Origin of the sequence: Geodermatophilus sp. CPCC 206100, from assembly GCF_048569675.1 — a bacterium.
Taxonomy (GTDB): Bacteria; Actinomycetota; Actinomycetes; order Mycobacteriales; family Geodermatophilaceae; genus Geodermatophilus.
Genome location: NZ_JAQISV010000029.1, coordinates 1 through 93565, shown reverse-complemented (window position 1 = coordinate 93565; position 93565 = coordinate 1). Strand labels below are relative to the sequence as shown.

The window sequence follows — 93565 nt, the reverse complement described above, 5'->3', positions numbered from 1 at the left end:
CGCTCCGCCCGCGCCGACGACGCCCGCCGCGGTGGTCGAGGCCGCCCGGGCCGCCGCCGCGGCCGCCGCGCCGTCGCCCGACAGCCGGGCCGCGCAGGCGAACCCGCTGCTGGAGGCCTCGCCGACGCCGGACGACCCCCGGGAGCGCCGGCTCACCGCGGCGCGCCGCGGCGTGCTGGCCAGCCTGGAGTCCCTGGGCGTGTCCGACGAGCTGATCGGTGAGCGGTTCGGCCGGCCCGTCGAGCACGTGGCCACCAAGCGGCTGACCGCCCTGGTCCGCGAGGTGATCGCCACCCAGCGCGCGGGTCTGGCGGTGGGGCAGCAGGAGTTCTCCGCGTGACCGCGGTCCTGCCCGCCCGTCCCAGCGCCGCGGAGCGGCGGACGGCCCCGAGCCTGGCCGCCGCGGTGCGGGACCTCGACCGCCACCGGGCCCGCTCCCGGCAGCGGATGATCGGCGCCTCCGAGCTCGGCGAGTGCCGGCGCCGGGCGGCCTACCGGGTCGCCCGGCGCCGGCCCACCAACACCCGCACCGGGCTGCAGGCCTTCCTCGGCACCGAGTTGCACCGCGGGGTCCTGCGCACCCTGCGCCGCCAGTACGGCGGGCTGACCGAGGTCGGGCTCCAGGGCGACCAGGTCAAGGGCCGCTGCGACTGGTGGCACGACCCGGTCGTGGAGGACCTCAAGACCACGTCGCGGTTCGGTTTCGAGCGGGTCCTCACCCGCGGGGTGCCCGTCAAGCACTGGTTCCAGGTCGCCGTCTACGCCTGGCTCCTGCGCACCGGGCAGACCCACGACCGCCGGCTGCCGGTCGGTACCGCCCAGGACGTGGAGGGGCTGCGCATCCGCTACCTCTCCCGGGACTCGGGTGAGGACGTCGTCTTCGAGACCGACCACGACCCGGCGCTGGCCGCGGAGGCCGTCCTCTGGCTCACCGACGTCTACGCCACCGTGGAGGACGACGGCGTCGACGCCGTTCCCCGGGACGGGTTCGGGCCCGGCGTGGACACCATGTGCGATTGGTGCCCCTTCCTCGACCTCTGCTGGGGCCCGCCGGTGGACCCGGAGACCGAGGGCGACGTCTCGCGCCAGTCCCGCCTGACGGTCGACCACGAGGACTACGTCGAGGCCGTCCACGACTACGACGCCTGGCGGGCGGCGGAGAACGAGGCCAAGCGCAACAAGGAGTACGCGCGGGAACGGCTGCGGGGGAGGTCCGGGCCGGCGGACGACCTCTACTGCGAGTGGTCCGGCGGCGGCCTGCGCACGCAGGTCGACAAGGACGCCGCGGTCGAGCGGCTGGCCGAGCTGGGTGAGGTGGCGCCGACCCGGCGGATCCGCAGCCCGCAGACCATCCGGGTCACACGGACCAGCACCCGGCCGAACTGAGCGCCCCGTCCGGGCGCCCCGCCCGGACGACGGATCCCCAGGGCCGGTCGCCGGATCGGTCCCCCCACCGAGGAGGCACGCACGTGACCACCATGGCGACGAGCCACCTGGCCGCCGGCGAGTCGGTCCTCACCAGCGACGTCGTCGGCACGGACTTCGGGCTGCCCCTGGTCCGGCCGACCAGGTCGGGGCGCGGCAGCTGGGTCCGGGTGGTGCGCGCGCGCTGCCGGACCTCCGGGGGAGTGGTCGTGTGGTTCACCGACGGCACCAAGACCCCGCCGCTGCACGGCCGCACGAGCTGGATCCTGGCCGAGCCCGGCACGGGCGCGCCCGCGCCCGCCCACGGCGCGGCATGACGCTGATTCCCGGGGCGGCGCGGCAGGACCGGTCGGCGCGGCGGCTCTCGACGCCCGCAGGCACCTACTGCCGGTGCTCGGCGGCGGTCTGGAGTCCCTCCACCACCGCCTGGGCCTCCATGTCCAGCCCGTCGAGGGTCTCCTCGACCAGCTCCAGCCGCTCCGACCAGGCGCGCACCTGGTCCGGGTCGGCCAGGTCCGACGGCTCGAGGGCCAGCAGCCCCCGGATCGAGACGTCGGTCGCCTGCAGCACACCGGAGTCGTCGTCCGGGGACCGCGCCCGTGCCGCCCAGAAGACCTCCGCCCACAGGGTGGCGATGCCGTGGCTGCCGGCCGTCGGCACCTGCACCGGGAACGCCCGCCGCCGAGCCCGGGCGACCGCCGTGAGGCGCAGTGTCAGCAGCTGACGCACCCGCCGCAGGAACTCCGGTGCCAGGGCCACCCGCGCCCGCGCCGACGGGGCGGCGATCAGCTGTTCGCACGCGGCGGCGACCCGCTGACCGGACCGCTGCGTGTGTTCCCACAGCTCGTGGCCGGTCAGCTCTCCCAGAGCGCTGGGCGCATCCTCTGCGTCGAACCCGTCGCTCATGCTCCCGAACGCTAGAGCCATCTGCCGACAGGTCCGGGCCGCCTCGCGGGGGAGACCGGGATCGGGGTCGTGCCCGCCTCGAGAGCGGTCGCCCCTGCGCCTTGCCAAGGCGGAGGTGGGCGGTCGACAGTCGGCTGACGCGACACCACGTCGACGTCTCGCCCTGACGGCAGTTCGGAGGACCGATGACCGACTACACCGCCACCGCGGTCAGCGAGGGCGACCACTGGGTGATCGACGTGCCGGGTGTCGGTACCACTCAGGCTGACGGTGTCGAGGACATCGAGGAGATGACACTCGATCTCGTCATCGCCATGACCCACGCCGCCCGCGAGGACGTGCACATCGATCTGCGCATCGTCTGACCGCCGACGCCACGCGCTCGCTCGTCGGCTCAGCGGGACGGTACGGTGCGCCCTCGACCGGCTGGCCGCTGCACAGTCCACCTCGAACTGTCCGCGGCACACTCGACGGTGATCGGTTGGCGCGCGACATGTCTGTGGATCCCCCCGGTCGGAGACCTCCGCGGCTGCTGGGCATCTTCGCCCATCCGGACGACGAGACCATCTGTGCCGGCGGCACCTTCGCCAAGTACGCCGGCTCGGGCGCCGAGGTCAGTGTGGTCGCGCTCACCAGGGGCGGAGCCGGCCAGATCAGGGACGCCGCCGTCGCGACCCGGGCCACCTTGAGGGCAGTCCGGGAGCGGGAACTCGACGCGGCCGGCAAGGAGCTGGGGCTCACCCGGACGAGATGTCTCGACCACCCGGACGGCGGCCTCGCCGAGGTCGACGGTGAGACCCTGCTCGAGCAGGTGTCGGAGCTGATCGCCGAGTTCGATCCCGACGTGGTGATCACGTTCGGCCCGGACGGGTTCTCCGGTCACCCCGACCACGTGGCCGTGGGAGCAGCGGTCACCGCGGCCTGCTACCGGCTGCGATCGGTCACCTCGCCCCGGCTCTTCCACTGTCACCTACCGCGGAGCAGGATGCTGCTGCGCGACCGCCTGGCCGCGTGGGTCGTCGAGCTGACGACCCGCTTCAAGGGCACCAGGGACTTCGTCCGCGCCCTGTCGGTCTTCTCGCGCGAGACGACCGCGCTGGGTCTCGCCGCCGACTTCGTCAGCGTCGAGTGGTTCCCGTCCGGTACCTACCTCATCGAACAGGGTGAGGAGGCCACGACGATGCACTTCCTCCTGTCCGGTTCCGTGGAGATCCGGCGAGAGGGTGCGGACGGTCGCGTGCGCGTGGTCGACCGGTCGGGCCCGGGGGAGTTCATCGGGGAACAGGGCATCGCCACCGGCCGGCCGCGCAACGCGCACGTGGTGGCGTTGGACGACGTCACGAGCCTCACGTTCCTGGCTTCCGAGTCCTCCGTCGACCGACGTCGGGACCAGACCCTCCCGCTGCCGACGAGGTCGCTCCCGTCAGGGGACCAGATCGACGCCAGGGTGAGCACGTGCATCGACGTCTCGGACTTCGTCGGCCACAAGATCCGGGCGACGGCCGCACACCGCTCCCAGTACCCGATCGACCCGGCGATGTTCCCCGACTCGATCCTCCGGGAGATGTTCGGCGTCGAGTACTTCATCCAGGTCCTGCCGGAGCGGGAGCTGGACACGTCACTCCTCGACGACTAGAGCTCCGCCGCGACGTCGTCGAACAACGCAGTCGAGAAGTACCGCTCCATGCGGTCGGGCAGGACCGTGCCCACGTGGTGCCCGGGGCCGAGACGGGCGGCGAGCCGCCGCGCCGCGGCGATGTTGAGCCCGCTCGACGGGCCGATGCCCAGGCCACGGCGACCGAACTCGCGTGCCGTGGTCAGGGCCTCCGGCTCCGGGACCGGCACGGCCGCGTCGAGTCCGACGGCGGCAGGGTCGAGCAGGCGGCTCATGCCCTCGACGATGCCCGGTATCCCGCCGACGACCCCGGGGTGTCCATCCGCGGTCGACGTCGCCGTCGGCACGGCCTGAGCGACGACCGTGTCGTAGCCGTGGTCCCGCAGCGCGTGGGCCACGCCCATCAGCGTGCCTCCGGTGCCGACACCGGCGACGAAGCCGTGGAGCCGGACGCCGACCTGCTGGATGAGCTCGGGACCGGTCGAGTGCCGGTGCGCGAACACGTTCCGCGGGTTCTCGAACTGTCGGGCGGCGTACAGGTCCGCCTCCGTGCCGCAGTCGCGGAGCATGGCAGCGACCGCTCCGTCCATGCCCTGCTCGGCAGGGGTGAGGACGACGTCGCCACCGAGCCGGCGGATCATCAGGACCCGCTCACCACTGACCGTCTTGGGCATGTACGCCCGGAACGGCACACCGACGGTGGCGCAGACCATGCTCAACGCGATCGAGGTGGATCCACTCGACGCCTCGGCGACGACGGTGGAGGGGGACACCTCTCCCGTTGCGATCGCATGCGCGACGATGCTCGTCGCCATCCGGTCCTTGGTGCAGCCGCTCGGCAGCAGGTAGTCGAGCTTCAGCCAGAGCGTGCACCCGGTGGCGTCGTCCTGGAACGGGATGGTCGGGGTCTCGAGCGGGAGCCGCAGCAGCCACGACGCACGCTCGACGAACGTCGATCGGACCTGCCCCACCACCGCCCCCTCCGGCTTGCGGTCGACCCTGGTCCTCAGCGGGACGGGGACGGCTCGGGGCGAGCATCCGTGGCGGCTTCCCGCTCTGGCAAGGGACTCCGACGTCGCCACCACGTCGGTTCCTGAGCCAGGAGGGCACGGGTTCCGGGTCGCCGGCCGGGACGCGCACCGGCCAACCCCCGGGCGATCCGGGTTAGCGTGTCGTCCAGCGAGGCTGCCCGACGTCCGAGGACGCCCCGCCCGACGCCATCGACACCCACGGAGAACGCGCTTGGACGCGGAGCGACCAGTGGAGATCCGGGCCTACTGCCCGTTCCGACTCGTCGTCGACGAGGACCTGGACCAGCTCGACCGGGAGACCGGGATGAGCGTGGCTGCGGCCGGCGTGACGCTCTTCGAGGAGGGCGATCCGGCCGACGGCGTCGCGGCCATCCTGGAGGGGACCGTCGAGGTCAGCAAGGACGGCCGGGTTCTCGGCGAGCTGGGCCCGGGGTCGGTTCTCGGTGAGCTCTCGGTGTTCGTGCCATCCGCCTCTCGCACTGCCACGGCGAGAGCGAACACCCCGGTGCGGATGGTCAAGTGGCGTGCGGCGGACGTCCAGACCCGCCTCGCGCGCCACGAACGCCTCGCGACGGCGATCGTCGCCGACATGGCCTCCGTGCTCGCGGAACGGCTCGACCGGCGCACGCAGGACGTCGTCTCGCTGCTCAGAGCCGCCGGGACGCGGCTGCCGGTGTCAGAACTCGAGCGTTTCCGCAGCCGGGTCGTGCAGTAGCTGCCCACCGTCCTCGCACGGACCGCCGAGGCGTCAGCCGGCTGCAGCGAGCGAGCGTGAGCGTCGGCGGGGGAGGACGTGCGGGAGGCCCCGGCCGACCATGTCGAGGGTCGCGCCGATGCGCACGAGCCACGAGGGATCCGGCAGCGGCGCGAGCGGATCGGCCATGTCCTCGACGTCGACGTAGAAGGTCTGCACCCGTCCGATCCCCTCGAGGTCCTGCGTGATCTCCTGGATCGCCAGCTCGGCGGAGGTGGTGCCCCCGTTGCGGAAGAGCTCGTCGGAGACGAGGAGGTACTCCGGCACCTCGACGGGGTTCTTGAGCAGGCGGTGGACGTAGATCACGTCCAGGCCGACGAGCTTCTTCCGGCGCCTGATCGTCTGGGTGGCGACGTCCCCGACGTGCGCGACGAACTTCAACGTCAGGCCGCTGGTCTGCGTGCAGCTCCCGCAGGGACACATGTTGAGCTCGATGAGCCGGCGCTGGTCGTGGAACGCACGGTGCATGGCGACGGCTGCACGGGTGACGGCGGACAGTGTCGCGGCTCCGTCCAGCCCGTCGGCGTCGCGTGAGAGGAAGGCCGCGTCGCCCTCGATCTCGATGAGCTCGAAGTCCCGTGCCGCGTCGACGATCTTGTCGAGCAGGCGTTTCGTGGCGGCCTCCGCGTGGCCGAGCATGCTGCGGTGGAACTGCATGTACGTCGTGTAGCCGCCGATGTCGGCGATCAGGAGCAACGCACGCCGGGTCGCCATGCCGGACCCTAGCGCCGCGCGGCGCGCCATGGCAGCCGTTCGCCGCAGCGCCGGCAGCCCGGTGACTGCCAGGCGGTCGAGGGGCGTCCCGACGCTGCGACGACCTGCCGGGTGGCGGGCGCCGTCGACTGGTCGCTGGCAGGGTGGACGACATGGCCTCTTCCTCTCCCGTCGTCGTGCTGACCGGTGCGAACGGACTGGTGGGCACCGCGGTCTGCCGGGCACTCGTCGAGCGGTCGGCGCAGGTGCGCGCCGTCGTCCGCCGCGCCGGGAGCGCGCCGGCACTCGACGGGGTGACCGAGCACGTCGGCGACTTCGCCGACGAGTCCTTCGCCCGCGCGGTGACCCAGGGCGCCGACGCGGTCGTCACGACGGTCCACCCGATGGGCTCGTCCCGGGAGGTGCAGCACCGGGTGGGCGCCGAGGGCACGCCGGTCCTCGCCCGGGCGGCCCGGGACGCCGGCGTCGCCCGGCTGGTGCACGTGTCCACAGCCGGGGTCTACGACCGCTCGGCCGGCGTCGGCGACGTGGCCGAGGACGGCGCCCTCCTGCCCGAGGGGAGCGGCGACTACGAGGACACCAAGAACGCCACCGACACCGCGCTGGCGCAGGTCGGCGGGCTCACGACGGTGCTGGTCCGCCCGCCGGCGATCCTGGGCGCCGGGGACACATCGGTGTGGAACACCCTGCGACCGCGGGAGGTCCGCGACGGGAACCGGCCGGTGAACCCGGCGAAGACCTGGCCCTGGGTGCACGTCGACGACCTGGCGGCCCTGATCGCGGACGTCGCCACGGGCGCCGTCACGACCGCCGACGACCCGGAGCGGGGCCCGGTGGCCGGCCGCGCGACCCCGGTCATCGTCGCGGGCGAGCCGGCGACGTGGCGGGACTACCTCGGCACGGTGACCGACGCGCTGGGCGTCTCGCCCGAGTGGACCGACGAGCCGGTCTGGACCGGCCGGCTGCGCACCGACCGGGCGCGCCGGTGGGGCTGGGAGCCGCGGGTGAGCCTCGCGCGAGCCCTGGCCGAGCTGCGGCAGGGCCTGACGACGCGCGCGTGACCGCTCCGCGGTGTTCTGGAGGGAAGGGGAGGCTCGTGGCGGCCATCGTCGACGGTGCGGTGGAGGGGGAGGGCCGTCGGCCGGATCCCGCCCTGGCCGACTTCCCGGACACGGCGCCCGGGAGCCGGCGCTGGTGCTTCGCCGACCAGCTCGGTCCGCACTTCCTCGACGCGGCACAGCAGCGGGGGTTGCTGATCGAGTCGCGGGCGGTGTTCGCCCGCCGGCGGTTCCACCGCCAGAAGGCGCACCTGGTGCTCTCGGCGCTGCGGCACCGCGCCGCCGAGCTGGGGGACCGCGCCGAGTTCCACCAGGTGGGCACCTATGCCGAGGCGCTCGACCGGGTCCGGGAGCCGCTGAGCGTCTGCGCCCCGACGTCGTGGCGCAGTCGCGACTTCGTCCTCAGCCGCCCCGACGTGCAGGTGCTCGCCGCTCGCGGCTTCGTCAGCTCCCGGGCCGACTTCGTGGCCTGGGCCGCCGGACGGGGTCAGCAGCGGCTGCTCATGGAGGACTTCTACCGCGACGCCCGCCGGCGTCACGACGTCCTCATGGACGGCGCTCGACCGGTCGGTGGGCGGTGGAACCTCGACGAGGAGAACCGGCAGCCGCCGCCCGCCGACGGCCGCTCGCCGGCGCCCGCGCCGTGGTGGCCGGAGGAGGACGAGATCGACGAGGAGGTCCGCGCCGACCTCGACCGCTGGGAGGCCGCCGGCGACGTGTCCTTCGTCGGGGACGACGGCCCGCGGCTGTTCCCGGCCACCAGGGCCGAGGCGCTGCACCGGCTGCGCGACTTCCTGGACACCCGCCTCGGCGCGTTCGGACCGCACGAGGACGCGATGCTGCGCGACGAGCGGTGGCTGGCCCACTCGCTGCTCTCACCCGCGCTCAACCTCGGGCTGCTCGACCCTCTCGACGTCGTCGTGCGGGCCGAGCAGCGGTACCGCGACTCCGTCGCCGACGGCGACCCCCTGCCGCTCAACAGCGTCGAGGGGTTCGTCCGGCAGGTCATGGGTTGGCGTGACTACACCTGGCACCTGTACTGGCACCTCGGCCGGGACTTCCGGGACCGCAACTTCCTCGCAGCCCGCCGGGCGGTGCCGCACTGGCTGGCCGGACTCGACGACACCGCCGTCGACGCCGCCTGCCTCTCCGACGTGCTGGGCGACCTGCGCCGGGACGGCTGGGTGCACCACATCCCGCGCCTGATGGTGCTCGGCAACTACGCGCTGCAGCGCGGCATCCACCCCTCGGCGATGACCGACTGGTTCCACGAGAGCTTCGTCGACGGCTACGAGTGGGTGATGGTCGCCAACGTGGTCGGGATGAGCCAGCACGCCGACGGCGGTGTGCTCGCGACCAAGCCCTACGCGTCCGGCGGCGCCTACATCGACCGGATGAGCGACTACTGCCGCGGCTGCCGGTACGACCCGCGGAAGCGGCTCGGGGACGACGCCTGCCCCTACACCGCGGGCTACTGGGCCTTCCTCGACCGCACTCGCGACCGGCTCGCGGGCAACCACCGCATGCGCCGGCCGTTGCAGGGCCTCGACCGGCTCGCGGACCTCGAGGCCGTGGTCGAGCAGGAGCGACACCGCGGGACGACGCCACCGTAGTCGGGGGCCGACGGCGCTCGGCAGAGGTTCGATCGGCCGCCGGGGGCGGGGCGGTCCACGCCCACGTCGCAGCAGGGACCGCCGACGTCGACGTGGAGCATCCATCGCCGTGTGCAGTGGACGGCAGCGAGACGTCCTCGGCACCGGGCTACGGTCGGGGGTCGTGACCAGCCCCGAGCGCGAGTTCGTGACCGCGCACCTCGACGACCTGCGCGCCGATCTGGACGCCTGGCTGAGGATCCCGTCGATCTCCGCCGATCCCGCGCACGCCTCCGACGTCGCCCGCAGCGCCGAGTGGCTGGCCGAGGCGCTGCGCAGGGTCGGCTTCCCGACGGTCGAGGTCTGGCCGACGCCCGGCGCGCCCGCGGTCTACGCCGAGTGGCCGTCGGGCGACTCCGAGGCCCCGATCGCGCTCGTGTACGGGCACCACGACGTGCAGCCGGTGGACCCGCTGGAGCTGTGGGTGCACCCGCCGTTCGAGCCGACGGTCGTCGAGGGACCGGACGGCCCCGAGCTGCACGCCCGCGGCGCGATCGACGACAAGGGCAACGTCGCCATGCACCTGCTCGGCATGCGCGCCCACCTCGCCGCGACCGGTCGGGACACCCCGGCCGTGACCGTGAGACTGCTCGTCGAGGGCGAGGAGGAGTCCGGGTCGCCGCACCTCGCCGCACTGCTGACGGAGCGACGGGCCCGGCTGGAGTGCGACGTCGTCGTCGTCAGTGACACCGGCATGGCCGCTCCCGACCTCCCCAGCGCCGTCGTCTCGATGCGCGGGCTGGCCGGTGCGGAGATCACCCTGCGCGGGCCGGGGGTGGACCTGCACTCCGGGTCCTTCGGGGGCGCCGTCGCCAACCCCCTGCACGCCATGGCCGGCCTGCTGGCGAGCCTGCACGACGAGGAGGGCCGGGTCACGCTGCCCGGCTTCTACGACAAGGTGCGCCCCCTCGGCGACCGGGAACGGGAGCTGATGACCCGGCTGCCGTTCGACGAGCAGGCGTGGCTGGCCGGGCCGGCGGCGGGCGCGGCGGCGTACGGAGAGGCCGGGTTCAGCACCCTGGAACGGACCGGCGCCCGGCCCACCGCGGAGGTCAACGGAATGTGGGGCGGCTACCAGGGCCCGGGTCACAAGACGATCATCCCGGCCGAGGCGCACGCGAAGATCAGCTTCCGGCTGGTGGCCGACCAGGAGCCCGCGGACATCGCCGACCAGGTCCGCGCCTGGGTCGACCAGCGGCTGCCGGAGGGGGTCACTGCTGACGTGCGGGTCGGGAAGGCCGGCGTCGCTCCGTGCGCCAGCGACCTCGACTCGCCGGGCATGGCCGCCCTGCGGCGGGCGATCGCGCAGGCCTGGGACGGCGATCCCGACGAGGTGCTGCACCTGCGCGAGGGCGGTAGCGGGCCGGAGGCCGAGCTGGTCGAGCAACTCGGTGCTCCGCTGCTGTTCCTGGGGGCGGGGCTGCCCACCGACCGGATCCACTCGCCCAACGAGCGGGTGCTGCTGCCCATGCTGTACCGCGGGGCCGAGGCGGCTGCGCACCTCTGGCGCGAACTCGCCGGGATCCCCGGCCGGCCATAGGATCCGTCCGCGTCCGCCCAGGTCAGCGCAGCGACGCGGGAGGCCCCGCCACCGTTGGAGGAGCGTCGATGTCCGACCACAAGCACCTCATCGGGCTGCTGCTCGGGACCGAGGAGGACTGGCCCACCGCCCTCGAGGCGATCGTGCGCCGTCTCGGCACCGTGCACGACGGGACCGGCGCCGCACACCAGTACGACGTCGAGCGGATCACGGTCGAGCCGTTCGACCTGTGCGCCAAGCCGCGCTACGACCTGGTCATCGACCGCCTCGCCTACTGGTACTACCACCCTCGTGAGTGGCTGAAGAAGGCCGCGCTCATGGACGACGTCTACCTGCTCAACAGTCCCTTCACCTTCCAGAGCATGGAGAAGCACGCGGCGTACTGCGCCATGCTGCGGCTGGGGCTGCACGTGCCGGACACGGTCCTGGTGCCGTACAAGAACCCACCCGAGCACGCCAAGTACGCCTACACCGCGGAGAAGTACAACCAGCCGTTCGACCTGCAGGCGATCGCCGAGCGCATGGGCTATCCGCTGTTCATGAAGCCCTATGACGGGGGCGCGTGGGTCGGAGTCACCATGATCCGCAACCCCGAGGAGCTGCAGGCGGCCTACGACGCCTCCGGGCAGCGCCTGATGCACCTGCAGAAGGCCGTGGCGGGATACGAGGTCTTCGCGCGGAGCCTGTCCATCGGCGCCGAGACGATGGTCATGAACTTCGACCCCGACCAGCCGATGCACGGCCGGTACTCGGTCAGCCACGACTTCCTGGACGCGGCCACCGGCGACGAGACGGTCACCATCGGCAAGCTGGTCAACGCGTTCTTCCGCTGGGAGTTCAACTCCTGCGAGACGCTGATCAGGGACGGCGTCGTGTACCCGATCGACTACGCCAACGCCTGCCCGGACATCGCGCTGACCAGCCTGCACTACTACTTCCCGTGGGCCATCAAGGCGCTCGTCCGGTGGTCGGTGTTCTGCACGGCCACCGGCCGCCGGCCGCGGCTGGACCTCCAGACCCGGCGGTTCTTCGACATCGCCGACCGGGCCGACCTGAGCTACGGGGAGAAGCTGCAGGCCTACCGCGGGCTGGCCGACGAGTACTTCCAGACGGAGGCCTACTCCGACTTCTGCGCCAGCCGGCTCCCGCACCTCGACGAGGTCGTGCTCGACTGGGTCCGCGGTCCCGACTTCGACCGGCTCCTCGTCGACACGGTGCGGTCCACGTTCCCCCCGCACGAGCACGACCACTTCGTCGCGCACTACCGGGGGCTGCTCGAGATGTGGCAGCGCGACGAGGAGAACCGCCTCAACCGCGTCTAGGCCCCCTGCAGGGGCCCGCCGCGAGCTCGGACGGCCCCGTCCAGGGCACCGCCCTGAGCGTGCGAAGGGCGGGGAGGACGGGGTCCTTCTCGGGGGGCGGGGGGTCCTTCACCAGTCGGCGACGGGTTCGTTGGCGTGCATGTGCTCGCTGTAGCGGCGCAGCATCTCCCGCAGCGCGTCGCGGCGGTCCAGCGGCTGCCGCTGTTCGTCGATCCGGTGGAACGTCTCCGCCTGCCACTCCGCGCCGTTGCGGTAGGCGGTGCAGCGACGCTCGATGGCGCCGAGGAGCCGGTCGCTGACCGCGGTGTCCACGTCCCGCGCGGCCAGGCCCTGCTGGGCCATCGGCAGCAGCCGCCGCAGCACCAGCTCGGTGACCGGCACGGTGCCCAGACCCGGCCAGTACAGCTGGGCGTGGATGCCGTGCCGGGCGCCCTGCGTGAAGTTGTCCTCCGCGGCGGCGAACGACATCTGCGACCACACCGGCCGGTCCTGGGCGGCCAGGGTGTGCAGCAGCCCGTAGTAGAAGGCGCCGTTGGCGAACACGTCGACGATGCTCGGCCCGGCGGGCAGCACCCGGTTCTCGATCCGCAGGTGCGGCCTGCCGTCGTGGATGTCGTACACCGGGCGGTTCCAGCGGTAGATGGTCCCGTTGTGCATCCGCAGCTCGGCCAGCCGGGGGACCTCGCCGCGGTCGAGGGCGGCGGCGGGGTCCTCGTCGTCGCAGACCGGCAGCAGGGCGGGGAAGTAGCGGACGTTCTCCTCGAAGTGGTCGAACACCGAGGTGATGAAGCGCTCGCCGAACCAGACCCGGGGCCGCACGCCCTGTTCCTTGAGCTCCTGCGGCCGGGTGTCGGTGGCCTGCTCGAACAGCGGGATGCGGGTCTCCCGCCACAGCTCCCTGCCGAAGAGGAACGGCGAGTTGGCGCCGAGCGCCACCTGCACGCCGGCGATGCACTGCGCGGCGTTCCAGTGGGCCGCGTAGTCCTGCGGGCTGACCTGCAGGTGGAACTGGGTGCTGGTGCACGCCGCCTCCGGGGCGATCGTGTCGGCGTGCAGGTCCAGCCGTTCGGGGCCGTCGATGGCGATGTGCAGGTCCTCGCCGCGGGCGGCGAAGATCTGCTCGTTGATCAGCGCGTAGCGCGGGTGGGCGGTGATCGCCTCGGCGGTCACGTGCTCGGGGGCGAGGGTCGGCAGCGTGCCGATCATGATGATGTGCGCCCCGATCTCCCGGGCGCGCTCCTCGGCCTGGTTGAGGCTGCTCCGCAGCTCCTCCTCGAGCTCCGCGGCGGCGGTGCCGGCCAGCGACGTCGGCCGCACGTTCATCTCGATGTTGAACTGGCCCATCTCGGCCTGGAAGACCCCGTCGGCGATCGCGGCGAGGACCTCCTCGTTGCGCATCGCCGGGTCCTGGTCGGCGTCGACCAGGTTGAACTCGATCTCCGTGCCCGTCAGCGGGCGCTCGAAGTCGAACTTCGACTCGTTGAGCATGCGGCCGAACACGTCCAGGCAGCGCCGCAGCTTCTCCCGGTAGCGGAGCCGGTCCGTGCGCGAGAACGTCCGGGCCTCGACCTCTTCGCCCACGCCGGTCGCCTCCCGTCGTCCATCGTGTCCGGTCAGGTTGGCACGGAACCGGCTGGTCGGCAGCCCGATCGCGCTGCCACGTCGCGGTCGCCGTGTCAGGGTGGACGACGTGAAGGTGACCGACAGCTGGTACTCCGAGCGCCTGGAGCAGCCGATCGGTCTGGGCCGGTGGGGGCACTTCGGCACCCCGGTCCTGGTCTTCCCCACGGCGGGCGGGGACGCCGAGGAGATCGAGCGCAACGGGGTGATCGGCGCCCTGTGGCCGATGATCGAGGCCGGCCGGATCAAGGTCTACTCGTGCGACAGCGTCGCCGGCCGGGCGATGGTGGCCGAGACCGGCTCGCTCGACCACCGGATGTGGCTGTTCAACCAGTTCCACCACTGCGTCCGGCACGAGGTCGTCCCGGCGATCCGGAACGACCTCGGTGGCGCCGAGACGCCGATCGTGGCGGCAGGCGCCTCCATCGGGGCGTTCAACGCCCTCGCCGTGCTCTGCCGGTTCCCCGACGTGTTCCGCGCCGCCGTGGGCATGAGCGGCACCTACCGGATCCAGCGCTTCCTCGACCACCGGTTCTCGCAGGACCTGTTCTTCGCCTCGCCGCTGGACTTCCTCCCCGGGCTCGAGGGCCGGCAGCTCGACCTGCTGCGCAGCCGGTTCGCCATCATCGCCACCGGCCAGGGGGCATGGGAGGACGTGGACTCCTCCTGGGACGCCGGCAACGCGCTCGGCCGCAAGGGCGTGCCGAACCGGGTCGACGTCTGGAGCGAGGAGTGGCCGCACGACTGGGAGACGTGGCGGCGGATGCTGCCGCAGTACCTCGACGAGCTCTGCTGAAGGCCCCCTGCAGGGAGAAACACCCCGTCCTCCTCATCCCTCGCACGCTCCGGACGAGCCTCGGGACGGGGCCGGTGGGGGGCAGGGTGGTCCGCTCAGGACGCGAACAGCTGGAAGTCGGCGGCGAACGCCTCGGTCATCTCGATGACCTGCTGCAGCTCGGGATGCCGGACGACGACCATGCCGTCGCCGGTGACCGTCGAGCGCCAGTCGCGACGCGGCGCCCCGACCGGCAGCAGGTCGAGCAGCGCGACGTGCTCGCCGTATCGGCCCAGCAGCGCGTCGAGCCCCTCCGAGTGGGTGATCCGGCCCTCGCCGCGGGCGCGCTTGAAGACCGCCCCCGCGTTGTACCGGCGCTCCAGCGGCGGCATGGACCCGTGGACGACGGCCTGCGCCCAGCCGGCGTAGGTGTCGCCGTCCGTGGCGAGGTTCATCAGGTCCACGACGCGGGCCCCGGGCGGGCGGGCGCCGATCTCGCCGAACACGGCCTCGCCGTTCTCCTTGAGGTACCACTCCATGTGCGTGAACCCGGTGCGGAAGCCGAGCGCGGCCAGCACGGCCCGGCCCATCTGCCGCCCGCCCGCCAGCTGCGGCACCGACAGGTCGCGCAGTGAGATCGACACCGGGCTGACCCACTCGTGCATGCGCATCTGCAGCGGCCGGGGCCGGTACCAGAGCACGTGCTCGAAGAGGATCTGACCGTCGGCGCAGATGGTGTCGAAGGTGAACTCCTCCCCGTCGACGAACTCCTCGACGCTGACCTCGGGCACGTGCCGGAGCAGGGGCAGCGCGGCGGCGAGCTCCTCGGCGGTGTCGACCCGGTAGGTGTCCGCCGACCCCGCGCCGGCGATGGGCTTGACGATGAGGGGGTAGCCGACCTTCTCGGCGGCTGCCCACACCTCGGCGACCGACCGCGCGCTGACGTGCCACGGGGTGCGGATCCCGGCGGCGTCGAGCGCGCGCTTCATCGTCTCCTTGTCGCGGAACGGCACGGTCTGCTCGACGGAGAGCCCCGGCAGGCCGAAGGTCTCCCGGATCCGGGCGGCCAGGAGCATGTACGGCTCCCAGAGGCACTCCACCCGGTCGATCGACACGTGCTGCGACAGCCCGCGCAGCGCCCCGAGGACCGCGCCCTCGTCGGCGAGGTCCACCTGCTCGTAGTGGGCGAGCGACGAGCGGGCGGCCTCGGGCAGCGAGTGCGGCGGCTGGTCACCGACCCCGATGACCCGGGCACCCACCCCGGCCAGCGCCCGGGTGAAGTAGGCCATCTCGGCCGGGTAGCCGGGGGAGAGCAGAACGACGTCCATCGAGCCTCCGGTTGAGGGACGGTCAGGCCTCGGCGAGCTCGATGCGGACGCCGTCGACGATCTGGCGCAGCGCATCCTCGACCACCGCGGTGTCGGGGTCGCGGACCATCACGTACCCCTCGCCGAGGTAGTCGCTGCTCGCGGGCTGGCCCGGCTGCGGCAGGCGGGCCTCCACCACGAGGTGCCCGATCTGCTGCTGGACGGCGTCGATGCCGTGGACGGCGCGGACCCGGCCGTGGCCCATGCCGCGCAGGTAGGCCGTTCCGGAGGCGAACCGGCGCTCGGGCACGTCGAACCGGCCGAGGATCGCCAGCTCGGCCCAGGCCCGGTAGAGGTCGAAGTCGTGCGCGTGGCCGTGCATCGAGGTCAGCTGGGCACCCGGCGGCCGGGCGGCCACCTCGGAGACGGCGACCGAGCCGTCGGGCCGGGCGAACCACTCCATGTGGGTCAACGCGTCGGTCACGCCCAGGGCCTCGAGCGCCGCCGGCCCCCACCGGTGGATGCCCTCGTACCGCGGGCCGCGGACGTCGCGCGGCAGCACCACCGTCCACTGGATCCACGGGTTGCGCAGCACGTCCAGCGGCGGCGGACGGTAGTCCGCGATGGACGACCACACGGTCGTCCCGCCGATCGTCACGCTGTCGAAGGTGTGCTCGTCGCCGGTGAGGAACTCCTCGAGCAGGGCGGGGGAGTCCTCGCCCAGCGGCACGGCCGCCAACCAGCCCCGGAGCATGTCGCCGTCGTCCAGCCGGAACGTCGACTGCGCGCCCGCACCCGCCGGCGGCTTGGCGACCAGCGGGAACCCGACCTCGTCGGCGAAGGCCGTGGCCTCCCCGGCGCGGTGCACGAGGGCGTGCCGGGCGCACGGGATCCCGGCGGCCCGCAGCGCCTCCTTCATCTGCGACTTGTCGCGCACGTTGACCGCGGTCCGCACGTCCATGCCCTCGATGCCGAGCGACTCGCGGACCTGCGCGAGGGGTACCTGCAGCTGCTCCAGGGCGCCGACCAGCCGCTCCACCCGGCCCAGCTGCCCCGCCAGGCCGGACACCGCCCAGGCCAGCTGCCGCGGGTCGAGCGCGTCGTCGACGCGCCAGTGGCCGGCCAGCCGATCGCGCAGGTGCGGGGGGATCCGCTCCACGGGCTCGCAGGTGACCAGGCCGATGCGGACACCCGGCAGCTCCGCGGCGACGGAGACGAATCGTGCCGTGGCCGCCAGCAGGTACGGCGCGACGAAGGCGGCGACGACCATGCGCGGACGCTACCGGGAGGCCCCGTCCAGGGCACCGCCGCGAGCGGGTGACGTACGGGAACGGCCGCCCTCAGGGACCCGCACCGAGCCTGCGAGGAGCGGGGGGAAGGGCGGTCCTTCTAGGCTCCCGGCATGAACGTCGTCTTCGTCGACCCGGCGTTCCCCCCGACGCAGCGCCACTTCGTGCGCGCCCTGGCCGACGTGGGGGCATCGGTCTACGGCGTCGGCGACCGCCCGGGGGAGTGGCTGGACGACGAGCTGCGGTCGTGGATGGTGCACTACCACCACGTCCCGAGCGTCACCGACATCGGCGCGCTGACCGACGCCGTCCGGTGGATCCAGGACCAGGTCTGGGTGGACCGTCTCGAGGCCACGATCGAGTCCCACACGTTGGCCGCCGCACAGGTCCGGGAGAACTGCTCGATCCCCGGGACGTCGGTGCGGACGGCGTGGCTGTGCCGGGACAAGCCGTCGATGAAGGAGGTGCTCCGGGCCGCCGGCGTGCCGACGGCGGCGTCGACCGCGGCGTCCACCGCCGAGGAGGTCCGGTCCTTCGCGCGGGAGGTGGGCTACCCGCTCATCCTCAAGCCGCGGAGCGGCGCCGGCGCGCTGGACACCACGCGGGTCGACGGCGACACCGAGCTGGACGCGGCGCTGGGCCTGTTCGGCGCCCAGCAGGTCGACTCCATCGCCGTCGAGGAGTTCGTCGAGGGGCACGAGGGCTTCTACGACACCCTCTCCGTCGACGGCGTCCCGGCGGTGGACTTCGTGTCCCACTACTTCCCGAACGTGCTCGAGGCGATGCGCACCCGCTGGATCTCGCCGCAGTTCGTGGCGACCAACCGGATCGACTCGGTGGCCGACTACCAGGAGCTGCGCGACCTGGGGCGGCGAGTCAACGAGGCGCTCGGGATCGGCACCAGCGCCACGCACATGGAGTGGTTCTTCGGGCCCAAGGGGCTGAAGTTCAGCGAGATCGGCTGCCGGCCGCCCGGCGTCGGCGCCTGGGACCTCTACTCGGCCGCCAACGACCTCGACGTCTACCGCCAGTGGGCCGACTCCATCGTGCACGGGCAGGTCTGGGGGCAGCCGTCCCGGCAGTACTCGGCCGGCATCGTGGCCCTGCGCCCGGAGCGGGACGGCACCATCTCCGGCTACTCGGGCGTCGAGGAGATCCAGGGCCGCCACGGGCAGTGGGTGCTGGACGCGCACCTCCCGCCGCCCGGGACGCCGACCCAGCCGGAGACCGCCGGGTACATGGCCAACGCCTACGTCCGCATGCGGCACCCCGACTTCGACGCGCTGCGCGGGATGCTCGACGACGTCGGGCGCACCGTGCACGTCCACGCGAACTGAGGCCCCCCGCGGTGACCCCGTCGATCACGCTGCTCGGGCCCCAGCGGCGGCCGACCCTGGACCGGGTCCTCTCCTCCCTGGGCGTCGACGGGCCGGTGGCCGTCGTCAACGCCGGCTGGCAGGAGCGGGAGTCCGACGACGCCGAGATCCTCGCCCTGGCCGGCGGGCAGGCGGTGAACCTGCGGTTGTTCGCCCGCTGGATGGACGTGCTGCGGGCCGATCCCGAGTACGCCGCGGCCGAGCGCGAGCACCGGCTGGTGCTCGACGAGCTCCGGCAGCTCTACCTGATCCGGCTGGACCACGCGCTGCAGGCGGAGTCCGCGGTGACCGCGCGCACCGATGGGCATCCGCACACGCTGGCCATGGCCTCCGCCGATGCGCTCGAGGCGGTGCGACTGCTCGACGCGACGCACCTGGCCAGGGTCGCTGAGCTGCACGACGCCTTCTACGGGACCTGGCGCCTGGAGGAGCGGGGCGCGATCGCCCGGCATCGCGAGGAGGTCCGCGGGCTCCTCGCGACCGCGGAGTGCCTCGTCGTCGCGGGCGGGCACGTCGGCGACCTGATCAGGGTCCTGCACCTGTTCCACGTGTCGCCGCACGTGCCCCCGCGGGTGGTGGCGTGGTCGGGCGGGGCGATGGCGCTGACCCCGCGGGTGGTGCTCTTCCACGACCGGGCGGCGCAGGGCGCCTCGCTGACCGAGGTCTTCGACGCGGGGATCGGTGTGGTCCCCGGCCTGGTCCTGCTGCCGCATGCGCGGCGGCGGCTGCTGACCGATGACGTCCTCCGCATGTCGGGGCTGGCCCGCCGGTTCGCGCCCGATGCCTGCCTGGTCCTGGACGACGGTGTCCGGGTGGATCTCGGTCCCGACGGCGCCGTGCCACCCGAAGCGCGAGTGGTCGGTGCCAACGGGCTGATCACCGGGGGGACAGCGGCATGACCACGGCCCAGCCGCGCACCGGTACCGGGGAGCTCGCCATCAACCGGCTCACGTCGGCCACACCCCTCGACGCCGAGGCGGTCGACCGGTTCCTCGGGCGGCACGAGGTCCCGGTGGTCGAGGGCGACCGGTGCACCTTCCTGTGGCGCGGGGAGGCGGACGAGGCGTGGGTGTGCCAGCGGATCGTCGGGCTGCCCGACCGGATCCCGCTGCGCCGCCTGGACGGCACCGACCTGTGGCAGCTGGTGCTCGAGCTGCCGCGGGGCTCGCGGGTCGAGTACCAGATCGAGATCCGGCGCGGCGACTCCTACGAGCGCTTCAACGACCCGCTGAACGAGAAGCGGTCGCACAGCCCCATGGGCTCGTCGTCGGTCTGCTTCGCGGAGGGCTACGAGACGCCGGACTGGGTGCTCCCCGACCCGGAGGCACGGCCGGGCGAGCTGAAGGACCTCGTGCTGCGCAGCCGCGCGCTGGGCCGCGACGCGCACGTCACGCTCTACCTGCCGGCCCGGTTCCGGCCGACGGCCTCCTACCCGCTGCTGGTCGTGCACGACGGCGGGGACTTCCTGCAGTACGCCTCGATGAAGACCGTCCTGGACAACCTGATCCACCGTCTCGACGTCGAGGAGACCGTGGTCGCCTTCACCCACCCCGGCGACCGCCTGGACGAGTACGCCAACTCCGCGGCGCACTCCCGGTTCCTGACGCAGGAGCTCGTCCCGGAACTGGAGTCCTCGCTCCCACTCGTCGGCCAGCGGGCCGGGCGGTGCCTGCTGGGCTCGTCGTTCGGTGGGGTCGCGACGCTGGCGGCGGCGTACCGCTCGCCCGACACGTACGGGTCACTGGTGCTGATGTCCGGGTCGTTCGTGTTCACCGACATCGGCAGCGACCACGGTGGCGGGCCGGTCTTCGACCCGGTCGTGGAGTTCGTGAACAGGTTCCGGGCGAAGCCGCGGTCCGTCGCCGACCGGGTCTTCATGTCCTGCGGCGTGTACGAGGAACTGATCGTGCCGAACCGGTCGATGGTGCACGTGTTCGAGAACGCCGGCATGCAGGTCCGCTACACGGAGGCCCGGGACGGCCACTCGTGGGAGAACTGGCGGGACCGGCTGCGCGACGCGCTGTCCTGGGTGTACCCGGGGCCCCAGAAGCTCTACTACGAGTGAGCCCGTGCCGCGGCGGGACGTGGAGCGACACCACCGCAGGTCCTGCGACACCAGCGGGCGAAGCGTCGGATCCGGCTCGGAGGTGGGCCGTACCGCCGGCGCAGGGACCGGCTCAGGGCAGCAGGTCGCGTAGCGGTGGCTTGGCCCGCCAGGCCTCCACCAGCGGGGTCAGGCCGTCGAGCAGCCCGGGCAACTCGGCGTCCAGCGGCAGGACGGCGAGCAGTTGCAGGTCCCGTCCACGCTCGGCGACGGCGGTCAGCGCCTCGTCCAGCGGCGGCAGCCCCAGCCGCTCGGCCTCGGCGACGTATCCCGTCCGCACGGCCGGTGGGGCCCCGGCGAGGTCCCACTCGCGCAGCCCGAGGTGCACGTGCTCGAGGTCGGAGGCCACCGGTCCGGTGGCGGTGGGAAGGAGGTTGTAGAACGGCGCGTCCCCGTGCACCGGCTGGAGGTGCGCACCCGGGAAGGCGGCTGAGAACGCGGCCCGGTCCTCGGCCAGGGGGCGGAGCAGCGTCCACTCGGCGCGCGCCCGCTCGACGTCCTCGTGCGGCAGGAAGGCGGCCAGCTGGTCGATCCCGTCGGCGACAGACGCGTCCAGCGGAAACCACCAGGCCAGCTGCAACGGGCAGCCGGCCAGCTCCGCGTGCAGCCGCGCAGTCGCGGACCCCTGCTGCTCAGCGGGCACCGGCTCGGCCGCCACCTCGACGAGCACCCACGCGGTCATCGCCTGCTCCCCGTGCACCCACGGCCGGGCCGCTGCCGGGCGCACCACCGGGAAGCCCCGGTCGGTCAGCCAGCCGGCGACGGCGAGTTCGGTCTCCATCTGCGCCACCTGACCGGCGGGGTCGGCGCGGACGGTGCGGGGCAACACAGTGGGCACCCGCACCACCACTGGTGCCGGTGCGAGGTGCACGACGACGGAGAAGACGTCGTAGAGCACCCGCGGCTCGATGACGTCGAGGCCTGCCTCCCGCCCCGCAGCGACCGCGGCCGCGACGGCCCGCGCTCGGCGGGAGGCGATGTCTCCTGAGCTCACCTCTCGACCTTGGCAGATCGAGCCCGCCGGTGTCCCGGCTCGATGCCGCCTGGTCGACCTCGATGCCGCCTGGTCGACGGAGCGGGGAGAGGGGCGCAGCGCTGACGAGCGCGGAGCCGGGAAGTCATCAGTGGTGACCGGCTGGATGAGGTGGGAGCACTCCCGTCTCGACTGTGTCCCTCCATCCGGCGTGGACCAGGCACCTGCCCATCCCGCGACCCCGGACGGGCCCGGGACGTCGAGGCTCATCAGGTCGAGGTCCGGCAGCCGGACCGCGGCACGTCGGCGATCGCCGTCCGGGCGCGGCCGGAGCGAGCGCCCGGAGCACTCGGAGCACTCGGGCGGCGCGGTCACGGTGTCGCCGCCGAGCAGGACGCGGGGATCCACTGACGACTCCGTGGCCGAGCCGATGGCGTAGCCGGTGATCCACGCCCACCCGAGGCCGATCGGCGAGTTCCTCCGGGCCTCGCCGGCTGTGTGCCCGGGCCGCTCCTGTCGTTCACGTGCTGGGGCCAGCCTGGGACCTCCTGAAGGACCGAGCGCAGGAGGACTCCCATGACCGGCCCGACCAGCACCACCACGCCGAACGAGCGGACCCGCGCCGCGAAGGAGGACACCGACGACGCAGCCGTCACCCGACCGGTCGAGGACGGCGCGCCGCCGGCGGTGTCGCGGCGCGACACCGAGGACCTCGCCACCTCCCAGGAGGAGGTGACCCGGCGCGCCCGTGAGCTCGTCGCCTGGGACCTGGTCGCTTCCGCGACCACCGGTGGGGCAGACGACGAGCGCGGCCGCCGGCTGCTGACCGCGGCCCGTGCGGACCTGCTCGCCGAACTCCGCAGCCAGGAGCAGGAGCGGGCCCGCCGGCAGCTGGCGCAGGCCACGCGCAGCAGCGAGGACGCCGTCGCCGGCCTCGTCCAGGGCATCACCACGATCGTCCGCAGCGTCGTGCCCGCGGTGCTCGTCCGCCCCGAGGACGTCATCGAAGCCACGTTCGCGCTCGCCGACCAGGGCCTGCGGGTGGGCCGCCGGCTCGCTCTCACCGTGACCAGCGGGGTCCGGAGCCTGGCGGACGCGGCCTGAGAGGCGGCCCGGTGGCGGCCGGGGCTCGTCCCCGGTCGCCGCCGGGTGCACCCAGGCCCTCGGGTGACCGCCGGTGTCGGTCCGCCGGGGGCTCGTCGCGCAGGCAGTCCAGCCGGACGGTGCGTTCGAGGAAGCACGCCTGAAACCGGTCGCGGGCCGGCTCCTCGTCACGAGGCACGGGTGCCATCCGGTGGCCGGCCGCCGGTGGTGGCGCCGACGGGTCCGGCCGCCCCGTCGCTCCGGTTGGGGAGGTCGTCCAGGAGAGCGCGCACCCGGCGGTCCAGTTCGTCGCGCCGTACCCGGACCTCCTCGAGAGGCCGGCCTGCGGGATCGGGGAGGGCCCGGTCCACGTACCGGGCCCCGGTGGTGTCCGGGCGGTCCTCGGCGGCGCCCGTGTTCACCACGACGTCCGCCGTGCGGATGAGCGCGTCGGGCGGCGGCTCGGGGTGGGGCTCGACGAAGGTGCCGCCCAGCTCGGCGAGCGACTGGACCGCGACCGGGGGGCGCGCCCCGTCGACCGTCGCCATCGTCCTGCGCATCGCCATCTCTTCGCCTCAGGTTCAGCCGACCCACCCCGCCGCGCCCACGGGAGGCCCCCGGCCGGCGTGCAGGCTGCTGCCGTGCGTGTGGCGATCGTCAGCGAGTCCTTCCTCCCGCAGGTCAACGGCGTCACCAACTCCGTCCTGCGGATCTGCGAACAGCTCTCCTCCCACGGCCACGAGGCGCTGGTCATCGCGCCGGGACCCGGTCCGACTGCCTGGCGCGGAGTGCCCGTCGTCCGTTCACCGTCCTGCCCTGTGCCGGGGTACAAGGACTTCCGCGTCGCCCTCCCGTTCTCGGCCATGCTCCCGACGCTGCGGGCGTTCGAGCCCGACGTCGTGCACCTGGCGTCCCCGGCGGTGCTGGGCGCACAGGGCGCGTCGGCAGCGACGCAGCTGGGCGTCCCGTGCGTGGCCGTGTACCAGACCGATCTCGCGGCCTACGCCGGCCGCTACGGGGTGGGGATCGCCGAGGCGGCGGTCTGGCGGCGGCTGGGCAGGGTGCACGCGGCCGCCGCGCGGACCCTGGCCCCCAGCCGGGCGGCGGCCGAGCAGCTCCAGGCCCACGGCATCGAACGCGTCGTCCGCTGGGGCCGAGGGGTGGACCTCGAGCGCTTCGGTCCCCGCCGGCGCGACCGGTCCCTGCGGCAGGAGTGGTCGCCCGACGGGCAGACGGTGATCGGCTACGTGGGGCGGTTGGCGCACGAGAAGGAGCTGGGCCTGCTCGCCGCCGTCCAGGACCTGCCCGGGGTCCGGCTGGTCGTGGTGGGGGACGGTCCCCAGCGGCGCGCGCTGGAGCGCCGGCTCGACCGGGCCCTGTTCACGGGCCTCCTGACCGGCGACCGGTTGGCGGCCGCCTTCGCCTCTCTCGACGTGTTCGTGCACACCGGCTCGCACGAGACCTTCTGCCAGGCCGCTCAGGAGGCGCTGGCCAGCGGGGTGCCCGTCGTGGCGCCCGCGGCCGGCGGCCTGCTCGACCTGGTGCAGCCCGGGGTCAACGGCCTGCTCTTCGCACCGGGGTCCGCGGCCGGCCTCGCCGACTGCGTGCGCACCCTGCAGGACCGGCCGGACCTGCGCCGGCACATGGGGGAGCAGGCCAGGAAGTCGGTCATGGGCCGCACCTGGGCGGCCGTGGGGGAGGAGCTCGTGCAGCACTACCGCGATGTCGTCGCCGGCGCCCGGACGTCGCCCGACCGGGCCGTGGCGTGAGGATCGTCCAGGTCGCCAACTTCGTGACGCCCACGTCGGGCGGGCTGCGCACCACGCTGCGCCACCTGGCCGAGGGCTACACCGGCTCCGGCCACGAGGTCGTGCAGGTCCTGCCCGGGGCCGCGGACGACGACGTCGCGACCCGGTGGGGCCGGCAGGTGACGCTGCGCTCCCCAGCCCTGCGGGGCACCGGCTACCGCGTGCTGGTGGACCGCGGCGGTGTCCGGCGGATCCTGGAGCGGGTCGCCCCCGACGTCCTGGAGGTGCACGACCGGACGACGTTGCGCGGCCTGGGACGGTGGGCCCGCGCTCGGGGTGTGCCGTCGCTCGTCGTCAGTCACGAGCGGCTGGACCGCTGGCTCGCCCAGTGGCTGCCCGGGCTGCTGCCGCTGGACGCGCTGGCCGACCGGTCCAACGCCGCGCTCGCCCGCGACTTCGACGCCGTCGTGTGCACCACCGCGTGGGCCGCTGCGGAGTTCCGCCGGGTGGCCGCGCCCCGGGTGGAGATCGTCCCCCTGGCCGTCGACGCGGCAGCCTTCCCCTTCCGACCCGCGCTGCCCGCCGGACGGCAGGACGTCGTCCTCGTCATGGCCAGCCGGTTGTCCCGGGAGAAGCGCCCCCAGGTCGCGATCGGCACCGTACGAGAGCTACGCCGCCGCGGGGTGCCGGTCCGGCTGACCGTCGCCGGGGACGGACCGCTCCGAGCACGGCTGCGATCAGCCGCGAGCGACCTGCCGGTCGAGTGGCTGGGCTTCGTCCCCGACCGCGCCGGCCTCGCCGCCGTGCTCGCGGACGCCGATGTCGCGCTCGCTCCCGGCCCGATCGAGACCTTCGGCCTGGCCGCGCTCGAGGCCCTCGCGTGCGGAACGCCGGTCGTGGCGGACGCGCGCTCCGCGCTCCCCGGCGTGATCGGCCGCCACGCCGGACGGTCGGCCGTCGGGGGTCCCCGCTCGTTCGCCGACGCCGTGGAGGACCTGCTCGAAGTGCCGCAGGAGGTCCGCCGCGCGGCGGCCCGGGCACGCGCCGAGCAGTTCTCGTGGGCGGCCACCGTGGAGGGGTTCCTCGGTGTCCACACGCGGACCCTGGCCGGTGTGCCGTGACGGTCGTCGCAGCGCTCGGTGACAGCTTCACCTGCGGCGAGGGCGTCGGTGTCCGGGTGCACCCCGCGGACACCTGGGTCGCCCTGCTCGCCGCTGCCCTGCCCGGCGGCCGCCTGGTGCGACTGGCGGTCCCCGGGGCCCGGGTCGCCGACGTCCGGACCGCCCAGGTCCCGCGCCTCCCGGGCGGCACGGACGTCGCCACCCTCCTGATCGGCCTCAACGACGTCGCCCGGTCCGGCTTCGACGCGGCCACCGTCGGTGCCGACCTGCTCGCCACCGTGACCGAGCTGCGAGGCCGGGCCGAGGACGTGCTGCTGGCCCGCCTGCACGACGCCGCCACGCTCCTCCCGCTGCCGGCCCGGGTGGCGCAGGCGACCCGGTCGCGGATCGCCCAGGTCAACGCCGCTGTCGACGAGGCGGCCCGGTGGCCAGGAGTGCACGTGCTCGACCTCCGTCAGGTCCCGGCACTCGCCCGGCCAGGCGGGTGGGCCCTCGACCGCATCCACCCCAGCCCGGCCGGCCACCGCGGGATGGCCGCAGCCGCGATCGACGTCCTGCGCGGAGCGGGACGCACGCCCACGCGTCCCATCGGCCAGGTGGTCGTCCCGCGGGGCCCCTCGCGCCGAGCCCGCGCGCGCTGGGCGCTCCGGCACGGCCTGCCCTACGGGATCGGGCACCTCCGCGAGATCGGCTCTCCGGTCGCCTCAGCGGTGCTCGGTCGCCGATGACCCGGCCCAGGACTGTCCGGCGAGCCAGCGCTCCGTCACCGCCCGGCCGGCCCGCAGCAGGTCCGCCGTCCGGCTGACGTCGCGCGGCCCGGTCGGCAGGGTCTCCAGCAGGCCAGCGGCCCACGCATCGGCGACGTGCGGGACCACGTGCACCCGGGGATCGTCCAGTGCCTCCCGCACGGCACTGCGGTTCGCCGCGGCGCGCGCCACGGTGAAGGCCCGCAGCACGGCGTCGAGCGCACCGATGCTGCTCTCCTCCGGCGCCACGTAGGCGGGCAGGCCCGGCTCGATCGGGATGCCGCAGGCCTGGCCGGCGAGCACGTCGGAGGCGGCCGCGCAGACGTCCACCCGGCCGGTGACCGGCGCCAGCCCGCAGTCGATCACCAGGATCCGGTCCTCCGGCGCCGCCATCTCCAGCGCGGCGGAGATCGGGACACCGTCGAGGATGCCGCCGTCGACGTGCAGGTGACCGTCCGCCAGCTGCACCGGCCGGAAGAGCCCCGGCAGCGCGCAGCTGGCCAGCACCACGTCGGCCAGGTCACCCGTGTCGTGGCGCCGGGCGGTGCCGCAGTCCAGGCACGTCGTCGTCACCGTCACCGGCACGGCCAGGGCGGACAGGTCCCCGGTGGGCACGTGCCGCTCGATCAACCGTCGCAGCGGACGGGCATCGAGGAGGGCGCCGCCGGGGCGCACGGACCGCGTGAGGCCACGGAGGCGCGCCGGCCAGCCGGGCCGCAGGACACCCACCATCGACGGCTCGTCCCAGATGCGGGTCAACTCCTGGGCCCGCGCCAGGTCCGGCTGCACGGCCAGGAAGACGGCGTTCAGCGCCCCCACGGAGCTGCCGTGCACGACGTCCACCGGCAGGCCGGACTCGAGCAGCCCCAGGAGGGCCCCCACCTGGTAGGCACCCATCGCCGCACCACCGCCGAGGACCAGGTGAGTGCACGGGCGCATCCCGTCATGCTGCCCACAGGAGGGACACCGAGGCCAGCGGAGGTCTGGTCGCGGACACGGATGCGCCGCGGAAGGACCTCTGGCCGTGTCCGGTGCTCCCGCCCCGCCCCTAGCCTCGACGCCGCAGTCCGTGCGCTCCCGGACCGCGGGTGCGCGCCCACCCGAGTGGACGAGGGAGCAGCCATGACCGAGGCACTGTCGACGCTGGCCGGCCGGGTGGCCGGCACGGTCATCCGTCCGGGACATCCTGAGTACGAAGCGGCGCGTCGGGTCTACAACGGGATGGTCGACGCGCGGCCTGCGGCCATCGTCCGCTGCGCGACGGAGGACGACGTGGTCGCGGTGGTGCGGCTGGCTGGCGAGCAGCGGATGGACCTCGCCGTCCGTGGGGGCGGGCACAGCGTGCCGGGGTTCGGCACCGCGGACGGAGCGATCGTCGCGGACCTCTCGCCGATGCAGACCGTGGTCGTCGACGATGCCCAGCGCACCGCGACCGCCGGCGGCGGCACCACGTGGGGCCGCTTCAACGACGTCACCGCCGCCCACGGGTTGGCGACCACCGGGGGGATCCTCTCGACCACGGGCATCGCCGGGCTGACCCTCGGGGGCGGCATCGGTTACCTCGGCCGGGCGCACGGCCTCTCGTGCGACAACCTGCTGTCGGCGCGTGTGGTCACCGCCGACGGCACGCGGCTGACGGCCAGCGAGGACGAGCACCCCGACCTGTTCTGGGCGCTGCGCGGCGGCGGCGGCAACTTCGGCGTGGTCACCGACTTCACGTACCGCCTGCACCCGGTCGGCGAGGTGCTCGTCGGGCTCATGTTCTTCGAGCTGACCGACGGGCCGGCCATCTACCGGTTCTTCGACGACATGCTCGACGAGGCTCCACGGGAGTACGGCGGTTATCCGTCCGTGCACCTGGCTGCGCCGCTGCCGTTCATCCCCGAGGACCGTGTCGGGCAGCCGTTCGCTGTGGTCATCTCCTGCTGGACCGGGGACCTCGAGGAGGGCGAGCGGTTCTACGACCGGTTCCGCCAGGTGGCCACCCCGGCCGCCGAGATGGTGGCGCCGATGCCGTACCCGGCGCTGAACGCGCTCTTCGACCCGCTGCTGCCACCCGGCCTCCAGCACTACTGGAAGAACGCCTTCGTCTCCGAGCTCACCGATGACCTGATCGCGGCGCACATGGAGATGGGCGCCCGCATGCCGGCGATCACCTGCGCCATGCACATGTACACGATGGACGGCGCCGTGCACGATGTGCCCTCCGACGCGACGGCCTTCGGCCACCGAGACGCCCGTTACGTGATCAACATCGCCGGCATGTGGCCGGATCCCGCCGAGAACGAGGACAACATCGCCTGGGTGCGGGACTACTACGCGGCGATCGCGCCGCACTCGCAGACGGGCGGCTACGTCAACTTCGCCTCGCCCGACGACCAGCAGAAGGCGCCGGACAACTACGGCGCCAACCATCGGCGGCTGACCGAGGTCAAGCGCCGCTACGACCCGGGGAACCTGTTCCACCTGAACCAGAACATCGAGCCCTCGCCGGTGCCGCCGCCGCGAGCGGATCAGGGCTGACGGGTCGCTCCGTCTCGGCCGGAGGGCAGCCGGATGACGGCCAGGGTGTCGCCGTCCTCCGCAGGTCCGACCGTGTCCGTGTCCGCGCCGACCCCCGGAGCCCCGGTGTGGACACCGACACCGGCGGTTCTGTCCCTCACCGTCCGCAGTCACCCGGCCGGGCGGGTGCACCGGCTCGCCCGGAACGGCCGGCGGGCCACTCCGCCCGCGCACGGCGGGCGACGCCGGTGGGACTCTCGGGTTCCGACGCAGCCCTCCCCTCCTGTGCGTCGGGGGCCAGGTGATCGCCGATGTCCATGTCGCGGAGCGTCTCCGGGGCAGCCGCCTTCCGCCGCCGCACGCTCGTCGCCCTGGCCTGTCTCCTGCTGCCCGGGTGTGCTTCCGCGGCGCCGACCGGGGAAGCGCAGGTCCCGGCAGGCGCGGCGGCCGACTGGCTGAACAGGGCGTACACGGTGACCTGCGACGGCATCGTCCCCGACGGCTTCCGGGCGACCGTGGTCGACGGGGGAGCGCGGGTCCCTGCGGACAGCAGCCGCCCTCCGCACTACGAGTACTACGACATCCGGGTCACGGCCACGGCCGGCGGCGACGTGGACGGCGACGGTGCACCCGACGCCGCCGTCCTGCTGGACTGCTCGCCGCAGCCGTCCAACGGCGTCGTCCAGGAGGTCCAGATCTTCTCGTCGACCGGTCGACCGCTGGGCGCCCTCCCCAGCCCGTTCACCCTGCAGACGGGCGTGCAACCGCCGCCGGTGTACGACGCAGCGGGGTTGTCGGTCCAGGACGGGGAGATCGTGGCGGCGATGACGGCCTACGGGCCGGACGACTCCCACGCCACCGGGCCCTCCGTGCCCCTCACCGTGCGCTGGCGCTTCGACGGACGGGAGTTCGTGCGGGCCTCGCCGTGACGCGCCCCGCCGAGGTGGTCCTCGCGTCGCGGCGGGCCCGTCGGACGACGCCGGGTTCCGTTGTCTGGCGAGGCGACAGGGGCGATCGTGGTGCATGGCGTCGCATCCGTCGTTCGAGCAGTCGGAGCGCGTTGCCGACGGGAGCGTCCCCGCCGACATCGTGCGGCGTCCGTGCGCGGCGCGCGGCCCTGCGCCCGCCCGGGGTGGTGCGCGGTCGGAGCAGGAGCCGACTGCCGGGGACACGAAGCGGTGGAGCGCGAGGTCTCCAGGCATCCACCTCCGGGAGATCACCGACGACAACCGCGAGGCAGTCCGCGCGCTGCGCGTCCGAGGCCGCCAGAAGCGGTTCGTCGCCTCGGTGTCCCGCTCTCTCCGCGACGCCACCCACGCGCCGAGGGCCAATCCGTGGTCCCGGGCCGTGTACAGCGGCGACGAGCCGGTCGGCTTCGTGATGCTGTCCTGGAAGCCGCGGAAGGGACCGTACCGGGGGCGCCACTTCCTGTGGCGGCTGCTCGTCGACAAGCGGCACCAGGGGCGCGGGGTCGGCCGAGCGGTGCTGGCGCAGATCGTCGACCTGGTGCGAGCCGATGGCGGCACGGAGCTGCTGACGAGCTACGAGCTCGGCGAGGGAGGACCGTGGCCCTTCTACCAGCGGCTGGGCTTCCAGCCCACCGGTGAGATCGACGACGGCGAGATCGTCCTGCGGCTCGCCCTGCCCGCCCCGTGAGCCGGGGACCGCACCGCTCCGCGGCGCACCCCGCCGCCCGTCGATGACCTGAGCCCCGCAGTCTGGGGGAGGCGACGTCGGAAGACGTCCGCGGTGCGGCCGCAACGCCAGAGGCACGTCACAGGATGCCGCGCTGTCTCGTCTCCATCCCGACCACGGCACACGAAGGGAGCTGACGATGCGAGTGTTGGTGGCGGGTGGAAGCGGGGTCATCGGTCGCGGTGTGGTGTCCGCACTCGTCGCGCGGGGCCACCAGGTGAGCGCAACGACCACGGACCCCGTCAAGCTGGGGCTCCTGCAGCGGCTCGGCGCCGAGGGGCGCGTCATGAACGGACTGGACCCGCTGTCGGTCGGGGAGGTGGTCGCGGAGGTCAAGCCGGACGTCATCGTCAACCAGATGACCGGTCTCTCCGCACGACATGCGGGCAAGGCCAACCCGCGAAGGCCCGACGAGTTCTTCGCGGCTACGAACCGGCTCCGTGCCGAGGGGATCGAACACCTGCTGGACGCCGCCGACGCAGCCGGCGTGCGACGGGTCGTGACCCAGAGCCACGGCAGCTTCAACGGGGCGCGGGAAGGCGGGTGGGTCAAGACGGAGGACGATCCCCTCGAGATGACCGAGGGGACCACGGCGGTCGCCCACCTGGAGCAGGTCGTCACCGAAGCCGGCGGGGTCGCCCTGCGTTACGGCGCCTTCTACGGGGCGGGCGCCAACGACGAACAGATCGCTCTGTTGCGCAAGCGCCTGCTCCCGATCGTGGGAGGGGGCACCGGGTACACCTCACTGGTCCACGTGGACGACGCGGCCAGTGCGACCGTCCTGGCGGTGGAGCAGGACGTCACGGGCGTCTACAACATCGTGGACGACGAGCCGGCGCCGTTCTCGGAGTGGCTCCCCTTCCTCGCCGAGTGCGCCGGAGCCAAGCCGCCCCTGCGGATCCCGGCGTGGCTCGCACGCGTGCTGGCCGGCGACATGGCGGTCGGCATGATGACGGAGGGCCGCGGCTTCTCCAACGCCAAGGCGAAGCGCGAGCTGGGCTGGGTGTTGCGCTACCCGTCGTGGCGTCAGGGCTTCAGGGCAGACCTGGCGTGACAGCGGAGGGGGGTGTCGTGAGCCGGACCGAGGAGTTCGAGGAGCTCCGGCCCCTGCTCTTCTCCATCTCCTACCGCCTGCTCGGCAGCGTGGCCGAGGCGGAGGACGCGGTGCAGGAAGCCTGGTTGCGCTATGAGACGACCCCGACGCGGCCCAGGTCACCCAAGGCCTTCCTCTCCGCGGTGGTCACCAGGATCTCGATCGACGTGCTCCGGTCGGCGCGCGTGCGGCGCGAGCAGTACGTGGGGGAGTGGTTGCCCGAGCCCCTGCTCACCGATCCGTTCCAGGACCCGGCGCGGTCCGCGGAGCTGGCGGACTCTCTGTCCATGGCGGCACTGTTGCTGCTCGAACGGCTGTCGCCCCTCGAGCGCGCGGTGTTCGTGCTGCGGGAGGTCTTCGCCTACGACTTCGCCGACGTCGCCGCTGCGGTGGGTCGGTCGGAGGCCGCCTGTCGCCAGCTGCTGGTGAGGGCCCGGGACCACATGCACAGCGGAGGACCGCGGTTCGAGGTGGACCGCCAGGCACGGGACGTACTCGCGGCCCGGTTCTTCGACGCGATCCGCGACGGCGACGTCGACGGCCTGCGGGCAGTGCTTGCCGCGGACGTCCAGCTGGTGGGTGACGCCGGCGGCAAGGCCCCCGCCCTGAGTCGCGCCGTGGTGGGCGCGGACAAGGTCGCCCGCCTGCTCGCGGCGATCTTCGCCGACCTCGCGCGGGTCGGCGCGACGCTCGAACGCTGCGAGGTGAACGGTCAGCCCGGCGCGATCCTCCGGGACCGGAAGGGCAGGGTGGCCTTCACGTTCGTACTGGACCTGCTGGGCGGTCAGGTCCAGACCGTCCGATCGGTCGGCAACCCCGACAAACTCCGACACCTGGGCCCGGTAGCTGACGCCTGGGCCCTCCACCGGGAGGTGAAGGAGGCTCGTAGCCGCTGAGCGCTCACACGGATGCGGGAGTCCCGAGATGCGCGTGTTGTTGTCCACGTACGGGTCACGCGGGGACGTCGAGCCGATGGTCGCGCTCGCGGTGCAGTTGCAGGCGCTCGGCGCGGAGGTGCGGATGTGCGCACCTCCCGACGAGGAGTTCACGGAGCTGCTGGCCCGCGAGTGCGTGTCGCCGGTGCCGTTCGACCGGCCCTGGCGCTCGTGGCACCGGCCGCCGACCGCCGCCGAACGCCAGCAGCGCGTGGCTGACTTCATCGCCGCGCAGTACGGCACCGTGACCGAGGCGGCCTCGGGTTGCGACGTGATCGTGGCGACCGCCATGTCGCAGTTCGTCGCGCCGAGCGTCGCCGAGAGGTCGGGTGTCGCGTACCGCTGCGTGCTCTTCTGCCCGGACGTCCTGGATGGCCTGGACGGCCAAAGTCTCGACGACGTGTTCAGTGCGCCGATCAACACCCACCGCGCCTCGATGGGTCTGCCCCCGGTGCGGAACGTCGGCGAGCTCGTGTTCACCGCTCAGCCGTTCCTGGCGGCCGACCCGACCCTGGGCCCCTGGCGCGGGCCGGGAGGCTTCGATGTCCGGCAGACGGGTGCGTGGATCCTGCCCGACGAACGCCCACTGCCGACCGACCTGCTCACGTTCCTGGCCGCCGGCGAACCGCCCGTCTACCTGGGGTTCGGCAGCATGCGGACCCTGCGGCCGGACGGCGCGCGCGCGGCCGTCGAGGCGATCCGTGCGCAGGACCGACGGGTGCTGGTGAACCGTGGTTGGGCGGGCCTGACCCCGGTCGGCGACCAGGACGACTGCCTCGTCATCGGGGAGGCCAACCACCAGCAGCTGTTCGGCCGGGTGGCAGCCGTCGTGCACCACGGCGGTGCGGGCACGACGACCGCGGCCGCCCGGGCCGGTGCGCCGCAGGTGGTGGTGCCCCAGGGGGGCGACCAGTTCTACTGGGCCCGGCGGGTGGCCGAACTCGGCATCGGTGCCGCCCACGACGGTCCGGTGCCGACCGTCCAGTCCCTCTCGGTCGCGCTTGGAACGGCGCTGACGACTGAGACGCGCGCTCGGGCGACTGCGATGGCAGGTGAGATCGGCACCGACGGGGCGAGGGACGCCGCGGAGCTGCTGCTGGCCGAGGCTGCGACCGAACGGCCCTGAGCGCCTGGGTCACGAGGCTCCGTTCCGCGCTCGGCAGGGCGGGGTCGTCCGTGACCATCGACCGGGCTGGCGGCCCGGGCTGGATGTCACAGGGATCCCACCTCGCCCGTCTGAGAGCACGAACGCGAGGCCCGCGCCGTCACGGGTGAGCACTCCGCGACGGCCCCGACGGCAGGACCCGTCCCGCTCCGCACCTGCTGCACGTCGACCACGTCGTGCCGGGAGGGGACCTCGAGGAGGAACCATGGACATCACCCTGCGGATCGCGGCCGGCCTACTGGCCCTGGTGGCCCTCATCGGCGGCGTCACCAAGACCTTCGTCCCCAAGGAGAAGCTGCAGCACCACGAGGGAGCGGCATGGACGCGGAATGCCAGTCCCGCGTTCGTCAAGACCCTCGGTGTGCTGGGTCGCCCTGATGGTCGGGGCGATGATCACCCACGGGCGTCTCGGCCAGTACAGGCTGGTGCTGGTGAACGCCGCCTACGTGCTGCTCGCCGTCTTCATCGCGGTCGGCCGGTTCGGCCCCGAGTCCTTCGTCGCCTGACGCGTACCCCGGTCGAGCACCCGATCCGCGACTCCCGGGCACCAGCGCCCTCGGGGCGGTGGCGGTCGACGAGCTCGCGCCGGACCGGTACCGCGGGCCGGACTTCGTATCGAAGAGGAGGTGGATCGTGCGTCTTCGCATCGAGGCGGTCGCTCTCGGACTCGTGGTCCTCGCGGCCGTGCCGTACATCGCGCTCAAGCTGTCGTGGCTGAACGGAGCCAGTATCGGCGTGGAAGACCGAACGGCTCTCACCGAGCTGCACGGCACCCGGATGGTCGTCGGCAACAACGTCACGATCGTCCTGGAGCTGTCGGCCATCGGGCTGGCTCTGGCGCTGGCTTCCGCGTGGGGACGACGTGTCCCTGCGTGGATCATGCTCGGCTTGGGGGCGGGTGCCACCGGGCTGCTGGCTCCGGTACTGCTCGGGCTGCCGCTCGGGAGCGTCGTCCAGCTCGCCGTGGAGGGCGACGTGCGCACCGGCGGGATGGACCACCTGAGGCCATGGGTGTTCGCCACGGTCTACGGCGGCTTCGGGTTGATGGCCGTCGGCATCGCGGTGCTCGCCTCGCGCCATGCCGTGGCTCGGTGGAGCGCCGTCCTGGACCGCAGCCCGGATCCGCCGCCGGCCTGGGTCGTCGTCGCCGGCGGGCTCGGCCTCGTGCCGTTCGGTGCGGCGATGCTCTGGTGGGGCACTTTCGGTCCTGGAGAGGGTGGCCCGCAGGCCATGGACGCCTTGGTGCAACGGACGACGCTCGTCGTGACCGGTCTGATGGCTCTCGGAGGCTTCGTCGCGCCGCTCGTGCGAGAGATCTCCGGACGACGGCCACGCCTGACGTGGCTCTCCATCTGGCTCGGCTGCACCACGGCCGCCGTGCAATCTCCGGCCCAGGTACTGCTCGCCGACGGTGGGCACCCCACGACCGCAGTCGTGCTCACAGCGGTCCTGGCCGTCCCCGGAGGCGCTCTCTACGGCCTGTCGATGCTCCGGGCGACGACTCGCCCGCCCCGGCCTTCGACCGGTGTCGCGACGGCGCCACTCCCGCAGCCGTGCACCTCTCGCGCAGCGGCGTCCGGCAGGTGTGGATCTCGGCGCGACCGACGCACGCGGAGGGCCCCATGACTGAGACCACCGGCACGGCCGAGGCCGGGCAGGCCGTCGGGCCACGCCCACCCACCCCGCCCGGCCCGTTCCTGGTCGCTCTCGGCCTGCTGGTGGCCCTGTGGTGCGCCGGGTTCGCCGCGATCAGCGTCTGGTTCGAACTCGCGGACCACTTCGGGGTAGGTCGGTACACCGACGAGGCGACGGCTCTCTCGGTGGCGAACTGGTTCGTGGCGGTCCTCAAGCTGGTCGGCGCCGCGGTGGCCCTGCTGGCGGTCAGCCGTACGCCCCGATTCCTGGGCCCCAGGATGGTCGGCGCGTTGCTGTGGGCTGCGTTCGCCACCCTCGCGGTGTACGTCATCGGCAGCATGATCCAGGCGGTGGTCATGCTGACCGGCGTCGCCGGCGATGCCCAGCAGATCGACGTCTCAGCCGCCGCTTACCTGCTCGCGTTCGTGCCGGCGGCCATCGGGTTCGGCGTCCTCGCGACCTCGTACGCCCGCCGGGCCCGGCTGGGTGCGCGCGTCATGCTGATCGGGGTCTGCGGCGCGCCCGTCGTCCTGGGCGGCGTCCTGGTCATCCTGCCGGCGATCCTCAGGGCCCTGGGCCTTCTCTAGGCCCTCGTCGGCTGGGACGTGCCCGCTCGAGGCGACGCCACGGTGGCGGCCAGGGAGTGGGCGGAGTCCCACTTCGAAGTGTCCGAGGGGGGGACTTGAACTCCCGTAGGGGAGCCGGCATCCAGATGCGTTGAGGCTCTCTGAGCAGCACATTCGTCCTCGGCCGATGGCGCCGACGACCCCTCACACACGTCCGAGAACCGCCAGGTGCGCCGCTTGCGGTATCGCGCGGTATCACGAGGCCCCGGCCTCGACGGCGGGGGCCAGCGGGGAAGTCCCCGCTTTGCATGACGCGGCGCCGCCGACCCAGGCCTTCCGCCGCGGGTACCCCGGACGACCCATCGTGCCCCGGCGGGTCCGCCGGCTACCGGTCGTCGGAGCCGGCGCCGTGTGCCTCGGTGAGGGCGTCGTCGACTCGGACACCCAGGGCGGCGAGCAGGGGGAGCCGGGGGATCAGCACCCGACGTCCGAGCCGTAGAGCCGGCAGGTCCCCGTTCTCGATGGCGCGAGTCACGGTGCGCACGTCGACGTCGAAGACCGATGCCGCCTGCGCGAGGGTGACGACAGCGGATCGGCTGGACAGGAGGTCGTCGGGATCCACCGCACCTCCTGGTGGCCGAGCTCACCGAGCAGCCAGGTCCACTCGCGACACGTCGGCGTGACGGGGACCCGGACCTCGACGCGGCGCTCGACGACCTCGACCGCGGAGAGACCCGAGGCTCCGGCCCGGGGGGCTGCTCCCAGGCTCGGTGCCGGCAGGTGGCGGAACACCACGTGGGAATCGGACCTCGACGTCGCGACGCGATCGGCCCGCCGCACCAGCCACAGGTCGTGGCGGCCTCCGCGTGCATCAGTCGTCGAGCTGGCGCACCTGCACTGCGCCGGCGCTGGATCGTGCGGTGATCGTCTGGGAGGCCTCAGGGTCGGTCGGCACGTTGACCGCCACGTCGCCCGCGCTGCTGTCGGCGCGCACGCGGTAGGACGAGCGGGGCACCGCGATGTCGATACCGCCCGCGGACGTGCTCACCGCCAGCATCTCGGGTGCGACGCGGTCGACGATGGTGACCGCGCCCGCGCTGCTGCGTGCGTCGACGCGCCGGCTCGCGACGGTCGCCTCGATGCTCCCTGCCGACGTCTGGAGCACCACGTCGCCGGCGACGTCGGTGAGCGTGATGGCGCCTGCTCGGGTCTCAGCGGTCAGTCCGGCCGTGAGTCCGTCGGCGTCGATGGCGCCGGCTCTCGACCTCACGGTGACGGGGATCCCCGCGGGGACGTCGAGGACGTGCCTGGCCGAACACCTGATGACGAGGATCGTCGGGCCGCACCTGCTCGCCACCCGGAAGACGCCTCGGTCGGCGGACGTCGTGACGTCGGGCCGGCGGCCGAGGCTCCACTCGCGCGTGGTGGTGAGCGTCACCTCGTCCGCGCTCGTGGCCCGGAGCGAGATCGCCCCGGCGTCGGCGTCGATCCCGATGGCGGTGATCGCCTCGTCGAAGGTCTGGACCTGGCGGTCGCTGCTGCGAGAGAGGAGCCCTGCCACCGTCACGACGACCGTGGCGGCGAGCAGTACGACGGCGCCCCTGCGGATCGCCCGCGAGGGCTTCGTGCCTGCCCCGGTGGGGGCGGGCCGTGGTGGCGCTTGCGGCGAGGCGGTCATGGTTCTTCTCCCTGTCCGTGGTCAGGCGACGGCGATGGTGGCGAAGACGACGAGGTCGACCGCGATGTGCATGACCACCGGCCACCCCAGGCCCCTGGTGGCCACCATCGCGCGGCCCAGCAGCAGTCCGAGGAGGGCGGACATGACGACGCCCTCGATCCCTGACGGGATGCTGCCGGCGTAGTGGCCGAGTCCGAACCAGACCGCGGTCATGGCGACGGCGTGGCCGGGGCCGACCGCGCCCACCAGCCTCGACAGCGGGCCGGCGCGGTGGATGACCTCTTCGCCGAAGGCGTTGAAGGCGGCACAGACGAGGATGAGCGGAGCGGCTTCCAGCAGCCGGGCGCCGTCGCCGGCATCGAAGACGCCGTCGGCGACCAACACGCCGGCGAAGAGGCCGAACAGCAGCACGGCGGCTACCGGTCCGACCACTGCCCAGGACAGCGGCCGCCGCCTCCCCGGGAGCCTGATCGAACTCGGGGCGCGCAGATCCCCCGACGAAACGAACGTCGTCTGTCGGGATCCCGCCGTCCGCGCCAGGACGATGGCCATGATGACGGCGGCGGCGAAGAAGACCGCCTTGCTCCCGAACGCCTGGACCAGTTCGGAGCGGCCGTCGAGGGGGAGCCACCCACCGACCAGCGGCAGCACGATCCCGATCAGCGCGACCACAGCCAGCAGCACCGCGGCGTACGGCAGCAGGGACCGGGCGCGTGACCATGACGCGCAGACCGCGACGAGCACGACCGCGGAGCCCAGCCACAGCCCGTCGACGGCCGCCTCGGAGAGGCCGAGGGCTTGGGCGATGAGGACGTGGGGCGCCTGGCTGACGGCCACGGTGCCGGTCCAGGCGATGATGACGGTGCCGGCGGCGCGCCGGCGCGACTCCTCAGGCACGACGACGGCGGCTCCTCGCCATCGCTGGTCATGAGGCTTCCGCTCGGTCGTGGGTGACATGGTCAGCCCTCCTCGGGTCGGGTCAGGGGTTGGACGCTGACCAGAGCCGTGCCGCAGTCGCGCAGCATGACGAGCACACCGTCCAGATGGCTCTGGTCGATCACCGGGAGCTCGATCGTGGTGACGGCGCCGGTGTGGGTGATCCGTGCGTCCTCGATCAGTGGCATGCGTGCCACATCGACGACCCCGCGGAGCACGATCCGGTACGGCGTCACCTCGGTCCTCCCCCGGCTGGCGGTGTGCGAGGAGACGGTCGCCCGAGTCGGGGGGGTGGCGCACCACCCCGCGTCGAAACCCCCCGGGGGGGGCGGGGATCAGATCAGGCCGAGTTCGCGACCGCGGGCGACGGCGTCAGCCCGGGTGCGCACGTCGAGTTTCCGGTAGAGGGCCTTCGCGTAGCCCTTGACCGTGTTGAGTGACAGGTACAACTCACCAGCGAGCTGTCGCAGCGACAGGGTGCCCTGGAGCGCCCGCAGGATCGAGAGCTCCCGCTCGGTCAGCTCCTCGACCAGTGTCCCGTCGTGGCGTGCGGTCCGCTGGGCGCTGCGGCCGAGCAGCTGCTCGGCGGCGGCGAGCTTGGCCATGGTGTCGGGAGGTGCGCCGACGTCGGCGACCAGCTCCTGGGCCTCGAGCAGCAGCGTCCGGGCATCGGCAGGACGGCGCTCGAGCCGCTCGACCTCCGCGAGACCCACCAGCGCGTCGCACAGCGGCGCGGCGACGCCGAACACGCGGCCGGCCGCCACGGCACGCTCGAGCTGCGCGCGCGCCTCCGGGAGGTCTCCGCGCAGCCGGGCGAGCTGCCCGGCGACGCTGCGCACGGTCAGCGTTGCTGCCGCGAAGGCGTCGCCGGCGGAAGCCTCCATGGCCTCCAGCCGAGGTAACCACCCGTCGAGCAGCGCCCGGGCGCCGTCGACGTCGCCGTTCTCCAGTCGAGCACCGCCCAGCAGGCCGACCGTGACCAACGAGCCGGTCGGCAGGAGGTCGAGCTGCGGGGACAACGCCGACTCCAATGCCGGAATCGCGTCGGCGAGGTCGCCGCCGGCGAGGTGGGCCAGCCCCAACGCGGCTCGCGCGACGAAGAACCCGGGACGGTGGGGATCGTCTTCCCGGTCGGCGGCCAGGCGCGCCCATCGGCGCAGCTGATCGGCGTCGGTGACGTAGAGGAAGCACACCCGCAACGCCGCCGCGGCCGCCACCGTGGAGCGCCAGCCGGGTGGCGGTGGCACCTCCTGGTCGTCGATGTCCCCGACCAGGGCGATCAGCTGCCGGCCGCGCTCGTGGCGCCCGCCGAGGCTGTTCGCCCAAGCCAGCGTGACGGCCAGCCGCGCGTCGGCCGCGACCAGGTCGGCGGGCAGCTCGTCCCCGAACCGGATGTAGGAGCCCACGGCGCCACGGCTCAGGAACGTGCGAAGCGAGCCCATCAACAGCCCGGCCGCCCGGTCGTGGTGCCCGCCCGCGAGCAGGTGGCCGACGGCTGACTCCTCGTCCCCCTGGGCGCAGAACCACGACGCGGCGCGCGCGTGCAACTCGGAGATCGCTGCCGCCGGGAGCCGCTGATCGAGCCGCTGCCGCAGCACCTGTGCCACCAGAGCGTGCAGCCGGAACCACACGCCCCGGTGGTCACCGGGGGTCAGGGGTAGCCCGGAGCGCTCGAGCCGCCGCAGCCATCCCGGCTCGACGGTGGTGCCGAGGACCGCCTCGCACAGCGGGTCGGACAGTCGTCCGAGGACGGCGGTGCGGACCAGGCGGTCCTCGTCCTGCGCGTCGAGGTCCGCCAGCACCTCGCTGAGCAGCAGCTCGGCCAGATCCCGGTGGTCGTCGGGAAGCCGTCGCAGCTGGTCCTGCGGATCGTCGCTGCCCCGCACCGCGACTCCGGCGAGGTGCACGGCGACCGGCCAACCCTCCGTTCGCGCCGCCAGCTCGGCGGCCAAGTCGTCGCCGATCTCAACGCCGAGCGACGCGCCCAGCAGCGCGGCGACCTCGCGGACGGCGAGACGCAGGTCGGCGGCGCGCAGCTCGGTCAGCTGGCCGCGTCCACGCAGCCGCGGCAAGGGCAGCGGCGGGTCGTGATGTGTCGACAGCACCACTCGCAGCGACGATGGCAGGTAGGTGAGGAAGAACTCCAGCGCCTCGTGGATGCGCGGGTCCGAGATGGCGTGGTAGTCGTCGAGTACCAGCACGGCGCGCTCGTCCGACGCCGCCAGGTCGTTGAGCAGCGCGGGGATGGCGGTGGAGACCGGATCCGCACCCGGGACCAGCAGACCGCCTGCGGCGACCTCGCCGACGTGCGGCAGAACCGAGCGCACGGCGGCGACGACGTAGCGCCAGAACCGCCCCGGTTCGTCGTCACCGCCGTCCAGCGACAGCCACGCCACCGGGCGCTTCTCGCGCGGGTCATGCAACCAGTCGGCGAGGAGGCTCGTCTTGCCCCACCCGACGGGCGCGCAGATCAGCGTCAGCGGCGTCGCGGCGTTGTCCACCAGACGGCGGACGAGATGCGGGCGGGCGACCGGCGGGCTGGCCCCGGGCGGGGCCAGCTTGACCACGAGCAGACCCTGCGTGGTGTCAACGGGCGACCCGGCGTCGCCCACCACGTCGGCTCGCGCACCCGCGCCCATGCCGCCTCCGCTCTCCGTCGGTCGAGGGCGCTGCTGGTGACGGCAACCCTATTCCGACGGCATGCGACTGTCCCGACCCCGATCCGCCGGTCGGTGTTCTCGGTTGTCCCGCTGCCGCCGGGATGACGTCGCTGGACCAACGGCTCCACTGGCGGGGTGGTCGGTGGCCTGGGGACGGCGGGTTCGGGGCCAGCGGTCGTGGTCTGCCACGGCACGTCGTGGTCCTCCGCTCTGTGGAGGCCTTCGCCGATGCTCCGAGCCGCGACCTCACCGTCTGCCTCTGGGACATGCCCGGCTACGGACTGTCCTCGAACGAGCCGGCACACGCCGCGGACCTGGGCATCCAGGGCGACTTGTTCGCCGATCTGCTCGCAACGTGGTGCCACGACGCGCCGCACGTGGTGGCACACGACTCTCCGTGGTGCCGTCTCGCCGCGAGCCCATCTAGGGCACGGCATCGGTCGTATCGCTGTTCTCGGTGGACGCCGTGGCGGCGCGCCCGTGGGAGTCTCCGTTCTTCACCTGGTCGAGGACCATGCCGATGTCTTCGCTCGACTACCGGAAGCCCTCCCAGGGGGATTGCTACGGGCCGAGCTGGGTCGCCGACGCGAGTCCTCGGGGTCTGACCGAGGCGCAGCTCGACGAGTTGACGGCCCCGTGGCTGACCGAGCAGGGCCGCCCGGCCTCCTATCGCCGGATCGCCGAGGCGGACGAACGCTCTACCGACGATTCAGCGGGCCGGCTCCAGGACATCCGGGAACCGGTCCCCAAGCATCCGAATCGGGCACGCACCGCTAGTCACGGGCGGCGCGGGGGCGGCCGAGTCCAGGCCCCGAGCCGCCCCGCGCCGCCCCGTGACTTGGAGGGCAGTACGGCGGCGGCGCTTGATGACGACGTCGTCAGGCCGCGTCGCGCACGAGCTTCGGGGCCGTGGTCGAGCCCAGGCGCGCGGCGAGGAAGTCCTCCCAGGTTCGGCGGCCGACTGCGCGCTCCGGGGCGAGGTTGGCTCCGGCCCGGTAGGCCTTCGCGGCCTTGCCCGGCGTCGGCATCGGCAGCAGCGGCCGGCGCTTGCCCGCGGCCGTCAGATACCCGCGCATGAGCTGGGTCATCTCGTACACGCGCGGCCCGCCCATGTCCGGCACCCGGCCGGCCGGCGTGCCGAGCGCCAGCTCGACGAGGCGGTCGGCCACCTCCCCGGCGTCGATGGGCTGCATCCGCCAGCCGGCCGGAACGGGCATCACCGGCATCTTGGCCATCTGCTGCGCCATCAGCAGGACCAGGTCGTGGAACTGCGTCGCGCGCAGCGTCGTCCAGGGCACGCCGGAGGAGGCCAGGACGCGTTCCGCGGCCGCCTTCTCACCGAGGTAGCCGAACATCGCACGGTCGATACCGCTGGCGATCGGCACCCGGTCGGCGCCGACGACCGAGATGAACACGATGTGCCGCGTGCCGGCCCGCGCCGCGGCCCGGGCCAGGTGGCGCATCTTGGCCTCGTCGCCCTTGGCGGTGCCGGCCAGGTGCACGACCGTTTCGACGCCCGTCACTGCGGCGGCGGCCCCCTCGCCGGTCGCCAGGTCCCCGGTCACGAACTCGACGCCATCCCCGTCCTCGTGCCTGCCCCGGCTGAGCACGCGGACGGCTTGTCCGGCGTCCTGCAGCCGCGGTACGACGAACCTCCCCAGCGTGCCGGTTCCGCCGGTGACCAAGATCGGTGCTGCCATGGGTTCCTCCTGGGTCGATGTGTCCCCGTCACATCCGTTCTCCGTGGCGGGTCACCTCTGTGACACCCGCGCAGCGAAGGACGTGACCGATGGACGAGACCGAATTCCTGGCGGACCGGTTCGAGGCGCACCGGCCCCGGCTGCGGGCGGTGGCCTATCGGATGCTCGGCTCGACGTCGGAGGCCGACGACGCCGTCCAGGACGCCTGGCTGCGGCTGAGCCGGGCGGGAGGGAGTGGCGTCGAGAACCTCGGTGGGTGGTTGACCACGGTCGTCGCCCGCGTGTGCCTGAACATGCTGCGGTCGCGCAACATCCGCCGCGAGGAGTCCGTCGGCATCCACATCCCCGATCCAGTCATCAGCCACGAACACGTGACCCAGCCCGACGAGGAGGTGCTCATGGCGGACTCGGTCGGTCTGGCGCTGCTCGTCGTCCTGGACGCCCTGTCCCCGGCGGAGCGGCTCGCCTTCGTGCTGCACGACATGTTCGACCTCCCCTTCGAGGAGATCGGGCCGATGATCGAGCGGTCGCCGACCGCGGCCAGGCAGCTGGCCAGCCGGGCCCGCCGGCGGGTGCGAAGCGCCGAGGTTCCGGCTCCGGATCCCGACCTCGCGCGCCAGCGTCAGGTGGTCGACGCCTTCTTCCGGGCCGCGCGTGGCGGCGACTTCGACGGCCTGGTCGCTGTGCTCCACCCCGACGTCGTGCTGCACGCAGACTTCGGGGCCCGGCGGCCCGCCGCTTCCAAGGTCTTCCGCGGCGCGGAGGCCGTCGCGCAGCAGGCTCGCATCGGCGCACTGCCCGGTGCCGAGCTGCACGCCGCGCTGGTCAACGGCGCGGCGGGCGTGGTCATCACCGTCAAGGGGCGGCCCTTCGCGGTCATGGGCTTCACCGTCGCGGAGGGCAGGATCGTCGAGATCGACGCGATCGCCGACCCGGAGCGCGTCGGCAGGATCGCCGCCGCCGTCCTCGGCTGACCGTGTGAGGGCCGCGCTCGTCGAACAGCCGCATGCACATGGCCGTGAGCGTCACCCCGACGGGCCGGCCTGCGTCGGTCACCGGCTGCGGGAGAGCTCCGTCATGACGTCGACTCCTCGCCCGGGACGCCGACCGCGTGGAGGATCCGCCCGACCAGGTCCCGCACGGCGTCCGTCGCCTGCGGCGACGGGGCCCCGGCCGCGGCGGTGAGCTGGCTGAACAGCAGTCCCTCCAGTAGGGCGAGCAGGTCACGCGCGCGATCTCCGGGATCGGGGATCCCGAGGTCGGCGAGCTGCTCGGCGAGGCGGCCGTGGATCGGGGCCGAGTTGGCGACCAGGGCCTGGCGCAGCTCCGGCCGCCGGGTCGCCTCGAGGGCCAGTTCGTAGCGAGCCAGCTGCCGGTCGCGGCCGTCGATCAACAGGCCGTGGACCGTGGCGGTGAAGGCCTCCTCGAACTCCGCGGCACTGGCATGCGCCAGTGCCGGAAGGCTCGCCGTGTCGAGGTCGGACATCCGACCGACGATGGCGCGCAGGAGGTCGAGCCGGGTACGGAAGTAGTAGGACGTCGACCCCTCCGGAACGCCGGCGGTGCGGTCGACGGCCCGATGCGTCAGACCTCGGCTTCCCTCGCGGGCCAGGGTGGTGATCGCCGCGTCGGCGAGCCGGGTCCTGCGTGAGTCGTCTGCCACCGGTACCTCCTTGACCCCTGCCTCTACATCTGTAGTGTAGGTCGTGCCACTACAGATGTAGAGGAGGGGTCGTGTCAGCTGGAGATGCCGTGCCGCTGATCCTCTTCGCGGCCACGGTGTTGGTGGCCCTCGAGCCGATCCGCCGTCCCCGGGCCTTGGCGGTGACGAGCTACCTGGCCGGTCTGGGCGCCAGCGAGCTGCCCCAGCTGTTCCTCGTCCTGCTGCTCACCGCGACCGTGCCGCCCATCGCTGAGGAAGGGCTCCCGGACGAACCGTTCGGGTGGGCGTTGCTCGGGCTGACGGCGCTCACCTACGCGGGTCTCGCTGTCATTGCCCGGCGCACCTGGCAGGCGGGGGACGTCGTCGGCCGGGCGCTGGCCGAGGGCCTCGGCGACCGGGCGGGGTACAGCCGATCGTCCCTGGCACGCGCCCTGCGCGTGCTGGGAACGCCGTTCCCCGTGCACCCACGGCGGGTGGAGCGGATCGCGGACGTGAGCTACGGGGACGCCGGACGGCGCAACCGGCTGGACGTCTACCGGCTCCGCTCTCGGCCGGCCGGTGCCCCGGTACTGGTCTACCTGCACGGGGGCGGCTACTTCAGCGGAGCCAAGCACCGGGAGGCGCGCGCCCTGCTGCACCGGATGGCCGGGGAGGGCTGGGTGTGCGTGAGCGCCAACTACCGGCTGCGTCCCGCAGCCGGCTTCGTCGACCACATGATCGACACCAAGAAGGTGCTCGCCTGGGTCCGCGAGCGCGGGCCCGCGTATGGTGCCGATCCCAGCACCGTCGTGATCTCCGGGAGCTCGGCCGGGGGCCACCTGGCCGCCATCGCCGCCCTGACGCCGGGCGAGCCGGCCTACCAGCCGGGGTTCGAGCACGTCGACACCACCGTGAGCGCGGCCGTGTGCTTGTACGGCTACTACGGCCGCTACTACGGGCACGCGGAGGACGAACGGCCGCCGTCGTCCCCACTCGTCCTCGATGCGGCGCACGCGCCGCCGTTCTTCCTGGCCCACGGCGACCGGGACACGTACGTGCCGGTGGAGGGCGCCCGCGAGTTCGCCGCGCGGCTGCGGGCTTCCTCGTCCAGCCCGGTCGTCTACGCCGAGCTCCCCGGCGGGCAGCACGGCTTCGACCGGTTCCGGTCCCTGCGCTTCGACGCGGTGGTGGACGGCGTCGCGGCCTTCCTCGCCCGCGCGGCGGCTCGGGCCGCCCAGGGGGCCGGGGCTCCGGGGCGGGCGTGAGTCGACCGCGGGTTCCGCGCGCCCTGCACGACCTCGTCAGCGACCCGCGATGACGAGGGCCGAACTCACGGAAGGACGGACAGGTGCTCGCACCGGTCACCCTGGAGGAACAGCTCACCGCCGCTCGGCGGAGTCGGCTGCGCGTGCTCGTCGTCGGCGCCGGCGTGGCCGGTGTGACGCTCGCGCAGTACCTGCGTGCCGCGGGGCTGGACCCGGTCCTGGTGGAACGCCGCGACGCGGATGCCGATGCCGGCTACATGCTGGGCTTGATGCCGCTGGTCGAGCCGCCGCTGGCGCACCTGGGGGTGCGGGAGGCGTACCGGGAGCGATCGGTGCCGGTCCGGCGATACGCGGTGCGGAACCGGTTCGGCCGGCCGCTCCGGCAGTACTCGCTCGGGAGCCTGCTGGAGTTCGGTGACTACCGCGGCATCTCGCGCGGCGACCTGCTGGCCGCGCTGGCCCACGCCGGGGGAGCGGTCAGCTACCGCACGACGGTGACGGGGCTTCGGCAGCAGGCGGACGTCGTTCGTACCGTGCTCTCCGACGGGGCCGGGGAGACGACGGCCGAGTTCGACGCCGTCATCGCCGCGGACGGACTGCACTCGACCATCCGGGCGATGGTCCTGGCGACCGATCAGGTGACCGGCTATGACACCGGGTGGCACGGGTGGGTCGGGTGGGCGGAGCCGGACGACGCTCCGGACTTGTACGAGGAGTGCTGGGGCGCCGGGTTCTTCCTCGGGATGTACCCGGTCAAGGGCAGGATCGGCGTCTTCGTGGGCGGCCCTCGCTCGGCGACGGCTCCAGGTGCACCGGCCTTCGTCGGCCGGGTGCGCCGCCAGCTGCAGGCCAGCGACCCTCGCATGGACCGCGCACTCACCGCGACAGCGGTCGGTCACGACGTGCACTCCTGGTCTCTGACCGACGTCCGGGCAGCGACCTGGTCCGCGGACCGCGTCGGCCTGGTGGGCGACGCCGCGGCCGGCTTCCTCCCGACCGCCGGCGTGGGTGCGGCGATGGCGATGGAGTCCGCCGCCGTCCTGGGACGGTCGCTGGCCGAGGCCACGCCCGCGTCGGTCGCGGACGCGCTGCGCCGCTACGAAGCTCTTCAGCGGCCCCGGGTCCAGGCCGCCCAGCAGAACTCCCGCGTCCTGGCCCGGCTGATGTTCCGGAGATCCTCGCCAGCGGCCGTCGCGCGGGACGTGGCCGCGCGCTTCGTGACCCTGGACAGGGCCGTTGCCCCGATCCGCCGGCTGCTCTCGGACCGCCCCGACTCCCGGCTCGTGGCTGCACGGTGAGCAGACACGGCCGTAGCCAGCCCCGCCGGACCGCTGGGCGGAGGTCGTGTCGAGAGCCAGCCGACCCGTTGGGCCGCTGCGGTTGTCGGTCCGCGCGGACGAAACGCAGGTCGGGTCGGTGTCCATGCCATCCCGAGCAGCCCCTCACCACTTCGCTGAGGGTCGCAACCCTGATGCTTCGTGCTCCTGATCCAAGAGCGCGGAGGCGTTGCGCTGGACCGGTCCTCGCCAGCCGGGTTCTGGTTCAATCGATCACGCCGTCGCGTTGCGAGACGTCAGCAACGCTCGCCCCGGATGAGCCCACCGGAGCAGCCGGGAGGAGGAGCGCGGAGACGGGCGGCGACGGGTGGGTCAGTTCCAGTCGGCGCTGTGGCGCGGCTGTGGGGTCACAGCCACGCGACCCTCACCACCTTCCGTGACCTGCCGTACAACGCGCCGTGGCTCGGCGCACCACCGGAGACAGAGCCGGCCGGCGGCCGTGAGCGCTCGCCGGGGTGTTCCAGAAGCCGGACATCCGCGGGACAGTCGGCCATCCCGGGTTGAGTGCCAAGCGAACCGTCGAAGGCTTCTCGAACGAACACGGGACGCCGTGGATGCCATCGCATAGACGGAGGTCAGACATGAGCACCGCACACGAGGTCCACCAGAAGCGTGGCTCAGCCGGAGTGGCCGGCCAGGATCGCCCCGGCAGCGAGGAGGGGCGCCACGGCTTGACGCTGCCGCCGGGCCAGCGTCCCGTCGAGGGCTTTCCGCGCTTCGGCACCCACCTGCACCACCCCGCTCCGGCCATCCCCGAGGCCTACGCGATCGAGGTCAGCGGGGCCGTCGCAGAAGCCTTCGCGCTGCCGCTGGCCGACTTGGCGCGGCTACCCCGAAGCGAGCTCACCGCTGATTTCCACTGCGTCGCCGGCTGGTCGGCCCTCAACCTCCGTTGGGAGGGTGTCGCCTTCGGCACCTTCTACCGCGAGATCATCGAGCCGGCGCTCGACCGAGCAGCCCCCGTCACCCACGTCGTCTTCGCGGGGCTCGACGGCCACCGCTCGGTCGTGACGATCGAGGACGCGCTGAACGACGACGTGCTGATCGCCGAGAACCTCGACGGCCGGCCGCTCGACAGCGACCATGGCGCGCCGATCCGTCTCGTCAGCCCGAGCCAGTACGGGTTCATCAGCACCAAGCACCTGAGCCGGATCGAGCTCCACACCTCCAGGCCGGCGCAGGCTGGCAAGTCCCTGGTGGACCGGCTGCTCGAGGAGCATCCGCGCTCGAGGGTCTGGGCGGAGGAGCGTCATGGCCGCCTCGCCGGCTGGTCGGTGCGGCCGGTCTACCGGCTCCTGATCCCGCCGATCCGGTTCCTCAGCGCCCGGGGCCGCCGGCGCACCGTCGCCCCGGGGTGACTCCCGGGACATCGGAGCGCGGGCGTCCTCGGTCTCTCGCGGTGCCGGGCCGGGCCCGCAAGGCGCTGAGGGAGAAGCAGTTGCCGGTGATCCGGCTGCACGACCTGCGCCACACCCACGCCACCCTGCAGCTCGCCGACGGCGTGCCGGTGAAGGTGGTCTCCGAGCGCCTCGGTCATGCCAGCGCCACGATCACGCTCACCGTCCACCAGCACGTGCACCCCGGCATGGGCCGCCAGGCCGCCGAGCGGTTCGCCGCGCTGCTCGACGGCGGATCCAGCGCGCGGAGTATCACGGGGGTGTCAAGCCTCTCCAGGCCCGCAAAAGAAAGCACCCCGGCGTCCTGACCTGCAGGAACACCGGGGCGATGCTGTGTCCGAGGGGGACTTGGGCACTGCGAAGTGGGAGCCGTCCCACCAGCGGCCGCCCCGGCGGGGGAGGGGCGCGGTGTGCGTGGCTTCGTGGACATGGTCGGAACGTAGCGCGCAGGTCGGACAAGATCACACACGTTCGGTCTCTGCGGCGTCCTCTTCTGCGACGAGCCGCATGAGTTGCCTTCGACGTTCCCTCGGCCAGCGTCAGTGGGCCGAGGCTGCGCTGTCCGGTGGTGGCGCCTTCGTAGCTGACGTTGCTGTCTCAGACTCAGGCGCCAGGCCGCCCGCCTCCTGCAGTAGAGCGGCAGCCTCGGCGTGATGGCCGAGCGCACTGAGGGTCGCGTCGTCCCGCGGGAGACGCCTTCCTGGCCGACCGGTCCGCGGGCGGTCGCGGGGAAGACCCCCGGGGGCCGGCGCGATGCACGGGTCGTCCAGCGTTGTGGGGTGACCGTGGGCGGCGGTCGGCCCGGCGGAGTGGGCCCCCTACTGCGGGCAGTGGTACCGCCGCGGCCGCAGTCGGTCGGGGCCGGATGGCGGCGACCCCCGGCGGGACGGTGCGTGATGACGTCCGCCCCGGAGGGCAACGGCTGATTGCCGGTCTCGGCGGGCCGCGGACGGTGTGCGGCGGAGACGGGGGACGGCAGCAGTCTGTGACATGACGCAGAAGATCGGGCGGACCTGTCACAGCCCGATGGGGCATCTCGTCTTCGAGCGCACCAACATCGCCACACGACGGGAGAACAGAGATGAAGGTCTTCGTTGCCGGCGCCGCCGGCGCCATCGGTATCCGTCTGATCCCGCAGCTCGTTGCGAACGGACACCAGGTCGTCGCGACGACGCGCAGCGAGCGGAAGTTCGCCATGCTGCGCGCCCTCGGCGCCGAGCCGGTGGCGCTCGACGGTCTCGACGCGGCGGCGGTCGGCGAGGCGGTCTCGCTGGCGAGCCCGGACGTGATCGTGCACCAGATGTCGGCGCTGGCAGGCGGCGCCAACCTCAAGAAGTTCGACAAGTGGTTCCACACCACCAACGCGCTGCGGACCGAGGGCACCCGGCACCTGCTCGCCGCCGCCGAGGCGGCCGGCGTGAAGAAGCTCGTCGCGCAGAGCTACACCGGCTGGACCAACATCCGCGAAGGCGGCCCCGTAAAGACCGAGGCCGAACCTCTCGACCCACACCCCGCTAAGTGGCAGCGTGAAAGCATCGACGCTATCGCGTACCTCGAGCGCACCGTGACGGCGGCCCCCCTGGAGGGCATCGTGCTCCGCTACGGCAACTTCTACGGACCCGGCGCCTCAGACGAGCTGGTCGACCTGATCAAGCACCGCAAGATGCCGATGATCGGCGACGGCGCCGGCGTCTGGACGTGGATCCACCTCGACGACGCAGCCGCAGCCACCGTCGCGGCGGTCGAGCACGGACACGCGGGCATCTACAACATCGTCGACGACGAGCCGGCGACCGTGGCGGAGTGGCTGCCGTACCTGGCGGAGTCCGTCGGCGCCAAGCAGCCCATGCGGGTGCCGACCTGGCTCGGGCGGATGGCCGCCGGGGAGACCACCGTGCAGTGGATGACGCAGGCGCGCGGCGCCTCGAACGCCAAGGCGAAGCGGGAGCTCGACTGGAACCCGACATGGGCCACCTGGCGGACCGGGTTCCGGCACGGACTGCACGAGGTACCGAAGGCCGCGGCGTGAGCACCTCGACGGAAACGGCGTTCCGCGAGCTACGCCCGTTGATGTTCTCGATCTCCTACCGGATGCTCAGCAGCGCGGGCGACGCCGAGGACGTCGTACAGGAGGCGTTCATCCGCTACCAGCACGCACTCGAGGACGGCGCCGTCATCGAGTCGCCGCAGGCGTACCTCTCGGCCGTCGTCACGCGGCTCTCGATCGATCGGCTGCGCTCGGCCGTCGTGCGACGAGAGACCTATGTCGGCGAGTGGCTGCCCGAGCCGCTGCTCACCGATGTCTCCCACGACCCGGCGGCGCAAGCGGAGCTCTCCGACTCGGTGTCGATGGCGTTCCTGCTCGTCCTCGAACGGCTGAACCCGGTCGAGCGTGCGGTGTTCCTGCTGCACGACGTGTTCAACTACGGGTACGACGAGATCGCATCCATCGTCGAGAAGGAGGAGGCGAACTGCCGCCAGCTCGCCAGCCGCGCGCGACGTCACGTACAGGCCGAGCGGCCGCGGTTCGAGACCACGCCCGAGCAGCGCGACGACCTCGCCGACAAGTTCTTCGCCGCGTTCACCGACGGCGATCTCGACGGCCTGGTCTCCCTGCTGGCCGCCGACGCGAGGACGTACGGCGACGGCGGCGGCAAGGCTCCGCAGTGGGCGGTCCCGATCGTGGGCGCCGAGAAGGTCGCGCGATTGTTCCTGGCGATGAGCAAGCAGTTGCTCAGGCACGAGCTGGCGGTCGAGCGGCACGAGGTCAACGGCCAGCCGGGCGCAGTCGTCCGAACCCGGGCCGGCGAGCTGATCAACGTGTTCGCCCTCGACATCGCCGACGGCAAGGTGCAGGCCGTCCGGTCAGTGATCAACCCCGACAAGCTGCGGCACCTCGGTCCCGTCGCCGACGTCTGGGCGTTGGGGCGACAGCCGCGTGACTGAGCTGGCCAGTGGATACCGATGCCCGATCCGGCTCAAGCAAGCTCGACGGCCGTCTATCGAGAGCTCCTCCAGCGCGGAATGAACCGCCGAACCGCCGAACCGCCGGGCGCCGTGCCGGGAAGCTGCGGTCGCGGGTTGGTGGGCCAGGCCGGCGACGCCGGTGACGGGGGAGCGGTGGGGGTGTCGACTGGAGCGGCCGGGACGGCGGCGGGGATCCGGGGCGGCGCCGGCTGCGCAGAGCGGGCGCGGGCCAGCGGCGGAGCCGGGGCGGTGCGGGGAGGCATGGTCGCACCGGTCCGGTCAGACCCCGCGGCGGCAATCACCACCAAAGCACCGCCACCGACGGCGGCTGCCAGCGCCGCGCGCGCGTCGGTCGTACGGAGCGGGGTGAGGGAGAGCGCCTCGTCAGGAGGAGTCGCAGCTGCGGCGTGCGTGGCCGAGGCGGCCGGGGACCTGTGCGTGACCGGTCCATCGTGATGGGACGGATCCCACTGCAGAGTGTCCGAGGGGGGACTTGAACCCCCACGCCCGATAAAGGGCACTAGCACCTCAAGCTAGCGCGTCTGCCATTCCGCCACCCGGACGAGTGCGAGTCAGAGACTACCGGACGGGCCGACGGCGATCACGCACCCCCCGCGCGTCCGGCGGGGGCCACGGCGACCCGTCCGCGGCCGGCCCGCTTGGCCGCGTAGAGCGCGCCGTCGGCGGCCGAGTAGAGGGCGGCCAGGTCGGCCGAACCCCCTGGCAGGTGCGCCACACCCAGGCTGATCGACAGGCCGAGCAGGGTGCCGTCGGACAGGGGCAGCGGCGCGGCGCGGACGGCGTCCCCGAGCTCCTCGGCGCGGCGGGCGGCGACGTCGGGGCCGCACCCGGGCAGCAGCACGGCCAGCTCGTCGCCGCCGAGCCGGGAGAGGACGGCGTCGTCGCCGCGCACCTGGTCGCGCAGGATCCGCGCCAGGTGGACCAGCACCTCGTCGCCCACCGGGTGGCCGTGCGAGTCGTTGATCGTCTTGAACGAGTCGACGTCGATGAGGACCAGCGCGGTGCCCGCCGGCGCCCGCCCGGTCACGGTCGCGCTGAGCGCCTCGTCGAAGACGCGGCGGTTGACCAGGCCGGTCAGCGCGTCCACCCGCGCCTGGTCGCGCAGCGCGGTCACCAGCTGGTCCTGCAGCCGGTTGGCGCGGGTGAGCATCACCGCCATCACGACCAGGACGGCGCCGACGAAGGCCGCGTCGGTCAGCGCCGGCACCGCAGGCTGCAGGAGCAGCAGCGTCGTCGTGTCGCCCGCCACGGCCAGCCCGGTCACCGCCGCCACGGCCGCGGGCCGCAGGTGCGAGGCCGCCCAGAGCACGGGGAAGCAGAGGAACGCCTGGGCGGCGGCCGAGGAGTCCTCGGTGAGCAGGTTCAGGAGGCAGGCGAGGAGCACCCCGCCCACGGCGATGGCCGTGCACAGGCCCATCCGGTCCAGCCGCTCGGCGGGCACCAGCCGGCAGGCGGCGGCCGCGCCGGCCAGCACCGCCACGCCCACCCACGAGGCGACGTGGCCGGCCGACCCGGCGGGGAGGTCCTCGACCGCGGTGAAGACGGCGACCACGGCGGCCACGACGCCCAGGATGAGCGCGGCGCTGTGCGCGGCGGCCCGGGGGTCGCGGGCCCTCAGCGCGCTGGACGTCCTCACGGTCGGGACATCGGCGCCGACCCGACTCCGGTGGAGCGCCGACTCACCCCTCGGGGGGACGCGCCCGGGCGGTGGCACGATCGGCGGCATGTCCGAGCCGACGCCCGCGCCCCTCGCCCGCGCCCAGGACGAGGTCGCGGAGCTGCTGAGCGACCTCATCCGCATCGACACGACCAACACCGGGGACACCGCGACCGGCAAGGGGGAGCGCGCGGCGGCGGAGTGGGTCGCCGGCAAGCTCGACGAGGTCGGCATCGGCAGCGTAGTGCACGAGTCGGAGCGGGGGAGGGCCAGCCTGGTCGCCCGCATCCCGGGCGCCGACCGCACCCGGCCCGCGCTGCTGGTGCACGGCCACCTGGACGTCGTCCCCGCTGACCCCGCCGAGTGGAGCGTCCACCCGTTCTCCGGCGAGGAGCGCGACGGCTACGTCTGGGGCCGCGGCGCGGTCGACATGAAGGACATGGACGCGATGGTCCTGGCGCTGGTCCGCGACTGGGCGCGCACGGGCACGAGGCCCCCGCGGGACGTCGTCCTCGCCTTCGTGGCCGACGAGGAGGCCGGCGGCCGGCTCGGCGCCCGCTTCCTCGTGGACGAGCACCCGGACCTGTTCGAGGGCTGCACCGAGGCGATCAGCGAGGTCGGCGGCTTCTCCATCACCGTCCGCGACGACCTGCGCCTCTACCTGGTGCAGACCGCGGAGAAGGGGCTGGCCTGGATGCGGCTGACCGCCGGGGGCCGGCCGGGCCACGGCTCCTTCGTCCACGACGACAACGCCGTCACCCGGCTGTGCCAGGCCGTCGCGCGGCTCGGCGCGCACCGCTTCCCGACGGTGCTCACCCCGCCCATGCGCCAGTTCCTCGCCGCGGTCGAGGACGCCTACGGCATCGAGATCGACCCCGACGAGCCCGAGCAGGCCCTCGCCCGCCTGGGCAGCATCAGCCGGATGATCGGCGCGGCGCTGCGCAACACGGTCAACCCGACGATGCTCGAGGCCGGCTACAAGGCCAACGTCATCCCCGGCACCGCCAGCGCCACCGTCGACGGGCGCTTCCTCTACGGCCAGGAGGAGGAGTTCGAGCGGCAGCTGGCCGGCCTGGTCGGCGAGGGCGTGCAGCGGGACTGGATCGTCCACGACCAGGCCGTGGAGACGACCTTCGACGGCCCGCTGGTCGAGCAGATGGCCGCCGCGCTCGTGGCGGAGGACGACGGCGCGCGGCCGGTGCCCTTCACGATGAGCGGCGGCACCGACGCCAAGAGCTTCGAGCGCCTGGGCATGCGCTGCTTCGGCTTCTCCCCGCTGCGGCTGCCCCCGGACCTGGACTTCGCCTCGCTGTTCCACGGCATCGACGAGCGGGTGCCGGTCGAGTCGCTGCGCTTCGGCGTCCGCGTGCTCGACCGCTTCCTGCGGGCCGCGTGACGGGATGCCGGCCGTGACCTCCCCGAGCCCCGTCGCCCTCGTCACCGGCGGCACCGGCGGCTTCGGCCGCGCCCTCGCCGTCCTTCTCCGCGACCGCGGGGTCACCGCTGTCCTCGCCGACCTCGACGGCGAGCGGGCGCGCGCCACCGCCGCCGACCTCGGCTGCCCGTTCGTGGCCCTCGACGTCACCGACCGCGCCGCCAACCGTGCGGTGGTCGAGCAGGTGGAGGCCGACCACGGCCGGCTGGACGCGGTGTTCCTCAACGCCGGCATCGCCGGGTTCGACTCCGACCAGCTGCTCGACGTCGACGGCTTCCTGCGGGTGCTCGACGTCGACCTGCTCGGGGTCGTGTACGGCACCTCGGCGGCGCTGCCGGCCCTGCAGCGCGCCGGGGGCGGCGCGATCGTGGTGACCGCGTCCCTGGCCGGGCTCTCGCCGATGGCCACCGACCCCGGCTACAGCGTGGCCAAGGGCGGGGCGGTCGCCTTCGTCCGGTCGATGGCGCCGCGCCTGGCCGCGGAGGGGATCCGGATCACCGCGGTCTGCCCCGGCTTCGCCGACACCGCGATCATCGACCCGATCCGCGCCGCGTTCGAGGAGGCCGGGTTCCCGGTGCTGCGGGCCGAGGAGGTCGCCGAGGCGATGCTGGCCGCCTGGACCTCCGGCGAGCCAGGTGCGGCCTACGTCGTCCAGCCCGGGATCGGCGCCGTCCCGTACGCGTTCAAGGGCGTGCCCAGCGCGCGGACGGCGACCGGCGAGACCGCCGCCGTCCCGCAGGCCCTGCGCCCGCCGACGATGCGCTGAGGCGGCTACTGCGCCGGGCCGGTCGGCCCGGTGCAGGCGAACAGGAACGCCGGCGGCACGTTCCAGGGGGAGACGCTGCGCTGCACGGTGGCGAAGCGGCGGCGCAGCTCGCCCTGCATCAGCGGCGAGTACTGGATCACCAGGGTCACGCCCTGCGGCGCCATCGCCCGGGGCAGCACGTCGAGGATGCGGCGGCGCAGCCCCGGCTCCAGCGACGTGTACGGCAACGCGGACACCACGACGTCGGCCAGCGAGCCGTCCAGGTGCGCGTCGAGGAACTCGGCGGAGTCGCAGACGACGGTCAGCCGCGGGTCCGGGTGGCGCTCGGTCAGCAGCTTGGCCAGCTGCGGGTCGATCTCCAGGGAGACCAGGCGCGCGTCGGGTCCCAGGCGGGCGAGGATCTCGCCGGTCTGCGAGCCCGTCCCGGCGCCGAGCTCGACGACCAGCCGCGCCGTGGAGAGGTCGGCCAGGTCGAGCATGTCCCGCACGGCCCAGCGCGAGGTCGGCAGGATGGCGCCGACCTGGCGGGGATGGGCAACGAAGGCCCGCAGGAAGCGCAGCCGGTCGGAGAGCTGGGAGATCATCGAGGTCCTTCCCGGTCGCCGAGTGGGGACGACCGCCGGTCCGCACCCTGTCATGCCCGGGCCGGGGCGGCGAACCGGACCGGTTCGGGAACGCCGGCCGGCCCGGCGTCTGGCAGGGTCGCGGGCATGCGCGCATGGCGGGTCCACGAGCTCGGCGAACCCTCACAGGTCCTGAGCCTCGACGAGGTGGCGCGGCCCACGCCCGGCGAGGGGCAGCTGCTGGTGCGGGTCCGGGCGGCGGCCCTGAACTTCCCCGACATCCTCATGGCTCAGGGGCTGTACCAGGAGCGCCCACCGCTGCCCTACACGCCCGGCGTCGAGCTGTGCGGCGAGGTGGTGGGCACCGGCCAGCGGGTGCTCGGCGGGCCCTCCGGCGGCTCGGGCGCCTTCGCCGAGTACGCGCTCATGGACGCCGACGGCGCCTGGCCGGTCCCCGATGGGATGCCCGACGAGAAGGCCGCCGCGCTCTACCTGACCTACCAGACCGGCCACGTCGGGCTGCACCGGCGGGCCCGGCTGCAGCCGGGGGAGTGGCTGCTCGTGCACGCCGGGGCCGGGGGCGTCGGGTCGGCGGCCATCCAGCTGGGCAAGGCGGCGGGCGCCCGGGTGATCGCCACCGCCGGCGGCGCCCGCAAGGTCGAGGTGTGCCGGCAGCTGGGCGCCGACCACGTCGTCGACTACACCGCCGAGGACTTCGTGCCGGTCGTCAAGGAGATCACCGGCGGGCACGGCGCCGACGTCGTCTACGACCCGGTGGGCGGCGACGTCTTCGACCGCTCGCGCCGGTGCATCGCCTTCGAGGGGCGGCTGGTCGTCGTCGGCTTCACCAGCGGGCGCATCCCCGACGCGCCGGCCAACCACGCGCTGGTGAAGAACTACAGCGTCGTCGGCCTGCACTGGGGGCTCTACCGGACGAAGGAGCCCGCGCTCATCGGCACCGTCCACGCCGAGCTGACCCGCCTGGTCGAGAGCGGCCAGGTCGACCCGATGCTGGGCGAGGTCCTCCCGCTCGACCAGGCGCCGCAGGCACTGGCCCGCCTGGCCGACCGGGGCACTGTCGGGAAGATCGTGCTCGTCCCCTGAGGGGACGCGGCTACACGTGCGGCATGGGCAGGTAGGACAACCGCGCCCGCCGGCGCATGATGACCTTCCGCGTGCCGTCGGCGTGCAGCTGGAGCCGGGCGAGCTCCCAGCCCCCCGTGTCCGCCTGCAGGCTCAGCATGGTCGCCGCCGCGGACCGGGACGTGCCCGGTGGGATCCGCAGCGGCGCGAACTCGTACTCCCCGGTGACCGCCTCCATCCCGCCGATCGTGCCACCCCCGTTCCCTCCCGGCCACGCCCTCGTCACCTGGCCGGGTCTGCCGCCGTCCCCGCCGGACGGCAGGATGGGCAGCGACCCAGGACCCCGACGAGACGGAGGACGACGTGACGGACCCCGGCACCCGGCCCGACGCGACCGACGCCGACCTGGCCGAGCAGCAGGCCCCGGTCGACCCGCCGGAGGTGTCCCGCGCCGCCGACGCCACCCCGCCCGCCGCGGACGTGCCCGAGGCCGACGCCCTCGACCAGCAGCTGGTCGCCCGCCCGCGCGGGGTCGGTGGCGGGCCGTCGAGCCCGGTCGGTGACCGCGAGGCCGACGAGGCCGACGTCCTCGAGCAGGAGGCCGACGTCCCGGTGGAGGACGACGACGACCTGACCTGACGCCCTGAGTCAGCTCAGGGCAGCGGGCGCAGCAGCCGCTCGGTCGCCGTCCCGGCGTCGGCCGGCACCGGCTGCGGAGCGGTGAAGGGCACCTCCTGCTGGCACACCGTCCCCTCGCCCGGCAGCGTCACGGCGGCGAGATAGGCCTCGGTGGCCGCGTCGATGCAGCCGGAGTTCCCGCCGTAGGCGGTGTGCCCGTCGCCCTCCATCGTCAGCAGCCGGGCGTTGCCCAGGTCCGCGACGAGCTCCAGCGCGCCCGAGTAGGGGGTCGCCGGGTCGTAGGTCGTGCCGATGACCAGCGGCGTCGGCGACGAGGCGGGGACGTCGAAGGGCCCGGCGAAGGCGTCCTCGTCGTGGACCGGCCAGAGGGCGTAGTTGATCTCGGCGTAGCCGGTGTTGTACCAGAAGTGCGGGAACGAGGCCCACGACTCCGCGCCCCGGTCCAGGTAGACCCCGAGGTCGCCCTGGGGGTAGCGCTGCTCGGCGGCGCCGATGGTGAAGTAGCGGTCCCCGCCGGGGGAGAAGGTGCCGTCGGGCTGCCGGCCGTAGGTGTCGTCGACGACGGCACGGACCAGGGAGCCATCGCCCGCCGCGGCCTGGCTCAGCGCCTGGCCCAGCAGGCCCCACGCCTGCTTGGCGTACAGCAGTGAGCTCGTCGCGATCCGGATCTCGTCGCCCGACACCGGCCGCGGGTCGGGTGCGAAGCCGGTCGCGGGGATCGGGGCCGTCTCGGCCGCGGCCACCAGGCGGTCGTAGGCCAGGAACGGGTCGGTGCCGCCGAAGCCCGAGCAGGCGACCTGGTCGACCGCGCAGGCCTCGGTGAACCGGGCGAGGGCGAGCTCGAAGGCGGCCGTCTGCGTGGCGATGTGGCTGATCGGGTCGTTCACGTACTGGTCGGCGTCCAGCGCGCCGTCCAGCACCATCGAGCGGTACCGGTCGGGGAAGAGGCTGGCGTACGTGGCGCCGAGGAAGGTGCCGTAGGAGAAGCCGAGGTAGTCCAGCCGCTCGAGGCCGAGCCCGGCGCGCACCATGTCCATGTCGCGGGCGACGTTCGCGGTGGAGACGTGCGCGAGGATCTCGCCGTTGTTGGCCAGGCAGGCGTCGACGTAGCCCTGGGCCTTGGCGACGTAGGCGTCGACGTCGATGTCCAGCGGGGTGGGCACGGGGACCGAGTAGATGCCCTGGGTCTCCTGGTCGACGCGGCAGTCGATGGCCGGGGTGCTCTGGCCGGTGCCGCGGGCGTCGAAGCCGATGAGGTCGAAGCGGGCGCTCAGGCCCGGGAACAGCTGGTCGCCCACGGCCTGGAGGATCTCGTTGGTCGCGCCGCCCGGCCCGCCGAAGTTGAGGAACAGCGAGCCGACCCGGGTGGCCGGGTCGTCGGCGGGCACCCGGGAGACCGCGATCTGCACCCGCCCGGCCGCGGGGTCGTCGTAGTCCATGGGCAGGTCGGCCGTGGCGCACTCCACGCCGGCCGCGGTCCCCTCCGGGGTGGTCCCGCAGGGCGCCCAGGTGAGCGTCGGCGGGGGCTCGACCAGCTGCTCGGCGGCGGACTGCGCACCGGCCACCGAGGTCCCGGTGCCCAGGACCAGGACGGTGAGGGTGCTGACGACGGCGCTGCGACGACGGATGGTCACGAGGGCCCCCTGAGGACGAGCGGCGCCAGGCCGAGAGCGTCGCTGCGGTGCCGCACATGCAACACCCGGCGCGGAGCGGGGGCAACCGCGGGCGGACCGGTCCGTCTCCCATGGGACGGCCCGGTCGGTCTCAGCTGCCGTCGAGTCCCGTCAGGTCGACGTCGGCGGCCTCGCAGGGCGCCCGCAGCGCGGTGACCGGCGCCCAGCCCTCGCGCAGCAGCGCGACGTCGCTGTCGGGCGCGGGGTCCTCGCCGACCTCGCGGAAGGTCAGGGTGACGAACCCCTCGCCGACCTCCCCGGCCTCCGCCTGCACCGCCCCGACCGACGACAGCCGGGCCGGCCGCAGGCCGCGCAGCCGGTCCGGGGCGACGTCGGGCGCGTTGACGTTGAGGACCGCGGCGCCGGGGGAGTGCGCCAGCACCCAGCGCAGCGCCCGCCGGGCGACCTCCTCGGCGGTGTCCCAGTGCGTCGGGGCGAGGCCGGCCAGCGAGAGCGCCAGGCCGGGGACGCCGTGGGCCGCGGCGGTCAGCGCCGCCCCGACGGTGCCCGAGTGCAGCACCAGGTTGCCGGCGTTGGGGCCCCGGTTGATGCCGGAGAGCACCAGGTCCGGGCGCGGTCCGAACGCGTCGTGCACGCCGGCGAACACGATGAACGCCGGGGAGGCCTCCACGGCCAGCGCCCGCCGCGCGTCGACGCGGGGCAGCGTGCGCTCGTGCACCACCAGCCGGCCGTCGTCGCCCACCGCGGTCAGGGCGGCGCTGCTGCCGCTGTACTCCGTGGACGGGGCGGCGATCACCACCTCGCACCCGGCCTCGACCGCGACGCGGGCCAGCAGGTGCAGGCCGGGGCCGTCGATGCCGTCGTCGTTGGTCACGAGCACCCGCACGGTCGGTCCTCCTCGGCCTCGGGACGGTTGCGACCGGTCTGCCCCGGTCCGGCCGGTGACACACACGCGGACTTCCCGGGAGCGGACCGGTGTGGTTAGGCTTCCCTAACAACTGTGTCGCACCCTCTCGGAGGACGCATGACGACGATCCCCGGCCCCAGCCCGGCCGCTCCCCGCGTCCTCGGTGACCCTGCGGAGCGGGCCCGGACGGTGGCCTGCCGCACCGCCGCCGCCCTGTGCGTCCGCGGCCTGGCCCCGGGCCGCCCGCTGGCGCACGCCACCACCGCGGCGGGCCAGGTCCTCGTGCTCGTCCCGGCCGGTGGTGAGGTCGACGAGGCCCTGGCGCAGGAGGACGACCGCTCCGCCGTCCTCATGGTCAGCGACCGGTCGCCGGTGCCGCTGCGGGACTCGCTGCGCGCCCAGCTGTGGCTGTCCGGGTGGCTCACCCCGGTCCGCGCGGCCGACCAGCGGGCCGCGGCGCTGGCCTTCGCCGAGGTCCGGCCGGCCGGGGAGCTGCTCGGGGTGGGCAGCGAGGCCACCCTGCTGCGGCTCGACCTGGCCGAGGTGGTGCTGCGCGAGGGCACCCGCTGCGCGGAGGTCGCCCCGCCGGCCTTCGCCGCCGCCCGGCCCGACCCGCTGGCCGACGTGGAGGCCGGGATGCTGCACCACCTCGACCGCGACCACCCCGAGGTGCTCGCCCTGCTGCGCAGCCGCATCCCGGCCGGGGACCTCGGCCCGCGCGACGTCGTCCGCCCGCTGGGCATCGACCGGTACGGCTACCGGCTGCGCATCGAGCGGCCCACCGGCAGCCGGGACCTGCGCATCCCGTTCCCGCAGCCGCTCACCTGCCCCGGCCAGCTGCCGGCGGCCACCCGGCGGCTGCTCTGCGCGGCCCGCGCCGGCCTGACCCGCCGCGACTAGCGAGGGATAGGAGGCAACACCCACGTCGGGGTGCGTCTGACGCAGGTGTTGCCTCCTATGCCCCGGGGTCCTTGTCCTGGGCCAGCAGCTGCGCCAGGCGGGTGCGGCGCGGCCGGACGTCGACCTGGCTGACCGCGCGGGCCAGCGCCGCGCCGGACGCGTGCACGATCGACAGGTGCCGCTGCGCGCGGGTGAGCGCGGTGTAGACCAGCGGGCGCGACAGCATCCCCCCGGCCTCCGGCGGCAGGACGACGACCACGCCCGGCCACTCCGAGCCCTGCGCGCGGTGCACGGTGATCGCCCAGCCGTGCCGCAGGTCGCTCATCGCCGTGCCGCTCACCGTCACCGGCCCCGACGCGAAGTCGACGTCCAGCGTGCCGTCGCCGGTGCCGGTCACCACCCCGACCTCGCCGTTGGCGAACCCGATCGGCTCCAGGTCCAGGTGGTTGGCGGTGGCCACCACGCGGTCCCCGACGTCGAAGCCCCACACCGTCCCGTCGCCCGGGTTCAGCTTCTCCTTGAGCGCCTTGTTCAGCTCGATCGTGCCGGCCGGCCCGCGGTGCACCGGCGTCACCACCTGCACCGTCGCCGGGTCGATGCCCAGCGCCCGGGGGATCGAGTCGGTGACCAGCTGCACCACCCGCCGCGACGCCTCGGCGCTCCCGGTGGCGGGCACGACCACGACCTCGCGGTCGGGGGAGTCCACCGGCGGCAGCTGCCCGCCCCGGACGGCGTTGGCCAGCCGCGCGATCGCCCCACCCTCGGCCTGCCGGTAGAGCGTGGTCAGCTCGGTGACCGGGACGCCGCCGGAGTCGATGAGGTCCCCGAGCACGTGCCCGGGGCCGATCGAGGGCAGCTGCGCGGGGTCGCCGACCAGCAGCAGGTGGGTGCCGTCCGGGCAGGCCTCCAGCAGCGCGGCGGTCAGCTCGACGTCGAGCATGGAGGCCTCGTCGACCACGACGACGTCGGCGTCCAGCGGCCACTCCTCGTTGCGGGCGAAGCCGCCGGTGGTGCCCTGGGCGCCGAGCAGCCGGTGCACGGTGACCGCGGGGTGGTCGGTGAGCTCCTCCAGCCGCTTGGCCGCCCGCCCGGTGGGCGCGGCCAGCGCCACCTCGCTGCCCTTGGACCGCAGCAGCGCCACGACGGCCGCCACGGTGCGGCTCTTGCCCGTGCCCGGGCCGCCGGTGAGCAGCGAGACCCCGGCGCCGAGCACCTGGGCCACGGCCTGCTTCTGGGCGTCGTCCAGGCCCTTGGCCACCGACCGGACGGCGGCGGGGTCGGCGATCCGCTCGGCGGTGGCCATCAGCCGGGCCACGTTCTCCGCGACCGCCTCCTCGGCCATGCCGTAGCGGGCCAGCGACAGCGTCCGCAGCGCCGGGTCGGGCTCGGGCAGCTCGTCGAGGTCCCCGTCGTCCTCGGGCTCGACGAACGGCGGCTCGTGCTCCAGCACCTCGCCGGACTCGACGGCCGCGACGATCGCCGCGGCGGGGTCGGCGACCTGCTCGGCCCGCAGGGCGGCGACGACCAGGTCGGCCGGCAGCACGGTGTGCCCGTCGCGGGTCGCCGTCCGCAAGGTGAGGGCCACGATCGCCCGGCCGCGGCGGCTGTCCTGCCGGTCGGCCCCGGGCAGGACGGCGATCGCCAGGCGGTCGGCGTCGCCCAGCGTCACCCCCGTCAGGCCCAGCAGCGCCCAGGGGTCGTCGCGCAGCCGGCGGGCGGCGTCGGGGCCCAGCGCGTCCGCGGCGGTGGCGGCCAGCTTCGCCTCGAGCCCGGCGCCGACCAGCAGCGCCACCACGTCGTAGGTGGGCTGGGCGGCCAGGAAGCTGGAGAACAGCCGCTCGGCGCGCTGCCGGCCGACCCGGGGCAGCTTCTGCAGCCGGTCGGCGGTGACGTCGTCGGGGGAGGTGATGCCGGCCGCGGGCAGCTCGGCGGCGGCCCGCTTGCCCAGGCCCGGCCAGAGCCCGGCGGCGCAGAACGCCGCGAAGACGGGGTCGGGAGCGACGGTGGTCATCGGTCCGACCGGCGCTCGGGATAGCCGAAGTACGGGGCGGAGACGTCCTCGAGGGCGGTGCGGATCGCCGCCGGCAGCCGCACCGACTCCGCGTCCAGCGAGGCCTGCAGCTGCGCGGCGGTGCGGGCCCCGACCACCGGCGCGGTCACCCCCGGGCGGTCGCGCACCCAGGCCAGCGCCACGGCCAGCGGGGTGGTGCCCAGCCCCTCGGCGGCAGTGATGACCGCCTCGACGATCCGGTCGGAGGTCGGCGAGCGCAGCCCGTCGATGAACCCCTGCCACTGCGGGGAGGCGCCGCGGGACTCCGGAGGCGTGCTGTGCCGGTACTTGCCGGTGAGCAGGCCCCGGCCCAGCGGCGACCAGGCCAGCACGCCGAGGCCCAGCGCCTCGGCGGCCGGCACGACCTCGCGCTCCACGCCGCGCTGCAGCAGCGAGTACTCGACCTGCGTGCTGACCACCGGCGTCCGCCCCGGCCAGGCCCGCTGCCAGGTCGCGGCCTGCGCGGTCTGCCAGCCGGTGAAGTTGCTCACCCCGACGTAGCGGACCCGCCCCGAGGACACCGCGGTGTCGCAGGCGGCGAGGGTCTCCTCGAACGGGGTGGTCTCGTCCCAGGCGTGCAGCTGCCACACGTCGACGTGGTCGAGGCCCAGCCGCTCCAGGGAGGCGTCCAGCGCGGCGAGCAGGTGCCCGCGCGAGCCGCCCCGGCCCATCGGCCCGGGCCCCGTCCGGCCCACGGCCTTGGTCGCCACCAGGACGTCGGAGCGGGGGACGACGTCGCTGAGCAGCCGGCCCAGGGTGCGCTCGCTCTCCCCGCCGCAGTAGACGTCGGCGGTGTCGACCAGGGTGCCCCCGGCGTCGACGAAGGCCGTCAGCTGCATGGCGGCCTCGTCCTCGTCGGTGTCCCGGCCCCAGGTCATGGTGCCCAGCGCCAGGCGGGAGACGACCAGGCCGCTGCGCCCGAGCGCGCGTTGTTCCACGGGAGGCCAACCTACCGGCGAGGGGTGCCCGGGGCCGGGGAGCACGGGCCGTCGGGGGACGGCGCGCCGGGCTGTGGACGCGCCCGCCCGGAGCGGCGTCCGGGCCCCGCGGGGGTCCCCGCCTAGGCTGGCCTCCCGTGCTCTCCGGACCTCCCGCCACCCGCCCGGCCGACCAGGGCGGAGCCGCCCGATGAGCTGGATCGAGGCGGTCGTCCTGGGCCTCGTCCAGGGCCTGACCGAGTTCCTGCCGATCTCCTCCAGCGCGCACCTGCGCGTGGTGGGGGAGGCGTTCGGCTGGGGTGACCCGGGCGCGGCGTTCACCGCCATCACCCAGATCGGCACCGAGGCCGCGGTGCTCCTCTACTTCCGCCGGGACATCGGCCGGATCATCCGCGCCTGGGCGCTCTCGTTCGGCGACCGGCGGATGCGCCGGGACCCCGACGCCCGCATGGGCTGGCTGATCATCGTCGGCAGCGTGCCGATCGTCGTCCTCGGGCTGCTGTTCCAGGACGACATCGAGACCACCTTCCGCAGCCTCTGGATCGTCGCGACGGCGCTCATCGCCTTCTCGCTGATCCTGTTCTGGGCCGACCGGGTGGGCGCCAAGGTGCGGGAGCTCGACCGGCTCACCGTCGGGCACGGCATCGCGTTCGGGTTCGCCCAGGCGATGGCGCTGGTGCCCGGGGTGTCGCGGTCCGGCGGCACGATCACCGCCGGGCTGTTCCTCGGCTACTCGCGGGCGGCGGCGGCCCGCTACTCGTTCCTGCTCGCCGTCCCCGCGGTGCTCGGGTCGGGGTTCTTCCAGGCCTACGAGGCGCTCACCGGCGACGTGGCCGGCGAGACCGTGGACTGGGGCCCGACGATCCTGGCCACGGTGCTGGCCTTCGGCGTGGGCCTCACCGTGATCGCCTGGCTGCTCCGCTACCTGGACCGCGGCAGCTTCACCCCGTTCGTCGTCTACCGGGTGGTCCTGGGCGGCCTGCTGCTGGTCCTGCTGGGCACCGGGGTCCTCGCGGCCCAGTGACCCGGGCGGGCTCAGCCCACCCGGTCGGCGTGCCCGGCGATGGCCGCGGCGATCTCCGCGGCGTCGAGGTCGGGCACGGTGTGGTGGGTGGCGCCCGCCATCTCGACCACCCGGACCGAGGGCAGCAGCGCCCGGGCGGAACGGGCGACGCGGCCGGGGTCGTGCGCGCGGCTGCGCCCGGCGACGACGACGAGCGTGGGCACCCGCAGCCCGGCCAGGCCCGCCCGTGAGGGACGGCGGGTGCGGACGAGCCGACCCCGGGGGAACGCGGTCGCGCCCGCGACGTAGAGGTCGAGCCAGTCCGGGTCCACCGGGCGTCCTCCCGTCTCCCACGCGAGGAAGCGCCGCACCCGGGCCGGCGTCGGCCGGACCAGCACCGGCACGGCGTGCATCAGGTACCGCGGGCTGAAGCCGGCGAAGCAGGCGGTCGGGTCCAGCAGCACGAGGGACGACACCGGACAGCTGCCGGCCAGGGCGGCGGTGAGGGCCAGGTGCGCACCCGCGGAGTGGCCGACCAGGTGCACCGGCCCGGTCCCGAGGGCGGCCAGCAGCTCGGTCAGCCACGCCGTCAGGTCGGCCGTCGCCCGGATCGGGCGGGCGACCGCACTGCGGCCGGGGTCACCCGGCTGATCGGGAGCGAGGACGCGGAACCGCCCGGCGAGCGCACCGGCGACCCCGGACCACACCGTCGCGGTGGCGCCGCCGCCGTGCAGCAGGACCACCGGGTCGGCTCCGGCCGGCCCGGCGACGAGCACGTGTGTCCGTCCCCAGGAGGTGGGGACGTCGACGGCGGAGGACCCGCGCGGCCAGCGGGCGGCCGCCACGTCGTAGCGCTCGGCGAAGGTCACGCCGACAGACAACTAGATGGTCTAGCTGTCAGGCAACCCAGCTACAGTGGGTCGTGCCCCCCGACCGCCGGCAGGCGCCGCCGACCGTGCACCGCCTCCGAGCGCTCACGCTGCTGCTCGACGACGCCGCCGCGGCCTTCGCCGCCGGCACCGGACTCGGCGGAACCGACCTCCGAGCGCTCATCTGCCTGCTCGACGCGGAACGAGCCGGACAGGCGGCGAGCCCCACGTGGCTCGCCGCCCAGCTGGGCGTGACCACCGCGTCGGTCACCACCCTGCTGGACCGGCTGCAGCGGGCCGGCCACGTCCGCCGGGTACCGCGGACCGACGACCGGCGACGGCTCGACCTGGTCGTCCAGGACTCGGCCAAGGACCTCGGCTGGGCCTTCTTCGGCCCGCTCGTCCAGGCGACCTCCGACGTCCTGGCGCGGCGGACCCCGGAGGAGCGCGCCGTCATCGACGGCTTCCTCGACGACATGCTGGCCGCGGTCGGCCGGCCGGCGCCCACGGCCGAACGATGAGCCGCACCGGCCCGGCCACCTAAGGTCGGCGGTCGTGACCACCGTTCTCCTCCTGCGGCACGGCCGGACGACGGCCAACGCCGGCGGGATCCTCGCCGGCTGGACCCCGGGCGTGCAGCTCGACGAGACCGGCGAGGCGCAGGCGCGGGCGGTGGGGGAGCGGCTGGCGCCGGTGCCCCTCGCCGCGGTGGTGAGCAGCCCGCTGGAGCGCTGCCGGCAGACCGCCGCCGCCGTCGTCACCGGCCGCGACCTCGAGCTGCGGACCGACGACCGGCTCGGCGAGGCCCGCTACGGCGACTGGACCGGCCGCCCGCTCAAGGAGCTGGTCAAGGAACCGCTGTGGAAGGTCGTGCAGGCCCACCCCTCGGCCGCGGTCTTCCCCGGCGACGAGGGGGAGGGGCTGGCCCACACCCAGGCCCGCGCGGTCGCCGCCGTCCGGGCGTGGAACGCCACCCTCGGCCCGGACGCCGTCTGGCTGGCGTGCAGCCACGGCGACGTCATCAAGGCCGTCCTGGCCGACGCTCTCGGCCTCCACCTGGACCAGTTCCAGCGGATCGTCGTCGACCCCGCCTCCGTGTCCGTGGTCACCTACACCGAGACCCGGCCGTTCGTGGTGCGCATGAACGACACCGGCGGGGACGTCTCCGCGCTGGTCCCGCCGCCCAGGAAGGGGCGGCGCCGGAAGAAGGCCGACTCCGACGCCGTGGTGGGCGGCGGCGCCGGCGCGAGCGTCTGACCTCCGCGTCTCGGCGCGCCCCCCGACCCCGCCCGCGTAACCTGGGCGTCGTGCCGCGCCAGGTCCACCTCTTCGAACGTCCGTCCCGGTTCGTCGCCGGCACGGTCGGCCAGCCCGGCGACCGCACCTTCTACCTCCAGGCTGCCGACGCCGCCGGCCGCGTGGTCAGCGTCGCGCTGGAGAAGACCCAGGTGCAGGTGCTCGCCGACCGGATGAACGAGCTCCTCGACGAGGTCGCCAGCCGGCCGGGCACCGTCGTCCCGCCCGACGCGGAGGTCGACGACCTCGAGCCGCTCGCCGCGCCGGTCGACGAGGAGTTCCGGGTCGCCGCGATGGGCCTGGCGTGGGACGGCGAGTCGCAGGCCGTCGTGGTGGAGGCCGTGGCCGCCGGCGAGGAGCCGGTCGACGAGGACGCCATCCTCTCCGACAGCGACGAGGGGCCCGACGCGCTGCGGGTCACCATCACTCCCGCCGCCGCCCGGGCCTTCGTCGTCCGGGCCCGGCGCGTGGTGGCCGCGGGGCGCCCGGCGTGCCCGCTGTGCTCCCTGCCGCTGGACCCCAGCGGGCACGTCTGCCCGCGGCAGAACGGATACCGCCGCTGAGCCGGCGGAGCCGGGGCCGGACGGGGCCGCCCCGATGACCGAGCGCCCGGCCGAACCGGCGTCGGACCTGCGCGCGCCGGACGGCGACGACGAGGCCCGCACCCTGCTGCTCGACGGCGAGATCGACCTCGAGGGCCGGATGCTGGACGCCAGCAACGTCACCCTGGTCGGCACCATCCGCACCGGCGAGCTCGAGGCCGAGTGCGTCTACAAGCCGGTCGCCGGGGAGCGTCCCCTCTGGGACTTCCCCGACGGCACCCTCGCCGGCCGGGAGGTGGCCGCCGCCCTCGTCTCCGAGGCCACCGGGTGGCGGATCGTGCCGCCCACCGTGCTCCGCGACGGGCCGTTCGGGCCCGGGATGGTGCAGCTGTGGATCGACGGCGACCCCGCCGTCGACCTGGCCGCCTTCGTCCGCTCCGACCGCCCGGGGCTGCGCCGCATGGCCGTCTTCGACGCCGTGGTGAACAACGCCGACCGCAAGGGCGGGCACATCATCCCGACCGCAGACGGGCACGTGTACGGCGTCGACCACGGCATCTGCTTCTCCGTCGACCCCAAGCTGCGCACCCTGCTGTGGCGCTGGGCCGGCCAGCCGCTGCCGGCCGAGGCGGTCGAGGTGCTGGAGCGGCTGTCGACCGGCCTGCTCGGCGACCTGGGGGAGCAGCTGCACGAGCACCTGACCCGCCGCGAGGTGCGCCGCACCCAGCAGCGGGTGGCCGAGCTGCTGCGCACCGGCCGGCACCCGCAGCCCAGCGGCGACTGGCCGGCGCTGCCCTGGCCCCCCTTCTAGAAGGACCCCGTCCTCCCCACCCTTCGCAAGCTCAGGGCGGGCCCCTGGACAGGGCCGAAACGATGAGCGGATGCCGCACCGTTCACGCCTGGCGATCCTGCTGCTCGACCTGCCCCCGGAGGTCCACGACGCCGGGCGGGACTTCTGGTCGGCGGCCACCGGGCACCGGGCCGAGCCCGATCCGGCCGACGCCGACTGGTCCTCGCTCGGCTCCTTCGCCGACGGCGTCCACCTGGAGGTCCAGCGCACCGGCAGCGGCACGCCGCCGCGCTGGCACGTCGACGTGGAGACCGACGACGTCGTCGCCGAGGTGGCCCGGCTGGAGGCGCTCGGCGCCCGCCGGTGGGCCGACATGGGCGGCTTCTGGCAGATGCGCGACCCGGCCGGGCTGGTCTTCTGCGTGGTCGGCGTGCAGACCGGCGAGGAGTTCGACCGCCACGCCACCACCTGGCCCTGAGCCGGCTACCGCAGTTCCACGAGTTCGATCATGGCGGCGGCCTGCAGCCCGTCGCCGTCCACGGTGAGCACCTCGAGCGGCACGCGACGCCAGGCGGCCAGCAGCAGGTCCCCGGCGGTCCCGGTCAGCGCCGCGATGGGGAAGGGGCGGCTGCCGGGGAACAGGGTGCGCTCGGCGTCGGCGTCCACGGCGTGGAAGACCACCGGGTGCGCGGTCTCCGGCGGCCCGTCGGGGAAGACGCCGGGGACCACCACCTCCAGCCACTCGTCGAGCCCGTCCAGCCCGACCGCCGCCGGGATGGGCCGGACGTCGCCGCGCACCTGCTCGACGTCCACGGTGTGCACCACGGCCTCGTGGGTCTGGCGGCGCAGCACGAACCCGACGTCCTGCCGGGGCGCCCAGGTCCAGACCCGCTCGGCGGGGTCGGCGCCGGCCAGCACGGTCTCCAGCTCGGCCGACTGCGCCAGGCCGTAACCGAGCAGCTCGTCGTCCGGGTGCCGCGCCGGCTCCACGTAGGTGCTCGGGTCGGCGGCGCGGGTGCGCACCACCCACGTCCAGAAGTGCTGCACCGCGGCCAGGTGCCAGACCAGGTCCGCCAGCGTCCACCCGGGGCAGCCGGGCACCCGCGCCCGCCAGCCGTGCGCCAGGACGCCCTCCGCGGCGGCGTCGGCGAACCGGGTGTTGGTCCGCTGCAGGACCGGCAGGTACTCGTCGAGCTCCACGGTTCCTCCGTTCACGGTCCGGGTGCACCGCCAGGATGAGGGCCGACCGGGCCCGCCGGTAGCCGCCTCTAGGCTCGTGGCGTGCTCGCCTGGCCCGCTCCGCTCCTGCCGACCCTCCCGGGCACCGGTCCCGTGCTCAAGCTGCACGACACCGCCCGCGGCGAGGTCGTCGCCACCCACCCCGACCGCACCGCACGGATGTACGTCTGCGGCATCACGCCCTACGACGCCACGCACCTCGGCCACGCCGCCACCTACCTGGCCTTCGACCTGGTGAACCGGGTGTGGCGGGACGCCGGGCACGCGGTGCACTACGTGCAGAACGTCACCGACATCGACGACCCCCTGCTGGAGCGCGCCACGCGCGACGGCGAGGACTGGATCGTCCTCGCGATGCGGGAGACGGCGCTGTTCCGCGAGGACATGACCGCCCTGCGGGTGCTCCCGCCCGACGACTACGTCGGCGCGGTCGAGTCGATCCCGCGGATCGTCGCCCACATCGAGTCGCTGCTGGACGAGGGCCTGGCCTACGTCCTCGACGACGGCACCGGCGACGTCTACCACGACGTGGCGCAGGCCCCCGGCTTCGGCACCGAGTCCGGCTACGACGAGGCGATGATGCTGGGCTTCTTCGCCGAGCGCGGCGGGGACCCCGACCGGGCGGGCAAGCGCAACCGGCTGGACCCGATGCTGTGGCGCGGCGAGCGCCCCGGGGAGCCCTCCTGGCCCGGGCCGCGTGGCGTCGCCGGCCGGCCGGGGTGGCACATCGAGTGCGCCACGATCGCCCTGGAGACGATCGGCATGGGCTTCGACGTCCAGGGCGGCGGCAGCGACCTGGTCTTCCCGCACCACGAGTTCTCCGCCGTCCACGCCGAGGCCCTGACGGCCACCAAGCCCTTCGCGCGGGCCTACGTGCACGCGGCGATGATCGGCCTGGACGGCGCCAAGATGAGCAAGAGCAAGGGCAACCTCGTGTTCGTCTCCCGGCTGCGCGGCGACGGCGTCGACCCGATGGCGATCCGCCTGGCCCTGCTGTCCGGGCACTACCGCACCGACCGGTTCTGGACCCCCGACCTCCTCGACACCGCCCGCGCCCGCCTGGCCACCTGGCGGCGGGCGGTCGCGCTGCCCGCCGGCGCCCCGGCCGCGCCGGTGCTGCAGGGGCTGCGCGAGCGACTCTCCGACGACCTGGACAGCCCCGGGGCCATCGCGGTCGTCGACGCCTGGGCCGCGGCCACCCTCGCGGCCGGTCCGGACGACGACCGGGAGGACGGCGCGCCGACCATCGTGTGCGACGCGGTCGACGCGCTGCTCGGCGTGGCGCTGGCCGACTGCTGATGCCGAGCAGCCCGTTCCGGCTGGTCGACCGGGCCGCGCGGGAGGCCGCCGAGGAGGACCTCGCCCCGGCGGCCACCCGTGCGGTGGCCACCCGCGGGCGGGCGGCGCCCGAGCCGGAGGACCCGCTGCGCACCGCCTTCGAGCGGGACCGCGACCGGATCCTGCACGCCAAGGCCTTCCGCCGGCTCAAGCACAAGACGCAGGTCTTCCTCAACCCCGACGGCGACCACTTCGTCACCCGCCTGACCCACACCCTGCAGGTCACCCAGGTCGCCCGGTCCCTGGCCCGCGCCCTCGGCCTCAACGAGACCCTCGCCGAGGCGATCGCCCTGGGCCACGACCTCGGCCACTCGCCGTTCGGGCACATCGGCGAGGACGCGCTGGAGCCCTACGTCCCCGGCGGCTGGCACCATGCCGCGCAGGGGGTGCGGATCGTCGAGGTCCTGGAGCGGCTGAACCTCACCTGGGAGGTGCGCGACGGCATCCGGGCGCACAGCTGGAAGATCAACCCGCCGCCGGAGACCCGCGAGGCCGAGTGCGTGCGCTACGCCGACCGCATCGGCTACCTCTCCCACGACGCGCTGGACGCCGTCCGGGCGGGGGTGCTGCGGGTCGAGGACCTGCCTGCCCGCGCCCGCGCCGTCTTCGGGGCGCCCGGCAGCGAGATGGTCGGCGCGATGATCGACGCCGTGGTCGAGGGGTCGCTGTCGGCCGGCAACGCCGCCGGGGCGGTGGTCATGGCGCCCGGGCCGCTGGAGGCCATGCACGAGCTGCGCGCGTTCATGTTCCAGCGGGTCTACGCGTCGGAGACCGCGGCCGGGCAGAAGCAGCTGGCGATCGACGTCACCCGCCGGCTGGCCGACCACCACCTGGCCCACCCCGAGCTCATCCCGGCGTCCTACCGGGACACCGAGGCCGATCCGGTCACCCAGGTCGTCGACTACGTGTCGGGGATGACCGACCGGTTCGCCCTGACCATGCACGACCGGCTCTTCGACGCCGACGCGACGGCGCAGATGCGCCCGCTGCTGCAGCTGAGCTGAACCGGGCAGCCCCGGCGCACGCCGACCCGCCGTCTCGTCGTACGACCGTTATCCCCAACACGGCCGCGCCGGGAGGCGCGCGGCCGGGCGCGCAGGGTCGGGGGAAGGCACCGACGACCAGCGACACCCGGCCCGCGCCCCCGGCTCCTTCAGTTGGGAGAAGAGCCCCGTCGGCGCAGGTAGCGCTCGAACTCCCGGGCGATGGAGTCGCCGTTGGCGTTGGAGAGGTCGAACTCGGTGGCCCGCTCCTCCAGCGACCGCACGTACTCGACGACCTCGGCGTCCTCGTTGGCCATCTCGTCGACGGTCTTCACCCACTCCTCGGCCTGCTGGGGGAGGACGCCCAGCGGCACGGCGAGCTCGAGGACCTCCTCGACCCGCTGCAGCAGCGCCACCGTGGCCCGCGGGGACGGCGGCTGGGAGACGTAGTGGGGGACCGCGGCCCAGAAGCTGATCGCCGGCAGGCCGGCCTGCACGCAGGCGTCCTGGAAGACGCCGAGGATCCCGGTCGGCCCCTCGTAGCGGGAGGTCTCCAGCCCCCAGCGCTCGGCGGACTCCGCGTCGTAGGCCGACCCGGTCACCGGCGTGGGTCGGGTGTGCGGCGTGTCGGCCAGCAGCGCGCCCAGCCCGATCACGGTCCGTGCGTCCAGCTCGTGGCAGAGCTCGATGAGCTCCTCGCAGAAGCTGCGCCAGCGCATGTTGGGCTCGATGCCCCGGATGAGCACGACGTCGCGCCCGGACCCCGGCGGGCGGGCGACGGACACCCGCGTGGTGGGCCACTCGACACGGCGGCTGACGCCCTCGACGAGGGAGACGGTGGGCCGGTTGACCTGGAAGTCGTAGTAGTCCTCGGGGTCCAGCGCGGCGAGCGGGGTGGCGTCCCAGATGAGCTCGAGGTGCTCCAGCGCCCCGGTGGCGGCGTCCCCGGCGTCGTTCCAGCCCTCGAAGGCGACGACGACCACGGGGTCGTTGAGCCGGGGCAGGTCCTCAGGGGTGGACTTCGGGTCGATCACCCCTGGAAGCCTACGTCGCGGGAGGGGTCACGCCGCGGGACCGACGACCCGAGCGTGTGGCCCCCGTCGCCCGTTTCAGCGACCCCGCTACCCTTCCTCGATGTCGTCCCGCAACACGTCTTCCGCCGGAGGGACGTCGACCCTCCGCCCCGACGTCACCGCCGAGCTCACCGCCGCCCTCGGGCAGCGCATCCTCGTGCTCGACGGCGCGATGGGGACGGCGATCCAGCGCGACCGGCCCGACGAGGCCGGCTACCGCGGCGAGCGCTTCGCCGACTGGCCCACCGAGGTGCAGGGCAACAACGACCTGCTGTGCCTGACCCGGCCGGAGATCGTCACCGCCATCCACCGCGAGTACCTCGAGGCCGGTGCCGACCTGATCTCGACCAACACCTTCAACGCCACCCGCATCTCCCTGGGCGACTACGGCATGGGCGACCTCGCCGCCGAGATCAACGTCGCCGCCGCCCGCCTGGCGCGGGCCGAGTGCGACGCGATGACCGCGCGCACCCCGGGGAAGCCGCGCTACGTCGTCGGCGCGATCGGCCCGACGAGCCGGACGGCGTCCATCTCGCCGGACGTCAACGACCCCGGCGCCCGCAACGTCTCCTTCGACGCGCTCGTCGCGGCCTACCTGGAGCAGGCGGGCGGCCTGGTGGACGGGGGCAGCGACGTCCTGCTGGTCGAGACGATCTTCGACACCCTCAACGCCAAGGCCGCCGTCTTCGCGCTGGAGACGCTGTTCGAGCAGCGCGGCCGCCGCTGGCCGGTGATGATCTCCGGCACGATCACCGACGCCTCCGGGCGGACGCTGTCCGGGCAGGTCACCGAGGCGTTCTGGCACTCGGTGCGGCACGTGGCCCCGCTGCTGGTCGGCCTGAACTGCGCGCTGGGCGCCAAGCAGATGCGGCCCTACCTCGCCGAGATCGCGCGGGTCGCGGACACCCACGTCTCCTGCTATCCGAACGCCGGCCTGCCCAACGCCTTCGGGGAGTACGACGAGTCCCCCGAGGAAACCGCCGCCCTCGTCGGGGAGTTCGCCGCCAGCGGGCTGGTCAACCTGGTCGGCGGCTGCTGCGGCACGACCCCGGCGCACGTGGCCGCGCTCGCCGCGGCGGTGGAGGGCACGACGCCCCGCACGCCGGCGCAGGCCCGGCCGGCGCTGCGCCTGTCGGGCCTGGAGCCGCTGACCGTGGACGAGGACAGCCTGTTCGTGAACGTCGGCGAGCGTACGAACATCACCGGCTCCGCCCGCTTCCGCAACCTGATCAAGACCGGCGACTACGCCACCGCGCTGGCCGTCGCCCGCCAGCAGGTGGAGGCCGGGGCGCAGGTCATCGACATCAACATGGACGAGGGCATGATCGACGGCGTCGCGGCGATGGACCGCTTCACCAAGCTGATCGCCGCCGAGCCGGACATCTCCCGCGTGCCGGTCATGCTCGACTCCTCGAAGTGGGAGGTGATGGAGGCCGGCCTGAAGAACGTCCAGGGCAAGCCGATCGTCAACTCCATCTCCCTGAAGTCGGGGGAGGAGGACTTCGTCCGCCAGGCCCGGCTGTGCCGCAAGTACGGCGCGGCGGTGGTGGTCATGGCCTTCGACGAGGCCGGCCAGGCCGACTCCCTGGAGCGGCGGACGGCGGTCTGCCGGCGCGCCCACGCCATCCTCACCGAGCAGGTCGGCTTCCCCGCCGAGGACGTCATCTTCGACCCCAACATCTTCGCCGTCGCCACGGGCATCGAGGAGCACGCCCGCTACGGGCTGGACTTCATCGAGGCGACGCGCTGGATCAAGGAGAACCTGCCCGGCGCGCTCGTCTCGGGCGGCGTCTCGAACGTCTCGTTCTCGTTCCGGGGCAACAACCCGGTGCGCGAGGCGATCCACTCGGTCTTCCTGTACCACGCGATCGCCGCCGGCCTGGACATGGCGATCGTCAACGCCGGCGCCCTCGAGGTCTACGAGGAGATCCCGCGGGAGCTGCGGGAGCGGATCGAGGACGTCGTCCTCGCCCGGCGGCCGGACGCGACCGAGCGGCTGCTGGAGATCGCCGGTGACCACGCCGGGGACGGCGCGGCGCGTGAGGTCGCCACCGACGAGTGGCGGGCGCTGCCGACGGGGGAGCGGATCACCCACGCGCTGGTCAAGGGCATCGACGAGTTCGTGGAGGCCGACACCGAGGAGCTCCGCGTCGAGATCGCCGCGCGCGGCGGCCGCCCGCTGGAGGTCATCGAGGGCCCGCTGATGGACGGCATGAACGTCGTCGGCGACCTGTTCGGCGCCGGGAAGATGTTCCTGCCGCAGGTGGTGAAGTCCGCGCGGGTGATGAAGAAGGCGGTCGCCCACCTCATCCCGTTCATCGAGGCGGAGAAGCAGCCCGGCGACGTCGAGCGCACCAACGGGACGGTGGTCATGGCCACGGCCAAGGGCGACGTGCACGACATCGGCAAGAACATCGTCGGCGTGGTGCTCCAGTGCAACAACTACTCGGTCATCGACCTCGGCGTCATGGTGCCGGCCCAGAAGATCCTCGACACGGCCAAGGAGGAGGGCGCCGACATCATCGGCGTGTCCGGCCTGATCACGCCGTCCCTCGACGAGATGGTGCACCTGGCCGCGGAGATGGAGCGGCAGGGCTTCCAGCTCCCGCTGCTGATCGGCGGCGCCACCACGTCGCGGGCGCACACCGCGGTGAAGGTCGACCGGCACTACTCCGGCCCGGTCATCTGGGTGAAGGACGCCTCCCGGTCGGTGCCCGTGGTCGCCGCCCTGCTGTCCGACGAGCAGCGCCCGACGCTGCTGGCCGACACCGCGCGCGACTACGGAGCCCTGCGCGAGCGGCACGCCGCCCGGCAGGACACCCGGACGATGCTGCCGCTGCCCGCCGCGCGGGCGGCCGCGCCCGAGATCGACTGGAGCGGCTGGTCCCCGCCGCGACCCCGGATGCTGGCCGACGGCGGCCCGTTCGTGCGCGCCCTGCTCGACCAGCCCATCGAGGAGCTGCGCGCCTACATCGACTGGCAGCCGTTCTTCACCGCCTGGGAGATGCGCGGCCGGTTCCCCGACATCCTCAACAACCCGGCGACGGGGGAGGCCGCCCGGCGGCTGTACGAGGACGCCCAGGAGATGCTCGACCGCATCGTCGGGGAGCGGTGGCTGCGGGCCAACGGGGTGTTCGGGCTGTTCCCGGCCAACCGGGTGGACGACGAGGACGTCGCCGTCTACACCGACGAGTCGCGCCGCGTCGTCCGGGCCACCCTGCACCAGCTGCGCCAGCAGACCGAGGGCCGCGACGGCGCTCCGCGGAAGTCCCTGGCCGACTTCGTCGCACCCGCCGGGACCGGGCTGCCGGACTTCGTCGGCGCGTTCGCCGTCACCGCCGGGATCGGCCTGACCGAGCGGGTGATGGCGTTCAAGGCGGCCCACGACGACTACAGCGCGATCCTGCTGGAGGCCCTCGCCGACCGGCTCGCCGAGGCCTTCGCCGAGCGGCTGCACCAGCGGGTGCGCACCGAGTTCTGGGGCTACACGCCCGACGAGCACCTGGACAACGACGCCCTGATCGCCGAGCGGTACACCGGCATCCGGCCGGCGCCGGGCTACCCCGCCTGCCCGGAGCACACCGAGAAGCAGACCATCTGGGAGCTGCTGGACGTCGAGGCCGTCGCCGGCATCCAGCTCACCGAGAGCATGGCGATGTGGCCGGGCGCGGCGGTCAGCGGCCTGTACCTCGCCCACCCGCAGGCGCGGTACTTCAACCTGGGGCGGATCGGGCGCGACCAGGTCGAGGACTACGCGCGCCGCAAGGGCTGGACCGTCACCGAGGCCGAGCGGTGGCTCTCGCCCAACCTCGGGTACCGCACCGAGGACGAGTGAACCGGTCGCCGCTGCGTCGCCGACGTCACCGGCCGCGCAGCGGCGGACGGCGGGCCCCCGCGCCTACCGTGGACCTGATGGACACCCCGCGCAGCGCCGCCCTCACCGACCTCTCCGCCGGACCGGGCGCCCGGGTGCGGGCGGTGCTGTTCGACATGGACGGCACCCTCGTGGAGACCGAGCAGTACTGGGGCGAGGCGATGGCCGCCCTCGCCGAGCGGCTGGGCGGGCGCATGTCCGCCGCCGCCCGTGAGCGCACCGTCGGCACCAGCATGCGCGTGGCGATGGACATCCTGTACGCCGACCTCGGGGTGGTGCGCACCGAGGAGCAGTTCCAGGCCGACACCCGGTGGATCGAGGACCGGGTCGCGGAGCTGATGAGCGGGGAGATCCACTGGCGGCCCGGGGCCCGGGAGCTGATCGCCGAGGTGCGGTCCGCCGCGATGCCGACCGCGCTGGTGACGACCACGCCGCGCCGGCTGGCCGACCTCGTGCTCGACGCGATCGGCCGCGCCTTCCCGGACGTGCCCCCGTTCGACGTCACCGTCTGCGGCGACGAGGTCCCCGCCCGCAAGCCCGACCCGGCGCCCTACCTGCAGGCCATGGCCGCGCTCGGCGTGGACCCGGGCGACTGCGTGGTGCTGGAGGACTCCGTCGCCGGCAGCACGGCCGGCCTCGCCGCGGGCGCCGCGGTGCTCGGCGTGCCCTCACTGCAGCCGCTGCCGCCGGCACCGGGCCTGGTGCTGCGCGACACCCTGGCCGGCGTGGGATTGCCCGAGCTGCACGAGGTGCTCGCCACCGCCCGGGAGACCGTCGGGGCCTAGCTCCTAGCCGGCCAGTGGCACCTCGCGGCCGCGGGACACCACCAGCCGGGGCCGCTGCAGGCCCGTGACGTCGCGACCCACGTCGCCGTCGGCCAGGAGCAGGTCGGCGTCCAGGCCGGGGGCCAGCCGGCCGGTGCGGGAGCCCAGCCCGCAGGCGCGGGCCGCCCGCCCGGTGGCCGCCGCCAGCGCCTCGGCCACCGGCACCCCGCACGCGCCGACCAGGTCGGCCACCGCCATCGGGACGAGCCCGTGCCGCTTGACCGGGCCGATCCCGGCGTCGGTGCCGGCGAGGAGCGCCACCCCGGCCTCCCACAGCCGGGCCGTGGTGGCCAGCTGCGTCTCGAACGAGGCACCGGTGGCCACCATGCGCGCCTGCACGTGCGGCGGCGGCTCGAGGCCGGGCTCGCGGCCCAGCGTCGGGCACACCAGCGTGCCGGCGGCAGCCAGACCGGCCGCCAGTTCCGGCGGGATCCGCACCCCCTGCCGCGTCAGGCAGCTGCAGTGCTCGATGCCGTCGACCCCGGCGGCGAGGCCCTGCTCCACGGCGGTGAGCGCGTGGGCGTGCGCGGTCACCGGCAGCCCGTGGCGGTGCGCCTCGTCCACCACCGCGCGCAGCTCCTCGAGGCTGAACTGGCAGGCGGCGAGGTCGGTACCCGGCGTCAGCAGGCCGCCACTGGCCATGATCTTCACGACGTCGGCGCCACGCTCCGCCCGCTCCCGCACCGCCCGCCGCAGCGCGTCGACGCCGGTGGCCTCGCCGCCCATCAGGGCGCAGTGCCCGCCCGGGGAGGTGAGCGGCGGCCCGGCCGCCACGATCGTCGGCGCGTCGTCCGCCGGGGCCCGCTCCACCACGGCCCAGTGCGCGTCGCCGAGGTCCCGGACCGCGGTCACCCCGGCGCGCAGGTGCTGCTGCCCGGCCTCGGTGATGATCGCGTGCAGCGCGGCGGGGGAGAGCTCGCCGAGCTGGTCGAGGGCCCGGGGCCCGGTGTCGGCGCAGAGGTGGACGTGGGTGTCGACCAGTCCCGGCAGCAGGGTGGTGTCGGGGAGCTCGGTGACCGGGCACCCGGCCGGCGCGGCGGCCGAGCCCGCCTCGACGCCGGTGAGCGTGCCGCCCTCGACCAGGACGAGGGCGCCGCCGGGCAGGAAGCGCTCGCCGTCGAAGGCCCGCTGGGCCCGGTATGCCCGCATCCGGTCACTGTCGACCCGGGGCGGCGGTCAGCGGAAGGGGGACCCCGGACGGCCACGCCCGGGCGGCCGCGGCCTCCGGCTAGTCGCGCTCGACGATGGGCAGGGTCGGCCAGCCGGCCGCCGCGACGGCCTCGGCCGGGAAGGGCGGGGGCGTGCCGCCGAAGGCCGGGCACAGGGCCTGGTGGTCGCACCAGTCGCACAGCCGGGTCCGGTTGGGCCGGAAGTCGCCGGTGGCCACGGCCCGCTCGATGGCGCTCCAGATGGCGTGCAGAGTCCGCTCGAAGCGGATCAGCTCGCCCTCGTCGGGGGCGTAGGTCAGCGCGTCGCCGTCGCCCAGGTAGAGCAGCTTGAGCTGGCTGGCGACCACGCCGCGGGTGCGCCACAGGACCAGCGCGTAGAACTTCATCTGGAACAGGGCCTTGCCCTCGAACGCCTCGCGCGGCATCGACCCGGTCTTGTAGTCGACCACCCGCAGGGCCCCGTTGGGCGCCACGTCCAGCCGGTCGACGTAGCCGCGCAGCAGCAGCCCGTCGGGCAGGGTCACCTCGACCAGCTGCTCGCGCCCGTCCGGCTCGATGCGCGACGGGTCCTCCAGGGAGAAGTAGGTCTCCACCAGCCGGCCGGCCGAGGCCAGCCAGGCCTCCAGGGACTGCCCGGCGGGCTCGTCGTCCGCGGCGCCGCCCTCCGCGAACAGCTCGGCCACCTCGGGGTCGGCGCGCAGCTCCTCCCACGCCGGGGGGACCAGCGCGCGGGCGGCGTCGACGGTGCGCTGGCGGGCCGGCAGGTCGTAGAGCTTCTCCAGCACCGTGTGCACGAGGGTGCCGCGCAGCGCGGCCAGGCTCTTGCGCTCCGGCAGCCGGTCGATCGTCCGGAACCGGTAGAGCAGGGGACAGGTCTTGAAGTCCGCCGCGCGGCTCGGGGAGAGCGAGGGCCGGCGCGGGGTTCGCTCCGGCGCCGGCCCTGCGTCGCCGACGGGGGCGTCCGGGGAAGAGGCAGCGCCGTCCGTGGGCTGCCCGGTCTGCACCATCGTCGTCACGTCCTCGAGGCTAGGTCGGGGTGCCGACAGTTCCGAGCGCGCGCGCCGAGACGCTCCGCACGCACTCCGTAGGCTGGCCGCCCGTGGACGACCAGCAGCCGACGACCGAGCCCGCCGACGTGCCCGAGACGACCCCCCGGACGCCGGTGCCCGGGGCCTTCGCCGTCGGCGACCGGGTGCAGCTCACCGACCCCAAGGGCCGGCTGCACACCGTCGTCCTCGAGCCCGGGAAGCTCTTCCACACCCACCGCGGCGCCATCGCGCACGACGACCTCATCGGCGCGCCCGAGGGCTCCGTCGTCCACTCCACGGCCAACACCGGCTACCTCGCCCTCCGCCCCCTGCTGGCCGACTTCGTGCTGTCGATGCCGCGGGGCGCCCAGGTCATCTACCCCAAGGACGCCGCCCAGATCGTCGGCTCCGGCGACATCGGGCCGGGGATGCGGGTGCTCGAGGCCGGCGCCGGGTCCGGGGCGCTGACCTGCTCGCTGCTGCGCGCGGTGGGGGAGCGGGGCACCGTCACCAGCTACGAGCGGCGGGAGGACTTCGCCGACGTGGCCCGCGCCAACGTGGGCGCCTTCTTCGGCGAGGTGCCCGGGAACTGGTCGCTGCGGCTCGGTGACCTCGCCGGGCACCCGGCGGAGGAGGCCGTCGACCGGGTCGTGCTGGACATGCTCGAGCCGTGGGCGGTGCTGCCCACCGTCGCGGCCGCGCTGCGCCCGGGCGGCGTCCTGATCGGGTACGTGGCGACGGTGACCCAGATGTCCACCTACGTCGAGGCGCTGCGCGCGCAGGGCGGGTGGACCGAGCCGTACGCGTGGGAGTCCCTGGTGCGGCCCTGGCACGCCGTCGGGCTCGCCGTCCGGCCCGAGCACCGGATGGTCGCCCACACCGCCTTCCTGGTCACCGCCCGGCGGCTGGCCGAGGGCGTCGTGGCACCGATCCGGCAGCGGCGGGCCCAGAAGGGCTGAGGCCCGGACGCCTCCGCCGGGCCGGCAACACGCCCGTGCCCGAGGTGTGACCGGGTGCTACCGCGAGCCCTGAGCACCCTGTCGTGGGGCGTGTATAGATTGGCGTCCTGGCTCTCCCGATGTGTGCGGAGGTGCGCGATGGGCCTGGGTCCCGACGAGTTCCGAGCGCGGCGTGAGCGTGACGTCGCGGCACTGCTCAGCCAGATCTCCTACCTCGAGGAGGAGATCGGCCTCCTCCGCCGCAAGGTGGCCGAGAGCCCCCGCCAGGTGCGGGCGCTCGAGGAGCGGATCGCCGAGGCGGAGGGCCGCGCGGCCTTCCTCTCCGAGCGCAACGACAAGCTGACCAGCACGCTCCGTGACGCCCGCGAGCAGCTGGTGACGCTCAAGGAGGAGGTCGACCGGCTCGGCCAGCCGCCCTCCGGCTACGGCGTCTACCTGGGCCGCCACGACGACGGCACGGTCGACGTCTTCACCGGCGGCCGCAAGCTGCGCGTGTCGCTCTCCCCGGCGGTGGAGCCCGACGACCTCCGGCACGGCCAGGAGGTCATGCTCAACGAGGCGATGAACGTCGTCGAGGCGTGCGGCTTCGAGCGCGCCGGCGACGTCGTCATGCTCAAGGAGCTGCTGGAGCCGGTGGACGGCGTCACGCCGCGGGCCCTCGTCATCGGGCACACCGACGAGGAGCGGGTGGTCTACCTCGCCGACTCGCTGACCGACCAGCCGCTGCGCAGCGGCGACTCGCTGCTGCTGGAGACCCGCTCGGGGTACGCCTACGAGCGGATCCCCAAGAGCGAGGTCGAGGAGCTCATCCTCGAAGAGGTCCCCGACATCGACTACTCCGACATCGGTGGCCTGGCCCGGCAGATCGAGCAGATCCGCGACGCGGTGGAGCTGCCGTTCCTGCACGCCGACCTGTTCCGCGAGTTCGAGCTGCGCCCGCCGAAGGGCATCCTGCTCTACGGTCCGCCCGGCTGCGGCAAGACGCTGATCGCCAAGGCCGTCGCCAACTCGCTGGCCAAGAAGGTGGCCGCGATGCGCGGCGAGACCAGCACCAACTCCGGGCGCAGCTACTTCCTCAACATCAAGGGCCCCGAGCTGCTCAACAAGTACGTCGGCGAGACCGAGCGGCACATCCGGCTGGTGTTCCAGCGGGCCCGGGAGAAGGCCAGCGAGGGGACGCCGGTCATCGTCTTCTTCGACGAGATGGACTCGATCTTCCGCACCCGCGGCTCGGGCGTCTCCTCGGACGTGGAGAGCACGATCGTCCCGCAGCTGCTCAGCGAGATCGACGGCGTGGAGGGCCTGGAGAACGTCATCGTCATCGGCGCCTCCAACCGCGAGGACATGATCGACCCGGCGATCCTGCGGCCCGGCCGGCTGGACGTGAAGATCAAGATCGAGCGTCCGGACGCGGAGGCCGCGCGCGACATCTTCAGCAAGTACCTGACCACCTCGCTGCCGATCCACCCCGACGACCTGGCCGAGCACGGCGGCAGCCGCGAGGCCACCATCGGCGGGATGATCCAGCGCACCGTCGAGCGGATGTACACCGAGAGCGAGGAGAACCGGTTCCTCGAGGTGACCTACGCCAACGGTGACAAGGAGGTCCTGTACTTCAAGGACTTCAACTCCGGCGCGATGCTGCAGAACATCGTCGACCGCGCCAAGAAGATGGCCATCAAGGAGCGGCTGGAGGCCGGGCCCGGCGGCGGGCTGCGGGTGGGCCACCTGATGGCGGCGTGCCTCGACGAGTTCAAGGAGAACGAGGACCTGCCCAACACCACCAACCCCGACGACTGGGCGCGGATCTCGGGCAAGAAGGGCGAGCGGATCGTCTACATCCGCACGCTCATCAGCGGCAAGGGCACCGAGTCCGGCCGCGCGATCGACACCGCGACCAACACCGGCCAGTACCTGTAAGAGGACGCCGCACCCGGCCCGGTCCCCGCTGCGGGGGCCGGGCCGTCGGCGTGCCGGAGCGTCGGTCCGGGCCCCCGCGAGCCGGGCGGGTGCGTCCCGGACGGCGTCGGCGGGGCGGCCTAGGGTTGGTGCATGAGTGTGCGGCGGGTCATGGGCACCGAGGTCGAGTACGGCATCTCGGTGCCCGGCCAGCCGTCGGCGAACCCGACCACCCTGTCCAGCCAGGTGGTCAACGCGTGGGCGGTGGCCGAGGCGCCGACGCCGCGCCGGCCGCGCTGGGACTTCGAGGAGGAGTCGCCGCTGCGCGACGCCCGCGGCTTCGACCTGTCCCCGGCGCAGGCGCTGGACCACAACGACCTGGACGAGGACTCGGGGATGGCCAACGTCATCCTCACCAACGGCGCCCGGCTCTACGTGGACCACGCCCACCCGGAGTACTCGACGCCGGAGGTCACCAACCCGCGCGACGTCGTCCTGTGGGACAAGGCGGGGGAGCAGGTCATGGCCGAGGCCGCCCGCCGGGCGGCGCGCATCCCGGGCACCGTGCCGATCCAGCTCTACAAGAACAACACCGACGGCAAGGGCGCGTCCTACGGCTCGCACGAGAACTACCTCATGGACCGCCGGACGCCGTTCCTCGACATCATCCGCGGCCTGATCCCGTTCTTCGTGACCCGCCAGGTGTTCGCCGGTTCCGGGCGGGTGGGCATCGGCACCGAGAGCCGCACGCGCGGTTTCCAGCTGTCCCAGCGCGCGGACTTCTTCGAGGTCGAGGTCGGCCTCGAGACGACCCTCAAGCGGCCGATCATCAACACCCGCGACGAGCCGCACGCCGACGCCGACAAGTACCGCCGGCTGCACGTGATCATCGGCGACGCCAACCTCGCCGAGCTGTCCACCTACCTCAAGGTCGGCACCACGTCGCTGGTGCTGGCGATGATCGAGGCCCGCACCCTCACCCAGGACCTCAGCATCGAGGAGCCGGTGGAGGCACTGCAGGCGATCAGCCACGACCCGTCGCTGTCGCACAAGGTCCGGCTGCGCGACGGACGGCGGATGACCGCCCTCGACGTGCAGGAGGCCTACCTGGAGATGGCGCAGCGGCACGTCGACCACCGCGGGGAGGGCGACGAGCAGACCGACGACGTGCTGCGCCGCTGGGCCGAGGTGCTCGAGGACCTGCGGGTGGACCCGATGCGCCTGGCCGACCGGCTGGACTGGCCGGCCAAGCTGCGCCTGCTGGAGGGGTACCGGAGCCGCGACGGCCTGAGTTGGGGCGACTCCCGGCTGCACCTGGTCGACCTGCAGTACTCCGACGTCCGGCCGGACAAGGGGCTCTACCACCGGCTGGTGGCCCGCGGCTCGATGCAGCGGCTGCTGGCCGACGACGAGGTGGCCCGCGCGGTGGGGCACCCGCCCACGGACACCCGGGCCTTCTTCCGCGGCGAGTGCCTGCGCCGCTACCCGGCCCAGGTGGCGGCTGCGTCCTGGGACTCGGTGGTGTTCGACCTGGGCCGCGAGAACCTCGTGCGCATCCCGACGATGGAGCCGCTGCGCGGCACCCGCGACCACGTGGGCGGGCTCTTCGAGGCGACGTCCTCGGCGCAGGAGCTCGTCGACACGATCACCCGCGGCTGAGGGCGTCCACCGCCGGCCGGCCGACACCCGTTCGTCACCCGGCGCGGGTAGCTTTCTGACCAGGCAGCAGCCACTCAGACCTGGAGGCACCCATGGCCACGAGGGACACCGGCGGTCAGCAGCGCACCACGCGCACGCGGGAGGAGACCGAGGACGTCGAGGGCTCGGTCGACACCGAGGTCGCCGAGCGTCACAAGGAGATGAGCGAGGACGTCGACTCGATCCTCGACGAGATCGACGAGGTCCTCGAGGAGAACGCCGAGGAGTTCGTTCGGAGTTATGTGCAGAAGGGCGGCCAATGAGCCATCTCTGGCGCCACGCCGAGAATGGTGGTCGAGAAGTACTGCAACGATCGTGGTGAGCTGAGGCCGGCCGCCGAGTTCACGCGCGATCGAGCCCGGCGAGACGGCCTCGGCTTCTAATGCATGGAGGGGCACGAGTGGTGCCCGGACTGCGGTCTGGTCGAGCCGATGGACGACTTCGCCCGGAACGCCGGGCAGCCGTCCGGGCGGGCGCCCTACTGCGAGTTCTGCCACAACGTGCGGGGCAAGGCGTTCCAGGAGAGGTACGGCGGATCCCGCACCCATCACCTCACGCGCCGCTACGGGATCACGGCCGGAGATGCTGACGCCATGCTCACCGCCCAGGGCGGCCTCTGCGCGATCTGACCCGTTCCTGCTCCGGATGGCTGCCTTCTACGTCGAGGGGCACCGGGAGCGCCAGGCGCTCACGTTGCTCCAGGAGTCGGGCGGGCGGTCCGGGTGAGCCCAGCCGGCCGGGGAGCCCGCCGGTAGGGTCGCAGCGACGCCCGGGACGGTCCGGCAGGACCAGGTCTGCCGGGCGCCGGACCAGCGGGGAACGCCGACACGGTGCGGCGGGAGAGGCGGATACGTGAGCGAGTCGTCAGCCGGCCGGAGCGGGTTCCCGCCCGCCTACCTGGACCGGGTGGGTTCCTCGTTCACCGACTTCCTCGCGACGGCCGCGCCGGACCTGCTGCCCGGCCGCCGGGCCGTGCCGCAGCTGCCCGTCGGTGACCTCGCCCCGCACGGCACCACGATCGTCGCGGTGACCTACGACGGCGGCGTCCTCATGGGCGGCGACCGGCGGGCCACGATGGGCAACCTGATCGCCAGCCGGGACATCGAGAAGGTCTACCCGGCCGACGCCTGGTCGGTCATCGGCATCGCCGGCGCCGCGGGCATCGCCATCGAGATGGTCAAGCTCTACCAGGTGGAGCTCGAGCACTACGAGAAGATCGAGGGCCTCACGCTCTCCCTGGACGGCAAGGCCAACCGGCTGGCGCAGATGATCCGCGGCAACCTCGGCGCCGCCCTGCAGGGGCTGGCCGTGGTGCCGCTGTTCGCCGGCTTCGACCTCGACGCCGCCGAGGGGGTCACCCCGGGCCGGATCTTCAGCTACGACGTGACCGGCGGGAACTACGAGGAGCGCGGCTACTCCGCCGTCGGCTCCGGCTCCATGTTCGCCCGCAACTCCCTGAAGAAGACCTGGCGGCCCGGCCAGTCCGGTGCGGCCGCCACCCGGTGCCTGGTCGAGGCGCTCTACGACGCCGCCGACGACGACTCCGCCACCGGCGGCCCCGACCCCGTGCGCCGGCTGTACCCGATCGTCTACCGGGTGGACGCCGAGGGCGCGGTCCGCCTGACCGACGACGAGGTCGCCTCGATCGCCGCCACCATCGTCGACGAGCGGTCCGCCGCGGACGGGCAGGGCTGACGCCATGACCATGCCGTACTACGCCTCGCCCGAGCAGCTCATGCGGGACCGCTCGGAGTACGCCCGCAAGGGCATCTCCCGCGGCCGCAGCGTCGCGGTCGTCACCTACGTCGACGGCGTGCTGTTCATCGCCGAGAACCCGAGCTCCACGCTGCACAAGGTGGGCGAGCTCTACGACCGCATCGGCTTCGCCGCGGTCGGCCGGTACAGCGAGTTCGAGAGCCTGCGGGTGGCCGGCGTCCGGCTGGCCGACGTCCGGGGCTACTCCTACAACCGCCGCGACGTCACCGGCCGGGTCATCGCCAACGCCTACGCGCAGACCCTCGGCGCGATCTTCACCGAGCAGATGAAGCCCTACGAGGTGGAGCTGTGCGTCGCCGAGGTCGGCGACACCCCCGAGACCGACCAGCTCTACCGGCTGACCTTCGACGGTTCGGTGGTGGACGAGCCCGACTTCGTCGTCATGGGCGGTCAGGCCGAGGCGGTCAGCACCCACCTGCGCGAGCACTACCTGCCCGGCATGGGCCTGGCGGAGGCGCTGCGGGTCGGCGTCGAGGCCCTGTCGGCGGTCAGTCCGGCCACCAGCGGGGCCAACGGCGGCGGCCCGGCGCTGCTGACCGCCGAGCAGATGGAGGTCGCCGTCCTCGACCGCCGGCGGCCCAAGCGGGCGTTCCGGCGGGTCGTCGGCGCCGCGCTGCGGACCCTCCTGGAGGGCGGCGACACCGCCGCGGCCGAGGCCGCGGAGGAGCCGCACACCGCGGCCCACGGCCCCAGCACCCCCCAGCCGGGCACCCCGGCCGGACTCGGCGACCCGGCGGCCCCCGACACCGGCGGCACCGCCGGCAGCGGGGGACAGGCGCCCACCACCTGAGGCAGGGCCCCGTCCTCCCCACCCCTCACGGGCTCGGGGCGGTGCCCTGGACGGGGCCGCCGGCCGATCGACGCTGACCGTGCGTCGCAGGCGGGCCAGTGTCGGGATGGGCGCCTAGAGTCGGATCGTGGAACGACGGATCTTCGGTATCGAGACCGAGTACGGCGTCACGTGCACCTTCAAGGGCCAGCGCCGGCTGTCCCCCGACGAGGTGGCCCGCTACCTGTTCCGCCGGGTGGTGTCCTGGGGGCGCAGCTCGAACGTGTTCCTGCGCAACGGCTCCCGGCTCTACCTGGACGTGGGCAGCCACCCGGAGTACGCCACGGCCGAGTGCGACGACCTGACCGAGCTGGTCGTGCACGACAAGGCCGGTGAGCGGATCCTCGAGGGCCTGCTGGTCGACGCCGAGCAGCGGCTGGCCGAGGAGGGCGTCACCGGCGACATCTACCTGTTCAAGAACAACACCGACTCGGCCGGCAACAGCTACGGCTGCCACGAGAACTACCTGGTCGGCCGGCACGGGGAGTTCAGCCGGCTGGCCGACGTCCTCATCCCGTTCCTGGTCAGCCGGCAGATCGTGGTCGGCGCGGGCAAGGTGCTGCAGACCCCGCGCGGGGCGATCTACTGCGTCAGCCAGCGCGCCGAGCACATCTGGGAGGGCGTCTCCTCGGCCACGACCCGGTCGCGACCGATCATCAACACCCGCGACGAGCCGCACGCCGACGCCGAGCGCTACCGGCGGCTGCACGTCATCGTCGGCGACTCCAACATGAACGAGACGACGACGCTGCTCAAGGTCGCCGTCACCGACCTGGTGCTGCGGATGATCGAGGCCGGCGTCCCGATCAAGGACATGACGCTGGAGAACCCGATCCGGGCCATCCGCGAGATCAGCCACGACATGACCGGACGGCGCAAGGTGCGGCTGGCCAACGGCCGGGAGATGTCGGCGCTGGAGATCCAGTCCGAGTACCACAGCCGCGCCGCGGAGTTCGTCGACCGCGAGGGCTTCGGGCCGGTGCACCGGCAGATGCTGGAGCTGTGGGGCCGGGTGCTCAAGGCGGTGGACTCCGGCGACCTGTCGCTGATCGACCGGGAGATCGACTGGGCCACCAAGTACACGATGATCGAGCGCTACCGGGCCAAGCGGGACCTGCCGCTGTCCCACCCGCGGATCGCCCAGATGGACCTCGCCTACCACGACATCAGCCGTCGGCGCGGCCTGTACTACCTGCTCGAGCGCAACAACCAGGTCGACCGGGTGGCCCACGAGCCGCGGGTGTTCGAGGCCAAGAACGTGCCGCCGCAGACCACCCGTGCCCGGCTGCGCGGGGAGTTCATCCGCAAGGCCCAGGAGAAGCGCCGCGACTTCACCGTCGACTGGGTGCACCTCAAGCTCAACGACCAGGCCCAGCGCACCGTCTTGTGCAAGGACCCCTTCAAGGCCGTCGACGAGCGCGTCGACAAGCTCATCGCGTCCATGTGAGGGAGCAGCGGAGTGCCACGGGCGCGGCATCCGCGCCGTGGCACCCCGCTCAGGCCTCGTCGGGCAGGGGCACCCGCAGCGCGGCGTAGCGGCCGGCCGCGGCCGCGGCGAGGAAGTACGCGCGCTCCTCGGGCCAGCCGCGGCCCATCGTCGACAGCGGCACCGGGGACAGGCCGAGGGCGTCCTCCAGCCCGTCCACGTCCATCCAGACGACCGGGTTGCGCTCCGGTTGCCCGGCCAGGTCGTCCTCCACCTGCCCGCCGAGCTCCGAGCCCAGCCCGCGCGGCGCCACGAGCGTGACCCCGGCCAGCGCCACCCGCCCGAAGGCGGTGAGCGAGTGGTGGGAGACCCCGCGGTGGCGGGGGCGCGGATCGGCGTCGGAGATGCGCAGCGCCCCCACCGGGTGCCCGCCCAGCACCGACACGGCGTTGCACGCCTCGCCGGCGGCCACCCCGGAGAAGCCCCACGGCGTCCCGGTGCCCAGGTTGCCCGGGCCCTGGGTGACGATCGCGACGTCGGCCCCGAGCACGTGCTTGGCGGCCAGCAGCCCGGTGTGCAGGGTGACCGCCTCCACGTCCCCGCCGAACGCCTGGCCGACGGTGACCACGCCGGCCAGCGACGGCCCCAGGGCCGCCAGCGTCCGGGAGAAGCCCGCCACCAGCGCGCCGCCGTCGGTCATCACGTAGGCGACCCGCAGGTCGGGGTCGGTGCCGAGCACGCCGATGAGCACCGCCGGCAGCGCCGAGTGCAGGTCGGCCACGACGACCGGCATGCCGGCCAGGTCCTCGGCGTCGGCGATGGTCCGGTGGTGCTCGGTCTCCTGCTCGTCGACGCCCTGCACCGTGACCTGCAGCGGGGTGTAGCGCGCCTTCACCAGGTGGCCGGGGCCGGCCGGGTCGGGCGGCAACCGGTCGGGGACGGCGACGACCAGCGCGTAGCCGCCGGTGCCCAGCCGCTGCGCCCAGGCGGTGGTGTTGAGCAGCACCTCGTCGCCGACCTCGGGCACGCCCACCAGCGAGGGGTGCGCCAGCGCCCGCACCTCGCCGTCCTCCGGGACCTGCACGGTCAGTTCCTGCGCGTCGCGCCAGGACCGCCCCACCGTGGTCACCGTCCCGCGTCGCCACCGGATCCGCTGCACCGTCGTCGCTGCTTCCCCCACGTCCGCAGAGTAGGGACCCCGGTGCCCCCCGCGCCTCGCAGGCTCGATGCGGGCGCCTGCACCGGGGCCGGCCTGGGCGGCGGCTGCGAGTGGCGGGGGACAGGGGGTCCGTGACTAGCCTGTGCGCGTGGCGGCGAAGCGGGCGGAACGGCTGGTGAACCTGGTCATCGCCCTGCTCGGCACCCGGCAGTACGTGACCGCGGCGAAGATCCGGGCCACCGTCCCGGGCTACGAGCCCGACGACGGCAGCGCGCGCGCCGACGAGGCCTTCAAGCGGATGTTCGAGCGGGACAAGGCCGAGCTGCGCGAGATGGGGGTGCCGCTGGAGACCGGCCGCACCAGCGTCTTCGACACCGAGGACGGCTACCGGATCGCCCGCGCCGACTACGAGCTGCCCGAGATCACCCTCACCGGCGAGGAGGCCGCGGCGGTCGGCCTGGCGCTGCGGCTGTGGGAGTCCGCGCAGCTGTCGGGCGCCGCGCACAGCGCGCTGGTCAAGCTCAAGGCGGCGGGGGTGGACGTCGACACCGGCCGCACCATCCCGCTGCAGCCGCGGCTGGACTCCGACGAGCCGGCCTTCGAGCCCTGCTACGTCGCCGCCCGCGACCGCCGGCGGCTGGAGTTCGACTACCGCCGTCCCGACGAGGCCACGCCGGCCTCCCGCAGCGTCCAGCCCTGGGGCGTGGTCGCCTGGCACGGCCGGTGGTACCTGGTGGGGCTGGACCTGGACCGGGGGGAGCGGCGCTCGTTCCGGCTGTCCCGGGTGGTCGGCACGCCGCGGGCGGTGGGCCCGGCCAACGCCTTCGAGCCGCCGGAGGGGGTCGACCTCGCGGCCATGGTCGCCGGGCAGTTCGGCGCCGAGGAGCACCTCGTCGTCGTCCGCGCCCGGCCGGGCACCGCGATCGGGCTGCGCCGCCGCGCGGTCTCCCTCGGCCCGGCCGAGGACGGCACCGGTCAGGTGGAGGACCGGCTGCAGCTGCGCACCACCGCGCCGGGGCGGCTGGCCGACGAGCTGGCCGCCTACGGTCCGGACGTCGTCGTCGAGGCGCCGGCCGAGGTGCGGGAGGCGGTCGTGGCGCGGCTGACCCGGTTGGCGGCGATGGCATGAGCGCCGCCGCCGCCACCAACGACCGGATGACCCGGCTGCTGTCGCTCGTCCCGTACCTGACCGCCCGGCCCTCCGGCGTGCCGCTGGCCGAGGCGGCCCGCGACTTCGGCGTCCCCGAGCGGCAGCTGCGCCGCGACCTCGAGCTGCTGTGGATGTGCGGCCTGCCCGGCTACGGGCCCGGCGACCTCATCGACCTGGCCTTCGAGGGCGACCGGGTGCGGGTCACGTTCACCGCGGGCATGGTGCGGCCGCTGCGGCTGACCACCGACGAGGCGGTCGCGCTGGTCGTCGCGCTGCGCACGCTGCTGGAGCTGCCCGGCCTCGCGGAGCGGGAGGCGGTCAGCCGGGCCCTGGCCAAGGTGTCGGCCGCCGCCGGCCACGCCGCCGAGCGGGTCACCCCGGTGGCGCTGTCGGTGGACGCCCGGGAGCAGGCGCTGGCCGTCGTCCGGGAGGGGCTGGAGCGCGGGCGGGCCCTGCACCTGCACTACTACGTGCCCACCCGGGACGAGCGCACCGAGCGCACGGTCGACCCGATGCGGCTGCTGCTGGTCGACGGCAAGTCCTACCTGGAGGCGTGGTGCCGCCGCGCCGAGGGGGTCCGGCTGTTCCGCCTGGACCGCGTCGACGACGTCGTCGTCCTCGACGAGCCGGCCACCCCGCCGCCCGACGCCCCCCAGCGGGACGTCGACAGCGGGCTCTACCAGCCCGAGGCCGGCTCCCCGGTCGTGCGCCTGCGGCTGGAGCGCACCGCCCGCTGGGTGGCCGAGTACTACCCGGTCGAGGAGGTGCGGGAGGTCGACGACCCGCCCGGCGGGCTGGCCGTCGCCGTCCGCACCGCGGACGTGGCCTGGGCCAAGCGGCTGGTGGCCTCCCTCGGCGGCGCCGCGACCGTCGACGAGCCGGCTCCCCTCGCCGCGGAGCTGGCCGCCGACGCGCGGGCGGCCCTCGCGCGCTACTCCGCCGACGTGCCGCCGGTCCGCGGCGCCGACGGCTAGGGTCGGCCCGTGCTGCTGGTCGTGTGGATCGTCGTCGCCGTCCTCGCCGTCGTCGTCCTCGCGCTGCTGGGCCACGGGCTGGTCGGCGCGCTCGGCCGGCTGCGGCGGGAGGTGACCGCCTTCGAGCAGGAGCTGCGGCCGGTCGTGGCGCAGGTGCAGGCGGCCGCCGTTCGCGCTCGGGACACCTCGTCCTCCCCCTGATTTCACCCTCCGACCCCCCGGTTGCGGGGGAGTCGGCGGCCGTCCGGGCACGTAGCATCGTCGTTGTCACCTCGACCTGCTGGAGGACGAAATGGCCGGACTCGGCCCCCTGGAGATCGGCCTGATCCTCTTGGCCATCCTGCTGCTCTTCGGGTACAAGAAGCTGCCCGACGCATCCCGCTCCCTCGGCCGCTCGCTGCGGATCTTCAAGGGCGAGATGAAGGGCATGAAGGACGACGACGTGCGCGGCAAGGACGCCGCCCGGACCGCTCCGGTCCGCGGCCAGGTGCTGCCGCCGGCCGGTCCCGACGCCGCCGTCCTCGAGGCCGAGGCGCAGGCCGCCGAGGCCCGGGCCGCCGAGCTGCGGGCGCGCGCCGCCCAGCAGACCGACAGCCCCCGCTGACCCTCCACCCCGGCACCACGATGAGCGACGACGCCTCGCGGCGGTCCCGCGTGCGGCGACGCCGCCCGCCGCGGGACCCGGCCGCGACGATGACGCTCATCGCGCACCTCACCGAGCTGCGCAACCGCGTCGCCAAGTCGCTGCTGGCCCTCGCGCTGGGCACCGTCGTCGGATTCCTCTGGTACGACCACGGCCTGCTGACCTTCCTCACCGAGCCGTACTGCGCCCTCCCCGGCGACCTGCGGCTGCAGGGGGACGACCAGTGCCGCCTGGTCGTGCTCGACGTCTTCGGCGGTGTCCTGCTGCGGCTGAAGATCGCGGTGATCGCCGGTGCGGTCATCTCGGCGCCGTTCTGGCTCTACCAGCTCTGGTCGTTCGTCACCCCGGGCCTCAAGCGCAACGAGAAGCGCTACACGGTCGGCTTCGTCGCCGCCTCGACGCTGCTGTTCGCCCTCGGTGCGGCACTGTCCTACGTCACCCTCCGCAAGGGCCTCGAGCTGCTGCTCACCCTGGCCGGCGACGAGGTGGCCTTCCAGCTCACCGCCGAGCTGTACCTGGGCTTCGTGATCAGCCTGCTGGTCGCCTTCGGGCTGTCGTTCGAGCTGCCGCTGATCGCGGTGGCGCTGAACCTGGTCGGCATCCTCAGCTACGACACGCTGCGCAAGAGCCGGCGGTGGATCTTCTTCCTCACCGTCGTCTTCGCCGCCTTCGTGACGCCGACCCAGGACCCCTTCACGATGCTGGCGATGGCGCTGCCGATGGTGGTGCTGTTCGAGATCGCCATCCAGATCGCCCGGATCGTGGACAAGCGCCGCGCCAAGCGGGCGGCCAACGAGCACTTCCACGACGTGGGTGACGACGAGGCCTCGCCGCTGGACGCCGCCCCGTCCGAGCTCGACGCCGCACCCACCCCGCTGGACGACCTGCACCGCACCCCGGCCGACGGTCCGGCCCGCTCCCGCGGCTGAGCTCCCTGACGCCCGGCCCGCGCGGGCCCGCGGCGGGCCCCGGCAGGGGTGCCGGCGCGGAGGTCGCCGTCCTGATCAGCCCCGCCGCCGGCCGCGGCCGGGCCCGGGTGGCGGCCGCGGGCGTCCTCGACGCGCTGCGCGGAGCGGGCCTCGCCCCCCGCGTGCTGCCC

The 93565-nt window shown here is 73.8% G+C and carries 91 protein-coding genes and 1 tRNA gene; 62 read left to right on the top strand and 30 right to left on the bottom strand.

Features of this window, described 5'->3' with window-relative positions; all coding sequences use genetic code 11:
* The 3 genes from PGN05_RS14915 to PGN05_RS14905 all read left to right on the top strand — a co-directional run.
* A partial coding sequence (locus PGN05_RS14915) for a hypothetical protein (protein WP_419753340.1) occupies positions 1-340 on the top strand: 340 nt, incomplete at its 5' end.
* Positions 337-1386, top strand: coding sequence for a PD-(D/E)XK nuclease family protein (locus tag PGN05_RS14910; RefSeq protein WP_419753339.1), 1050 nt, complete (start codon positions 337-339; stop codon positions 1384-1386). The genes PGN05_RS14915 and PGN05_RS14910, both read left to right, overlap by 4 nt.
* Positions 1387-1469: 83 nt before the next feature.
* On the top strand, positions 1470-1742 hold the full coding sequence (locus PGN05_RS14905) for a hypothetical protein (RefSeq protein WP_419753338.1): 273 nt from the start codon (positions 1470-1472) through the stop codon (positions 1740-1742).
* 64 nt (positions 1743-1806) lie between these two features.
* Here the strand turns inward: PGN05_RS14905 and PGN05_RS14900 are convergent, their stop codons facing one another.
* Complete coding sequence (locus PGN05_RS14900; RefSeq protein WP_419753337.1) at positions 1807-2331, bottom strand: hypothetical protein; 525 nt, start codon at positions 2329-2331, stop codon at positions 1807-1809.
* Positions 2332-2516: 185 nt separating this feature from the next.
* Between PGN05_RS14900 and PGN05_RS14895 the strand changes: the two genes are divergently transcribed.
* Positions 2517-2696 (top strand): hypothetical protein, encoded by a 180-nt coding sequence (locus tag PGN05_RS14895; RefSeq protein WP_419753336.1) that lies wholly within the window; start codon positions 2517-2519, stop codon positions 2694-2696.
* A 128-nt stretch (positions 2697-2824) separates the two neighbouring features.
* The gene (locus PGN05_RS14890; protein WP_419753335.1) at positions 2825-3967 is read left to right on the top strand and encodes a PIG-L family deacetylase; all 1143 of its coding nucleotides are present in this window, start codon (positions 2825-2827) and stop codon (positions 3965-3967) included.
* On the opposite strand, the gene PGN05_RS14885 is transcribed toward PGN05_RS14890, so the two are convergent.
* Complete coding sequence (locus PGN05_RS14885; protein WP_419753334.1) at positions 3964-4917, bottom strand: PLP-dependent cysteine synthase family protein; 954 nt, start codon at positions 4915-4917, stop codon at positions 3964-3966. The genes PGN05_RS14890 and PGN05_RS14885 overlap by 4 nt on opposite strands.
* 289 nt (positions 4918-5206) lie before the next feature.
* Here PGN05_RS14885 and PGN05_RS14880 point away from each other — a divergent pair, with 289 nt between their 5' ends.
* Positions 5207-5692, top strand: a complete 486-nt coding sequence (locus PGN05_RS14880; protein ID WP_419753333.1) for a cyclic nucleotide-binding domain-containing protein — start codon at positions 5207-5209, stop codon at positions 5690-5692.
* A 33-nt stretch (positions 5693-5725) separates the two neighbouring features.
* Here the strand turns inward: PGN05_RS14880 and PGN05_RS14875 are convergent, their stop codons facing one another.
* Complete coding sequence (locus tag PGN05_RS14875) at positions 5726-6445, bottom strand: DUF2652 domain-containing protein (protein ID WP_419753332.1); 720 nt, start codon at positions 6443-6445, stop codon at positions 5726-5728.
* A 152-nt stretch (positions 6446-6597) separates the two neighbouring features.
* Here PGN05_RS14875 and PGN05_RS14870 point away from each other — a divergent pair, with 152 nt between their 5' ends.
* The 4 genes from PGN05_RS14870 (at position 6598) to PGN05_RS14855 (ending at position 12017) form a co-directional block, all read left to right on the top strand.
* Positions 6598-7506: an NAD-dependent epimerase/dehydratase family protein gene (locus PGN05_RS14870; RefSeq protein ID WP_419753331.1), complete on the top strand. Its 909-nt coding sequence runs from the start codon at positions 6598-6600 to the stop codon at positions 7504-7506.
* 35 nt (positions 7507-7541) lie between these two features.
* Positions 7542-9116, top strand: coding sequence for a cryptochrome/photolyase family protein (locus PGN05_RS14865; RefSeq protein ID WP_419753330.1), 1575 nt, complete (start codon positions 7542-7544; stop codon positions 9114-9116).
* Positions 9117-9279: 163 nt separating this feature from the next.
* Positions 9280-10695, top strand: coding sequence for a M20/M25/M40 family metallo-hydrolase (locus tag PGN05_RS14860; protein ID WP_419753329.1), 1416 nt, complete (start codon positions 9280-9282; stop codon positions 10693-10695).
* 68 nt (positions 10696-10763) lie between these two features.
* Positions 10764-12017, top strand: coding sequence for a hypothetical protein (locus PGN05_RS14855; protein WP_419753328.1), 1254 nt, complete (start codon positions 10764-10766; stop codon positions 12015-12017).
* A 108-nt stretch (positions 12018-12125) separates the two neighbouring features.
* Here PGN05_RS14855 and PGN05_RS14850 read toward each other — a convergent pair whose 3' ends face one another.
* Positions 12126-13598, bottom strand: coding sequence for a glutamate--cysteine ligase (locus PGN05_RS14850; RefSeq protein WP_419753327.1), 1473 nt, complete (start codon positions 13596-13598; stop codon positions 12126-12128).
* Between the two features lie 109 nt (positions 13599-13707).
* On the opposite strand from PGN05_RS14850, the gene PGN05_RS14845 reads away from it, so the two are divergent.
* Complete coding sequence (locus PGN05_RS14845; protein WP_419753326.1) at positions 13708-14433, top strand: esterase family protein; 726 nt, start codon at positions 13708-13710, stop codon at positions 14431-14433.
* A 95-nt stretch (positions 14434-14528) separates the two neighbouring features.
* Here PGN05_RS14845 and PGN05_RS14840 read toward each other — a convergent pair whose 3' ends face one another.
* Both PGN05_RS14840 and PGN05_RS14835 read right to left on the bottom strand, forming a co-directional pair.
* Complete coding sequence (locus tag PGN05_RS14840) at positions 14529-15740, bottom strand: ATP-grasp domain-containing protein (RefSeq protein ID WP_419753325.1); 1212 nt, start codon at positions 15738-15740, stop codon at positions 14529-14531.
* Between the two features lie 22 nt (positions 15741-15762).
* Positions 15763-16989 (bottom strand): hypothetical protein, encoded by a 1227-nt coding sequence (locus PGN05_RS14835; RefSeq protein ID WP_419753324.1) that lies wholly within the window; start codon positions 16987-16989, stop codon positions 15763-15765.
* A gap of 132 nt (positions 16990-17121) precedes the next feature.
* On the opposite strand from PGN05_RS14835, the gene PGN05_RS14830 reads away from it, so the two are divergent.
* From PGN05_RS14830 to PGN05_RS14820, 3 genes are read left to right on the top strand one after another with little or no spacing between them, the layout of a single operon-like run.
* Positions 17122-18345 carry an ATP-grasp domain-containing protein gene (locus PGN05_RS14830; protein ID WP_419753323.1) on the top strand — a complete coding sequence of 408 codons (1224 nt, stop codon included), beginning with the start codon at positions 17122-17124 and terminating at the stop codon, positions 18343-18345.
* Between the two features lie 11 nt (positions 18346-18356).
* Complete coding sequence (locus PGN05_RS14825) at positions 18357-19283, top strand: hypothetical protein (RefSeq protein WP_419753322.1); 927 nt, start codon at positions 18357-18359, stop codon at positions 19281-19283.
* Positions 19280-20449: an alpha/beta hydrolase-fold protein gene (locus tag PGN05_RS14820; RefSeq protein ID WP_419753321.1), complete on the top strand. Its 1170-nt coding sequence runs from the start codon at positions 19280-19282 to the stop codon at positions 20447-20449. The genes PGN05_RS14825 and PGN05_RS14820 overlap by 4 nt, the downstream gene beginning before the upstream one ends.
* Positions 20450-20561: 112 nt before the next feature.
* On the opposite strand, the gene PGN05_RS14815 is transcribed toward PGN05_RS14820, so the two are convergent.
* Positions 20562-21482, bottom strand: coding sequence for a hypothetical protein (locus PGN05_RS14815; protein WP_419753320.1), 921 nt, complete (start codon positions 21480-21482; stop codon positions 20562-20564).
* A gap of 555 nt (positions 21483-22037) precedes the next feature.
* Here PGN05_RS14815 and PGN05_RS14810 point away from each other — a divergent pair.
* Positions 22038-22565 carry a hypothetical protein gene (locus tag PGN05_RS14810; protein ID WP_419753319.1) on the top strand — a complete coding sequence of 176 codons (528 nt, stop codon included), beginning with the start codon at positions 22038-22040 and terminating at the stop codon, positions 22563-22565.
* A gap of 167 nt (positions 22566-22732) precedes the next feature.
* Here PGN05_RS14810 and PGN05_RS14805 read toward each other — a convergent pair whose 3' ends face one another.
* Positions 22733-23104, bottom strand: coding sequence for a hypothetical protein (locus PGN05_RS14805; RefSeq protein WP_419753318.1), 372 nt, complete (start codon positions 23102-23104; stop codon positions 22733-22735).
* Between the two features lie 81 nt (positions 23105-23185).
* Between PGN05_RS14805 and PGN05_RS14800 the strand changes: the two genes are divergently transcribed.
* Genes PGN05_RS14800 through PGN05_RS14790 form a run of 3 tightly spaced genes read left to right on the top strand, consistent with a single transcriptional unit; the run spans position 23186 to position 26141 of the window.
* A complete protein-coding gene (locus tag PGN05_RS14800) occupies positions 23186-24313 on the top strand; it encodes a glycosyltransferase family 4 protein (protein WP_419753317.1) in 1128 nt (375 codons plus the stop codon).
* On the top strand, positions 24310-25413 hold the full coding sequence (locus PGN05_RS14795; protein ID WP_419753316.1) for a glycosyltransferase: 1104 nt from the start codon (positions 24310-24312) through the stop codon (positions 25411-25413). Before PGN05_RS14800 ends, PGN05_RS14795 begins: the two co-directional genes overlap by 4 nt.
* Positions 25410-26141: an SGNH/GDSL hydrolase family protein gene (locus PGN05_RS14790; protein WP_419753315.1), complete on the top strand. Its 732-nt coding sequence runs from the start codon at positions 25410-25412 to the stop codon at positions 26139-26141. Before PGN05_RS14795 ends, PGN05_RS14790 begins: the two co-directional genes overlap by 4 nt.
* Here the strand turns inward: PGN05_RS14790 and PGN05_RS14785 are convergent.
* Positions 26118-27098 (bottom strand): patatin-like phospholipase family protein, encoded by a 981-nt coding sequence (locus PGN05_RS14785; RefSeq protein WP_419753314.1) that lies wholly within the window; start codon positions 27096-27098, stop codon positions 26118-26120. The genes PGN05_RS14790 and PGN05_RS14785 overlap by 24 nt on opposite strands.
* A 183-nt stretch (positions 27099-27281) precedes the next feature.
* On the opposite strand from PGN05_RS14785, the gene PGN05_RS14780 reads away from it, so the two are divergent.
* From PGN05_RS14780 to PGN05_RS14740, 9 genes are all read left to right on the top strand, one after another.
* The gene (locus PGN05_RS14780; protein ID WP_419753313.1) at positions 27282-28682 is read left to right on the top strand and encodes an FAD-binding oxidoreductase; all 1401 of its coding nucleotides are present in this window, start codon (positions 27282-27284) and stop codon (positions 28680-28682) included.
* A 290-nt stretch (positions 28683-28972) separates the two neighbouring features.
* Complete coding sequence (locus tag PGN05_RS14775; protein WP_419753312.1) at positions 28973-29590, top strand: hypothetical protein; 618 nt, start codon at positions 28973-28975, stop codon at positions 29588-29590.
* A gap of 94 nt (positions 29591-29684) precedes the next feature.
* Positions 29685-30317 carry a GNAT family N-acetyltransferase gene (locus PGN05_RS14770; RefSeq protein ID WP_419753311.1) on the top strand — a complete coding sequence of 211 codons (633 nt, stop codon included), beginning with the start codon at positions 29685-29687 and terminating at the stop codon, positions 30315-30317.
* 178 nt (positions 30318-30495) lie between these two features.
* The gene (locus PGN05_RS14765) at positions 30496-31410 is read left to right on the top strand and encodes an NAD-dependent epimerase/dehydratase family protein (protein ID WP_419753310.1); all 915 of its coding nucleotides are present in this window, start codon (positions 30496-30498) and stop codon (positions 31408-31410) included.
* 17 nt (positions 31411-31427) lie between these two features.
* Positions 31428-32345 (top strand): RNA polymerase sigma-70 factor, encoded by a 918-nt coding sequence (locus tag PGN05_RS14760; RefSeq protein WP_419753309.1) that lies wholly within the window; start codon positions 31428-31430, stop codon positions 32343-32345.
* 28 nt (positions 32346-32373) lie between these two features.
* Entirely contained in the window at positions 32374-33510 is a 1137-nt protein-coding gene (locus PGN05_RS14755; protein ID WP_419753308.1) for a glycosyltransferase, read from the top strand.
* A gap of 398 nt (positions 33511-33908) precedes the next feature.
* A complete protein-coding gene (locus PGN05_RS14750; protein WP_419753307.1) occupies positions 33909-34055 on the top strand; it encodes a hypothetical protein in 147 nt (48 codons plus the stop codon).
* 58 nt (positions 34056-34113) lie between these two features.
* Complete coding sequence (locus PGN05_RS14745; protein WP_419753306.1) at positions 34114-35175, top strand: hypothetical protein; 1062 nt, start codon at positions 34114-34116, stop codon at positions 35173-35175.
* Positions 35172-35771, top strand: coding sequence for a hypothetical protein (locus PGN05_RS14740; RefSeq protein WP_419753305.1), 600 nt, complete (start codon positions 35172-35174; stop codon positions 35769-35771). The genes PGN05_RS14745 and PGN05_RS14740 overlap by 4 nt, the downstream gene beginning before the upstream one ends.
* A 364-nt stretch (positions 35772-36135) precedes the next feature.
* Here the strand turns inward: PGN05_RS14740 and PGN05_RS14735 are convergent, their stop codons facing one another.
* The 6 genes from PGN05_RS14735 to PGN05_RS14710 all read right to left on the bottom strand — a co-directional run bounded on the left by PGN05_RS14735 (position 36136) and on the right by PGN05_RS14710 (position 42724).
* On the bottom strand, positions 36136-36372 hold the full coding sequence (locus tag PGN05_RS14735; RefSeq protein WP_419753304.1) for a helix-turn-helix domain-containing protein: 237 nt from the start codon (positions 36370-36372) through the stop codon (positions 36136-36138).
* Positions 36373-36621: 249 nt separating this feature from the next.
* Positions 36622-37311, bottom strand: coding sequence for a DUF4097 family beta strand repeat-containing protein (locus PGN05_RS14730; protein ID WP_419753303.1), 690 nt, complete (start codon positions 37309-37311; stop codon positions 36622-36624).
* A 138-nt stretch (positions 37312-37449) separates the two neighbouring features.
* On the bottom strand, positions 37450-38325 hold the full coding sequence (locus PGN05_RS14725) for a CPBP family intramembrane glutamic endopeptidase (RefSeq protein ID WP_419753302.1): 876 nt from the start codon (positions 38323-38325) through the stop codon (positions 37450-37452).
* Positions 38326-38387: 62 nt separating this feature from the next.
* A complete protein-coding gene (locus tag PGN05_RS14720; protein WP_419753301.1) occupies positions 38388-38600 on the bottom strand; it encodes a hypothetical protein in 213 nt (70 codons plus the stop codon).
* 99 nt (positions 38601-38699) lie between these two features.
* Positions 38700-41003, bottom strand: a complete 2304-nt coding sequence (locus PGN05_RS14715; protein ID WP_419753300.1) for a LuxR C-terminal-related transcriptional regulator — start codon at positions 41001-41003, stop codon at positions 38700-38702.
* A gap of 899 nt (positions 41004-41902) precedes the next feature.
* Complete coding sequence (locus PGN05_RS14710) at positions 41903-42724, bottom strand: SDR family oxidoreductase (protein WP_419753299.1); 822 nt, start codon at positions 42722-42724, stop codon at positions 41903-41905.
* 89 nt (positions 42725-42813) lie between these two features.
* Here PGN05_RS14710 and sigJ point away from each other — a divergent pair, with 89 nt between their 5' ends.
* Positions 42814-43698 carry an RNA polymerase sigma factor SigJ gene (sigJ, locus tag PGN05_RS14705; RefSeq protein ID WP_419753298.1) on the top strand — a complete coding sequence of 295 codons (885 nt, stop codon included), beginning with the start codon at positions 42814-42816 and terminating at the stop codon, positions 43696-43698.
* A 101-nt stretch (positions 43699-43799) separates the two neighbouring features.
* Here sigJ and PGN05_RS14700 read toward each other — a convergent pair whose 3' ends face one another.
* The gene (locus tag PGN05_RS14700) at positions 43800-44387 is read right to left on the bottom strand and encodes a TetR/AcrR family transcriptional regulator (RefSeq protein WP_419753297.1); all 588 of its coding nucleotides are present in this window, start codon (positions 44385-44387) and stop codon (positions 43800-43802) included.
* A gap of 71 nt (positions 44388-44458) precedes the next feature.
* Between PGN05_RS14700 and PGN05_RS14695 the strand changes: the two genes are divergently transcribed.
* The 6 genes from PGN05_RS14695 (at position 44459) to PGN05_RS14670 (ending at position 51311) form a co-directional block, all read left to right on the top strand.
* Positions 44459-45631 (top strand): alpha/beta hydrolase, encoded by a 1173-nt coding sequence (locus PGN05_RS14695; RefSeq protein ID WP_419753296.1) that lies wholly within the window; start codon positions 44459-44461, stop codon positions 45629-45631.
* Between the two features lie 83 nt (positions 45632-45714).
* Entirely contained in the window at positions 45715-46929 is a 1215-nt protein-coding gene (locus PGN05_RS14690; protein ID WP_419753295.1) for an FAD-dependent oxidoreductase, read from the top strand.
* Positions 46930-47549: 620 nt separating this feature from the next.
* Complete coding sequence (locus tag PGN05_RS14685) at positions 47550-48326, top strand: molybdopterin-dependent oxidoreductase (protein WP_419753294.1); 777 nt, start codon at positions 47550-47552, stop codon at positions 48324-48326.
* 41 nt (positions 48327-48367) lie between these two features.
* Entirely contained in the window at positions 48368-48673 is a 306-nt protein-coding gene (locus tag PGN05_RS14680; protein WP_419753293.1) for a tyrosine-type recombinase/integrase, read from the top strand.
* 773 nt (positions 48674-49446) lie between these two features.
* Positions 49447-50394, top strand: coding sequence for an NAD-dependent epimerase/dehydratase family protein (locus tag PGN05_RS14675; RefSeq protein ID WP_419753292.1), 948 nt, complete (start codon positions 49447-49449; stop codon positions 50392-50394).
* Entirely contained in the window at positions 50391-51311 is a 921-nt protein-coding gene (locus tag PGN05_RS14670; RefSeq protein ID WP_419753291.1) for an RNA polymerase sigma-70 factor, read from the top strand. Before PGN05_RS14675 ends, PGN05_RS14670 begins: the two co-directional genes overlap by 4 nt.
* A gap of 499 nt (positions 51312-51810) precedes the next feature.
* Here the strand turns inward: PGN05_RS14670 and PGN05_RS14665 are convergent.
* A tRNA-Leu gene (locus tag PGN05_RS14665) sits at positions 51811-51895 on the bottom strand.
* Between the two features lie 38 nt (positions 51896-51933).
* Complete coding sequence (locus tag PGN05_RS14660) at positions 51934-52989, bottom strand: GGDEF domain-containing protein (protein ID WP_419753290.1); 1056 nt, start codon at positions 52987-52989, stop codon at positions 51934-51936.
* Positions 52990-53077: 88 nt separating this feature from the next.
* Here PGN05_RS14660 and PGN05_RS14655 point away from each other — a divergent pair, with 88 nt between their 5' ends.
* Positions 53078-54406, top strand: coding sequence for a M20/M25/M40 family metallo-hydrolase (locus tag PGN05_RS14655; protein WP_419753289.1), 1329 nt, complete (start codon positions 53078-53080; stop codon positions 54404-54406).
* Positions 54407-54419: 13 nt separating this feature from the next.
* Positions 54420-55211, top strand: coding sequence for an SDR family oxidoreductase (locus tag PGN05_RS14650; RefSeq protein ID WP_419753288.1), 792 nt, complete (start codon positions 54420-54422; stop codon positions 55209-55211).
* A 5-nt stretch (positions 55212-55216) separates the two neighbouring features.
* On the opposite strand, the gene PGN05_RS14645 is transcribed toward PGN05_RS14650, so the two are convergent.
* The gene (locus tag PGN05_RS14645) at positions 55217-55795 is read right to left on the bottom strand and encodes a class I SAM-dependent methyltransferase (protein ID WP_419753287.1); all 579 of its coding nucleotides are present in this window, start codon (positions 55793-55795) and stop codon (positions 55217-55219) included.
* Positions 55796-55921: 126 nt separating this feature from the next.
* Here PGN05_RS14645 and PGN05_RS14640 point away from each other — a divergent pair, with 126 nt between their 5' ends.
* Positions 55922-56878, top strand: a complete 957-nt coding sequence (locus PGN05_RS14640) for an NADPH:quinone oxidoreductase family protein (protein ID WP_419753286.1) — start codon at positions 55922-55924, stop codon at positions 56876-56878.
* Between the two features lie 10 nt (positions 56879-56888).
* Here PGN05_RS14640 and PGN05_RS14635 read toward each other — a convergent pair whose 3' ends face one another.
* A complete protein-coding gene (locus PGN05_RS14635; protein ID WP_419753285.1) occupies positions 56889-57095 on the bottom strand; it encodes a DUF5703 family protein in 207 nt (68 codons plus the stop codon).
* Positions 57096-57220: 125 nt separating this feature from the next.
* On the opposite strand from PGN05_RS14635, the gene PGN05_RS14630 reads away from it, so the two are divergent.
* Entirely contained in the window at positions 57221-57496 is a 276-nt protein-coding gene (locus PGN05_RS14630; protein WP_419753284.1) for a hypothetical protein, read from the top strand.
* Positions 57497-57510: 14 nt separating this feature from the next.
* On the opposite strand, the gene PGN05_RS14625 is transcribed toward PGN05_RS14630, so the two are convergent.
* Positions 57511-59130, bottom strand: coding sequence for an alpha/beta hydrolase (locus PGN05_RS14625; RefSeq protein WP_419753283.1), 1620 nt, complete (start codon positions 59128-59130; stop codon positions 57511-57513).
* Between the two features lie 130 nt (positions 59131-59260).
* A complete protein-coding gene (gene surE, locus PGN05_RS14620; protein WP_419753282.1) occupies positions 59261-60016 on the bottom strand; it encodes a 5'/3'-nucleotidase SurE in 756 nt (251 codons plus the stop codon).
* A 138-nt stretch (positions 60017-60154) separates the two neighbouring features.
* On the opposite strand from surE, the gene PGN05_RS14615 reads away from it, so the two are divergent.
* Positions 60155-60937 (top strand): DUF2470 domain-containing protein, encoded by a 783-nt coding sequence (locus PGN05_RS14615; protein WP_419753281.1) that lies wholly within the window; start codon positions 60155-60157, stop codon positions 60935-60937.
* Between the two features lie 55 nt (positions 60938-60992).
* Here PGN05_RS14615 and PGN05_RS14610 read toward each other — a convergent pair whose 3' ends face one another.
* Positions 60993-62948: an AAA family ATPase gene (locus tag PGN05_RS14610; RefSeq protein ID WP_419753280.1), complete on the bottom strand. Its 1956-nt coding sequence runs from the start codon at positions 62946-62948 to the stop codon at positions 60993-60995.
* The gene (locus tag PGN05_RS14605; protein ID WP_419753279.1) at positions 62945-63925 is read right to left on the bottom strand and encodes an aldo/keto reductase; all 981 of its coding nucleotides are present in this window, start codon (positions 63923-63925) and stop codon (positions 62945-62947) included. Before PGN05_RS14605 ends, PGN05_RS14610 begins: the two co-directional genes overlap by 4 nt.
* A 190-nt stretch (positions 63926-64115) precedes the next feature.
* On the opposite strand from PGN05_RS14605, the gene PGN05_RS14600 reads away from it, so the two are divergent.
* A complete protein-coding gene (locus PGN05_RS14600) occupies positions 64116-64949 on the top strand; it encodes an undecaprenyl-diphosphate phosphatase (protein WP_419753278.1) in 834 nt (277 codons plus the stop codon).
* A gap of 11 nt (positions 64950-64960) precedes the next feature.
* On the opposite strand, the gene PGN05_RS14595 is transcribed toward PGN05_RS14600, so the two are convergent.
* Positions 64961-65797 (bottom strand): alpha/beta fold hydrolase, encoded by an 837-nt coding sequence (locus PGN05_RS14595; protein WP_419753277.1) that lies wholly within the window; start codon positions 65795-65797, stop codon positions 64961-64963.
* An 86-nt stretch (positions 65798-65883) separates the two neighbouring features.
* On the opposite strand from PGN05_RS14595, the gene PGN05_RS14590 reads away from it, so the two are divergent.
* The 5 genes from PGN05_RS14590 (at position 65884) to PGN05_RS14570 (ending at position 68903) form a co-directional block, all read left to right on the top strand.
* On the top strand, positions 65884-66318 hold the full coding sequence (locus PGN05_RS14590; protein WP_419753276.1) for a MarR family winged helix-turn-helix transcriptional regulator: 435 nt from the start codon (positions 65884-65886) through the stop codon (positions 66316-66318).
* A 34-nt stretch (positions 66319-66352) separates the two neighbouring features.
* Positions 66353-67054 (top strand): histidine phosphatase family protein, encoded by a 702-nt coding sequence (locus tag PGN05_RS14585; RefSeq protein ID WP_419753275.1) that lies wholly within the window; start codon positions 66353-66355, stop codon positions 67052-67054.
* A gap of 50 nt (positions 67055-67104) precedes the next feature.
* Positions 67105-67656, top strand: a complete 552-nt coding sequence (locus PGN05_RS14580) for a DUF3090 family protein (RefSeq protein WP_419753274.1) — start codon at positions 67105-67107, stop codon at positions 67654-67656.
* A gap of 34 nt (positions 67657-67690) precedes the next feature.
* Positions 67691-68446: an SCO1664 family protein gene (locus PGN05_RS14575; protein WP_419753273.1), complete on the top strand. Its 756-nt coding sequence runs from the start codon at positions 67691-67693 to the stop codon at positions 68444-68446.
* Positions 68447-68516: 70 nt separating this feature from the next.
* Positions 68517-68903 carry a VOC family protein gene (locus PGN05_RS14570; protein ID WP_419753272.1) on the top strand — a complete coding sequence of 129 codons (387 nt, stop codon included), beginning with the start codon at positions 68517-68519 and terminating at the stop codon, positions 68901-68903.
* 5 nt (positions 68904-68908) lie between these two features.
* Here the strand turns inward: PGN05_RS14570 and PGN05_RS14565 are convergent, their stop codons facing one another.
* Complete coding sequence (locus tag PGN05_RS14565; RefSeq protein WP_419753271.1) at positions 68909-69625, bottom strand: maleylpyruvate isomerase family mycothiol-dependent enzyme; 717 nt, start codon at positions 69623-69625, stop codon at positions 68909-68911.
* Between the two features lie 81 nt (positions 69626-69706).
* Between PGN05_RS14565 and mshC the strand changes: the two genes are divergently transcribed.
* Together mshC and PGN05_RS14555 are read left to right on the top strand one after the other, a co-directional pair.
* Complete coding sequence (gene mshC, locus PGN05_RS14560; RefSeq protein WP_419753270.1) at positions 69707-70963, top strand: cysteine--1-D-myo-inosityl 2-amino-2-deoxy-alpha-D-glucopyranoside ligase; 1257 nt, start codon at positions 69707-69709, stop codon at positions 70961-70963.
* The gene (locus PGN05_RS14555) at positions 70963-72006 is read left to right on the top strand and encodes an HD domain-containing protein (protein WP_419753269.1); all 1044 of its coding nucleotides are present in this window, start codon (positions 70963-70965) and stop codon (positions 72004-72006) included. The genes mshC and PGN05_RS14555 overlap by 1 nt, the downstream gene beginning before the upstream one ends.
* Positions 72007-72155: 149 nt before the next feature.
* Here PGN05_RS14555 and PGN05_RS14550 read toward each other — a convergent pair whose 3' ends face one another.
* Positions 72156-73019 (bottom strand): PAC2 family protein, encoded by an 864-nt coding sequence (locus PGN05_RS14550; RefSeq protein WP_419753268.1) that lies wholly within the window; start codon positions 73017-73019, stop codon positions 72156-72158.
* A gap of 100 nt (positions 73020-73119) precedes the next feature.
* On the opposite strand from PGN05_RS14550, the gene metH reads away from it, so the two are divergent.
* Together metH and PGN05_RS14540 are read left to right on the top strand one after the other, a co-directional pair.
* A complete protein-coding gene (gene metH, locus PGN05_RS14545) occupies positions 73120-76893 on the top strand; it encodes a methionine synthase (RefSeq protein WP_419753267.1) in 3774 nt (1257 codons plus the stop codon).
* A 77-nt stretch (positions 76894-76970) separates the two neighbouring features.
* Positions 76971-77717 carry an HAD family hydrolase gene (locus tag PGN05_RS14540; protein WP_419753266.1) on the top strand — a complete coding sequence of 249 codons (747 nt, stop codon included), beginning with the start codon at positions 76971-76973 and terminating at the stop codon, positions 77715-77717.
* Between the two features lie 3 nt (positions 77718-77720).
* On the opposite strand, the gene PGN05_RS14535 is transcribed toward PGN05_RS14540, so the two are convergent.
* Positions 77721-78905 (bottom strand): amidohydrolase family protein, encoded by a 1185-nt coding sequence (locus tag PGN05_RS14535; RefSeq protein ID WP_419753265.1) that lies wholly within the window; start codon positions 78903-78905, stop codon positions 77721-77723.
* Positions 78906-78984: 79 nt separating this feature from the next.
* A complete protein-coding gene (locus PGN05_RS14530) occupies positions 78985-79932 on the bottom strand; it encodes a RecB family exonuclease (RefSeq protein WP_419753342.1) in 948 nt (315 codons plus the stop codon).
* A 128-nt stretch (positions 79933-80060) separates the two neighbouring features.
* Here PGN05_RS14530 and PGN05_RS14525 point away from each other — a divergent pair, with 128 nt between their 5' ends.
* The 8 genes from PGN05_RS14525 (at position 80061) to pafA (ending at position 88561) form a co-directional block, all read left to right on the top strand.
* Positions 80061-80912, top strand: coding sequence for a tRNA (adenine-N1)-methyltransferase (locus PGN05_RS14525; protein WP_419753341.1), 852 nt, complete (start codon positions 80061-80063; stop codon positions 80910-80912).
* A gap of 138 nt (positions 80913-81050) precedes the next feature.
* Positions 81051-82832 (top strand): proteasome ATPase, encoded by a 1782-nt coding sequence (arc, locus tag PGN05_RS14520; RefSeq protein WP_419753264.1) that lies wholly within the window; start codon positions 81051-81053, stop codon positions 82830-82832.
* Positions 82833-82964: 132 nt separating this feature from the next.
* Positions 82965-84470 carry a depupylase/deamidase Dop gene (gene dop / locus PGN05_RS14515; protein ID WP_419753263.1) on the top strand — a complete coding sequence of 502 codons (1506 nt, stop codon included), beginning with the start codon at positions 82965-82967 and terminating at the stop codon, positions 84468-84470.
* 92 nt (positions 84471-84562) lie between these two features.
* Positions 84563-84772 carry a ubiquitin-like protein Pup gene (locus PGN05_RS14510; RefSeq protein ID WP_419753262.1) on the top strand — a complete coding sequence of 70 codons (210 nt, stop codon included), beginning with the start codon at positions 84563-84565 and terminating at the stop codon, positions 84770-84772.
* 123 nt (positions 84773-84895) lie between these two features.
* On the top strand, positions 84896-85138 hold the full coding sequence (locus PGN05_RS14505; protein ID WP_419753261.1) for a hypothetical protein: 243 nt from the start codon (positions 84896-84898) through the stop codon (positions 85136-85138).
* A 223-nt stretch (positions 85139-85361) separates the two neighbouring features.
* Positions 85362-86204, top strand: a complete 843-nt coding sequence (prcB, locus tag PGN05_RS14500; RefSeq protein WP_419753260.1) for a proteasome subunit beta — start codon at positions 85362-85364, stop codon at positions 86202-86204.
* A gap of 4 nt (positions 86205-86208) precedes the next feature.
* On the top strand, positions 86209-87075 hold the full coding sequence (prcA, locus tag PGN05_RS14495) for a proteasome subunit alpha (protein ID WP_419753259.1): 867 nt from the start codon (positions 86209-86211) through the stop codon (positions 87073-87075).
* Positions 87076-87202: 127 nt separating this feature from the next.
* A complete protein-coding gene (gene pafA / locus PGN05_RS14490) occupies positions 87203-88561 on the top strand; it encodes a Pup--protein ligase (protein WP_419753258.1) in 1359 nt (452 codons plus the stop codon).
* Between the two features lie 49 nt (positions 88562-88610).
* Here the strand turns inward: pafA and PGN05_RS14485 are convergent, their stop codons facing one another.
* Positions 88611-89720 carry a DUF3866 family protein gene (locus PGN05_RS14485; protein ID WP_419753257.1) on the bottom strand — a complete coding sequence of 370 codons (1110 nt, stop codon included), beginning with the start codon at positions 89718-89720 and terminating at the stop codon, positions 88611-88613.
* Between the two features lie 127 nt (positions 89721-89847).
* Between PGN05_RS14485 and PGN05_RS14480 the strand changes: the two genes are divergently transcribed.
* From PGN05_RS14480 to tatC, 5 genes are all read left to right on the top strand, one after another.
* Complete coding sequence (locus tag PGN05_RS14480) at positions 89848-90828, top strand: helix-turn-helix transcriptional regulator (protein ID WP_419753256.1); 981 nt, start codon at positions 89848-89850, stop codon at positions 90826-90828.
* A complete protein-coding gene (locus PGN05_RS14475; RefSeq protein ID WP_419753255.1) occupies positions 90825-91823 on the top strand; it encodes a helix-turn-helix transcriptional regulator in 999 nt (332 codons plus the stop codon). Before PGN05_RS14480 ends, PGN05_RS14475 begins: the two co-directional genes overlap by 4 nt.
* A gap of 9 nt (positions 91824-91832) precedes the next feature.
* Positions 91833-92024, top strand: coding sequence for a hypothetical protein (locus PGN05_RS14470; RefSeq protein WP_419753254.1), 192 nt, complete (start codon positions 91833-91835; stop codon positions 92022-92024).
* A gap of 91 nt (positions 92025-92115) precedes the next feature.
* Positions 92116-92427 (top strand): Sec-independent protein translocase subunit TatA, encoded by a 312-nt coding sequence (tatA, locus tag PGN05_RS14465; RefSeq protein ID WP_419753253.1) that lies wholly within the window; start codon positions 92116-92118, stop codon positions 92425-92427.
* A gap of 20 nt (positions 92428-92447) precedes the next feature.
* A complete protein-coding gene (gene tatC, locus PGN05_RS14460; protein WP_419753252.1) occupies positions 92448-93395 on the top strand; it encodes a twin-arginine translocase subunit TatC in 948 nt (315 codons plus the stop codon).
* Positions 93396-93565 lie beyond the last annotated feature (170 nt).

Coding starts and splice junctions, on each gene's coding strand:
- PGN05_RS14900 (WP_419753337.1), bottom strand. CDS start 2,331: ATGAGCGACGGGTTCGACGCAGAGGATGCGCCCAGCGCTCTGGGAGAG.
- PGN05_RS14895 (WP_419753336.1), top strand. CDS start 2,517: ATGACCGACTACACCGCCACCGCGGTCAGCGAGGGCGACCACTGGGTG.
- PGN05_RS14890 (WP_419753335.1), top strand. CDS start 2,825: ATGTCTGTGGATCCCCCCGGTCGGAGACCTCCGCGGCTGCTGGGCATC.
- PGN05_RS14875 (WP_419753332.1), bottom strand. CDS start 6,445: ATGGCGACCCGGCGTGCGTTGCTCCTGATCGCCGACATCGGCGGCTAC.
- PGN05_RS14870 (WP_419753331.1), top strand. CDS start 6,598: ATGGCCTCTTCCTCTCCCGTCGTCGTGCTGACCGGTGCGAACGGACTG.
- PGN05_RS14855 (WP_419753328.1), top strand. CDS start 10,764: ATGTCCGACCACAAGCACCTCATCGGGCTGCTGCTCGGGACCGAGGAG.
- PGN05_RS14840 (WP_419753325.1), bottom strand. CDS start 15,740: ATGGACGTCGTTCTGCTCTCCCCCGGCTACCCGGCCGAGATGGCCTAC.
- PGN05_RS14835 (WP_419753324.1), bottom strand. CDS start 16,989: ATGGTCGTCGCCGCCTTCGTCGCGCCGTACCTGCTGGCGGCCACGGCA.
- PGN05_RS14830 (WP_419753323.1), top strand. CDS start 17,122: ATGAACGTCGTCTTCGTCGACCCGGCGTTCCCCCCGACGCAGCGCCAC.
- PGN05_RS14820 (WP_419753321.1), top strand. CDS start 19,280: ATGACCACGGCCCAGCCGCGCACCGGTACCGGGGAGCTCGCCATCAAC.
- PGN05_RS14810 (WP_419753319.1), top strand. CDS start 22,038: ATGACCGGCCCGACCAGCACCACCACGCCGAACGAGCGGACCCGCGCC.
- PGN05_RS14805 (WP_419753318.1), bottom strand. CDS start 23,104: ATGCGCAGGACGATGGCGACGGTCGACGGGGCGCGCCCCCCGGTCGCG.
- PGN05_RS14785 (WP_419753314.1), bottom strand. CDS start 27,098: ATGCGCCCGTGCACTCACCTGGTCCTCGGCGGTGGTGCGGCGATGGGT.
- PGN05_RS14780 (WP_419753313.1), top strand. CDS start 27,282: ATGACCGAGGCACTGTCGACGCTGGCCGGCCGGGTGGCCGGCACGGTC.
- PGN05_RS14775 (WP_419753312.1), top strand. CDS start 28,973: ATGTCCATGTCGCGGAGCGTCTCCGGGGCAGCCGCCTTCCGCCGCCGC.
- PGN05_RS14770 (WP_419753311.1), top strand. CDS start 29,685: ATGGCGTCGCATCCGTCGTTCGAGCAGTCGGAGCGCGTTGCCGACGGG.
- PGN05_RS14765 (WP_419753310.1), top strand. CDS start 30,496: ATGCGAGTGTTGGTGGCGGGTGGAAGCGGGGTCATCGGTCGCGGTGTG.
- PGN05_RS14755 (WP_419753308.1), top strand. CDS start 32,374: ATGCGCGTGTTGTTGTCCACGTACGGGTCACGCGGGGACGTCGAGCCG.
- PGN05_RS14740 (WP_419753305.1), top strand. CDS start 35,172: ATGACTGAGACCACCGGCACGGCCGAGGCCGGGCAGGCCGTCGGGCCA.
- PGN05_RS14715 (WP_419753300.1), bottom strand. CDS start 41,003: ATGGGCGCGGGTGCGCGAGCCGACGTGGTGGGCGACGCCGGGTCGCCC.
- PGN05_RS14710 (WP_419753299.1), bottom strand. CDS start 42,724: ATGGCAGCACCGATCTTGGTCACCGGCGGAACCGGCACGCTGGGGAGG.
- sigJ (WP_419753298.1), top strand. CDS start 42,814: ATGGACGAGACCGAATTCCTGGCGGACCGGTTCGAGGCGCACCGGCCC.
- PGN05_RS14685 (WP_419753294.1), top strand. CDS start 47,550: ATGAGCACCGCACACGAGGTCCACCAGAAGCGTGGCTCAGCCGGAGTG.
- PGN05_RS14675 (WP_419753292.1), top strand. CDS start 49,447: ATGAAGGTCTTCGTTGCCGGCGCCGCCGGCGCCATCGGTATCCGTCTG.
- PGN05_RS14655 (WP_419753289.1), top strand. CDS start 53,078: ATGTCCGAGCCGACGCCCGCGCCCCTCGCCCGCGCCCAGGACGAGGTC.
- PGN05_RS14645 (WP_419753287.1), bottom strand. CDS start 55,795: ATGATCTCCCAGCTCTCCGACCGGCTGCGCTTCCTGCGGGCCTTCGTT.
- PGN05_RS14640 (WP_419753286.1), top strand. CDS start 55,922: ATGCGCGCATGGCGGGTCCACGAGCTCGGCGAACCCTCACAGGTCCTG.
- PGN05_RS14635 (WP_419753285.1), bottom strand. CDS start 57,095: ATGGAGGCGGTCACCGGGGAGTACGAGTTCGCGCCGCTGCGGATCCCA.
- PGN05_RS14615 (WP_419753281.1), top strand. CDS start 60,155: ATGACGACGATCCCCGGCCCCAGCCCGGCCGCTCCCCGCGTCCTCGGT.
- PGN05_RS14610 (WP_419753280.1), bottom strand. CDS start 62,948: ATGACCACCGTCGCTCCCGACCCCGTCTTCGCGGCGTTCTGCGCCGCC.
- PGN05_RS14600 (WP_419753278.1), top strand. CDS start 64,116: ATGAGCTGGATCGAGGCGGTCGTCCTGGGCCTCGTCCAGGGCCTGACC.
- PGN05_RS14575 (WP_419753273.1), top strand. CDS start 67,691: ATGACCGAGCGCCCGGCCGAACCGGCGTCGGACCTGCGCGCGCCGGAC.
- PGN05_RS14570 (WP_419753272.1), top strand. CDS start 68,517: ATGCCGCACCGTTCACGCCTGGCGATCCTGCTGCTCGACCTGCCCCCG.
- PGN05_RS14555 (WP_419753269.1), top strand. CDS start 70,963: ATGCCGAGCAGCCCGTTCCGGCTGGTCGACCGGGCCGCGCGGGAGGCC.
- metH (WP_419753267.1), top strand. CDS start 73,120: ATGTCGTCCCGCAACACGTCTTCCGCCGGAGGGACGTCGACCCTCCGC.
- PGN05_RS14540 (WP_419753266.1), top strand. CDS start 76,971: ATGGACACCCCGCGCAGCGCCGCCCTCACCGACCTCTCCGCCGGACCG.
- PGN05_RS14535 (WP_419753265.1), bottom strand. CDS start 78,905: ATGCGGGCATACCGGGCCCAGCGGGCCTTCGACGGCGAGCGCTTCCTG.
- PGN05_RS14530 (WP_419753342.1), bottom strand. CDS start 79,932: ATGGTGCAGACCGGGCAGCCCACGGACGGCGCTGCCTCTTCCCCGGAC.
- arc (WP_419753264.1), top strand. CDS start 81,051: ATGGGCCTGGGTCCCGACGAGTTCCGAGCGCGGCGTGAGCGTGACGTC.
- dop (WP_419753263.1), top strand. CDS start 82,965: ATGAGTGTGCGGCGGGTCATGGGCACCGAGGTCGAGTACGGCATCTCG.
- PGN05_RS14510 (WP_419753262.1), top strand. CDS start 84,563: ATGGCCACGAGGGACACCGGCGGTCAGCAGCGCACCACGCGCACGCGG.
- PGN05_RS14505 (WP_419753261.1), top strand. CDS start 84,896: ATGGAGGGGCACGAGTGGTGCCCGGACTGCGGTCTGGTCGAGCCGATG.
- prcA (WP_419753259.1), top strand. CDS start 86,209: ATGACCATGCCGTACTACGCCTCGCCCGAGCAGCTCATGCGGGACCGC.
- PGN05_RS14475 (WP_419753255.1), top strand. CDS start 90,825: ATGAGCGCCGCCGCCGCCACCAACGACCGGATGACCCGGCTGCTGTCG.
- tatA (WP_419753253.1), top strand. CDS start 92,116: ATGGCCGGACTCGGCCCCCTGGAGATCGGCCTGATCCTCTTGGCCATC.
- tatC (WP_419753252.1), top strand. CDS start 92,448: ATGAGCGACGACGCCTCGCGGCGGTCCCGCGTGCGGCGACGCCGCCCG.